Source organism: Pseudoxanthomonas sacheonensis, assembly GCF_010093305.1.
In the GTDB taxonomy this organism is placed as follows: domain Bacteria; phylum Pseudomonadota; class Gammaproteobacteria; order Xanthomonadales; family Xanthomonadaceae; genus Pseudoxanthomonas_A; species Pseudoxanthomonas_A sacheonensis.
In genome coordinates, this window is sequence record NZ_PDWS01000003.1 from 1 (window position 1) to 115343 (window position 115343).

The 115343-nt window shown below is 64.2% G+C and carries 102 protein-coding genes, 1 tRNA gene and 1 pseudogene (1 of these 104 running past the window's edge); 43 read left to right on the forward strand and 61 right to left on the reverse strand.

Features of this window, described 5'->3' with window-relative positions; all coding sequences use genetic code 11:
- The 12 genes and pseudogenes from CSC73_RS03735 to CSC73_RS03790 all read right to left on the reverse strand — a co-directional run.
- Positions 1–180, reverse strand: a pseudogene (locus CSC73_RS03735) (sugar porter family MFS transporter); the annotation flags it as partial.
- A 63-nt stretch (positions 181–243) separates the two neighbouring features.
- The gene (gene xylA / locus CSC73_RS03740; protein ID WP_163839084.1) at positions 244–1578 is read right to left on the reverse strand and encodes a xylose isomerase; all 1335 of its coding nucleotides are present in this window, start codon (positions 1576–1578) and stop codon (positions 244–246) included.
- A gap of 33 nt (positions 1579–1611) precedes the next feature.
- On the reverse strand, positions 1612–3105 hold the full coding sequence (xylB, locus tag CSC73_RS03745) for a xylulokinase (protein ID WP_163839085.1): 1494 nt from the start codon (positions 3103–3105) through the stop codon (positions 1612–1614).
- Positions 3102–5465 (reverse strand): glycoside hydrolase family 95 protein, encoded by a 2364-nt coding sequence (locus CSC73_RS03750; RefSeq protein ID WP_163839086.1) that lies wholly within the window; start codon positions 5463–5465, stop codon positions 3102–3104. Before CSC73_RS03750 ends, xylB begins: the two co-directional genes overlap by 4 nt.
- 1 nt (position 5466) lies before the next feature.
- Positions 5467–8325: a TIM-barrel domain-containing protein gene (locus CSC73_RS03755; RefSeq protein ID WP_163839087.1), complete on the reverse strand. Its 2859-nt coding sequence runs from the start codon at positions 8323–8325 to the stop codon at positions 5467–5469.
- A 94-nt stretch (positions 8326–8419) separates the two neighbouring features.
- Positions 8420–10126, reverse strand: a complete 1707-nt coding sequence (locus CSC73_RS03760) for a GH35 family beta-galactosidase (RefSeq protein WP_425502268.1) — start codon at positions 10124–10126, stop codon at positions 8420–8422.
- Positions 10127–10142: 16 nt separating this feature from the next.
- Positions 10143–12044 (reverse strand): sialate O-acetylesterase, encoded by a 1902-nt coding sequence (locus tag CSC73_RS03765; RefSeq protein WP_163839333.1) that lies wholly within the window; start codon positions 12042–12044, stop codon positions 10143–10145.
- 26 nt (positions 12045–12070) lie between these two features.
- The gene (locus CSC73_RS03770; RefSeq protein ID WP_211840802.1) at positions 12071–13963 is read right to left on the reverse strand and encodes a glycoside hydrolase family 2 protein; all 1893 of its coding nucleotides are present in this window, start codon (positions 13961–13963) and stop codon (positions 12071–12073) included.
- Entirely contained in the window at positions 13947–16217 is a 2271-nt protein-coding gene (locus CSC73_RS03775) for a WD40/YVTN/BNR-like repeat-containing protein (RefSeq protein ID WP_246197324.1), read from the reverse strand. The genes CSC73_RS03770 and CSC73_RS03775 overlap by 17 nt, the downstream gene beginning before the upstream one ends.
- Positions 16218–16908: 691 nt before the next feature.
- The gene (locus CSC73_RS03780; RefSeq protein WP_246197325.1) at positions 16909–18153 is read right to left on the reverse strand and encodes a glycoside hydrolase family 27 protein; all 1245 of its coding nucleotides are present in this window, start codon (positions 18151–18153) and stop codon (positions 16909–16911) included.
- 158 nt (positions 18154–18311) lie between these two features.
- A complete protein-coding gene (locus CSC73_RS03785; RefSeq protein WP_163839089.1) occupies positions 18312–21254 on the reverse strand; it encodes a TonB-dependent receptor in 2943 nt (980 codons plus the stop codon).
- 383 nt (positions 21255–21637) lie between these two features.
- Complete coding sequence (locus CSC73_RS03790) at positions 21638–22588, reverse strand: LysR substrate-binding domain-containing protein (RefSeq protein WP_163839090.1); 951 nt, start codon at positions 22586–22588, stop codon at positions 21638–21640.
- Positions 22589–22903: 315 nt separating this feature from the next.
- Here CSC73_RS03790 and CSC73_RS03795 point away from each other — a divergent pair, with 315 nt between their 5' ends.
- Genes CSC73_RS03795 through CSC73_RS03815 form a run of 5 tightly spaced genes read left to right on the forward strand, consistent with a single transcriptional unit; the run spans position 22904 to position 27268 of the window.
- Positions 22904–23653: an SDR family oxidoreductase gene (locus CSC73_RS03795; RefSeq protein ID WP_163839091.1), complete on the forward strand. Its 750-nt coding sequence runs from the start codon at positions 22904–22906 to the stop codon at positions 23651–23653.
- Positions 23654–23669: 16 nt separating this feature from the next.
- Positions 23670–24299, forward strand: a complete 630-nt coding sequence (locus CSC73_RS03800; protein ID WP_163839092.1) for a 2-dehydro-3-deoxy-6-phosphogalactonate aldolase — start codon at positions 23670–23672, stop codon at positions 24297–24299.
- Positions 24296–25444: a galactonate dehydratase gene (gene dgoD / locus CSC73_RS03805; protein ID WP_163839093.1), complete on the forward strand. Its 1149-nt coding sequence runs from the start codon at positions 24296–24298 to the stop codon at positions 25442–25444. The genes CSC73_RS03800 and dgoD overlap by 4 nt, the downstream gene beginning before the upstream one ends.
- 4 nt (positions 25445–25448) lie before the next feature.
- On the forward strand, positions 25449–26372 hold the full coding sequence (locus tag CSC73_RS03810) for an SMP-30/gluconolactonase/LRE family protein (protein WP_246197327.1): 924 nt from the start codon (positions 25449–25451) through the stop codon (positions 26370–26372).
- Positions 26369–27268 carry a 2-dehydro-3-deoxygalactonokinase gene (locus tag CSC73_RS03815; RefSeq protein WP_163839094.1) on the forward strand — a complete coding sequence of 300 codons (900 nt, stop codon included), beginning with the start codon at positions 26369–26371 and terminating at the stop codon, positions 27266–27268. Before CSC73_RS03810 ends, CSC73_RS03815 begins: the two co-directional genes overlap by 4 nt.
- A gap of 98 nt (positions 27269–27366) precedes the next feature.
- Here the strand turns inward: CSC73_RS03815 and CSC73_RS03820 are convergent, their stop codons facing one another.
- Positions 27367–29046, reverse strand: coding sequence for an ABC1 kinase family protein (locus tag CSC73_RS03820; RefSeq protein ID WP_163839095.1), 1680 nt, complete (start codon positions 29044–29046; stop codon positions 27367–27369).
- Between the two features lie 199 nt (positions 29047–29245).
- On the opposite strand from CSC73_RS03820, the gene CSC73_RS03825 reads away from it, so the two are divergent.
- Positions 29246–31789, forward strand: a complete 2544-nt coding sequence (locus CSC73_RS03825; RefSeq protein WP_163839096.1) for a cation-translocating P-type ATPase — start codon at positions 29246–29248, stop codon at positions 31787–31789.
- On the opposite strand, the gene CSC73_RS03830 is transcribed toward CSC73_RS03825, so the two are convergent.
- From CSC73_RS03830 to CSC73_RS03870, 9 genes are all read right to left on the reverse strand, one after another.
- Complete coding sequence (locus tag CSC73_RS03830; RefSeq protein WP_163839097.1) at positions 31786–32913, reverse strand: acetate/propionate family kinase; 1128 nt, start codon at positions 32911–32913, stop codon at positions 31786–31788. The two genes, CSC73_RS03825 and CSC73_RS03830, sit on opposite strands and share 4 nt — an antisense overlap.
- Positions 32910–35399 (reverse strand): phosphoketolase family protein, encoded by a 2490-nt coding sequence (locus CSC73_RS03835; protein ID WP_163839098.1) that lies wholly within the window; start codon positions 35397–35399, stop codon positions 32910–32912. The genes CSC73_RS03830 and CSC73_RS03835 overlap by 4 nt, the downstream gene beginning before the upstream one ends.
- Before the next feature lie 12 nt (positions 35400–35411).
- On the reverse strand, positions 35412–36305 hold the full coding sequence (locus CSC73_RS03840; RefSeq protein ID WP_163839099.1) for a ribose-phosphate pyrophosphokinase: 894 nt from the start codon (positions 36303–36305) through the stop codon (positions 35412–35414).
- Positions 36302–37789 (reverse strand): thymidine phosphorylase family protein, encoded by a 1488-nt coding sequence (locus tag CSC73_RS03845; protein WP_246197350.1) that lies wholly within the window; start codon positions 37787–37789, stop codon positions 36302–36304. The genes CSC73_RS03840 and CSC73_RS03845 overlap by 4 nt, the downstream gene beginning before the upstream one ends.
- Before the next feature lie 216 nt (positions 37790–38005).
- Positions 38006–38485 (reverse strand): OsmC family protein, encoded by a 480-nt coding sequence (locus tag CSC73_RS03850; protein WP_163839101.1) that lies wholly within the window; start codon positions 38483–38485, stop codon positions 38006–38008.
- Between the two features lie 14 nt (positions 38486–38499).
- The gene (locus CSC73_RS03855; protein ID WP_163839102.1) at positions 38500–41772 is read right to left on the reverse strand and encodes an efflux RND transporter permease subunit; all 3273 of its coding nucleotides are present in this window, start codon (positions 41770–41772) and stop codon (positions 38500–38502) included.
- A complete protein-coding gene (locus CSC73_RS03860) occupies positions 41765–42874 on the reverse strand; it encodes an efflux RND transporter periplasmic adaptor subunit (RefSeq protein ID WP_163839103.1) in 1110 nt (369 codons plus the stop codon). The genes CSC73_RS03855 and CSC73_RS03860 overlap by 8 nt, the downstream gene beginning before the upstream one ends.
- Positions 42871–43086 (reverse strand): YgaP family membrane protein, encoded by a 216-nt coding sequence (locus tag CSC73_RS03865; protein ID WP_163839104.1) that lies wholly within the window; start codon positions 43084–43086, stop codon positions 42871–42873. Before CSC73_RS03865 ends, CSC73_RS03860 begins: the two co-directional genes overlap by 4 nt.
- 33 nt (positions 43087–43119) lie before the next feature.
- Entirely contained in the window at positions 43120–44403 is a 1284-nt protein-coding gene (locus CSC73_RS03870; RefSeq protein WP_163839105.1) for an NAD(P)/FAD-dependent oxidoreductase, read from the reverse strand.
- Between the two features lie 142 nt (positions 44404–44545).
- Between CSC73_RS03870 and CSC73_RS03875 the strand changes: the two genes are divergently transcribed.
- Positions 44546–44911, forward strand: coding sequence for a rhodanese-like domain-containing protein (locus tag CSC73_RS03875; RefSeq protein WP_163839106.1), 366 nt, complete (start codon positions 44546–44548; stop codon positions 44909–44911).
- 19 nt (positions 44912–44930) lie between these two features.
- Positions 44931–45251 (forward strand): ArsR/SmtB family transcription factor, encoded by a 321-nt coding sequence (locus tag CSC73_RS03880; RefSeq protein WP_163839107.1) that lies wholly within the window; start codon positions 44931–44933, stop codon positions 45249–45251.
- Positions 45252–45483: 232 nt separating this feature from the next.
- On the opposite strand, the gene CSC73_RS03885 is transcribed toward CSC73_RS03880, so the two are convergent.
- Together CSC73_RS03885 and CSC73_RS03890 are read right to left on the reverse strand one after the other, a co-directional pair.
- Positions 45484–46059 carry a helix-turn-helix transcriptional regulator gene (locus tag CSC73_RS03885; RefSeq protein ID WP_211840803.1) on the reverse strand — a complete coding sequence of 192 codons (576 nt, stop codon included), beginning with the start codon at positions 46057–46059 and terminating at the stop codon, positions 45484–45486.
- 27 nt (positions 46060–46086) lie between these two features.
- On the reverse strand, positions 46087–46833 hold the full coding sequence (locus tag CSC73_RS03890) for a cytochrome b/b6 domain-containing protein (RefSeq protein WP_163839108.1): 747 nt from the start codon (positions 46831–46833) through the stop codon (positions 46087–46089).
- A 289-nt stretch (positions 46834–47122) separates the two neighbouring features.
- On the opposite strand from CSC73_RS03890, the gene CSC73_RS03895 reads away from it, so the two are divergent.
- The 3 genes from CSC73_RS03895 to CSC73_RS03905 all read left to right on the forward strand — a co-directional run bounded on the left by CSC73_RS03895 (position 47123) and on the right by CSC73_RS03905 (position 50622).
- Entirely contained in the window at positions 47123–47818 is a 696-nt protein-coding gene (locus CSC73_RS03895; protein WP_163839109.1) for a VIT1/CCC1 transporter family protein, read from the forward strand.
- A gap of 334 nt (positions 47819–48152) precedes the next feature.
- The gene (locus CSC73_RS03900; RefSeq protein ID WP_246197352.1) at positions 48153–49394 is read left to right on the forward strand and encodes a ferredoxin reductase family protein; all 1242 of its coding nucleotides are present in this window, start codon (positions 48153–48155) and stop codon (positions 49392–49394) included.
- Positions 49395–49602: 208 nt separating this feature from the next.
- A complete protein-coding gene (locus tag CSC73_RS03905) occupies positions 49603–50622 on the forward strand; it encodes a zinc-dependent alcohol dehydrogenase family protein (protein ID WP_246197328.1) in 1020 nt (339 codons plus the stop codon).
- A 22-nt stretch (positions 50623–50644) separates the two neighbouring features.
- Here CSC73_RS03905 and CSC73_RS03910 read toward each other — a convergent pair whose 3' ends face one another.
- A complete protein-coding gene (locus CSC73_RS03910) occupies positions 50645–50785 on the reverse strand; it encodes a hypothetical protein (protein ID WP_163839110.1) in 141 nt (46 codons plus the stop codon).
- A 10-nt stretch (positions 50786–50795) separates the two neighbouring features.
- Here CSC73_RS03910 and CSC73_RS03915 point away from each other — a divergent pair, with 10 nt between their 5' ends.
- On the forward strand, positions 50796–51557 hold the full coding sequence (locus tag CSC73_RS03915) for an SDR family NAD(P)-dependent oxidoreductase (protein ID WP_246197330.1): 762 nt from the start codon (positions 50796–50798) through the stop codon (positions 51555–51557).
- A gap of 107 nt (positions 51558–51664) precedes the next feature.
- On the opposite strand, the gene CSC73_RS03920 is transcribed toward CSC73_RS03915, so the two are convergent.
- Together CSC73_RS03920 and CSC73_RS03925 are read right to left on the reverse strand one after the other, a co-directional pair.
- Positions 51665–52165 (reverse strand): CDP-archaeol synthase, encoded by a 501-nt coding sequence (locus CSC73_RS03920; protein ID WP_163839112.1) that lies wholly within the window; start codon positions 52163–52165, stop codon positions 51665–51667.
- Positions 52162–52590, reverse strand: a complete 429-nt coding sequence (locus tag CSC73_RS03925; protein WP_211840805.1) for a host attachment protein — start codon at positions 52588–52590, stop codon at positions 52162–52164. Before CSC73_RS03925 ends, CSC73_RS03920 begins: the two co-directional genes overlap by 4 nt.
- Before the next feature lie 474 nt (positions 52591–53064).
- On the opposite strand from CSC73_RS03925, the gene CSC73_RS03930 reads away from it, so the two are divergent.
- The 7 genes from CSC73_RS03930 to CSC73_RS03960 are packed head-to-tail and all read left to right on the forward strand — an operon-like array spanning position 53065 to position 59487.
- Positions 53065–53733: a thermostable hemolysin gene (locus CSC73_RS03930; protein WP_163839114.1), complete on the forward strand. Its 669-nt coding sequence runs from the start codon at positions 53065–53067 to the stop codon at positions 53731–53733.
- Positions 53734–53786: 53 nt separating this feature from the next.
- Positions 53787–55226 (forward strand): AMP-binding protein, encoded by a 1440-nt coding sequence (locus tag CSC73_RS03935; protein ID WP_425502270.1) that lies wholly within the window; start codon positions 53787–53789, stop codon positions 55224–55226.
- The gene (locus CSC73_RS03940; protein WP_425502269.1) at positions 55178–55897 is read left to right on the forward strand and encodes an iron-containing redox enzyme family protein; all 720 of its coding nucleotides are present in this window, start codon (positions 55178–55180) and stop codon (positions 55895–55897) included. Before CSC73_RS03935 ends, CSC73_RS03940 begins: the two co-directional genes overlap by 49 nt.
- Complete coding sequence (locus CSC73_RS03945) at positions 55897–56736, forward strand: SDR family oxidoreductase (protein ID WP_163839117.1); 840 nt, start codon at positions 55897–55899, stop codon at positions 56734–56736. The genes CSC73_RS03940 and CSC73_RS03945 overlap by 1 nt, the downstream gene beginning before the upstream one ends.
- 31 nt (positions 56737–56767) lie before the next feature.
- Positions 56768–57385 (forward strand): tetratricopeptide repeat protein, encoded by a 618-nt coding sequence (locus CSC73_RS03950; protein ID WP_163839341.1) that lies wholly within the window; start codon positions 56768–56770, stop codon positions 57383–57385.
- Positions 57386–57409: 24 nt separating this feature from the next.
- Positions 57410–58099: a response regulator transcription factor gene (locus CSC73_RS03955; protein ID WP_163839118.1), complete on the forward strand. Its 690-nt coding sequence runs from the start codon at positions 57410–57412 to the stop codon at positions 58097–58099.
- A 17-nt stretch (positions 58100–58116) separates the two neighbouring features.
- Positions 58117–59487, forward strand: a complete 1371-nt coding sequence (locus CSC73_RS03960; RefSeq protein WP_163839342.1) for a sensor histidine kinase — start codon at positions 58117–58119, stop codon at positions 59485–59487.
- Between the two features lie 345 nt (positions 59488–59832).
- Here the strand turns inward: CSC73_RS03960 and CSC73_RS03965 are convergent, their stop codons facing one another.
- A complete protein-coding gene (locus CSC73_RS03965) occupies positions 59833–60681 on the reverse strand; it encodes a universal stress protein (protein WP_163839119.1) in 849 nt (282 codons plus the stop codon).
- A gap of 104 nt (positions 60682–60785) precedes the next feature.
- Here CSC73_RS03965 and CSC73_RS03970 point away from each other — a divergent pair, with 104 nt between their 5' ends.
- The gene (locus tag CSC73_RS03970) at positions 60786–62177 is read left to right on the forward strand and encodes an MBL fold metallo-hydrolase RNA specificity domain-containing protein (protein ID WP_163839120.1); all 1392 of its coding nucleotides are present in this window, start codon (positions 60786–60788) and stop codon (positions 62175–62177) included.
- A 32-nt stretch (positions 62178–62209) separates the two neighbouring features.
- On the opposite strand, the gene CSC73_RS03975 is transcribed toward CSC73_RS03970, so the two are convergent.
- From CSC73_RS03975 to CSC73_RS03995, 5 genes are all read right to left on the reverse strand, one after another.
- Positions 62210–62992 carry a TVP38/TMEM64 family protein gene (locus CSC73_RS03975; RefSeq protein ID WP_163839121.1) on the reverse strand — a complete coding sequence of 261 codons (783 nt, stop codon included), beginning with the start codon at positions 62990–62992 and terminating at the stop codon, positions 62210–62212.
- The gene (locus CSC73_RS03980; protein WP_163839122.1) at positions 62985–63293 is read right to left on the reverse strand and encodes a DUF883 family protein; all 309 of its coding nucleotides are present in this window, start codon (positions 63291–63293) and stop codon (positions 62985–62987) included. Before CSC73_RS03980 ends, CSC73_RS03975 begins: the two co-directional genes overlap by 8 nt.
- 41 nt (positions 63294–63334) lie before the next feature.
- Positions 63335–63913, reverse strand: a complete 579-nt coding sequence (locus tag CSC73_RS03985) for a hypothetical protein (protein ID WP_163839123.1) — start codon at positions 63911–63913, stop codon at positions 63335–63337.
- Between the two features lie 43 nt (positions 63914–63956).
- The gene (locus CSC73_RS03990; RefSeq protein WP_163839124.1) at positions 63957–64403 is read right to left on the reverse strand and encodes an Hsp20/alpha crystallin family protein; all 447 of its coding nucleotides are present in this window, start codon (positions 64401–64403) and stop codon (positions 63957–63959) included.
- Between the two features lie 334 nt (positions 64404–64737).
- On the reverse strand, positions 64738–64989 hold the full coding sequence (locus CSC73_RS03995) for a hypothetical protein (protein WP_163839125.1): 252 nt from the start codon (positions 64987–64989) through the stop codon (positions 64738–64740).
- 171 nt (positions 64990–65160) lie between these two features.
- On the opposite strand from CSC73_RS03995, the gene CSC73_RS04000 reads away from it, so the two are divergent.
- The 3 genes from CSC73_RS04000 to CSC73_RS04010 all read left to right on the forward strand — a co-directional run bounded on the left by CSC73_RS04000 (position 65161) and on the right by CSC73_RS04010 (position 67262).
- Positions 65161–65763, forward strand: a complete 603-nt coding sequence (locus CSC73_RS04000; RefSeq protein ID WP_163839126.1) for a GNAT family N-acetyltransferase — start codon at positions 65161–65163, stop codon at positions 65761–65763.
- A 102-nt stretch (positions 65764–65865) separates the two neighbouring features.
- Entirely contained in the window at positions 65866–66516 is a 651-nt protein-coding gene (locus CSC73_RS04005; protein WP_163839127.1) for a BON domain-containing protein, read from the forward strand.
- Between the two features lie 77 nt (positions 66517–66593).
- Positions 66594–67262 carry a DUF2238 domain-containing protein gene (locus CSC73_RS04010; protein ID WP_163839128.1) on the forward strand — a complete coding sequence of 223 codons (669 nt, stop codon included), beginning with the start codon at positions 66594–66596 and terminating at the stop codon, positions 67260–67262.
- Here CSC73_RS04010 and CSC73_RS04015 read toward each other — a convergent pair.
- The 3 genes from CSC73_RS04015 to CSC73_RS04025 form a co-directional block, all read right to left on the reverse strand.
- Entirely contained in the window at positions 67255–68538 is a 1284-nt protein-coding gene (locus tag CSC73_RS04015) for an MgtC/SapB family protein (protein WP_163839129.1), read from the reverse strand. The genes CSC73_RS04010 and CSC73_RS04015 overlap by 8 nt on opposite strands.
- Positions 68539–68722: 184 nt before the next feature.
- A complete protein-coding gene (locus tag CSC73_RS04020; RefSeq protein WP_163839130.1) occupies positions 68723–69175 on the reverse strand; it encodes a hypothetical protein in 453 nt (150 codons plus the stop codon).
- An 89-nt stretch (positions 69176–69264) separates the two neighbouring features.
- Positions 69265–70308 carry a zinc-dependent alcohol dehydrogenase gene (locus CSC73_RS04025; protein WP_163839131.1) on the reverse strand — a complete coding sequence of 348 codons (1044 nt, stop codon included), beginning with the start codon at positions 70306–70308 and terminating at the stop codon, positions 69265–69267.
- Positions 70309–70486: 178 nt separating this feature from the next.
- On the opposite strand from CSC73_RS04025, the gene CSC73_RS04030 reads away from it, so the two are divergent.
- Both CSC73_RS04030 and CSC73_RS04035 read left to right on the forward strand, forming a co-directional pair.
- On the forward strand, positions 70487–71245 hold the full coding sequence (locus tag CSC73_RS04030) for a response regulator (protein WP_163839132.1): 759 nt from the start codon (positions 70487–70489) through the stop codon (positions 71243–71245).
- Positions 71246–71253: 8 nt separating this feature from the next.
- A complete protein-coding gene (locus CSC73_RS04035) occupies positions 71254–73260 on the forward strand; it encodes an ATP-binding protein (protein WP_163839133.1) in 2007 nt (668 codons plus the stop codon).
- On the opposite strand, the gene CSC73_RS04040 is transcribed toward CSC73_RS04035, so the two are convergent.
- A complete protein-coding gene (locus CSC73_RS04040; protein ID WP_163839134.1) occupies positions 73257–73979 on the reverse strand; it encodes a helix-turn-helix domain-containing protein in 723 nt (240 codons plus the stop codon). The genes CSC73_RS04035 and CSC73_RS04040 overlap by 4 nt on opposite strands.
- Positions 73980–74217: 238 nt before the next feature.
- Here CSC73_RS04040 and CSC73_RS04045 point away from each other — a divergent pair, with 238 nt between their 5' ends.
- Entirely contained in the window at positions 74218–75150 is a 933-nt protein-coding gene (locus tag CSC73_RS04045; RefSeq protein WP_163839135.1) for a hypothetical protein, read from the forward strand.
- Between the two features lie 107 nt (positions 75151–75257).
- Positions 75258–75632 carry a low affinity iron permease family protein gene (locus CSC73_RS04050; RefSeq protein ID WP_163839136.1) on the forward strand — a complete coding sequence of 125 codons (375 nt, stop codon included), beginning with the start codon at positions 75258–75260 and terminating at the stop codon, positions 75630–75632.
- 38 nt (positions 75633–75670) lie between these two features.
- Here the strand turns inward: CSC73_RS04050 and CSC73_RS04055 are convergent, their stop codons facing one another.
- Together CSC73_RS04055 and CSC73_RS04060 are read right to left on the reverse strand one after the other, a co-directional pair.
- Positions 75671–76012 (reverse strand): hypothetical protein, encoded by a 342-nt coding sequence (locus tag CSC73_RS04055; protein ID WP_163839137.1) that lies wholly within the window; start codon positions 76010–76012, stop codon positions 75671–75673.
- Positions 76012–76854 carry a universal stress protein gene (locus tag CSC73_RS04060; protein ID WP_163839138.1) on the reverse strand — a complete coding sequence of 281 codons (843 nt, stop codon included), beginning with the start codon at positions 76852–76854 and terminating at the stop codon, positions 76012–76014. The genes CSC73_RS04055 and CSC73_RS04060 overlap by 1 nt, the downstream gene beginning before the upstream one ends.
- Positions 76855–77090: 236 nt before the next feature.
- Between CSC73_RS04060 and CSC73_RS18395 the strand changes: the two genes are divergently transcribed.
- The 7 genes from CSC73_RS18395 (at position 77091) to CSC73_RS04090 (ending at position 84836) form a co-directional block, all read left to right on the forward strand.
- Positions 77091–77279: a hypothetical protein gene (locus CSC73_RS18395; RefSeq protein ID WP_211840806.1), complete on the forward strand. Its 189-nt coding sequence runs from the start codon at positions 77091–77093 to the stop codon at positions 77277–77279.
- Between the two features lie 29 nt (positions 77280–77308).
- On the forward strand, positions 77309–78283 hold the full coding sequence (locus CSC73_RS04065) for a L,D-transpeptidase family protein (protein ID WP_163839139.1): 975 nt from the start codon (positions 77309–77311) through the stop codon (positions 78281–78283).
- A gap of 154 nt (positions 78284–78437) precedes the next feature.
- Positions 78438–79832, forward strand: coding sequence for an oxygen-independent coproporphyrinogen III oxidase (gene hemN / locus CSC73_RS04070; RefSeq protein ID WP_163839140.1), 1395 nt, complete (start codon positions 78438–78440; stop codon positions 79830–79832).
- Positions 79833–79839: 7 nt separating this feature from the next.
- A complete protein-coding gene (locus CSC73_RS04075; RefSeq protein WP_163839141.1) occupies positions 79840–80604 on the forward strand; it encodes a cyclic nucleotide-binding domain-containing protein in 765 nt (254 codons plus the stop codon).
- A 126-nt stretch (positions 80605–80730) separates the two neighbouring features.
- Positions 80731–83061: a nitric-oxide reductase large subunit gene (locus tag CSC73_RS04080; protein WP_163839142.1), complete on the forward strand. Its 2331-nt coding sequence runs from the start codon at positions 80731–80733 to the stop codon at positions 83059–83061.
- 124 nt (positions 83062–83185) lie between these two features.
- Positions 83186–84415 (forward strand): NnrS family protein, encoded by a 1230-nt coding sequence (locus CSC73_RS04085; protein WP_163839143.1) that lies wholly within the window; start codon positions 83186–83188, stop codon positions 84413–84415.
- Positions 84416–84434: 19 nt separating this feature from the next.
- Positions 84435–84836, forward strand: a complete 402-nt coding sequence (locus tag CSC73_RS04090) for a SirB2 family protein (protein ID WP_163839144.1) — start codon at positions 84435–84437, stop codon at positions 84834–84836.
- A 21-nt stretch (positions 84837–84857) separates the two neighbouring features.
- Here CSC73_RS04090 and CSC73_RS18585 read toward each other — a convergent pair whose 3' ends face one another.
- The 3 genes from CSC73_RS18585 to CSC73_RS04105 form a co-directional block, all read right to left on the reverse strand.
- Positions 84858–85199, reverse strand: coding sequence for a DUF6522 family protein (locus CSC73_RS18585; RefSeq protein WP_343042686.1), 342 nt, complete (start codon positions 85197–85199; stop codon positions 84858–84860).
- A complete protein-coding gene (locus CSC73_RS04100; RefSeq protein WP_163839146.1) occupies positions 85102–85410 on the reverse strand; it encodes a hypothetical protein in 309 nt (102 codons plus the stop codon). Before CSC73_RS04100 ends, CSC73_RS18585 begins: the two co-directional genes overlap by 98 nt.
- A gap of 121 nt (positions 85411–85531) precedes the next feature.
- On the reverse strand, positions 85532–85720 hold the full coding sequence (locus tag CSC73_RS04105; protein ID WP_163839147.1) for a hypothetical protein: 189 nt from the start codon (positions 85718–85720) through the stop codon (positions 85532–85534).
- A gap of 12 nt (positions 85721–85732) precedes the next feature.
- Here CSC73_RS04105 and nirK point away from each other — a divergent pair, with 12 nt between their 5' ends.
- Genes nirK through CSC73_RS04120 form a run of 3 tightly spaced genes read left to right on the forward strand, consistent with a single transcriptional unit; the run spans position 85733 to position 88593 of the window.
- The gene (gene nirK, locus CSC73_RS04110; protein WP_163839148.1) at positions 85733–87238 is read left to right on the forward strand and encodes a copper-containing nitrite reductase; all 1506 of its coding nucleotides are present in this window, start codon (positions 85733–85735) and stop codon (positions 87236–87238) included.
- Between the two features lie 3 nt (positions 87239–87241).
- Complete coding sequence (locus CSC73_RS04115) at positions 87242–88018, forward strand: formylglycine-generating enzyme family protein (protein ID WP_163839149.1); 777 nt, start codon at positions 87242–87244, stop codon at positions 88016–88018.
- Positions 88015–88593 carry an SCO family protein gene (locus CSC73_RS04120; RefSeq protein WP_163839150.1) on the forward strand — a complete coding sequence of 193 codons (579 nt, stop codon included), beginning with the start codon at positions 88015–88017 and terminating at the stop codon, positions 88591–88593. The genes CSC73_RS04115 and CSC73_RS04120 overlap by 4 nt, the downstream gene beginning before the upstream one ends.
- A gap of 88 nt (positions 88594–88681) precedes the next feature.
- On the opposite strand, the gene CSC73_RS04125 is transcribed toward CSC73_RS04120, so the two are convergent.
- The 7 genes from CSC73_RS04125 to CSC73_RS04155 all read right to left on the reverse strand — a co-directional run bounded on the left by CSC73_RS04125 (position 88682) and on the right by CSC73_RS04155 (position 96287).
- Positions 88682–89839 carry a Gfo/Idh/MocA family protein gene (locus CSC73_RS04125; protein ID WP_246197334.1) on the reverse strand — a complete coding sequence of 386 codons (1158 nt, stop codon included), beginning with the start codon at positions 89837–89839 and terminating at the stop codon, positions 88682–88684.
- Positions 89836–90885, reverse strand: a complete 1050-nt coding sequence (locus tag CSC73_RS04130) for a sugar phosphate isomerase/epimerase family protein (protein ID WP_163839151.1) — start codon at positions 90883–90885, stop codon at positions 89836–89838. Before CSC73_RS04130 ends, CSC73_RS04125 begins: the two co-directional genes overlap by 4 nt.
- Before the next feature lie 105 nt (positions 90886–90990).
- Positions 90991–92175, reverse strand: a complete 1185-nt coding sequence (locus CSC73_RS04135) for an MFS transporter (RefSeq protein ID WP_163839152.1) — start codon at positions 92173–92175, stop codon at positions 90991–90993.
- Between the two features lie 30 nt (positions 92176–92205).
- The gene (locus tag CSC73_RS04140) at positions 92206–92847 is read right to left on the reverse strand and encodes a 3-keto-disaccharide hydrolase (RefSeq protein ID WP_163839153.1); all 642 of its coding nucleotides are present in this window, start codon (positions 92845–92847) and stop codon (positions 92206–92208) included.
- Between the two features lie 158 nt (positions 92848–93005).
- On the reverse strand, positions 93006–93629 hold the full coding sequence (locus tag CSC73_RS04145; RefSeq protein WP_163839154.1) for a gluconate 2-dehydrogenase subunit 3 family protein: 624 nt from the start codon (positions 93627–93629) through the stop codon (positions 93006–93008).
- On the reverse strand, positions 93629–95431 hold the full coding sequence (locus tag CSC73_RS04150; protein ID WP_163839155.1) for a GMC family oxidoreductase: 1803 nt from the start codon (positions 95429–95431) through the stop codon (positions 93629–93631). The genes CSC73_RS04145 and CSC73_RS04150 overlap by 1 nt, the downstream gene beginning before the upstream one ends.
- A gap of 19 nt (positions 95432–95450) precedes the next feature.
- Positions 95451–96287, reverse strand: coding sequence for a sugar phosphate isomerase/epimerase family protein (locus tag CSC73_RS04155; RefSeq protein WP_163839156.1), 837 nt, complete (start codon positions 96285–96287; stop codon positions 95451–95453).
- A gap of 246 nt (positions 96288–96533) precedes the next feature.
- On the opposite strand from CSC73_RS04155, the gene CSC73_RS04160 reads away from it, so the two are divergent.
- From CSC73_RS04160 to CSC73_RS04170, 3 genes are all read left to right on the forward strand, one after another.
- A complete protein-coding gene (locus tag CSC73_RS04160) occupies positions 96534–98219 on the forward strand; it encodes a GMC oxidoreductase (RefSeq protein ID WP_163839157.1) in 1686 nt (561 codons plus the stop codon).
- The gene (locus CSC73_RS04165; RefSeq protein ID WP_246197335.1) at positions 98216–98845 is read left to right on the forward strand and encodes a gluconate 2-dehydrogenase subunit 3 family protein; all 630 of its coding nucleotides are present in this window, start codon (positions 98216–98218) and stop codon (positions 98843–98845) included. The genes CSC73_RS04160 and CSC73_RS04165 overlap by 4 nt, the downstream gene beginning before the upstream one ends.
- A gap of 61 nt (positions 98846–98906) precedes the next feature.
- Entirely contained in the window at positions 98907–99815 is a 909-nt protein-coding gene (locus CSC73_RS04170; RefSeq protein ID WP_163839158.1) for a 3-keto-disaccharide hydrolase, read from the forward strand.
- Positions 99816–100034: 219 nt separating this feature from the next.
- On the opposite strand, the gene CSC73_RS04175 is transcribed toward CSC73_RS04170, so the two are convergent.
- Positions 100035–100952 (reverse strand): AraC family transcriptional regulator, encoded by a 918-nt coding sequence (locus CSC73_RS04175; RefSeq protein ID WP_170299050.1) that lies wholly within the window; start codon positions 100950–100952, stop codon positions 100035–100037.
- Positions 100953–101035: 83 nt separating this feature from the next.
- On the opposite strand from CSC73_RS04175, the gene CSC73_RS04180 reads away from it, so the two are divergent.
- A complete protein-coding gene (locus tag CSC73_RS04180; RefSeq protein ID WP_163839159.1) occupies positions 101036–101572 on the forward strand; it encodes a carboxymuconolactone decarboxylase family protein in 537 nt (178 codons plus the stop codon).
- A 108-nt stretch (positions 101573–101680) separates the two neighbouring features.
- The gene (locus CSC73_RS04185) at positions 101681–101977 is read left to right on the forward strand and encodes a hypothetical protein (protein WP_163839160.1); all 297 of its coding nucleotides are present in this window, start codon (positions 101681–101683) and stop codon (positions 101975–101977) included.
- Between the two features lie 21 nt (positions 101978–101998).
- Here CSC73_RS04185 and CSC73_RS04190 read toward each other — a convergent pair whose 3' ends face one another.
- The 8 genes from CSC73_RS04190 to CSC73_RS04225 all read right to left on the reverse strand — a co-directional run bounded on the left by CSC73_RS04190 (position 101999) and on the right by CSC73_RS04225 (position 112843).
- On the reverse strand, positions 101999–102679 hold the full coding sequence (locus tag CSC73_RS04190) for a L,D-transpeptidase (protein ID WP_163839346.1): 681 nt from the start codon (positions 102677–102679) through the stop codon (positions 101999–102001).
- A 157-nt stretch (positions 102680–102836) separates the two neighbouring features.
- Complete coding sequence (locus CSC73_RS04195; protein WP_163839161.1) at positions 102837–103103, reverse strand: hypothetical protein; 267 nt, start codon at positions 103101–103103, stop codon at positions 102837–102839.
- A 479-nt stretch (positions 103104–103582) separates the two neighbouring features.
- Positions 103583–105226 (reverse strand): alkaline phosphatase D family protein, encoded by a 1644-nt coding sequence (locus CSC73_RS04200; RefSeq protein ID WP_163839162.1) that lies wholly within the window; start codon positions 105224–105226, stop codon positions 103583–103585.
- A complete protein-coding gene (locus CSC73_RS04205) occupies positions 105223–106425 on the reverse strand; it encodes a hypothetical protein (RefSeq protein WP_246197337.1) in 1203 nt (400 codons plus the stop codon). Before CSC73_RS04205 ends, CSC73_RS04200 begins: the two co-directional genes overlap by 4 nt.
- A gap of 25 nt (positions 106426–106450) precedes the next feature.
- The gene (locus tag CSC73_RS04210) at positions 106451–109708 is read right to left on the reverse strand and encodes a carboxypeptidase regulatory-like domain-containing protein (protein WP_163839163.1); all 3258 of its coding nucleotides are present in this window, start codon (positions 109706–109708) and stop codon (positions 106451–106453) included.
- A gap of 89 nt (positions 109709–109797) precedes the next feature.
- On the reverse strand, positions 109798–110799 hold the full coding sequence (locus CSC73_RS04215) for a FecR family protein (RefSeq protein ID WP_163839164.1): 1002 nt from the start codon (positions 110797–110799) through the stop codon (positions 109798–109800).
- Entirely contained in the window at positions 110762–111427 is a 666-nt protein-coding gene (locus CSC73_RS04220) for an RNA polymerase sigma factor (protein WP_211840807.1), read from the reverse strand. Before CSC73_RS04220 ends, CSC73_RS04215 begins: the two co-directional genes overlap by 38 nt.
- 645 nt (positions 111428–112072) lie before the next feature.
- On the reverse strand, positions 112073–112843 hold the full coding sequence (locus CSC73_RS04225) for an alpha/beta fold hydrolase (protein ID WP_163839165.1): 771 nt from the start codon (positions 112841–112843) through the stop codon (positions 112073–112075).
- A 121-nt stretch (positions 112844–112964) separates the two neighbouring features.
- Here CSC73_RS04225 and CSC73_RS04230 point away from each other — a divergent pair, with 121 nt between their 5' ends.
- A complete protein-coding gene (locus CSC73_RS04230) occupies positions 112965–113792 on the forward strand; it encodes an AraC family transcriptional regulator (protein ID WP_163839166.1) in 828 nt (275 codons plus the stop codon).
- Positions 113793–113807: 15 nt separating this feature from the next.
- On the opposite strand, the gene CSC73_RS04235 is transcribed toward CSC73_RS04230, so the two are convergent.
- The 3 genes from CSC73_RS04235 to mdoH all read right to left on the reverse strand — a co-directional run.
- Positions 113808–114005, reverse strand: a complete 198-nt coding sequence (locus CSC73_RS04235; protein ID WP_163839167.1) for a hypothetical protein — start codon at positions 114003–114005, stop codon at positions 113808–113810.
- Positions 114006–114149: 144 nt separating this feature from the next.
- A tRNA-Ile gene (locus CSC73_RS04240) sits at positions 114150–114225 on the reverse strand.
- 90 nt (positions 114226–114315) lie between these two features.
- Positions 114316–115343: the 3' portion of a glucans biosynthesis glucosyltransferase MdoH gene (mdoH, locus tag CSC73_RS04245; protein WP_163839349.1), read on the reverse strand. Its footprint extends 883 nt past the window's final position; only the last 1028 of its 1911 coding nucleotides appear in the window; its start codon lies beyond the right edge, outside the window; it ends in the stop codon at positions 114316–114318.

The following is a 115343-nucleotide window of genomic DNA, read 5'->3' on the forward strand; positions in this document are numbered from 1 at the left end:
ACCGGTTCCGGCCGAACTGGAGTGGAAGGTCTGCTTGAGCCCGTCGACGGTACCGTTGATCACGCCGCTGTCGAAACCGAACAGGAAGCCGCCGATGGTGGCCACGCAACTGATCAGGATGATCAGCCGGGTGTTCTCGCCGCTGTCGGCGGGCGCCTTGCTGAGGGGAATGCTGTTCATGGGAGGCCTTTGGTGAGTGCGGCTCGTATGGATTAGGAATCTACGGATCGGCGGCGGCAAGTATCAGCGCAACAGGTACTGGTTCAACAGGTTCTCATAACGTTCCTGCTTGCCGCTGATCTGCTTGGGTTCGCCGCTGTTGGCCGCCAGTGCGCGCAGATCGCCCAGGGCCAGCTTGCCCTGCTCGAAATCGCGGCCGGCGCCGCTGTCGAAGCTCGCGTAACGCTCGCTGCGCCATTGTTCCCACGGCGAATCCGTCAATAGCGCATGCGCCACTTCCAGGCCGCGCGCGAACGCGTCCATGCCGCCGATGTGGGCGATGAACAGATCCTCCAGATCGGTCGATTCGCGACGGACCTTGGCGTCGAAGTTCAGACCGCCTTCCAGACCGCCCTGACGCAGCACCACCAGCATTGCGCCGACGGTGTCGTACAGATCGGTCGGGAACTGGTCGGTATCCCAACCGTTCTGCGCATTGCCGCGGTTGGCGTCGATGCTGCCCAGCATGCCCGCGTCGGAGGCCACCTGCAGATCGTGTTCGAAGGTGTGTCCGGACAGCGTCGCGTGGTTGGCTTCGATGTTGAGTTTGAAGTCCTTTTCCAGGCCATGTTCGCGCAGGAAACCGGCAACGGTGGCGCTGTCGAAATCGTACTGGTGCTTCATCGGTTCCATCGGCTTGGGCTCGATCAGGAAATTGCCTTTCAAGCCGATGCTGCGGCCGTAGTCGCGCGCCATGGTCAGGAAGCGGGCGAAGTGTTCGACCTCGCGCTTCATGTTGGTGTTGACCAGCGAGGCATAGCCTTCGCGGCCGCCCCAGAACACGTAGTGCTCACCACCCAGTTCGACGGTGGCGTCCAATGCGTTCTTCACCTGCACGGCGGCGCGCGCGACCACGGCGAAGTCCGGGTTGGTCGAAGCGCCGTTCATGTAGCGCGGATGCGAGAACAGGTTGGCCGTACCCCACAGCAGTTTCGTGCCGGTGGCCTCCTGGCGCGCCTTGGCCAGGCCGACCATGTGCTTGAGGTTCTTCTCGTATTCGCCGATGTCCTCGGCATCGGGGGAAAGATCGATGTCGTGGAAGCACCAGTACGGCACGCCCAACTTGCTGAAGAACTCGAACGCGGCGTCGACCTTGGCCTCGGCGGTGGCCAGCGGCGAGCCGGCTTCCCACGGAAAACGGCGCGTACCGGGGCCGAAAGGATCGTGGCCGGCATTGCAGAAGGTATGCCAATAGCACACCGCGAAGCGCAGGTGCTCGGCCATGGTCTTGCCGCCGACGCGTTTGCCGGCGTCGTATACCTTGAAAGCGAGCGGATTGTCGGAATCGCGGCCCTCGAACGGGATGCGGCCGATGCCGGGGAAATATTCTTTTGCGCCGATGAAATAGGGATTGCTCATGGTCTGTCTTCCGTTCTGTTGTGCGAGTGCGTGCTACGCCGGGTACAGCGTGCGCACGGCATCGAGGTATTGCAGGAAACGCGCGTAATGCGTCCGGTATTCGCCGACGCGCGCAGGGTCGGGGCGGGTGGAAAGCGTTGGATCTACGGCGGCATGCCGTAACGCCAGTTCGGATAAGGGAGTGCTGTCGCCGCTTCCATGCTGCTGGGACCACAACGCCTGCAGTGCGGCACCGAACGCGGCGCCTTCGCTCTGTCGGGGAACTTCCACCGGCAGATCGAATACGTCGGCGATCATCTGCCGCCAGGCGGCGCTCTTGGCACCGCCGCCAGTCAACACGATGGCTTCGAAACCCAGGCCCGCCGCGGCGAATGCGTCGTAGCCGTACCTCAAGGTGTAGGTCGCGCCTTCCATCGCCGCGCGGTAGAAGTTGGCGGGCGTGGCGTTGAGCGGATCCATGCCCAGCATCGCAGCGCGCGCATCGGGCAGATTCGGTGTGCGTTCGCCATTGAAGAAGGGCAGCAAAGTCAGGCCGCCGGCGCCCGGAGAGGTTTCGCCGATCATGGCTTCGCCTTGGGCGACGCCGAAACCGAACAGCCGCGCGATGGTTTCGGTGGCGACCGTGCAGTTCATGGTGCAGATCAACGGTAGCCAGCCGCCGGACGAAGAACAGAACGCTGCCCAGGCGCCGTTGGCATCCACCACCGGATGATCGGCGTAAGCGAACAGGGTCCCGGAGGTGCCCAGGCTCATCGACAGGCGGCCCGGCACCACGCAGCCGGTACCGATGGCCGCCATCATGTTGTCGCCGCCGCCGACGGCGATGCGAACCGAGTGCGGCAGCCCCAGCGCGTCGGCGATCGCAGGCAGGATCGCGAAGGTAGTGCCCAGTTCGACCAGCGGCGGCAGGCACGGCGAAAGATCGCGATCGGGATCGATGGCCGCCAGCAGTTCTTTCGACCATTGGCGCGTGCGTACATCCAGCCAGCCGGTACCCGAGGCATCGCCGACCTCGGTGAAGCGTTCGCCGGTGAGGTAGAAGTTGAGATAGTCGTGCGGCAGCAGGATGGTCGCCAGCTCGCGATAGACCTCGGGGCGATGCTGGCGCGTCCACGGCAACTTGGAGGCGGTATAGCCGGGCAGGATGGGATTGCCCGCGATCTCGATGCAGCGCCGCTCTCCGCCTAGCGCCTGCATGATCCGTCCGCACTCGCGCGCGCTGCTGGTATCGCACCACAGCTTGACCGGCGCCAGCACCTGGCCATCGCGATCCAGCGGCACGAAGCCATGCTGTTGCCCGGAGACGCCGACCGCGGCGATGGACGCGCGGATTGGCGCATCCAGTTGCGCGAAGCAAGCGTGCACGCCTTCGATCCACCACGAGGCCAGCTGCTCGCGACTGCCGTCCTCGCCGCTGATCAGCTCGAGCGGCGCGCTGGCGGTGGCCACGACCTGTCCGGACTCCGCGTCGTAGACGAGCAGCTTGATGCTCTGGGTTCCTGCATCGATGCCGGCGTACAGGCTCATGCCGCCACCAGCTTGCCGTCTTGCAGGCGTATGCGTCGCGACTGGCCCGCCTCGAGTTCCATATCCAGACTCTGTTCTCCCAATATCACGTTGTAACGGCCGCCGCGCGCGCTGGTGAGCGTCGCCATCGACAGGCGGCCCTCTTTCCACGACAGATCCATACCCGCAGCGCCGCGCACTTTGAGACCGCGCACGGACCCTTCGCGCCACGCTTGCGGCAGCGCCGGCAGCAGGAAGATCGATCCGCCCCAGCTCTGCAGCAGCATCTCGGTGATGCCGGCGGTGCCGCCGAAGTTGCCGTCGATCTGGAACGGCGGATGCGCATCGAACAGATTCGGGTAGGTCCGCTGCGGTGCCAACAGCATGCGCAGGATCTTCAGCGCGTGTTCGCCGTCGCCCAGCCGCGCCCACAGATTCAGGCGCCAACCGATGCCCCAGCCGGTGGCGTCGTCGCCGCGGATCTCCAGCGACCGCTTCGCGGCAGCGGCGAGTTCCGGCGTATCGCGCACGTTGATCTGCGAGCTCGGATGCAATGCGTAAAGATGCGAGACGTGGCGGTGGTGGATCTCCGGCACTTGCATGTCCCAATCTTCGCGCCACTCCTGCAGTTGGCCTGCATTGCCGATGCGGTCAGCCGGCAGCTGCTCGCGCAATTGCCGCAACCGCTGCGCGAAATCGGCGTCCACGCCCAGCAGACCGGCAGCCTGGATGCACTGCGCGAACAGATCGCGCAGCAATTGCGAATCCATTGCCGGTCCAGCGCAAAGCGAAGCGCCCTTCGGATGTATGTTCTCGGGCGACATCGAAGGATTGGTGACCATCTCGCCAGTAGCGGGATCGCGCACCAGCACGGCGGCGAAGAACTCTGCCGCGCCTTTGAACAACGGATAGATCCTGCGCAGATAGGCCTCGTCGCGGCCGTAGTCCCAGCGGTCCCACAATTGCTGCAGCAGCCAGGCGCCGCCCATGGGCCATAAACCCCACTGCGCACCATCGATGGGACCGGTCTGCCGCCACAGGTCGGTGTTGTGATGCACGACCCAGCCTGGTGCTCCGTACATTTCCCTGGCCCGGCGCGCGCCCTTTTCCGCCAGATCGAAAAGCATGCTCTCCAACGGTTCCACGCATTCTGGCAAGGCGTTGGCCTCGCTGGGCCAGTAGTTCATTTCCGTGTTGATGTTGATCGTGTATTTGCTTTCCCACGGCGGGTCCATCAGGTCGTTCCAGATGCCCTGCAGGTTGGCCGGCTGCGTACCGGGACGCGAACTGGAGATCAGCAGATACCGGCCGTACTGGTGGTAGAGCGCGGCCAGCGCGGGATCGCCATCGCTGGCGAAATTCGCGACGCGTTCGTCGGTGGGCAGCTTCGCCGCTTCGGCACTTCCCAAATCGAGGGAGACGCGACGGAACAGGCGCTGGTGTTCGGCCACATGCGCTGCGCGTAGCGCTTCGAAACCACGCTGCTGGGCTGCGGCCAGTTGCCGGCGCGTGATCGCTTCGGGGTCGCCGCCGACATCGTCGTAGCGGCGATAGCTGGTGGCCGCCGTGATCAGCAGCACTACCTCGTCCGCACCTTCTATTTCTATGCGTTCGCCGCGCACCTGCAACGAGCCGCCGCGTGGAATCGCACGCACACGCGTCGCGAACTTCAGCTTGCCCTCGATGCCGTGCCGCGCGGGATTGCGGCCGCGCAGCAGCAGGGCGCCCTCTTCGGCAGACACTTCGCTCTGCTGATCGCTGTCCAGCGATACCCGCAGATCGATGCCGCCGGGACGGTCGGTCGACAGGCGCACCACGATGCACTGGTCGACCGGCGAAACGAAGGCCTCGCGCGTGTGCTCCGTCTTCCAGGTCCGGAACTGCGTGCGCGTGATCGCCGTATCCAGATCGAGTTCGCGACGATAGTCGGTGGTGTCCGGAACATCGCGGAAATCCAGCACCAGATCGGCCAGCGGCTGATAAGGCATCTGCTTGAGCGGCCGCGCCATCATCCTGGCGTTGGCCAGGTCTTCGGCCTGCGCGTATTGGCCGGCGAAGATCAGCCGGCGCACTTCCGGCAATGCTTCCAGCGCGCCGGAAGTGTCGGCTTCGTACGGGCCGCCCGCATACAGCGTGTCTTCGTTGAGCTGCAGGCGTTCGTGTTCGATGCCTCCCCACACCATCGCGCCGAGGCGGCCGTTCCCCAACGGCAACGCCTCCACCCATCGCGTCGCCGGCCGCCGGTACCAGAGCTTGAGCGCATCGCCGTCGGCGATGGCGCCCGCAGCCGCATGCACGACTGCGGACGGCGCCAGGCCCGCGATCGCGATGCCCGCGCCCACTCCTTTGAACAATTCGCGGCGGGTCAGATCGACGCTCATATCAATTCGTCTTGACTGCCTTCACCACGACCGCCTTGCCGTCGTATTGCACGGTGGTATCGGCCGCCGGTTCCAGCGTACCGGCATCGGCGCGCGGACCGCTGATCCAGCGCACGCGGACCTCGCGCTTGGCCTGCATGCCGGGGAACGTACCCTGGCGCGTACCGATGCTCAGTTCGCCGGTCTTTTCATTCCATTTCAGCGGAATGCGGCTGAACTCGCTCTTCTCGTAGCCGTAGCCCTTGCCATCGTCTTCGTACAGCGAGAATTCTCCGTCGGCGCCCGTATAGACCACCACGGTCAGCGGCGCGCCCTTCTTCTCGTCCACGTATTGCTGCACCGGACCGGTCGGCACGATCGCGCCGGCACGCACGAACAACGGCATGCGCTCCAGCGGCGCGGCGGCCTGCAGGGTTTGCCCGCCCTCATGGCGCTGGCCGGTATAGAAGTCGTACCAGGCGCTGCCGGCCGGCAGATAGACCGCACGCTGCGTGGCCTTGAACGCGGTCACCGGAGCCACCAGGAAGGCGGGCCCGAACAGATACTGGTCGTTGATGTCGCGGACCTTGGCGTCGCCCGGGAAATCCATCGCCAGGCTGCGCATCATGCTGCCGTCGCGATGATAGGTATCGCCGGCCAGCGTGTAGACGTAGGGCAGCAACGTGTAGCGCAGACGGTTGTAGTAGGCCATGCTGGCGTAGTACGGCGTGCCTTCCGGCGCGATGTTCCAGATCTCGCGGTACGGGAACTGGCCGTGCGAGCGGAACAGCGGCACGAACGCGCCGAACTGGTACCAGCGGGTGTTGAGTTCGCGCCATTCCGGCAGATGCGCCGGATCCTGGTTCTCATAGCGCTTCTCCACCGCGAAGCCGCCGATATCGAAGGTCCAGTTGGGCAAGCCCGACATCGACAGGTTGACGCCGGCGGAAATCTGATCGCGCATGTCGTCCCAACGCGAAACGATATCGCCGCTCCAAACCGCCACCGCATTGCGCTGGGTGCCGGCATAGCCCTTGCGCGACAGGATGAACACGCGCTTGTCCGGGTCGGCCGCGCGGTCGCCGCGGTATACGCCCTGGGTGTGCGGCAGCGGATAGGAATTGAAGAACTCGGTGGACGGGCCCACCGCCGTCGGCGTGGTGCGCGCCTTGCGCTCGCCGACATCGAGGTTGGAATGCAGGTCGGGCTCGTCGGCATCCAGCCACCAGGCGTCGAAGCCCTTGCTGTTGAGCTTCTCGTTGATCTGCCGCCAGTAGATGGCCTGCGCCTTCTCCGAATACGGATCGTAGAACGAGTTCAGGTAGCCTGCGCCGATCCAGTCCTTCTCGCCCACTTCCACATTGCGCTTGTACATGAAACCGGCGGCATCCAGTTCCTTGTAGTTGGCGGTGGTGGGATAGAACTTGGGCCATACCGAAATCATGATTTGCCCGTGCAGGTCATGGACCTGCTTGACCATGCCATCGGGATCGGGGAAATGCGTCTTGTCGAAATCGTGCGAACCCCAGGCGTCTTCCGGCCAGTACGACCAGTCGAGCACGATGTTGTCGATGGGCAGCTGGCGCTTGCGGTATTCGGCCAGCGCGCCGACCAGTTCGTCCTGCGTCTTGTAGCGCTCGCGGCTCTGCCAGAACCCATAGGCCCATTTCGGCAGCAGCACCGCTTTGCCGGTCAGCTGGCGATAGCCGGCGATGACCTGGTCGGCCGCGCCCTTGTCGGTACCGCCACCGGCCACGAAGTAGTAATCGATCATCTGTCCGGCTTCGGACCACAACGACAAGTCCTTGGCCTCCGCAGCAGGCAAGGGATCGCGGTGCAGCAGGGCGATGTAGCTGGGGTCGATCAGCTTCCACTCGATCTTCAGCTTGTGGCGCTGGCCCGGCTGCAGGTCAAGCGCGAACTCGTGGTGCCACGGGTTCCAGTTCTGGCGCCAGCGGTCGATCACCGGCTTGCCGTCGATCCACAGCTTGGCGTATTCGCTGGAGTACAGCGAGAACGTGTGGCGGCCGGGGCTGAGCGCTTCTATCTCGCCCTCCCAGGTCACCTGCATGGGCTGATCCTTGCTCTTGGCTTCGGCCGGGAAGTTGGCCAGGTCCTTGATGTACTGGTAGTTCACCTCGGATTCGCGGCGCTCGACTTTCTGCACGCCGCCGACCGAGTAGCGCGCGGTCAGCGCGCCTGCTTCGCCCTTGGCGTCGTACAGCTTCAGGCTCTTGGGCAACGGCTGCAGGCCGCGCGGATCGCCCAGGCGGGTGATGGCGTTGTTGTCCCACAGCAGGCCGTAGTTGCGGCTGGACACCAGGAAAGGCACCGCCATGTCCACGTTGTGCTGCAGCAGTTCGACATCGTGGCCTTTCTGGTTCATCCAGCCTTGCTGATGCTGGCCGAAGCCGTAGATGGCTTCGTCGTCTGGCGATTCGAAACGCTGGCGGACGCTGAGGTAGGGCTTGCCTTCCACTTCCAGCGGGGAAAAACTCCTGCCGCCTTCGACCTCGGCCAGGATCGGCTTGCCTTGTTTGTCCAGGAAGCTGACCCGGCCGCTCTGCAGCGAAACCTCGGCGGTCACTTTGGCGGTAGTCAGGCGCAGCTTGCCGTCGGCACTAGCGACATCGAAGGTGGCAGCCGGTGCGCCGGTATCGACCCGCATCAGGCTGGGACTGCGCTTGAAATCGCCATCGGGATCGGCACTGACCCGGATGATGCCGGCATCCACCACCTGCAAACGCACCGCCGCGGCGCCTTTATCGGCAGGACGCACGATGACGCCGTTGTCGGTCTTCTCATAAGCCTGGCCGGCTTTGCCGCCGCAAGCGGCCAGCAGCGCCAGCAACGGCAGGGTCAGCCCCATCAAATTACGCATCTTCCGCTCCTCCCTTTCGATTCGTGTGGGACGGGCCAGACCCGCCGCTACGGATTCCGGCAACGATCGCCGGACGCCGTCGATACCTTGCAATTCAGTACGTCGCCAACTTCACCTTCAGCAACTGATCGGCGCTGGAAAAATTCAGCCCGTAATCGGTCTGGTCGCCATTCCAGACGCGCTGGAACTTCCATTGGTTGTTTTCGTAGGTGCCTTCCTCGACGCGGTCGTAGATCTGCCGTGCGGCGACCGCAGGATCGGCGGCGACGATGTTGACGCGCGCGTGGTAGGCGGTGACCAGGAATTCGTCGGTGCCGGTTTCGGCGATCAACGCCGCGCCTACCGGCTCGGGATTGCCCGGCGCTTCGCCCTGGAACCAGAACTGCGGTACGCCATAGGTGATCACGGCATTCCAGCGGTCGTTGAGCTTGAGGGTCTGCACGGGTTGGCCGGCCTGCTCGGCGATGCCGTGCACTTTGCCCTCGAAACTCAGCTTGGCCAGCACGCGCGCGGCCGGCCGCACCAGACGATAGTTCAGCGCGAACGGCTCCAGCGATTCGGGCGACATCCTCTTGGCCCCCAGCGGCCAATTGGAATAGCGCGTGTAGTCGATGCCGAATGGCGACCAGCCAATGGCCTGCTGGCCGAGCGCGGCGAAGAAATAGCGCGCGAACATCACATCGTTGCCGGTTTCGGCCACCAGCAAGGCGTTGTCGGGGCGCGAATAGCGGTCCAGCACGGCGGTGTACTTGTCGTACTCGCGCATGTAGATGTCCGGCGCCAGCAGATCTATGTTTGGCGCGGCCGCCTTGTAGACCTCCAGTACGTTGTCGGTGGGGCCGCCGCTTTCGTACTGTCCGGGCAAGCCGGGAGTGAACGGATCGCGCAGCGCCGCGTTCACGTACATCGGCAACGGATATTCGGCCTTGCCTGCCGCAGCGACCTGATCGATGTAGTGCGCCACATGCCAGGCGTGGAAGAACTCATCGGCGTCGTTGCCGAACGCCTGCTTCCAGTTGCCGGCCTGCTTTCCCATCTTCCTGATCAGGGCTTCCGGCACCGGCCCATCGAACGCTTTCTGCGCCAGCGGCGAGAAGTCGCGCGGCGCGCCGTAGGTGCCGGGTTCGTTTTCCGGCTGCACCATGATGACGGTGCGCTGCGCGTCGGCCTGCTTCAGATGACGCATCAGCCGTACGAAAGCTTTTCTGTCGGCCTCCAAGGTCTCTGTGGACAACGGCGACAGGGAGTTCAGCGTCCTGCCGTCGGCAGTGATGACGCGCGGGAAACGTTTGTTGTCCAGCTTCACCCAGGCCGGCGCGTAGTTGGGTCCGTTGTTCTTCCAGGTGGCGAACCACAGCAGCACCAGCCGCACCTCGTGCTCGCGCGCCTGCGTCAGCAAAGTATCGACGAAGGAGAAATCGAACTTGCCTTCCTGCGGCTCGACCTGCTCCCAGGCGATCGGCACCATCACCGTATTGGGCTTAAGCACGTCGATGGCGGGCCATACCTTCTCTAGCGCAGCGGGATAGTTGCTGGAGTTGTTCACCTGTGCGCCCAGCAGCAGGAACGGCTCGCCGTCCACCAGCAATGCGTGGCGGCCGTTCTCGCTCACCAGTTTCGGCATCGGCGCTTCGACGCTTCGCGTCTCCGCCTTGGGATCGGTTTTGGCGGCGGCCGGCGCGGCGGCCGGCGGCGCATCGGACGGCTTGCAGGCGACCAGGGCCGTCAGCGCTGCCATTGCCGCTAACAACCGCAGCAGGTGGAGGGCGGAGCAAGTACGGCCTGGATTTCGGATCGTCATTCTTTGGTTCTCCCCGTCACCAGGCATCGCTGCGGAACGGCGATGCGGGCAGGCCGTCGCGATTGGTCAGATCCGCGCTTTCAGGATTGTCGCTCCATGCATAGCGCACGGCCTGCGGTTGTGCGACTGAGTCGCTGGTCACCACGACGGCGTCGCCGCGGAGAACGGCGCGTGCCGGATGGAAGCGATGGTCGGCGCCGGCCAGTTCGAAACCATGCACTTCATCGCCGCCGCCGCGCACCGCCAACGCATTGGCGGACGGATCGAACTCCACCCTGGCCTCACGCCCTTTGAACTTGGCCGCGCGATAAACCGGCCCGGAATACACCAGCGATTCGCCATAAGCGACATGCCGCGCGGCCAACGCCAGACGGCGGCCGACTTCCTGCTTGTTCAGCGGATGGATGTCGTTCGGATCGCCGATATCGATGGCCACCGCCTGCGCGGTGGCCGGCAGGGCCAGCGTATGCGACTGCGATTCGCGCAGCAGCGCCCACGGACTGCCGGCGCCGGCGCTTTCGCCGGGAACGTCCGCGCCGGAAACGAAGTTGGCCAGCTGCACCCACAGGAACGGCATCGCCGGCTGCTTCCAGTCGCCGCGCCATTGCCCGATCATGGCGGCGAACTGGTCGCGATAACGATAAGCGTCGGTCGCGCTCGCGTTGGATTCGCCCTGGTACCAGATGACCCCGCGCACCGGGTACGGCTGCAGCGGATGGATCATCTGGTTGTACAGCAGCGCCGGATACTGGTTCTTGTCGTCGATCATCGCCGTCGACACCTGCGCCGGCCGGAATTTCCACTCGCCGTCCAACGGCCGCTTGGCCGCGCCTTGCGGCTGCACGAACACTTCGCCGGCAGCGCCATGGATGCCGCCGCCGCCGCCGAAATCCTGCACCCGCACCGCGACCTTGTTGACGCCCGCGTGCAGTGCCTGCGGCGGCACTGTGTACTGGCGCGGCAGGTTGTACTGCATGCGCGTTTCGCCCACCTGCCGGCCATTGACCCAGGTGATGTCGGAATCGTCGATGCGGCCGACGCCCAGTACGACGCCCGCCTTGGCTTCGGCATCGCTCAGGGTGAAGCTGGCGCGATACCACGCCTCCCCGTCCATGCCGTTGTAGCCGCCGCCTTCCCACAAACCCGGCACCGCAATGCGGTCCCAGTCGCGGTCGTCGAAATCGGCCTGGTTCCAGCGCGAGGTGTCGACTCCCTTCTGCGGCCAGCGCGCCAGACGCGCATGGGTCTCGGCCATTGCGGCTTGATCGCGCGCCTGCGCTTCACTGGCCTGCCGCACGACTGCCTGCGCATCCAGTCCCTGGGTAGCGGCATCGGTCCAGGCCTCGATGCGGCTGCCGCCCCAGGTGCTGTCGATGATGCCGATGGGTACGCCCGTCTTCGCCCGCAGATCGCGCGCGAAGAAATACCCGACCGCCGAAAACGCGCCCACCGTCTGCGGCGATGCCGCCTGCCATCGGCCGCCGGTCAAGCGCGCTTCCGGTTGACCCGACCACGACTTGGGCACCTTGAAATGGCGGATGCGATTGTCGCCAGCGCTCGCGATTTCCCGCTGCGCGTCCTTGGCCTGCGCAACCGGCCACTCCATGTTCGATTGGCCCGAAGCCAGCCACACGTCGCCGACCAGCACGTCGTGCACGGTAGTCGCGTCGCCGCCGTTTTCGCTGATCTTAAGCAGATAAGGCCCGCCCGCTGCATGCGCGGGCAATTCGACCCGCCACGCGCCATCGCCGGAGGCCGTGGCTTCCGCGCTGCGGCCGTCGAACGCGACTTCGATCTTCGCGCCCGGCGTCGCCCAGCCCCAGACCGGCAACGGCTGGTCGCGCTGCAGCACGGCGCCATCGGAAAACATCAGCGGCAGCGCGATCTTCGCCTGCACGGACTGCGCCGCCAGCAACATCAGTCCCAATCCCACAAGAGTGCGTTTCACCGTCCAACCTCCGAGTAATAGTCGTGGATCACCTGCCAAGCCAGCTTGCGCTCGCCGCGTTCGGACAATAGCCCCTTGCGGTTATAGCCGGACTGGAACGGATGCATCCGTACCGGCGAGCGGAAGTCCATCATCACCCAGGGCGCCGTGCCGCGCAGGAACGGAATACGCGCCAGCATGCGCAGCTGCTTGCGATAGAACCCGGCCTGGAATTCCTCGTTCCAGGCGCTGGCCACATCGTCAGCGCCGTGATGGCCGTAACGCGCCTCGGCGCCGAATTCGGTGATCAGCAGCGGCTTGCCGAACGGCTTCCACACCGCTTGCTCGGGTTCGACCGGCCAAGGTATGTACCAGCCGAAGTATTCGTTGATGCCGACTACATCCAGCGAGGCGACCAGCGGATCGGCGACGGTCAATGTGCCGCCGTCGAAACCGGGTCCATAGAACGCCGCGCTGACCAGCCGCGTGGGATCCAACCGGCGCGCCTGTTGCGCCAGCGCTGCGAGCGCACTATTGCGCGCAGGCCCTGGCGAAGTCTCGTTGGCGACGCCCCATACGATGACCGCGGCGCGGTTGCGGTCGCGGTCGATCATTTCGGCCAGCATCGCCTCCAGCTTGTCCTGCATACCGGCGGCGGCGAAGTCGATGCCCTGGTAGACCGGGATCTCCTGCCACAGCAGCAGGCCCATGCGATCGGCCAGTCGCACCAAGTGTTCGCTATGCGGATAGTGCGCCAGACGCAAGAAATTGGCGCCCAGCTGTTTGGCCTGCTCCAGCATGCGCTGCGCATCGGCTTCGGAATGCGCGCGGCGGCCGTCGATTTCTTCGTGGAAATTGACGCCGCGCAGGAACAGTGGCTCGCCGTTGAGCAGCAGCGCGTCGCCGCGCACGGCGATGTTGCGGAAACCTATGTCTTCCTGCAGCGACTCTTGCGGCGTGGAGACCTCCACGCGGTACAGCTTGGGTTTCGCAGGCGACCACAATGCGAACGGCGCCTCGAAGCGCAGCGGCGCGCGACCGTCGGCGCCGGCCTGGGCGCGCACATCCACGCCCAGTTCCGGAATGCGCACGCGCACCGGCTGCCGCGGCGCGGTGCCGGCCAGCTGCACCCAGCCATCCACCCGCCGCAACGAATCGGGCGCCAGTTGCAGGGAATAGTCCTGGATGTAGGTCGCCGGCGTTTCGACCAGATCCACGTCGCGGGTCAACCCGCCATAGTTGAACCAGTCGAAACCCTGCGCCGGAATGCCGTCCTTGCGGCGTTCGTTGTTGACGTGCACCAGCAGGCGGTTCTCGCCGTCCTTCAACCGCCCGGTCAGCTCGAACTGGAACGGCGTGAACCCGCCTTCGTGGCTGCCCAGCTTCTCGCCGTTGAGAAACACGTCGGTACGGTAGTTGGCGGCGCCGAAGTGGACGAACAGCCGCCGTCCATCATGGTGGGCAGCATCGTATTCGAACGCCTTGCGATACCACACCGAACCTTCCAGCCAGGTCAGCTCCGGCCGCTGCGTATTGAAATCGCCCGGCACGTCCAGGGTGACGCTGTCGTCGAATCCGTATTCGAAGAACTGGGTCTTGCCTGCCGCGGTACGGTCTTTCCAGACTGCCTTCCAGTCGCCGATGCCGTCGGCGTACCCGTCCACCAGCGCCTGCCATTTGCCGTTGAGGCTGCGCCGTTGGCGACCCGGCAAATTGGTCAACGGCGTGGAGGCAGGCTCAGCAATCGGCGTGGGCACCGGCGCTACGGACACGCGCTCCTGTGGACGCGGCGAGTATCCCTGCGCATTCGCCAGCAACGGCGCGCAGGCCAATGGCGAGCAGGCCAGCAACGCGACAGCGAGTCGGCGCAGCGAGCTCATACTGATGGAGAATTCAGCGCGGATCGCCATACACGATTCCCCGTCCGCCTGTAGCGAAATACACCCGCCCATACAGGCGTGGGTCGCCGGTGACGCGATAGATCTTGCCGTAGCGATGCGCGTCGTCGTCGATGCGGGTCCAGCGCCGGCCGTCGTCGTCGGAGCGGTACAGGCCGGTCTTGCCGGCGATCTGCCCGAACAGGTACAGCGTCGGCGTGTCGCTGCCTTCCTTCGGTTTGCCCAGCCCCAGCGAGTGTGCGTTCTCCACGCCCGACAACCGCTCCAGCTTGCCCGCTGACCAGCGCAGCAGTCCGCGCCAGGAGGCGGTGAGATAGACCACGCCGCTGTGCAGCGGATCGGGATGCACTTCGGGACGGAACCAGTCGCCGAATTCGCCCACCGCGCCCTGGGCCTCCTTGAATTCCACGCCGCCGTTGCCGCTGACGTACAGCTTGCCGGTGAGGCCGTCGAATCCGTAATAGATGCCTTCGTCCACCCGGTCGGCTTCAATCAGCGCGGTGTCGGGCACGCCTTTGACCTTCTGCCAGTGCTTGCCGAAATCGGCGGTGATCCATGCGCCCGATTTCAACGGCGTCCAGATCACCCGCTTGCCGTCGGCGGCGATGGTGATATGTCCGGCGCCCTCGCCCTGCGGCGGCTCATTGGCGAACGAAGTCCAACTGCTGCCGCCATCCAGCGAGTAGGCGGCGCGCACTTCGTTGTTGTCGCGGTGGCGGACGGTGCCGCTGCGCACCACGACCTGCGGCGCCTGTCCTGCATAGGCGATGCTTTCGCCATTGGTCAGGCGCGGACCGACGAACTGCAGCGGCGGTACCGCCAGGTCGTCGTGGCGGAAGCCATCGATATCGCCGACCGCGCTGAGCAGATGCGCGCCCTGCGGCGGACTGACCAGGTCCAACGGCACGGTTTCTTCCAGGTTGGTGTTCTTGAACCACCACTTCACTTTCGACTTGCCGTCGTCGAGCGCGGTCAGGTTGCGCGAAGCCCAGATGCCGTAGCCGGTGACGAACATGGCCTCGTCGCTGTCGAACGGATTGATCTCGATGTCGGCCATCCAGTGCGGGCCGGCGTGCGCGGTCCACGGCGAGGTGGTGTGGTCGAACTCGGAGCGCGCGAGCACCGGCTGCCATTGCCGGCCGCCGTCGGTGCTGCGGAAGATTTCGTCGTGCGGGACGAAGCGGTTGAAGGTGGTCGCCAGCAGCACCTGCGGATTGCGTGGATCCACCGCGACCGCGCCCCAGCCGAAGCCGTCGTTTTCGGCATCGATGGATTGCGGCGCCGGAGTGATGTCGGTCCACTGGCCCGATGCGGGCGCGAACTTCCAAACCGCGCCGTTGTTCATGGTGTTGGGCCCGGGTTCGTCGCCGTAGCTCAGGAAATAGTCGCCATTGGACGCGCGCGCCATATGGTTCGGGCGCAGGCCTACTGGCTGTTTGGCCACCGGCTGCCAGCTCGCTCCACCGTCGCTGGATTCGTACAGGCTGGTTTCGCGGGTGGAGACGCCCGCGTACAACTTCGGCGTCGGTGCGCCCTTGTTACCGCTGGCCGGATCGAATACGACGAAAACGATGCCCACCGGCTGCAGGCCCGCCCACGAAGTCTGCACGCTGGCCGAAGGCGAATGGGCGATATCTGGAAACGACTTCAGCTGCGACCAGCTGGCGCCGCCGTCCTGGCTGCGCCACAGGCCCGATGCGCGCGTGCCGAAGAACAGCACTCTGCCGTCGTTGGGATCGACCGCCAGGCGTTCGCCGTTGCCGCGGCCCATTTCGTTGCCGCCCAGCTTGAACGGAAGGTCGGTGCGTTTGAAGGTGCGGCCACGGTCGAGCGAACGCAGGATCGCACCGTTGCCCACCCGCTCGTTCAAATAAGTGCCCGCCGCCAGGTAGACACGTTCGGGATCGGAGGGATCGATCGCCAGGCTTTCTATCCCCAGCAGGTTGGTGTCCTCGGCACCCAGCCAGTCGGTCAGCGGTATCCAGCTGCGCGCCTTGTCGTCCCAGCGGTAGGCGCCGCCGACATCGGTGCGCGCATAGGCCAATCCCTTTTCGGCGGGATGGAACGACAGTCCGGTGACGAAGCCGCCGCCGCCGATGGCCACGTTGTTCCAGCGGTAGGCGGCTTCAGCGGCCGGCGAAGCCTGCGCGATACCCGCGCAGGCGAACAGGCCCGCAAACAGTGGGCCCGCGAAGAACGCCAACCATCGCAAGGCCGTGGCCTTCTGCGACGTCGCCTGCGCGGACCGATTACTGATTGCATGCATCGGGAAACGACCTCCAGGAAACGGGCGACGTGCGGAGTGGAACGGCTTGGTGACTGTGGACTGCTTGGTGACTGTGGACTCCGATAACCCCGTCCCACGCGGAGGGGCGTGGGACGGGTCCGGAACCGCCGTTCGGCGGTTACAGACTGGCTCGCAAGGTGATGCCGCGTAGCAGCGGGCTACGGCTCTGTTGCGCTGGCATGACTATTCCCTCCCAGGAACATGACTCAAAAAAACGGACCTGCTCTTGAAAATCCCGACGCGACGGCCCGTCTATCGACCAGGACAATGTTTGTCGTCGGCTTGACATGGCTGCATGGACCAGATCTTCGCCACCGTTCGTTCGAGGCACCGACACCAATCGCAGCGGCACGATCGATACTTTGCCTACTCCTCCGGGTCTGATCTGCTGGCTGCAATGCGCAATGGTAGCGCTAACATAACGAAGTATCGCCGTTCCCGGATGCACGCAGCATAGGTGGCGGTGACATTCCATACCAATGAAATATTCGCTTTGATCTATATCGCTCTCGCATGCTGCATCGCGTCATCAATTCGTGCGGAATCGCGACCGTGCACGGTCCAGCGATCAGCTTTGCCGTTTGCCGCAAACGATCCGCAAGTGCGGCGGAGGCATTGAAAGTACGCGGACCCGCATTGCGGGCCGGTCGTTGCCTTGCGTGCATAGCGATCAGGGCCGAACCACGAGCATCACCGCCGCATGCGGTTCGACCATGGCCGCATAGCGCCCCACTTGCGCCGGCAGATCCTGCTGCGTCCAGAGATCGCGCAGGTGCGCGCTGAGATGGCGCGGATATCCCAATTGTTCCCATCCCACTCCGATCTCGGCCGGACGCTCGCCGCGGTTGAACAGCAACACCGCGCGTGCGCCGTCGGCCAACGGCTTGACCCAGATTTCCTGGTCGCCGTTCTTGGCGACGCGGCGCCCTTGCGCACCCAATGCGTCCTGGTTGACCGCTATCACTTCGCGATTGAGCAGGATGCGCCGGGTCGCCCCATCCATCCGCGAAAGATCGTTGCCGGCGATCAACGGCGCGGCCATGATCGCCCACAGACTGAAGTGGGTGCGGTATTCGGTTTCCGTCATGCCGCCGTTGCCGACTTCCAGCATGTCCGGATCGTTCCAGTGCCCCGGGCCCGCGTACGGCCAGAGCGGCTCGTTGATATCCACGATGTCCAGCATGCCCAGCATGTATTTGTGCCGGCCCTGCCACTTGTCGTAGATGTCGCCGGTGGTGCGCCATAGATTGCCGACCGTCCTGCCCCACAGCCACGGCTTCTGGCCGCCCCATTCGCACAGGGAAAACACGATGTCACGGCCGCTGGCGCGCAACGCATCGGCCATCAGCGTGTAGGCTTCCTGCGCGTTGCGGGTGCCGGTGTTGCACCAGTCGTACTTCAGGTAGTCCACGCCCCAGCGCGCGTACTGCAAGGCATCCTGGAATTCGTAGCCCTGGCTGCCGGGCCGTCCGCCGCAGGTCTTGCGGCCCGCATCGGAATAGATGCCGAACTTGAGGCCTTTGGCGTGGATGTAGTCGCCCAGCGCCTTCATGCCGGAAGGAAAGCGTTTCGGATCGGCCTGGATGAAGCCGTTGCTATCGCGCTCGCCGTGCCAGCAATCGTCGATGACGATATAGCGATAACCGACGTCCCGCATGCCCGAGGAAACCATCGCATCGGCCATGCGACGGATCAGTTTCTCGTCTACGTTGCAGGCGAATTTGTTCCAGCTGTTCCAACCCATCGGCGGCGTCGTCGCCAGGCCGTTCATCGTGCGCGGCGGCTCGGTCTGCGTGGGTTGCGCGTCGTCGGCCGGCTCTTCCAATGCCAGCGCCGGCCGGATCGCCAAAGCCGAAGCCAGCAGCATCAGTGCGAGCCACACCGGAATCAGCTTGTAGGTTCGCTTACGCTGCATGGGTAAGGACCGTCCGAAATGACCGGTCGCAATGCGCCGGGGAAGAAGCGAATACGCGCTCCTCGCACCGCGAATGGTGCCAATGGCGTACTCCTTGAGCAGGAGGCGATTCGTCGACGAAAGAAGGGGAGGAAACGCCTCCCCTTCTTCGGACACGCTTAGAACGTCACGCGCAGGGTCGCGGCGTAGCGCGTGTCGTTCACGTACCAGGAGGTGACGCGGCTGCCAGCTCCGTTCTGGTCCATGATCGTGCGCTGTTCGGCGTTGTTGAGATTGTTCATCTCCAGACCGAGCGTGATGTGATCGTTGAACTTGTAGAAGATGGAGCCATCCAGCTGCCCGTAGTCGTCGCTGTACACCGGCAGCTTCCAGGCGATGTTGTTGTCGCCGCCGTTGTAGCCATTGGGCCCGATCGACAGCAGGTATTTGCTGCGCCAGTTGTAGGCCAAACGGATCTGCCAGGGTCCCTTCTCGTAGAACGCGGCCACGTTGTAGGAATTCTTGGACAGGCCGTCGGCCGGCAGATCGCCGAACACCGAGCCATCGGTGTCGACCGGCTGCGTATCCAGATTGTTCGGCACCTTGGTCGAGCTGTCGATGTAGGTGTAGTTCGCCGACATTCCGAATCCGTCGAACGGCGCAGGCAAGAAGTCGAAGAACTGGTTCCAGCCGATCTCCGCACCCTGGATGCGCGCGGTGCCGACATTCACGGGACGGGTGATCAGGTAGTCGTAGTCGTTTCCATCGGCGCCCGGATAGGAAACCAACTGCGTTTGGCGGCGGAAATAGTCCGAGACGTCCTTGTGGAACAGGTTGATCCAGGCCATGCCGCCGTGATCCGGATCGAAGTACCACTCCAGCGACAAGTCGAACTGGTTGGACTTCATCGGCTCCAGGTAAGGATTGTCGAAGGAACTGCCGGTCAGCTCCAGATCGCTGGGCGGCAGCGAGCTGCCGTCGGTCGGCGGCGTGACGCCGTCGCGCACGTCGGCGTTCAGGACCTGATAGGCCTGCATGTCGCTGAAATTCGGGCGGGCGATGGCCTTGGAGGCCGCGAAGCGCAGGATCAGATTGTCGGCGAATTCCCAGCGCAGATTCAGGCTGGGCAGCACGTCCGTATACGAATTTTCGGCCGTGATGGGCTCCGATTCACCGGCACCCAGATAGGGCGCATAGGCGACATTCGGATAGATCAGAAAACCCCTGGCGGCGTTCTCGGTGCGCACCACGCGCACGCCGACGTTGCCGTCCAGACGCGCGTCGTCCAAACCGAAGTTCACCATCAGATAGGCCGCTTCGGTGGTCTCGGCCTGGACGTTGGTGTGCAGATCGTCCAGTTCCGTCGTTGAGTACGCTATGCAGCAGTTGTAATACGGAGCGGCGGCATCGTGGATAGCCTGGTAGCTGCCCGGAAATCCGAGCGCAGTCGCCAGAACGGGCGCATAGAAGCCGCCCGGCGTGTTGGCGTCGCCGCGATAGAAATTATCGAATGTATTCAGATGCACCAGGCTGGAGTTGATCGTACCGTTCAGATCCAGCGGCGGCATCGCGCCGCTCGGCAGCGCCCACCCTTGCATCCAGGTCTGGAACACCGGCTTCCAGTTGTAGCCGGTATCGATGCTGGTGGCGTCGCGATCGGTCAGGCGCACGCCGAATTTGACCGATTTGATGAAGCCGCTGTCGAAGCTGTGCTTGAGGTCGGCGCGCCAGGCCAGTTCCTCGGCCTCGTTGTCGTCCTGATGGTCCATGGTGAAACCCCAATAGTAATTGGCGGGATTTCCCGTGAACTGCTCGTCGACGCCGATGGTCGGCCTGCCGCCCCGAAGGTCGACGTCGATATAGGGCACGTTGACGCCGAGGGACACCGTGGAATCCAGGCTCTTGGTGGTGGCCTTGATGTACTGGAAATCGGTGGTCAGTTCGGTGGCGTCACTGAGCGACCACTTCAAACCGAAGGAAAAGTCGGTGGTCTTGGATTTGCGGTGGGAGGCGCGGATATCCGTTCCCATGGGGACGCCGCCCGGCTGGGTGAGCCGGCCGGAACGGAACACATCGCCGTCCAGTTCATACGGCTGGCTGGCGTCAATCGCCACCGCAAGGGGATCGTTCGAGACGAAGATCGCATCCTCGTTCCAGAGCTCATCGTATTTGCTCTGGAATGCGGTTGCGTAAAGTTCGACGTCGTCTCTGGGCTGCCATTGCAGGGCGACATAGGCGCCATCGCGCTTGCGTTCGTACTCCAGCGTGCGCCAGTCGGCGCCGCGTGGCAGCCAGAGTGCCTCGTTGGTACCGTCGCCGTTCAGATCGTTGTTGTCGTTCTGGAAAAACGGCCGCACGAACATGCCGTCGGTGCGGGTCGCCAGCTCCGAATGCGTGATATCGACCAGCAAGCCGACTTTGCCGATGCTGGTATCCCACGTATTGCTGTACAGGCCGGAGACGGTAGGCTTGTATTCCTCGGCGAAGTCGCCGTAGTTCTCGCTGAGGGTACCGCTGATCCTCTGGCCGTCGAAATCGAAGGGCATGAAGGTGCGCAGATCCACGCTGCCGCCCACGCCTCCCTCGATCATGTCGGCCTTCTGGTTTTTGTAGACGTCGACGCCAGCCATCAGCTCGGAAGGCACGTCCCCGAAGCTCAAGTTGCGGCCGCCGGAGGCGGAGAAGCTGTCGCGGCCGTTGAGTTCGGAACGGACCTGGGTCAGGCCCCGGACTTGCACGCCGCTGCCTTCTGCCGAGAAGTGCTCCGGATCGCCCACCGACAGGAAGTGGTCGATGGTCACGCCGGGGATGCGAGACAGCGTTTCGGTGACGCTGCGGTCGGGCAGCGCGCCGATGTCCAGCGCGGTGACCGAATCGACGAAGGTGTCTGCGCTGCGCTTGATGTCCTGCGCCCTGTACACAGAACCACGGATGCCGGTGACGACGACAGCGTCCAGATCGACGGCTTCTTTTTTCTCGTCCGTGCCGTCCGCGGCGGCCTGGGACTCTTGCGCATAGGCATTGGCGCTGAGCAGCGCGGCAATGCTCAAAGCAATGGCGGAGTGTTGGAATTTACGGAAATTGGTGCGGCTTGCCGGGGTACGGCTTTGGCGCGTTGACATGGTTGTTCCCTCCCAGGACACCTTGACGAACGATTGGCTGGTTTTCGGACCTGTGCGTTTTTTGCGCCCGGCCGTGCTCTTGTGTTGTGAAGTGATTTGCCTCTTGATGCTTCCGGGCCCGATCCCGGCCCTCTGCCGGTTCCCCGCGTGTTGTAGTCCCTCGTCCTCTCGGGTTGTCGCGATGCCCTTGCCTCCGGCATCCGACACATTGCGGATCTGTTACTGCTCTCACGTGGTAGCGCTAACAAAAAAACAGCTAAATGTGACTTCCGAGGCGAGCATAGGCTGCTCTCAACATTCCATACCAATGAAATATTGAGCGGAAGCTATGTTGTTTTTGAATACGGAACCAAACGCTTCCGGCATTCAGCCGGTGGAATCGATTACAGGTCCGGATATAGCTGGCGCGCTGTGGCGCGCAGCGCTTCCAGGACGCGCTCGGCCCCCGGAGACAGTTGCTGGTCGCGGCGGCGGATGATGCCGAAGAACTCCATGCGCACGCCCAGTTCGATCGGCAAGACCTGCATTTGCGCAGTCTGCAGGTAGGGGGCCACGGATTCGGCAGGCAGGGCGGTCAGCAGATCGCTGTGCCGCAGCAGATGGATGATGACCGGCAGCGAAGCGGTTTCGATGATGTTCTGCGGCGGCGCCAGGCCATGCTCCAGGAACATCGAATCCAGGCGCGCGCGCAATACGCTGGCGGCCGGCGGCATGATCCAGCCGTAATCGATCAGGTCGGCATGGGTAACCCTGCTCTGCTGCGTCAACGGATGCCCGGCCCTGACGATCACCGAATGCGGTTCGTCGGCCAGCGGCTCGAACTCCAGATCGCCCGCCCCTTCCGGGCCCAGGATCCGGCCGATCACGATGTCCAGCTGTCCATCCAGCAGCTTGGCCACCAAGGGCCGGCTATAGTCCATTTCCACCCGGATCAGAATGTCGGGGAAGTCGCGCTTCACCGCAGCGATGGCTTGCGGCACCAGGGTGGTGCCGGGATTGACCACCGTGCCAATCGACGCCTGGCCCATGCGGCCATTGCGCATGGCCGCTATTTCATCGTGGGCGCGGCCGATTTCCGACAAGGCCGAGCGCGCCCGGCGTATCAACACCTGGCCATACCAGGTCGGCTCCACCCCGCGCGCATGGCGCTCGAACAGCGGCACTCCCAGGATGCCTTCCATTTCCGACAACAGCTTGGAAGCCGCCGGCTGGGTCATGTTGGCCGCCTCGGCCGCGCGCAGCACCGAACGCTGTTCGTACAGGTGCAACAGCAGCAACAGGTGGCGGGTCTTGAGCCGCGAGGCGCTGAACCAGCTGGTTGAGGGTTGGACCATGGCTGTACTCCCTGGGACGTTCAGCAAGCTATATGTACGGGGAATAGCATATGACGAAAATTTCATTTGTCGTACATAGCTAACGCGGGCAACCCTATGCCACGCTGGTCCAGCGTTGCCGCGCCATTCCGTAGGGCACGGCCACGAAGAACAATGGAACCGCTATTACAAGTCGCGCACGGGCACCTTCCGGCACAAGGCAAAGGCGCGGGCACCGAACTATCGCTGCGAACCGGGAGGGTCCATGGCGCAAACCGAGCCAGGCAAGACGCCAAGCCGCTTCCTGCCGCAATTCCCCTTCGCAGGGGAACAGCGATGAACGCGCGGCTGCAAGGCAAGGTAGCGCTGGTCACCGGCGCGGCCAGCGGCATAGGCGCTGCCACCGCACGCCTGTTCGCCACGCACGGCGCGCACGTGTTCGGCCTGGACCGCAATCCCTCGCCGGAGCTCACCGACAATCCCGCTCATCTGCTCGCCGATGTCACCGATGCCGAGTCGATTGACATTGCGGTGGCGCAGATACTGGGCCAGCATGGCCGCATCGACGTATTGGTGAACAACGCCGGCGCCGATGTGTTTTCCGAGCCGTTGTCGTTGAGCGATGCCGATTGGGAACGCTGCCTGTCGCTGAACCTCAAGGGCGCCTGGAACATGGCGCGCGCGGTACTGCCGTCGATGCTGGAACAGGGCGCCGGCTCCATCGTCAACATCGCCTCGGTGCATGGCCACAAAATCATCCCCGGCGCGTTTCCCTACCCGGTGGCCAAGCACGGCCTGATCGGCCTGACCCGCTCGCTGGGCATCGAATACGCCGCGCGCGGCATCCGCGTCAATTCCATTTCGCCCGGCCTGATCCTGGTGCCGCGCATCGAAGCCTGGTTCGCCTCGCAGCCCAATCCGGAAGCCGCGCGCCGCGCGCAGACCGAACTGCTGCCGCCAAAACGCATCGGTACGCCGGAGGAAGTCGCGCACACCGCGCTGTTCCTGGCCAGCGACGAAGCGCGCTTCATCAACGCCACCGACATCCTCATCGATGGCGGCCGCTCGCAGCTTTACCACGAGTGAGGCGACCGGCCCGCGCATGAGCATCGAATCCGCCGCTTCTCCTTTTCGCCTGCCGCTGATCGCTATCCTGCGCGGCATCCACGCGCACGAGGCGTCGGCGCATGTGCGGGCCCTGGTGGAAGAAGGCTACGACGCCATCGAGATCCCGCTCAACTCGCCCGACTGGGCCGACAGCATCGGCACCGCCGCTCGCGAAGCCGGCAGCGGTACCTGGATAGGCGGCGGCACCGTACTGCACGAGCGCGATGTCGATGCGCTGCACGCATTGGGCGCGCGCTTCATCGTCACTCCCAACACCAATCCGGCGGTGATACGCCACGCGGTGCGGCTTGGGCTGCAGGTGGTGGCGGGTTTCGCCACCGCTACCGAAGCCTTCGCCGCGCTCGACGCCGGCGCGCAGATGCTCAAGCTTTTTCCCGCTTCCACTTACGGAACGCAGCACGTACGCGCCCTGCGCGCGGTGCTGCCTCCGGTCCCTCTGTTCGTCGTCGGTGGCGTCACGCCCCTTACCCTTGCCGATTTCCTCTCCGCCGGCAGCGCGGGTGCGGGCATCGGCGGCGAGCTCTACAAACCAGGCCAGGCGGTCGAGCGCACGCGTCAGGCCGCGCGCGCCTTCAAGCGGGCCTATCTGGAATCCATGCCATGAAGATCGTGCGCCTCAGCACCTACCACGCCGCGCCGCGCTGGCTGTTCCTCAAGATAGAAACCGACGAAGGCATCAGCGGCTGGGGCGAACCGGTCATCGAAGGCCGCGCGCAGACGGTGGAAGCGGCCGTGCATGAATTGTCCGATTACCTGATCGGCAAGGATCCGTCGCGCATCAACGATCTTTGGCAAACGCTGTACCGGGGCGGCTTCTATCGCGGCGGCGCGATCCTGATGAGCGCCATCGCCGGCATCGACCAGGCGCTGTGGGACATCAAGGGCAAAGTGCTGGGCGTGCCGGTGTACGAATTGCTGGGCGGACGCGTGCGCGACCGCATGAAAACCTACCGCTGGGTCGGCGGCGACCGGCCGGCCGACATCATCGCGCAGATCGAGTCGTACCGGGCTTTGGGTTTCGACACCTTCAAGTTCAACGGCACCGAGGAGCTGAAGCTGATCGACAGCCCGCGCAATATCGATGCGGCCGTGGCCAAGGTCGCCGAGATCCGCCGGGCGTTCGGCAATACCATCGATTTCGGTATCGACTTCCACGGCCGCGTCAGCGTGCCGATGGCGCGCGTCCTGTTGCGCGAGCTGGAGCCGCACAACCCGCTGTTCGTCGAGGAACCGGTGCTGCCCGAGCAGGCCGAATACTATCCGCGGCTGGCCGACGCCACCTCCATCCCGCTGGCCGCGGGCGAACGCATGTATTCGCGCTTCGAATTCAAATCGGTGCTGGCCGGCGGCGGTCTGTCGATCCTGCAGCCGGACCTTTCCCATGCCGGCGGCATCACCGAATGCTTCAAGATCGCGGCCATGGCCGAAGCCTACGACGTCGGCTTCGCGCCGCACTGCCCGCTGGGCCCGGTGGCGCTCGCCGCCTGCCTGCAGGTCGATTTCGTCGCCCACAACGCGGTGCTGCAGGAACAGAGCATCGGCATCCACTACAACGGCGACGCCGATCTGCTGGACTACGTGCTCAACAAGGAAGACTTCCAGTGCATCGATGGCAACATCGCGGCGCTACCCAAGCCCGGCCTTGGCGTGGAGATCGACGAGCAACGGTTGATCGAGGCGAGCCGGAATCCGCCCGCCTGGCGCAATCCGGTCTGGCGCCACGCCGACGGCAGCGTAGCGGAGTGGTGATGCGGTGAACGCCTACGTCGACCTGGATCGCGTCGTCCCCAGCCTGGCCGTGGATAGCCGCTGTGCGCTGGGGGAAAGCGTGCTCTGGTGCGAACGGCGCGCTGCCTTGTTCTGGACCGACATCGATGCCTCGCATCTATGGATGCATCGGCCCTATGTGCGGACGACCCGGCACTGGGTCCTGCCGGACCGCCTGGGTTCGCTGGCGCTGTGCCAGACCGGCCAGTTGCTGCTGGGCCTTGCCAAGGGCCTGTACCTGACCGATCCCGACAATGCGCGGGAGGAAACCCTTGCGCTGGAAAAGCTGGCCGATGTGGAAGCCGGCAACGCCGAAACCCGCATCAACGACGGCCGCAGCGACCGCAACGGAAACTTCGTCTTCGGCACCAAGAGCGAACGCAGCGACAACGCTCCCATCGGCGCGTTCTACCAGTACTCGGGCCAACATGGTTTGCGCCGGCTGGATCTGCCCGCCGCCGTCATTCCCAATTCGATCTGTTTCAGCGCCGATGGCCGCAAAATGTACTACTGCGATTCGGTCGAGCCGCGGATCCTGTGCTGCGATTACGACGCCCGCGTCGCGCAGGTATCGGGTTCGCGCGTATTCGCCGAAGTCGACCAGGCCTGCGCGTCGCCCGATGGTTCCATCATCGATGCCGACGGCTATCTGTGGAACGCGCAATGGGGCGCAAGCCGCGTGGTGCGCTATCGCGGCGACGGCCGGGTAGACAGGGTGATGCTGCTGCCGGTGAGGAATCCTTCCTGCTGCGCCATCGGCGGCGCCGCCTACGACCGCCTGTACATCAGCAGCGCGCGGGTCGACAACAGCGCCGAGGAGTTGGCGCGCACGCCCGGCGCGGGAGGGATCTGGCAGATCCCGCTGCCGCGCGCGCTGGGCCTGCCGGAAAGCCGGATCGAACTCCCGTGATCGCGATCGACTGGGGCAGCAGCAGCCTGCGCGCGTACCGTTTGGACGCCGCCGGCGTCGTGGCCGAACAGCAGCGCAGCGATCGCGGCGTGCTGGCGTGCGATGGGGATTTCGCAGCGGCGCTGGCTCCGCTGATCGCAGCCTGGAACGATGCGGACATCGTGCTGTGCGGAATGGTCGGCAGCCGCGACGGTTGGTTCGAGCAGCCTTATCTGGATTGCCCGGCCGGCCTCGACGAGCTGGCGGCGGCGATGGCGCCGGTGCAGGTGGCCGAATTTCCGGGGCGCAGGCTGTGGTTCGTGCCCGGAGTCGCGGACCGGAATTCGACCGAAGTACCCGATGTCATGCGCGGCGAGGAAACCCAGGCCTGCGCGCTGCTCGACCTGTTGCGCCAGGGCACGCACGTGCTGTGCCTGCCCGGCACGCACAGCAAATGGATAACGGTGCGCGACGGGAAGATCGTCGCCATCGCCACCGCCATGACCGGAGAAACCTACGCGGTCATGCGCCGGCACAGCGTGCTGGGCAAACTGATGGGCAAGGACGACTCACGCTTCGACGCCTACGCCTTCGATGCCGGCCTGCGCCGCAGCGCCGACGCCAGCGGGCTGTTGCACCACCTGTTCGGCGTGCGCACGCTGGGGCTGTTCGGCCGCTTCTCCGAGGCGGCCCTTCCTTCGTACTTGTCGGGCCTGCTGATAGGACACGAAGTACGCGCCTCCGGATTGTTCTCGCGGACTCCGCGCCCGGCGCAGGTGCACCTAATCGGCAACGACCGCTTGATCGACGCTTATGCCAGGGTACTGGTGGCCTTGGGAGTGGGCGTGCAGCGGCATTCCGAAAGCCTGGCGGCCCATGGAATGCACCGCCTGTCGCGATCCCTGATCCCGGCCTAGGAGTCCATTGCGAAGGCTTTCGGCAGGATCCTTCTGCCGGACGACAGTACCGCTCGTCTTTCCAGGAATCGGAATTGCCTTTCCCCTGGGCGCCGCAGCTATCGCCCTCCCCCGCTGCGGAAGATCGACCAAAGCAGCCACAGCCCCGCCAACGAGGCGCCGGCGAAGCCAAGCAGTCCGAAGAACGGAAGGCCCAGCAAGGTCGGTCCGCCCTTCACCGTCAAGGTGATCGAAGAACCGATGATGAGGGCCGCGATCACCAGGCCGCCAGCCAGGCGGTTGGCGGAGTGGCTCACCTGCCGACCGAACTCCGGCAACTGATCCATTTGCAGATGCAGCCTGGCGTTGCCGCCACGGACCGCACGCAAAAGCCGCCGCAACTCCTGTGGGAATGCAGCCAACAGACCCGTGGCGTCGATAAGAGCGCGCGCGCCGCGTCGCACTGCTGCCCGAGGACCGAGTTGAGCGGCCATCGCACGACGCAGGAAGGGCTGCGCCTGACGCGCCATGTCGAAATCAGGATCGAGACTGCGCCCCAGCCCTTCCAGGGTCAGGCAAACCTTGATCAGCAAAGCAAGGTCGGCCGGAAGCGCAAGGCGGTGCGCGCGCAGCAATACGGTGACTTCCAGCAGCATGCCCGCCAGATCGAGTTGCCCCAGCGGCACACCGTGGTAGCGGTCCACGAACGCGTCGATATCGGCGGTCAGTTGTTCCTCGTCAACGTCCGACTGCTGGGTCCATTCAAGCAGCACTTCGGTGACGCGTCCGGAATCGTGCTCGACCAAGCCGAACAACAGGCTCACGACTTCCGCACGACGTGCCGGCGACAGGCGCCCCACCATGCCGAAGTCGATGATGGCGATGCGCCCATCGGCAAGCACGAATACATTGCCCGGATGGGGATCGGCGTGGAAGAAGCCGTCTTCCAGCATCATTTTCAATACGGCTTGCGCCCCGGTGCGCGCGACTTGCTTGCGGTCCACTCCCGCCGCATCCAGCCCTTGGATATCGGCGACGGGGATTCCGTCGACGAAATCCTGGACATTCATGCGCTCGCTGGTGAATGGCCAGTGCACCGAAGGGACGACAATGCGGTCGTCGCCGATGAAGCTCGCCGCGATGCGCTCGGCGTGACGGCATTCTGCGGCCAGATCGAGCTCGCACAGCAGCGAGGCGCGGAACTGACGCACTACGCCCACCGGGTGGAAGCGACGCAGATCCGGAAACTTCTTTTCGATCTGGCTCGCCGCATACTGCAGCAACCTCAAGTCGGCCTCGATCATGGGACGAATGCCGGGACGCCGGACTTTCGCCACGACTTCGCGCCCATCATGAAGGCGGGCGCGATGCACCTGGGCGATCGATGCGGCGGCCAGGGGTTCCGGATCGAGCCAGAGAAAAGCCGATTCGAGGCCGGTGCCCAGCGCCTGGATCATTTCGGTGCGAATGTCTTCGAACGCGACCGGCGGCACCGCATTCTGCAGCCTGCTGAATTCGGCGATCCAATCCGGGGAAAACAGATCCACCCGCGTCGCCAGGACCTGCCCCAACTTGACGAAACAGGGGCCCATTTCCTCCAGGGCGCGCCGCACCCGCACATGAGCCGGCAGCGCCACCAGTTCTTCGAGGTCGGTCAGAGGCAAGACCTTGCCGACGCGGGTCAGCGCTTGCGCCAATCCCAATCGATTGACCATATCGCCGAAGCCGTACCGGACCAGAATCGCAGCCAGCGTTTGGAGCCGGCCCAGGTCGTGGCTTGCGATCAACGTTTCCCACATGGCCGAACGGCTCCTCCCTCCGCTTGATCCCTGACTTCGCGCCGCTTCTCATCTGCAGGCGGTGAGCAGAGGGTAGGCTTCCGCCGGCCCGAGCGCTTGACCTGGATCAATCCCCAGGACGGTCGCCGCAACGCTGCCGATTGACCAAGGTCAACCCGCGAAGGAGCCATGGAGTCATGCTTCATCGGATGGTGCACCGATGAATGCTATCGACCACGATACGAACGCCAGGCCGCAAGGCCTTTCCAGCGCCGAAGCGGGCCGCCGCTTGCAGCAGGACGGGCCGAACCTGCTGCCCCAGCCGGACCACCGCAACTGGCTGCGTATCGTCTGGAGCGTTCTGCGCGAGCCGATGCTTCTGCTGCTGGTGGGCGCGGCCGGCATCTATCTCCTGCTCGGCGATCCGCAGGAAGCTTCCGTTCTGGTGGCATCCGTTGCGCTCGTCATCGCGCTTACCGTCTATCAGGAGCACAAGTCCGAACGGGCCCTCCAGGCGCTGCGCGATCTAAGCAGTCCGCGGGCGTGCGTGTTGCGCGATGGCGAGACGCGATGGGTCGCGGCACGCGAGCTTGTGGCGGGCGATGTGATCCTGGTGGGCGAGGGCGACCGGGTGCCGGCCGATGCGCGCATTCTGGACGCGAGCGAGATGATGCTGGACGAATCCATGCTCACCGGAGAATCAGTGCCGGTGCGCCGCTCGGCCTCTCCCAATGGCGAGCAGGACGAAAACCTGATACGCGCCAGCACCCTGGTGGTGGCTGGTCATGGCACGGCCGAAGTCATGGCCACCGGCAGCGATACGGCCGTAGGCCAGATCGGCATGGCGCTGCGGACACTGCGCTCGCCGCCAACGCCGATGCAGCTGGAAATCCGGCGCACGGTCATTCTGTTTGCGGCACTCGGACTGGGCTCCAGTCTGCTGATGACCTTGCTGTACGTGGCGGTACACGGCGGCTGGTTGCAAGGTTTGCTGGCGGGCATCACGCTGGCGATGGCCAACATCCCCGAGGAATTTCCGGTAGTCCTGACCGTATTCCTGGCATTGGGCGCATGGCGCATGGCCAAGCACAAGGCACTGGTCCGCCGCGCGCCCGCGATCGAGGCGCTGGGCTCGGTCACGGTGTTGTGCACGGACAAGACCGGCACGCTGACTGAAAACCGGATGTCGGTGGCCGAATTGGTCATCGGCGAGGAGCGGACCGCTCCGATGGAAACCCTTTCGCCCGCCATGCGAGCCCTGCTCGCCTGTGCCGACTTGGCCAGTCCGGACCAGCCATTCGATCCGATGGAACGGGCAATCCACGAGGCGGCATCGAAGCTTTCCGAGCCGCTCTCCCGGGAGGGCTGGCAGCGCATTCGTGAGTACCCTCTTTCCGGCGAATTGCTTGCGGTGACCCATGTCTGGAGCCGGCCTGGCGCATCGGGTTTTCAGGTCATGTGCAAGGGCGCCCCCGAGGCCATAGCCGACCTGTGCGGCCTGGAAGCCGCACATCGGGCCACCGTCCTGGCGCAAGTCGACGAGATGGCTCGGCAAGGTCTTCGGGTACTCGCCGCGGCAGCGGCGGTCTGGGACGAAGACGCGGATAGGCTTCCGTTGACGGCACATGGTTTCGGCTTCGAATGGCGCGGTTTGCTCGGGTTCGCCGATCCGCTGCGTGCTGGCGTTCGTGAAGCGGTGGCCGAGGCCCAGGCGGCCGGCGTGCGCGTGATCATGTTGACCGGCGATCATCTGGAGACCGCCCGTGCAATCGCTACGCAAGCGGGTCTGGCGAACTCCGGGGAAGTGGTGCTGGGGAGCGAGTTGGCGCTCGACGGAGTCGCTTTGACTCGGCGTATCCGCGAAATCAACGTCTTCGCTCGCGTAAAACCCGACCACAAGCTGCGATTGGTCGATGCATTGAAGCGCGATGGGCAGGTCGTCGCCATGACCGGAGACGGTGTGAACGACGCGCCCGCGTTGACGGCTGCCCATGTGGGCGTGGCGATGGGAGAACGCGGGACCGATGTCGCGCGCGAGGCGGCGGCCATCGTGCTGCTCGACGACAACTTCGTCACCGTGGTGCGCGCAATCCAGCAGGGTCGGGTCATCTACGACAACATCGTCCGTGCCATCCGCTACGTTCTGGCGGTGCACGTGCCCATCACCGGGTTGGCGGTACTGCCGTTGCTTTTCGGTGGACCCTTGATGCTGCTGCCGTTGCATGTGGTTTTTCTGGAGCTCATCATCGATCCGGCCTCGACGTTGGTGTTCGAACGCGAGCCGGCCGCAGCCGATGTCATGCAGCGGCCACCCCGGTCGCCTTCCCGGCGGCTGCTCGATGCCGGGACCCTGTTCGGCAGTCTCAGCCAAGGACTAGCGGTGTTTGTTGCGGTGGCGGCCATCTATGCGCTGGGACGCGCCAGCGGAATATCCGCCCCCCAATTGGCCGCGCTCTCATTCACGGCATTGGTCGCGGGAAATCTGGGCTTGATCGTCGTCAATCGTGCTGGCGCCGCGCATCGGCGTTGGTGGCGGCAATCCAACCCTGCGTTCTGGATCGTGACGCTTTCGGCGCTGAGTCTGTTGCTCCTGGTCACCCGCTTTGAGGGACCAGGGCATCCATTCCGATTCGCGCCGCCGCCGCTGGACCTGTCCCTCGTGGCGCTGTTGTTGCCCCTGCTGGTACTGGGCTTGGTCGAGGGCTGGCGTGGAATGCGCGCCCCGAGGACGAAGGCTGGCGACGCAACAGCGCAAGTGCGCTAGGGTCCGCTTGTGACAAGGTGCGCGCAGGCGGTTGCGATTTCGCTCTCCTCATCGACTTCGACACGCCAGATGCGGATCAGGCTTGCGGGTGCGTCCAGACGTGTTGCTTCCCGGTGGTTGGCGTCATGGTCCAGCTGCATGCCGAGCCAGGCCAGATACTTCACGATTGAACTTCGCACATCGGCTGCGTTGGCGCCGATGCCACCGGAGAAAACCAGATCGTCGATGCCGCTCAGCCGCGTGGCCATCCCGGCAATCCCTTGCGCGACCCGCAGCGCAAACACCTCCCGCGCCAGCTCCGCCGCCGGGCTATCGGAAGCCAGCAATTCACGCATGTCGCCCGACTGGCCGGAGATTCCGCGCATCCCGCATTCGTGATACAGCGCTTGCTCAAGGGAATCCACGGTGAAGCCTTCCTGGCGCAAGAGGAAAAACAGCGCTCCCGGATCGAGACTTCCACTTCTGGTCGCCATCGGTACCCCGTCCAACGGCGTCATCGCCATAGTGGTGTCGACGCTGCAACCGTCCTGCGCGGCGCACAAACTGGATCCGCCGCCCAGATGCGCCAGCACTACCCTGCCACGGACTATTCCATCGTCCTGGTTTGCCAGCAACCGCATCGCGGATGCGAACGCCAGCCCATGAAAACCGTACCGCCGGACACCGAGCGCGTCCCAGCGTTGCGGCACCGGTAGACGCCGCGTGTTGGCCGGTAGCGCTGCATGCCAGACGGTATCGTAGGCACCGCACTGAACGGCGTGCGGCCATAGCTTCGCTGCGCTTTCCACCAACGCCAGCGCGGGCGGTTGATGCATTGGCGCCAGGCTTGCCAGCGCATGCAATCGGTCTATCTCGCCGGCGTCGAGAATGCGCGCTGCTTCGGCATCGCCGCCGTGGACGATACGATGCCCCACCCACGCTGGCGTCGCGGCAAACCCGAGGGCATCGGTTGCCTGCGCAAGCAAGGCGCGCGGATCGCCGGAGAATTGGTCGAGCGCAATCTCTATCCGCTGCGGCCGTCCCGGCCTTTCCGTGCCGAGGCCGAAGCCGTCGAAGCGCGCGGCTTTCAATGTGGCCGAGCCCAGATTCAGCACCAGTAACGACCCCTCGCCGGACGCCGTCATGCCGGCTCCTTCTGCCACAACACTGCCGGCAGGCCATATCCCGCGACGGCTTCGTACTCCGCCGATGACAGCCAGGCAGCCGGTGGCTGTTCCATCAACTTGGCGGCAGCCTCGACCGCATGGGCCCAAGTGCAACGGTTGGCGAACATCAGCCCGTCGACGTCGAGCGTGCCGCCCCGGTTGCTGTATCCCAGTGCCCGGGTAAGACGAGGGCCATCGTCCAATCGGCGCAGAGCGCCCAGGAACGGCTCGGGGCGCATGTGCGTTACGAACAGGCGCGGTTGCGCAGGCATGAACCAGCGTCGCAGGGTTTCGTCATCATGGATATGTTCGGACTCCGCTCCATCGCGCGGCGTCCGGAAGCGGCCGGGCTCGCCAAGATAGATCAGATTGGCTACTACGTTGTGTTCGCGCAGTCGCTCCCAGGCACGGCGTACCGCGGCGAGTTGATACGCACCGGTGGCGACCAGGTCGATCGCGGCATCGGGGCTGTACGCGAGGAATAGCGCGCCGTCGCGCGCTAGAGCCGCGGCTTGTCCGGCATCCAGCACCACCGGCAGTTCGCGCTTCGGCACCACCAGGGCGGCGATGCGCCCGTGTTGGCCATAGACCGCCCGCAGTGCGGCTTGCGCGGCATTCGCATCCGGCGGGAATATCACGCTCACGCCATCCTGCATCTCCCCGAGCAAGGCTTCGGTCAATGTCGGATCCTGGTGCGACTGCTCGTTCTTGGCGTTCTCCCAGGTATGCGAGGTCAGCACCAGCGGCATCGACAACCAGCCGGGCGCGCGCCCTGCCCGGCGCAACTGCCGGGCGAAAACAAGCTCCTGACGCAGCGCGCCCAGCATCTTCACCGCGAAGGCTTCGTAGGTGACCACAAGGTTGATGCCGCCCTTGTTCGCGAGCGCGGCGCAAACCACGGCCTCTTCGTTGAGCGCGGTGATGACGGCGCCATCGCGGGCCTCGGCTACGCCTGGCTCTGGTTCCTGCACGCGGTGCTTGAGGCGGTCGAGCGTATGGTCCAGACGATTGCTGCGCAGCTCGTCCGGATTGCCGACGCGCGGCCGTAATGCGGGATTGGCGGCTATCGTCGCAACGAAGTACTCGTCGAGCGCTGCCATCGGCGCGATGGTCTCGCCCGGCGTGCGCCAATCGGGTTCCGGAAGTTTCGGCAATGGCACCTGGCGTACCGCCAGCGCATGATCCCGTTCGAGCGGCCGGCGCTGCGCATCATGCGTGGCCAAGAGGGACAGCGCTTCACGCAGCTCGGTTTCAGGAACATGCAGACGCCTGCAGGCCGTGTTGAACTCGTTGCGAGCGGCTTCGTTGCTGGCTGGATTTCCCGCCAAGGGCAGATTGTGCGCGCGGTTGCTGCCGGCGCCCGGCAAGCCGTAGCCTTTCGGCGCCTGGGCGACTCCGTATCGCAAAGGCATCCCGCTGTCGGACCCGGCGGCGCGATAGGCATCGAGTCTGGCCCGTTGTCCCAGTTCGATGGCGTGGATACCCCAGACAAAACTCGCCGGGTCGCGCCCATCGATGCCGAGAGGCTGGAAACCATTGAGCTGCAGATGCGCATACAGCCAGCGCTCGCCACCCTGCTGGGCGATCTGGGTACGTTGTTCGATACGGCGGCCGTTGAGGATCATCACCGGCGCGACGATTCCGCAGTCTTCCGGCCGCCACCATCGCGGCGCCCAATCGCTGCCCCGCTGCTCTTCGAAAGCGCCGTCGCTGAGAAAGGCGACAAGCCGTTCGCCCGGCAGCGGCGCATGGGCATAGTGCAGTTCGGCGAACCCGAGATAGCCGCCTTCCTGGAGGCTGCCCGCAGTATGCGCGTTGACGTGGGAGCCCAACGGCGACTCGGGATGGCCGTCGGCACCCACGGCATACGAATAGAAGTCGCTTACGAAGCGGGAAAGCCGTGCGTCGTCCAGACCATAACGTTCGGCGTGCGCCGGGCCCATGTTGCCCACCAGCAGGTTGACTGCATCGACCGCGGCCACGCAGTGCCCCTGCCCCATCAGCCAGCTCCGGGTATGTCCGGTCAGGGCATTGAGCGCCAAATACGCCGCGTAGGCCGGCACCATGTTCAACGAACCGCCTGTGTGCCCTTCGGGGTGCGGCTTGAAATCACCGGCAGCCAGTTCGCTGCCGTCCAGCCTGACCTGGCGTGCATAGGTCATGTGCGTAACCAGCCACAGGGCGGCGCTGGCGAGACGATCGGCCGCCGCCAGGCGGCGGTACGCCGTAGTCGCGTCCGGTACCGAGCCTTCCGCCACCAGCGCCTTCGCCAACGCATGGATGCGCGTCTGGGTCAGTGGATCGTGGATGATGACGCCGTAGCCCGCGGCCCATTGGGCGAACGCCGGGTCCGCAGCGCAATAGCCGGCGGCCAAGGTTTCCACTCGCCGCCGCGTGGGCGGATCCAGCTCGCTGCAGATTCCGTAGGCCAGCAGGCCTTCTTCCGGTATTTCCTCGCAGATCATGGCGAAATCCCCTTAGCTCGAGGCCAGATGCGCGGCGACCGCGGTCGCGATCGGTTCGGCCAGGCTGATCGCATTGCTGGAATGGGCGATGCTATCGGTGCTCACGATCCGCCCCGCGCCGGCGCGCTGCAAGGCCCGCCACGCATCGCCGGCGAAGATCGCGTGAATGGCTACGCATACGGCCGGCGGCAACTGCAATCGATGCAGTTGTTCAAGCGCGGCGATCAGAGTACGCCCGGTGGATACGATGTCGTCCACGAGTACGGGCGTGCAGCCGCGCAAGCGTGCGATGTCGGGGAGGCTGACCTGGACTTCACGGTCGCCGCGACGGGTCTTGCGCAACACCTCGTACGGAGCGCCTGCTTCATGCGCCACATCCGCCACCCACTGGGCGCTTTCGCTATCCGGTCCGATCAGCATCGGTCGGGCGACCTCACTGCGAATCCAGCTGGCCAACCGTGGCGCTGAGGCGACGGCCGTGGCGGGCATCCGGAACACATCGCCGAGCGCCGGTATGCGGTGCAGATGCGGGTCCACGGTCACCAGCCAGTCCACGCTCTGGTCCAGGAACTCCGCGAATGCATTCGCACTGATGTTTTCGCCGGCATGAAAGCGGGCATCCTGGCGCAGGTAGGCCAGATACGGCGCCACCAGTCCCACCTTGCGTGCGCCGAATTCCCGTGCGGTCCGTGCGGCGAACCTCAGCGGCAATGCTTTCCGGTCGGGATTGTCGAGGCTGGCGAACAGCACGACATCGGCGCCGGCAACTTCTTCGTCGACCGCGATCAGGGATTCGCCATCGGGGAAATGCCGCCACTCCAGACGCCCCATGCGGGCGCCGATTCGGCCAGCGACGGCTGTCGCCAGCGATAGGTCGTCCGGGAAGGAGAGCAGAACCGGCGTCATGGCCGGCCAGGACCAACAGCCAGAATATCCGGATGCGCGGAGGCATAGTCCAGCGCATAGGCCAGCTGGCCCCGCGTCGCGGCATGCACTTCGAACAACGTCGCTCCGCGTTCGACAGGGTCGCCTTCGCGCAACCTGCACGTCACTCCGGCGATGGCGTCATGCGGCGCGCCCGCCAGCTTGGCGACGCGCGCAAGGCGGCGATTGTCGATGCACATGATTCGGCCGCCAATCGGGGCAACGCAGGGTTTGATGAACTGCGCTGTCCCAGGCTCCTGGAAGCCTCCCTGCGCCGCACAGATGGCCAGGAACTTGCGAAGGGCGGCACCGGAGCGGAGAACTTCGCCGGCTAACGCGCGCCCACCGCCCTGCGCTGCTCCAGGCAACAGATCGAGCACGGCGCCCGCTACGTCGAGTGCGCGTTCGCGCAGATCGCTCGGCGCGTCCGCTTCGTTGCGCAGGACGGCCAGGACGTCATGCGCCTCCAGCGCGGGCCCGATCCCCCACCCGACCGGTTGGCGTCCGTCGGAAAGGTGGATGCCCACCCGCAATCCCACCGCTTCGCCCACGAACGCGAGGCGCCGTGCGATCGCGTCCGCCGCCGCAGGCGTCCGGATCTTGGCGGTGGGTCCGACCGGAATATCGATCAGTACATGCGTCGATCCGGCAGCCGCCTTCTTCGACAGGATGCTCGCGACCATCTGGCCATCGCTGTCGAAGTCCAGCGGCCGCTCGATCTGGATCAGTATGTCGTCGGCCGGGCTCAACCGCATCCTTCCGCCCGACGCCAGGCAGCCGCCTTCGCGCTCCACCACGCGCCGCAAGGCATCGGGCTCCAGATCGACCTTCGTCATCGTCGCCATGACATCGGCGGTCCCGGCCGGCGAAGTGATGGCGCGCGAGGAGGTCTTGGGAATGCGGTAGCCGAGCGCAGCGACAATGGAGACGACGATCGGCGTAGTGCGATTGCCGGGAAGGCCGCCTACGCAATGCTTGTCCAGGACCGGTCCCGATCCCCAGTCGAGCCGCTCGCCTACCGAGATCATCGCCCGCGTCAGCGCCACGGATTCGTCCAGATCCATCCGGTCGCCAGCGCAGGCGGTGACGAACGCGGCCAGTTCGATGTCCGACAGACGGGCCGTCATTACATCCCGCAACACGGCCTCGAATTCGGCTTCGCCCAGGCGTGCGCCAAACACTTTGGCCCGCACTGCGCCTGTGGATCCGGGTGGTTCGGCATGGGCGAACTCGGCGAGCGCGCCTGGACCGGGACTCAATGCCTGCCAGGCCGCCTCGGAAAGCGCGGCTTCGTCTTCGCCGAGCCAGCCGCCCGTTACCACGTTCAATATGGCGATGATTTCGCGATCGCCGCACTTCACCCTGATCCGCGTCAGCGCGGCGAACCCCTCGGCGCGGCACACCAGGCAGCCTTGGTGCAGATAAAGCACGGGCTGCCGATAGGTATCGATACCGGCGCGGCGCACCGGCAATCGGATGCCGGAATCCGCGGTGTCATGGACGGGATCGGTGGAATGCATTCAAGGGGCCTATGTATCCGCGCATCACCCTACTCCTTGCGCCGGATGCCGGATTGACTCTGGTCAATGCTTGTGCGGCCAGGTCCCGGACCAGGGCCGGCGGCGCGCGCTGGCGACGGCCGGGGACGGCATCGGTCCGTCAGGCGACGGAACCGATACCGTTCACGCGCCGGCCTCGAAGCTCTTGTCGCCCAGCAGCACCCGGCCATGGGCGTCCTTCACCGTCACTTCGACATCGATGCCTTCGCGCACGCTCTGGGTGACCAGGCAGAACTCCTCGAACTGCGCGAGGATGCGGTCCAGCTGCGCATGCGCCTCGCCGCCTTCGGTCAGGCGGATCTCGACGAAAGCCTGCGGAATACGCCAGCGTCCCTCGGCGTTGCGCATCGGCGTGGCGGTGATCTCTGCGTGCAGCGCGCCGGGCGCGTTCTTGTACTTGCGCAATGCGAACAACAGGCTGGCCGACAGGCAGTTGGCGATGGCCGCCAACAGCAACCGCGACGGATTGGGTCCGCGGCCTTCGCCCAGCGGCGCGGTTTCGTCGCTCAGCAGCGGCGCCAGCGCGTTGTCGTCGAAGCGGATGCGGAACGCATAGCCCTCTTCCAGTTCCAGGGTCACGCGGATCGGTTGCTCTATGCTCATCGCTTTCTCCTTTTTCATTCCTCGAGGGGTCCGCTCGCCGCGGCGTGGCGCTCCCGCGCCGCCAGCAACACGTAATACAGCAACGGGATCACCACCAGCGTGAGCGCCGTGCTGACCAGGATGCCGAAGATCAAGGACACCGCCAGACCATTGAATATCGGGTCGTCGAGGATGAAGAATGCCCCCAGCATCGCCGCCACGCCGGTCAGCACGATGGGTTTCGCGCGTACGGCGCAGGCCTCGATGACCGCTTCCTCGGCGCTGCGGCCTTCGGCGACGGCCTGGTTGATGAAATCCACCAGCAGGATCGAGTTGCGCACGATGATGCCGGCCAGCGCGATCATGCCGATCATCGAAGTCGCGGTGAATTGCGCGCCTAGCAGCGCGTGGCCGGGCATTACGCCGATCACGGTCAGCGGTATCGGCGCCATGATCACCAACGGCACCAGATAGCTGCGGAACTGCGCGACCACCAGCAGGTAGATCAGCACCATGCCGGCCGCGTAGGCAATGCCCATGTCGCGGAAGGTCTCGTAGGTGATCTGCCATTCGCCGTCCCATTTGACCGCGAAATCGCTGGTGTCCAGGGGCTGCGCGATGAAGGTCTGCCCAAGCTTCCGCCCGTCGACATTGGCGTCGCGCAACTGTCCGACCAGGTCGAACATGCCGTACAGCGGGCTGTCGAGCTTGCCGGCCTCGTCGCCGGTCACGTAGACCACCGGCAACAGGTCCTTGTGATGGATGGCGCCGTCCCACGGCGCGCTGCGCACGGACACCAGTTCCGACAGTTGCACCCACTGCCCCGATCCGCCGCGCACGCGCAGCGCGAGCAGGCGCTCGATGCCGGTCTGTTCCGATACCGGCAGGCGCAAGCGCACGGGTCGCGGATACTTCGAGGCGCCGTCGTGGACGTATGCGGCGTCCACGCCCGAGACGGCCGCAGCCAGGGTATCGGCGACCGCGGATTGCGGCACGCCAAGCCGCGCGGCGCGGACGCGGTCGACCACCACCACTTCGCGCGGCGCATCGCTTTCCACGCTGGTATCGATATCGACGATGCCTTCGGTCTTCTCGAAACGCTTTTCCAGTTCGAGCGCCAGCCGGCGGCTGCGCGCGTAGTCGGGGCCGTAGAGTTCGGCCACCAGCGGCGACAGCACCGGCGGTCCCGGCGGCACTTCGACCACTTTCACCGACGCGCCGTGGCGTGCGCCGACCTCGGCCAGCCTGGGGCGCAACGCGCGGGCGATCTCATGGCTCTGGCGGTCGCGCTGGTGCTTGTCGACCAGATTGACCTGCAGGTCGCCCATGTTGCTGCCGTTGCGCAGGAAGTACTGGCGCACCAGCCCGTTGAAATTCATCGGCGCCGCGGTGCCGGCGTAGCCCTGGTAGTCGAGCACTTCCGGCACGGTGTCGACGACGGCCGCGAGTTCGGTGAGCAGCGCGCTGGTGTCCTCCAGCGTGCGTCCCTCGGGCAGGTCCACGACCACCTGCAACTCGGACTTGTTGTCGAACGGCAGCATCTTCAGCACCACCAGTTCGAACACCGCCAGCGAAGCAGCGGCCACGACCAGTACGGCCATTCCACCGAACAACAGTTTGCGGCGCCGGCCACCGGCGCCGCGATCGAGGAACGGACGCATGATCCTGCCGAACAGACGGTGCAGGCGCGTCTCTCCCTCTTCAGCCGCTTCGGCTCCCCGACTTTGATGCGCGTGCTCCTTGGCATGCCGCGACAGCAGTTTCAACGACAGCCACGGTGTCACCACCAGCGCTATCGCCAGCGACAGCAGCATGCCCACCGAGGCGTTGATCGGAATCGGACGCATGTACGGCCCCATCAGGCCGGACACGAACGCCATCGGCATCAGCGCGGCGATCACGGTGAACGTGGCCAGGATCGTCGGCCCGCCGACCTCGTCCACCGCCGGCGGTATCGCTTCGCGCAAGGTCTTGCGGCGGCCGTTCCGTGCGGGGATGGCCATATGCCGATGGATGTTCTCGACCACGACGATGGCGTCGTCGACCAGAATGCCGATGGAGAAGATCAGCGCGAACAGCGAAACGCGGTTGAGCGTGAAGCCCATCGCCCAGGAAGCGAACAGCGTGATCGCCAGCGTCAGCACGACTGCGCTGCCGACCACGATGGCTTCGCGCCAGCCCAACGCGAACAGCACCAGCAGCACCACCGAGCCGGTGGCGAACGCCAGTTTCTGGATCAGTTTCTGCGCCTTGTCGGTGGCGGTGCGGCCGTAGTCGCGGGTGACGGTGACGTGCACGCCTTCGGGAATCAGCTCGCCCTGCAGCTGCCCGATCCGCTCGGCGATGGCGCCGGTGATGTCGGCGGCGTTGCTGCCGGGCTTCTTGGCCACGGCGATCGTCACCGCCGGCGCCAGGCCTGACACGGGGCCGTCGCGGCCGGCCGGCGCGCCGTGCCAGGCGTAACGCGAGGGGACGTCGGCGCCGGCGCGCACGTCGGCGACATCGGCCAGATGCAGAGGACGGCCACCCTCAAGACCGATCACCAGATCGGCGACGGCATCGGCATCGGCGAGAAACTCGCCGGCGGTCACCGGCACCGCGCCTTGCGGCCCGACACGCTCGCCCACCTGGCGCACCGCATTGGCTGCCTGCAGCGCCTGGGTCAAATCGGACACGGCCAGGCCGTAGGCGGCCAGTTTGGCCGGGTCCAGCGTCACCGCCACCACCCGGTCGGGCGCGCCGAGCGTATACACATCGCGCGTGCCGGCGACGCGCTTTATTTCCGTTTCCAGCGTGTGCGCGACTTCGGCCAGTTCGGTGGCACCGCGCTGCGGATCGTCGGTCCACAGCGTGAGGCTCATCACCGGAACGTCGTCTATCCCCTTGGGCTTGATCAGCGGCTGGCCGACGCCGACGCCGGCCGGCATCCAGTCCTGATTGGAGAAGACCTGGTTGTACAGACGCACGATCGCCGGCTGGCGCTCGACGCCGACCGTGTATTCCACCGTCAGTACCGCCATGCCCGGGCGGCTGATCGAGTAGACATGCTTGATGCCTTCGATTTCGGACAGCTTCTGTTCCAGCGGCGTGCTGACCAACTGTTCGACGTCGCGCGCACTGGCGCCGGCGAACGGCACGAACACGTTCGCCATGGTCACGTCGATCTGCGGTTCTTCCTCGCGCGGCGTGATGAGCACCGCGACCAGACCCAGCAGCAGGCCCAGGATCGCCAGGATCGGGGTCAGCGGGTTGGACTGGAACGCGGCGGCGATGCGGCCGGACAGTCCAAGCCTGGCGTCCTCAGCCATGTCCGGTCCCGGCGGCGGTCTTCCGCTGCGCGGCTAGCGCCTGCCCCGCTGCGACAGGATCGAGCGCGACCTTCTCGCCCGCCTTGAGCCCTGCGACGACTTCCATCTCATCGCCGATGCGCTGGCCCAGCCGCACCTGGCGCAGGGCGATGCGGTTGCCGGAGGCCAGCACGTACACGCCGCTCACTTCTCCACGCTGCATCACCGCCCCGGCCGGAATGCGCACCAGGCCGGCATTGCCGGCGATCGGGAACACGACCTTGGCGGTGATGCCCGGTTGCGGCGCGTCGGCGACATCCGGGAGCACCGCGCGCACGCCCACGCTGTGGGTGGACGGATCGGCGGCCGGGAACACGATCACTTGCGCAGCGTCCAGGCTGCGGCCGTCGTCAAGCACGATCCGCGCGCGATTCGCGGCGCGGATGCCGGCGGCGTCGGATTGCGGCACCTGCACTTCGACGCGCAGCGCACCGGGCGCGTGAAGCGACAACAACGCCTGACCCGGCACCACGCTCTCGCCCGGCTCCACTTCGCGTGCGCTGACGATGCCGGCAAAGGGCGCGCGCACTACCGTGTACTCGGCCTGCTGCCCCGCCTGCGCGAGTTGCGCGCGGGCGGCATCGCGGGCGGCGGCGGCGCTATCGCGCGTCGCGCGCGCCAGATCGACCTGTGCGCGGGATACGTACTGGCCGGAAGCCAGCGCGGCGAAGCGCCGGTAGTTGGTTTCGGCCTCCATCGCCGCTGCTTCCGCCGCCCGCAGTTGCGCGCGTGCGGTGTCGGCGCCGGCCTGCTGTTCGACTGCGGTGAGGCGGAGCAATACATCGCCCGCCGCGACCCGGTCGTTGACGTCGACATTGACCGCAGTGACGCGACCAGTGGTCTGCGCAGCCAGCGTCGCCTGCTGCACGGCTTCGACCACGCCGTCCCAGGCACGGCCGCGCGCATCGCCCGTCGTCTGCGCCGTCGCCGTTTCCAGCCTGGACAGCGCCGGCAGGGCGGCCGGTGCCGGCGGCCCGCTCCCGCAAGCCGCCAGCGCCAGCGACAGGCCGGCGGCGAGGACCCCGCGCGTTCGCACGGTCAGCTGACTTTCGCGACCGGTCATCTGAAACCGCAACCGGGCGCGGCGCCTTTGCCGACACCGAGCTTGCGCATGATCATGGCCGCAGGACAGAAGCCGGTGATGCTGGATTGCAGCAGGTTCAAGCCGACGAAGGCGGTCAGCAACCACCACCACGGCGAAACGAGCTGGGTCAAAGCGACGCTGATGAGGATCATCACGCCGGCGAAGGCCATGACGGCACGGTCTAGGTTCATGAGTGTTCTCCTATGGAAAAAGGGATGCGCGCATCATTGCTTGTCGTTCTTGAGCCGGTCGATGCCGAGCAGGCCCATGATGTATTTCTCGTAGATCGGCTCCGAGGTGCCGTGGCGCATCTTGTAGAGGAAGTACTTCTCGAAGCTGACCTTGGCCACGTGCACCCACTTGCCGATCTTGGTCCAGGTCACGTTGCGCGGCGGGATCTGCGGCAGCGCCACGAACGCCGCACCGGTATCGCCCATGTCGGCCAGGCACACCGCGTTCCAGGTGCCCTCGAAATCGGCGGACCTGCCCTGCAGTTCGGCCTCGATGTTGCGGACGATGGTGGTGACCATCGACTCGATCATGAAGCCGGTCTTGGGCGCGCCCGTGGCGATGGGCGTGACTTCCACCGGCGGGATCGCCACGCACACGCCCGCGGCGAATATCCGCTGGTACCTGGGACTGCGCTGGTGCTTGTCGATGAGCACGAAGCCGCGCGGATTGCACAGGCCCTCGACCGCCGCAACGGCCTCTACGCCCTTGAACGCCGGCAGCAGCATGGAGAATTTGAACGGCAGCGCCTGTTCGCGCAGCGGCCGCCCCAGGCTATCGTGCTCGATCACCACGGCCTCGCCCGCGCGCACTTCCTTCACCTTGGCATTGGCTATCCACTGGATGTGCCGCTGGCGCATCTCCGATTCCATCAGACCTTTGGAATCGCCGACTCCGCCCAGGCCCATGTGGCCGATATACGGCTCGCTGGTCACATAAGTCATCGGCACCTTGTCACGCAATTTCCGCTTGCGCAGGTCCGCATCGACGATCATCGCGAACTCGTACGCCGGTCCGAAACAGCTCGCGCCCTGCACCGCGCCGATGACGATCGGCCCTGGATCCTTCAAAAACTCCTGGTACGCGGCCCAGGCATGCTGCGCGTGCGGCGTGGTGCACACCGACTGCGTATGCCCGGCCACCGGGCCGGTGCCCGGCACCTCCTCGAAAGCCAGTCGCGGTCCGGTGCAGATCAGCAGATAGTCGTAATCGAAAACCCGGCCATCGGCGGTCTCGATCTTGCTGTTCTCGGCATCGATGCGCGTAGCGCGGTGGGGCACGAAGGCGATGTCTTTTTTCGCCAGATACCCGCCGGCAGGGAAAGTGAAATCGTCGGCCTCGCGCCAGCCCACGGCCAGCCACGGATTGGACGGCGTGAAGCTGAACCTGTCGCCGTCGCCGACCACGGTGACCGGGTGCGCCTTGCCCAGCCGCTCGCGCAATTCGTAGGCAGCGCTCATGCCGGCGAGACCGGCTCCAAGGACGATGATCTTGGCCATGGCGAATCTCCTGTAGTAAGCCATATTCGCCAGTGCCGCCCCCGGGGCATTGACCTTGGTCAAGCCACCGGCGATCAACCTGCTTGTTTTTAATTTAGATCTTTCTTATATTAGTGTCAACTAATATTAAAGGATCGTCCCAATGGCGCTCACCGCGAACCAACTGGTGGAACATGCCCGCGGCCGTATCGTCGAAATCGCACCGCACGCGTTCGCCGCCGAAGGCGCCGGCGCCGTGCTGATCGATGTGCGCGAACCCGCCGAATTCGCCACGGGCCATCTCCCCGGCGCGGTCAATATTCCGCGCGGCGTGCTCGAATTCCAGGTCGGGTCGCATCCGGCCCTGGCGGGTCCGCCCCGCCCCATCGTGCTGTATTGCCGCAGCGGCGGCCGCGCCGCACTGGCTGCGCTGAGCCTGTCGATGCTGGGCTTCGATGGGGTCAGGTCGCTGACCGGTGGCATCATGGGCTGGACCGAGGCCGATTTACCGGTCGTCGTACCCGAATGAAACCGCAACGGAACCCTTCATGGCGCGCCGCACTATCCAAGCTCCGATCAACGCCGAGCGAATGCGCGAGCATGCCGGCGATGCCGCCCAGCTGCTCAAGGCTCTGGCCAACGAGAAGCGGCTGATGATCCTGTGCCTGCTGGTCGAAGCCGAACGCTCGGTCGGCGAACTCAATGCGCTGTTGGAGCTGAGCCAGTCGGCCCTCTCCCAGCATCTGGCCGTACTGCGCGACGATGGCCTGGTGCGGACCCGCCGCGAAGCGCAGAGCATCGTCTATTCGATAGCGCCCGGCCCTGCGCAACGGATTCTGCAGGCACTGCACGCTGTTTACTGCGGTTAAGACAGCTGAGCGGCGTTGGCACGTAAATTCTGGCGTTTCCGGGTGAGGCGGCTGGAAATTCCCGTGATTCCACACGTACTGGCTCAACCGTGCTGCGTTCCGACCGTCATTCCAGCCAACGACAATGCGGCGCGCAGCCCGGCCTTCCGGCCAATCCTCCGGCAAGAGCAGGCGGGGACGGCCGGATTCGAAGATCAAACGCTCCGATAGACCGGGACGCGCAATGCGATCTTCAGCTCCTGTCGACCGATGCTGGGACCGCAGTCGGCGGAAGCAAGTCCTCCAGGAAGAAAGCCGACAACTCCGAACGACCGGCAAGGCCGGACTTCGCGTATACCGCACTGGATTGCACCCGCGCGGTTTTCTCCGTGGTGCGGCGCACGGCGGCAATGTCCTTCAGGCTCAGGCCCTTGAGCAACAGGAAGGCCACTTCCTTTTCGGCGTCCGACAGCTGCCATTGGTCCAGCTGCCGGGCGATGGCGAGCGACAACCCTTCGACATGGTTTCTCGACTCGGCTCGCCAAGCCTCGGCCTGTCGCCGGAAGGTCGAGAAGTCACGGGCTTGCACATCCAGGCGCCGACGGAGTTCCCACGCACCGCGTAGCAGGTAGAACGCGCCGAAACACGCAGTCGCGGCAGCCACGGCTTCTGCCAGGACATGCCATGCCGTCACCCCATCCCGCAAGTCGACCAGAAGATCGACGGTGGCCAGAAGCGCGATCAGCGCAAGCACCGTTGCAGTGACGACGCGCTCCCTCGACCCAATGCCATGCCCTTGAGATGTCGCCGCATCGCTCGCTTTCGTCATCGCTCCTGGCCTCGCCCATCGAAATCTTCATTCGTGCTCTTCTTCGGCCTCCTGCCCGCCCCCGTCCGCCCCACCGGATTCCTGGCTCGTTTCGCGTTCGCCGAGCTGCAGCGTCTGGCCAAACAGACCCAAGGTGCGCGCTTGCCCATCATAGTGCCGAAGCAGATAAACGACGGACAATCCCGTCAGCACAACGAACACCAGTCCGACGAAAGGACGGGTGCGCACCGCGGGTTGATCCGGGGAGGGAACCTGTTTCCTGCCCGTCACCATGCTGACTGCCAGACGGTCGCGATGCCGCAGCGCGTGTGCAACCAGTCCTCCGAGATGCATCAGAACGACGACGAGAAATGCATTGGCCATCAACTCATGCGCCTCCTCCAGAAGTTCGCTTTCGGGACCGGTCGCCATCAGGTAGCCCGTTGCGCCCAGCCCCAGCCCAAGACAAACCATGGCCACTGCCGCCCAGCTGGAGGCCGGGTTGTGGCCGACCCAGCGCTGGGTAGTGCCGGAGAACATCCCTTTGAAGTAGGCGAACAGAGGTACTGGCCCCAAGACCAGGTCGGAGAGCCGCGCATGACGGGTCCCCACCAAGGACCAGACAAGCCGCAACAGGATGACGCCGCACATCGCCAAACCCGCCAGCATATGCAGCGGGAATCCGAGAGAGTCATCTTCGATCAGATTGGAAATGGCGAAGGCCGCCACGAAGAAACCGGCGAACAGCCAATGGAAGATGCGGGTAGGCCAATCGTAGACGAGCAAAGGACGCATGGGAGTTCCTTGGAGAAATGGATTCGCCGAACTTTGGATGGATGACCACTGCCGCGCCATAAGGCGAATGACCTAGCGCCAGAAGAATCAACGATTTGCGGAAAATGAATTTCGACCGCTATCGATCCATTCACGAGTCCTCGACGAATGTCCGAGGCTCGCTCGGATGCGTACTGAGAATCACTCACTCGCATGCCGGGCGATTGGGGTAAACAGGAAAGGACGTGACCGGAGCGCGGCGCTTGATCGCCGACCACGAGGCCGCGCACCTACGCACCAGGAATTCGTCATGCACCACGCAGAACGGCATCGGAATCAGAGAATCGGATGGCTTCGCGCCGCCGTCCTCGGAGCCAATGATGGTTTGATCTCGACCAGCAGCCTGATTGTCGGCGTCTCCGCGGCAGACGCTTCCACGCGTAGCGTACTGCTCGCTGGGCTGGCGGGACTGGTGGCGGGTGCGCTGTCGATGGCCGCCGGTGAGTACGTATCCGTCAGCTCGCAATCGGACACGGAGCGCGCCGACACGGAAAAGGAGCGCCGCGAATTGAGCGCCCAGCCGGAGGCGGAATTGCAGGAGTTGGCGGGGATTTACCGAAAGCGGGGACTCAGCGCTCCCTTGGCGCTCGATGTGGCCAAGGAACTGACGGCAGCCGATCCGCTCGCCGCTCATCTGCGGGATGAACTGGGCATCCACGAAGCCACGCTGGCTCGTCCGTTGCAGGCCGCGCTGGCGTCGGCTGCGTCGTTCTGCGTGGGTGCGGCGCCGCCCTTGGCGGTGGCTGCATTCTGGAGCGGAGGCAGCGTGACCATGGTCATCGCAATGATCTCATTGGTTCTGCTCGCAGTGCTGGGCGGCTCCGCAGCAAGCATGGGCGGGGCGCCGATCGCGCGGGGCGCGATACGGGTGATGGTATGGGGGGCGCTGGCGATGGCGATTACCGCGGGTATAGGAAAGCTGTTCGGCACCGCGGGCCTCGCCTAGGGCTGCTTCATCGGAGAAGTCCCGCAACCGACGGACCGCTATCCCGTCCGCTCATCCGGGCGCGGTAAAGAACGCAACGGGACCGCCGGAGACCTCGGATTCGGCGCCGGCAATTGACCCTGATCAATGCAATGTTCGCCCGTTAACGCAAACTTGGGTGCGGAAGACACTTCGCTTGCGTACCGGTTCCATATTGCGATGGCACTTTGGCGGCAATGGCTTTCCAGGGTCTCCGACGCGGCGATAGCGACCGATAGATAAGGTGATCATCGTGAAGCATGATGCGGGCCGATTGACTGCAGCAAGACCCATTGGACCTGGATCCAGGTCGTTGGTGATTTTTCTGGTTGTGGCAAGTTTCGCGTCGATGCTGGCGGCGATCCCGACCGGCACTTGGTGGAGCACGGCAACGCTCAGTCTTGGTTCCGGGATCGCAGCGGTTTCGCTGATGGCGATGGCGGCCGTACTAGGCGCCCGCTGGAAGTGGGTCGAGTCTATTTTCGGCGGTCTGGATCGGGTCTACGAAACGCATAAATGGCTGGGCGTGTGGGCTCTGGCGTTCGGGTCGATCCATCTCGTCTTCAAGGCCGGGAATGCGGAATGGCAGACCGCTGCCATCCTGGCCCTGCCAAGCCCGACGACGCGGCTGGTACGGCAGTTGAGCTTCGTGGCGCTGATGCTGATCGTCCTGCTGGCGCTGAACCGCAATATCCCGTACCGCGTTTGGCGCTGGTGGCACAAATTGTCCGGACCTTTGTTCCTGATAGTCATCGCGCACTGGTTGAGCTTCAAATCGCCAGTCGCGTTGGTCAGCCCGGCAGGGATATGGCTGGCGACGTTGTCGGTCCTGGGCGTGGCCGCGGCAGCGTACAAGCTGCTCCTGTATCCCTCGCTGTCGCAGCATGCCGAGTACCGCCTGCAATCAGTTTCCGCCAACGCCAGCGCCGTCCATCTTCGGCTCACGCCGGTGAGCAGGAAGATTCCCTTTGTTCCCGGACAATTCGCATTTCTCTCTTTCAAGCGGAATGGCCTGCGCGAGCCGCATCCATTCACCATCGCGAGTGCCGCCAAGGAGGATGGCAGCATCGCCTTCATGGTACGTTCGCTTGGCGACTATACGGCACGCTTGGTGAGGGAAGCCGAGCCCGGATTGACGGTAGAGGTCTATGCGCCGTTCGGGCGCTTTCAGCGCTCGCCGGATGGGAAGGCAGAGATATGGATCGCAGGCGGCGTGGGCGTGACGCCTTTTCTCGCTTGGCTGCAGGATGCGGACGAAGGTCGGTTCGAACGGGTGACGTTCTTCCACTTCTTCACTCCCGGGCGCGAGTTGCCGGAGGCGGCCGACCCACGGGTGTTGGCCGAGGAGCGCGGTGTGGAATTGGTCGACATCGCGACGGGACCCAGCGCGCCCGAGTTCCGCCGCCGCTTCGCTCAAGTCGTCGCCCAGGCTGGGCCTGCGCAAGTTCAAATCAGCTTTTGCGGTCCCAAAGGGCTGCTCAGGCAATTGCGTTCGCTGATGCGCGAAACCGGCGTGCCGGACGACCGCCTTCGCCACGAACTCTTCGAGTTTCGTTGATGAGATGGTCGCCGTGCCGGATGTCTGCACAGGCAGCAACGGTGTTGTCTGCCTCGATGCCGCACGCCGGCAGTTGGAAGGCTTCATGCGCACCGCAATGGCAACCGCAGAAACCCATGTGCCGGCAAGCGCGCGTCCATGGCGGAAGCGCCGCCATGGCCATCTGGCGCGTCGCAACGCTTTTTCCCGCCGCCGGGAGGGCAGTCGCATGAATCCGCCAGCCGAAATACCGGTCGAGATGCGCGCGATGCTCCTCGAGCGCCCGAATTCGGCACTGGTCGAGACTCGCCGCCCCCTGCCCCTTCCGCAAGCCGGCGAGATCCGGATCCGAGTGGAGGCTTGCGGTGTCTGCCGTACCGACCTGCACATCGTCGACGGCGAATTGCCGCAGGCCGTCTATCCCATCGTGCCGGGTCATGAAGTCGTTGGCTTGGTCGATGCGTGCGGACCGGGCGTGGTCGCGTTAGAACTCGGCGAACGCGTCGGCGTACCCTGGCTGGCGCGCACCTGCGGGTGCTGCGAATATTGCAGGCGGGGTCTCGAGAATCTCTGCGATTTCGCGGAGTTCACCGGCTGTACGCGCGATGGCGGCTATGCGACGCATTTGATCGCCAACGCGGCCTTCTGCGTACGCCTGGGGTCGCGATGGACGGATCCGGTCGCGGCTTCGCCGCTGTTGTGCGCAGGCCTGATCGGCTGGCGCGCATTGAAGGCCGCGGGGTCTTGCGGGCGATTGGGAATCTTCGGATTCGGCGCTGCCGCGCATATCGTCGCCCAACTCGCCCGGTGGCGCGGAACCGAGGTTTATGCGTTCACCCGGCCCGGCGACCGTTCGGCGCAGGCATTCGCAATGTCCTTGGGTGCCCTCTGGGCGGGCGATTCGGATCAGCGGGCGCCGGAGTCCCTGGATGCCGCGATCATCTTCGCCCCCGTCGGCGATCTGGTGCCCATCGCGCTCGGTTCTGTGCGCAAAGGCGGTCGCGTAATCTGCGCCGGCATCCACATGACCGACATCCCGCGCTTCCCGTACCGTCTGTTGTGGGAGGAGCGCCAGCTGGTGTCGGTCGCCAACCTTACCCGCCATGACGCGGAAACATTCTTCGATGCGGCCGCCGGCGCAGGCGTGCATACGCAAGTACGGCGTTACGCGCTCGGCGAAGCCAATCTTGCGCTGGATGCCCTGCGCGGAGGGCGGATCCAGGGAGCTGCGGTGCTGGTGCCGGACTGACCTCGGCGCGCGGTTCGCCTCTTCACCGGCCCATATAAACGGATATCCGGTTGACCTGGATCAATACCGCGCCGCCGCTGCGGGTTTCCACTGCCAGTCGGCTTACCGGTTGCGTATACGGCAATCGTCGCAATCGGCCGGCGGGCACGAGGAATCGAGTCATGAATAGAGTCATGAACAGAACCTGCATCGTCACAGGGGCCGCACTCGGGATCGGCAATGCCTGCGCCCAGCGCCTCGCCGACGAAGGAGCGAACCTGGCCCTGTTCGATGTACTCGATGAAGCCGGCCAGGCCCTGGCCGGTGAGTTGCAGGCACGCGGCGTCAAGGCCCGCTATTGGCATGTGGATGTCTCCAGCGAACGCGCAGTGCGCGAAGCGGTCGATGGCGCGGCCGCGCATTTCGGCGCGGTGCACGTGTTGGTGAACAACGCCGGCATCGCCGGCGCCAACAAGCCCACGCACGAGATCACCGAGGAAGAGTGGGACCGGGTGCAGGCGATCAACGTCAAAGGCGTGTTCTTCTGCACCAAGCACGCCATTGCGCATCTGCGCCGCGCCGGCGGCGGCAGCATCATCAATCTGTCGTCGATCTACGGCCTGGTCGGCGCGCCGGACGTGCCTCCCTATCACGCCGCCAAGGGCGCCGTGCGGCTGATGACCAAGACCGACGCGATGATCTACGCAGCGGATCGCATCCGGGTGAACTCGGTGCATCCGGGCTATATCTGGACGCCGATGGTAAAGGAGCATCTGGCCGCCAGCGGCGCCGTGGATATGCAGGCCGCACGCGAGGAGGTGGGCCGCTTGCACCCGCTCGGGCACATGGGCGAGCCGGACGATATCGCCTGGGGCGTGGTCTACCTTGCCTCGGACGAGTCGAAGTTCATGACCGGCGCCGAACTGGTGATCGACGGCGGCTATACGGCCCGCTGACGAAAGACGATCCCTGACCGCGGACGGCGTTCACCGGCATGGCGTGCCTGGATTCGGAACTCGCCGGCGAATCCGATGCGGCGCGGGAATTCCGCCGATGCCGTCAGTCACCACGCGCTGTCCTTGATCCCGATCCGGAAAGCGATGCGGTTCACCGCCAGGTCGCCGATGAAAGTGACGGCGAGGATAAGCGATACATCCAGCCAGGACAGCCTGGCCCAGGGCCCGACCAACGCCAGCGCGCCGATCGGAAAATCGAGCTGATCGAAGGGCACCCACGGCACTCCGGCCGCGACGCCCAGGCGCCGCTTGAACAGGCTCTTCAGGCAATCGCCCGCCATCGCTCCGACGCCGAAACCCAATCCCAGCAACGGCCAGTACGCATAGTCGACCAGGCCGAACGGCGCATCGATAGCCGCCTGCGCAGCGGTGGCTAGGATGCCGGCAACCACGCCCATCATCGCGCCGGCTACCGTCTTGTGGCTGCCGAGCAAACGTTCATGGATCGGCCTATTCCAACCTGGCCAATAGCGCGCGAACGGCGGCGCCATGTTCGCCAGATAGGCGGGCGCCATGAAGTAAAGCAGCTCGAGCAGTCTGATGGTCAAATCGGCAGGTGGTCCAGAATGGTCTGCGCATCCGCCTGGGTCAGGTCCTTGGGCAGCCCGGTGGTTACGCAAGCGCGGACGTGCTTGTTCAATGCGGCGTTGAGCGTGCCCAGGAAACGCGCTGGCGCGATCAGCACGACATTCCCATAACGGTGGTCCAGGCGGCCTTGCTCCAGTACATCGTTCAGTTCGCGTGCGAACGCCTCGGCGCTCTTCTGCCGGAGACTGGTATGCGGCTCGATGCTGTGCCGGCCATGGCCGAAGCTGTCGTGGGTGCTTGGTGGCCGGTCCCGCGACAATTCGCGGCCGCTTGCCGCGCCCTCGGGATTGACGCGATCCTCGAGCTCGACGATCGAATGGTCCTTTTCAACCGCGAACAGTCTCGCTTTGGCGCCATCGGCGACCAGTATCCAGGTGGCGGACATCATTCTTCTCATGGAAATGAAGAGAAGACCAGTATTCCTCCGGGATCCCAAGCCATGTTGATCTTCGTCAACGTATTCCGGGAACCGACGATCGGCCGCGCCGCTTCCCGACCGCCATTCCAACCAACGACGATGCGGCGCGCAGGCCGGTCTACCGGCCAATCTTCCGGCAGGAACAAGCAGGGATGGCCGGATTCAAAGATCAAGCGTTCCGATAAACCGAATCGCCGACTCCAGCAGCGTCCTGCACCCTTGCTCAAGGTTAACGAAGACAACGGATGTGCAAAGTCTCCACCCACAGCCGACCCACCGATTCTCGGTTAGCGAGCTGCAGCTGCAGCAGGGGTAGAAACTGAGCACTCATCCTGGCTCAAAATCCCGTAGCTGAACCGCGACAATTTTCTGCCGAAAATCTAACCGGCTTTTTACTTGCGGCTAATTGAGCCTTAATCCAACGCCGCCAAGCTGCGCGGCATGTCTTGGATCCCCACCTCAATACTTGCCCCGCTTCCTGGCCGTTTTGCTCACGCCAGCCTGGTTTCGTCGAACGATCCACAGCGCCCCGCAGTCGAAGAGTTCATCAGGAAGATCTATCGGGAGCGATATGAGGCCTCGTTGCACAGCTTTCTCCCGCACCTGCTGGCGTATCGCGACACCGATGGGAATATGCTTGCCGCGGTAGGATTACGGCTAGGCAGCGAGGGAGACCTGTTCGTAGAGCAATACCTTGATGGCCGCGCGGAACATGTGATCGCTCAACGCCAAATCGCCAATGTCCCGCGCACGGCGCTCGCCGAAGTCGGAAATTTCGCCGCATTAACGCCTGGAACGGCACGCGAGCTGATTCTGCAGCTCACTTGTACCTTGCATTCCGCGCATGTCCGCTGGGTATTGTTCGCCGCGACCAAGCAACTTCGCAACGCATTCGACCGCCTGCACTTGTCCACGATCGAACTGGCCGAAGCCAGAGCGGATCGACTGGGCGGCGACCGGCTGCAATGGGGGCGCTACTACGACTCCGAGCCTCGGGTCATGTGCGGCAACGTAGTCTCCGGGCATGCCTACCTCCAGCAACAACTGAAGTTGGATGCCGCGGACAGCCCAGTTCAACACATCAAGCCGGCTCTGGCAGGTGCACTGTGAGCGCCTATCCTTCTCGCCTGCTGGATGCGCTGCGCGGTCGGGACGCCCGCGTTATCACCGCCGACGGAACGATCAGCGACTCAGCGTTATCCGATCGAATCAAGCGCCTCGCCGAAGATCTGGATAGCGCGGGCGTCAGGCGCGTTGCCAGCCAGCTGGATAACGGCCCGCATTGGCTGATCCTCGATCTGGCGCTGCGCGAGCTTGGAGCGGTTCACATACCGCTTCCGACATTCTTTTCCTCCAGCCAAGCGGACCACGCGCTGAAATCGAGCGGTGCTCAATGCGTCATTACCGCTCCGCATGCGCCCATGCCCGTGGGAACGGAGGAACTGGCAGGAATGCTCGATGACAGCAACCTCGCGTACTGGCGCATTGCCGGCGATTCCCAGGCTTTGCTACCCGTTGATACGAGTTGCATTACCTATACCTCCGGAACGACCGGTCGTCCGAAGGGCGTGTGCCTGAGCACGACCGCCTTGCTGGAAGTGGCTGGATCGCTGGTGCAGGCGTCATCCGCCATTTCGCCTACCCGGCATCTTTGCCTGATGCCATTGTCGACGCTGCTGGAGAATGTCGCTGGTTTATACGCCACGTTGCTGGCCGATGCGCAGATAGTGCTGCCGACGCTGGCAGAGATCGGTTACACCGGTGCCTCGGGGCTCGATGTGCCTACCTTGCTGCGCTGCCTGCACCGATTCCAGCCCGAGAGCGTCATTCTCGTTCCCCAATTGCTGCTTGCGCTAGTGATGGCGGCAGAACAGGGGGCTCCGTTGCCGCCTTCGTTGCGCTACTTGGCTGTAGGTGGAGGTCGCGTCGGCCCATCGCTGCTCGCGCGCGCGCGCGCGGCTGGATTGCCGGTATATGAGGGCTATGGGCTGACCGAATGCGCGTCGGTGGTTTGTCTTAACCGTCCCGGCGCCAATCGGGACGGCACCGTTGGGCAGACATTGCCGCACGCAAGCATCAGTGTCGTAGAGGGCGAGATCCAGGTAGAGGGCGCACGCGCACTCGGCTATCTCGGAGACGAAACCCTCCCCGAAGGCCCTATCCGTACTGGCGACCTTGGACACCTCGATCAGGACGGGTTCCTGCATGTCACCGGGCGACGCAAGAATGTTTTCATTACGGCCTTTGGCAGGAATGTCTCGCCCGAATGGGTGGAGAGCGAGTTGCTGTCCCACCCTGCCCTTGCCCAGGCAGTGGTGTGGGGAGAGGCGCAGGCGGACAACGTGGCAGTGCTGGTGCCGCGACGCGGCGACCTGGATGACGCCGCTCTTGTCAGGGCCCTTGCCGAGGTCAACGCCGACCTGCCCGACTACGCACGCATCGCGCGCTTCGTCAGGGCCCCGTCGCCTTTCAGTGCGGCCAACGGGCTGCTGACAAGCAATGGACGTCCGCGACGCGAAGCGATCCTGTCGCAGTACCAAGCTGCGGTAGACGAATGCTACCGCCGCCCACCCGCCGTTGTTGTTTCCGGAGCTATCGCGTGAGTTTCCATACCGAACTGCTTGACCAGACCCAACGGGAACGCGCTGCCCTGGTTTCGATTCCTATCATTCAGTCCGCGCTGGGCGGCCACATTGCCCGCGACGACTATGTCGCTTTCCTGGGCCAGGCCTACCACCACGTGCGCCACACCGTGCCGCTGCTGATGGCTTGCGGCGCTCGTCTGCCGGCACGATTGGAGTGGCTGCGCACGGCTGTTGGCGAGTATATCGAGGAAGAAATGGGGCACCAGGAATGGATCCTGGATGATTTGGCTGCGTGTGGCGCGGATCGTGCCGAAGCAGCCGCGTCTTCGCCGTCGTTGGCCACCGAACTGATGGTGAGCTATGCCTACGACACCATCCAGCGGGGCAATCCGGTCGGTTTCTTCGGCATGGTGCTGGTATTGGAAGGTACGAGCGTCGCTCTGGCCACGCGGGCCGCCAATAGCATCCAGGCGTCGCTCGATCTGCCACGCAACGCGTTCAGCTACCTACTCTCGCACGGCGACCTCGATATCGAACATGTCGGCTTCTTCGAGGGCCTGATGGACCGCTTGGATGACGCAGGCGATCAGCAGGCCGTGATCCATGCCGCTCGCCGCTTCTACGTACTCTATGGCGACATCTTCCGAACCTTGCGTACCGATGGCGTACGGCTGGCCGAGGCAGCGTGATGGATCTGGCCGGCAAGACCGTGATACTGACCGGTGCAAGCGGCGGCATCGGCGCGCCGTTGTGCAGGGCATTGGCCGCGGCTGGCGCCTCCATTCTGGCGGTGGGTCGCAATCAGCATCGACTCGATCAGCTGCAGCGCGGTCTGCCCGCAGGACGGGGGCATAGCGTATTGGCCGACCTAGGCACCGCAGAAGGTCGGGAACACCTGCTGCAGGCGGTTCGGGAACTGCAGTCGCCACCTTCACTGCTGGTGATCGGGCACGCACAAAGCGCGTTCGGGCTGTTCGATGAGCAGGATCCGGCCGCTCTGGAAGCTATGTTGCAAACCAACCTGGTCGGTTCGACCTTGCTGATACACGCCCTGTTGCCGATCTTGCGCGCGCAAGCCCAGGCTTCGGTGGTGGTGATCGGATCCACTTTCGGGAGCCTGGGCTATCCGGCTTTCGCCGCCTACAGCGCCAGCAAGTTCGGCCTGCGTGGATTGATGGAGGCGTTGGCACGCGAATATGCCGACACGTCGCTTCGCTTTCAGTATCTGGCTCCGCGGGCAACGCGCACGGCGTTCAATACACCGGCAGTGGACGCACTCAATACCGAGCTGAAAGTCGCTTCGGACCCGCCAGAAGAGGTGGCGGAAAAGTTAGTCGAATCCATCATCCGCGGCGAACCCCGGCGACAGTTGGGTTGGCCGGAAAAACTCTTTGTACGCATCAACGGAATCTTGCCGTCCCTGGTCGATAGCAGTCTGCGCGGCCAGTTGTCCATCATCCGTCGCCACGCCCAAAGGCAGGGACGGCCATCCCCGGAGGAAACGTCTCATGAAACGGTCCCGCGTTAACAACATGCTTATCCTGATCCTCGGCGCGACGATGGTACTGGTTTGTCTGGCCTGCACCGCCGGACCGAATGCCGCGTCCAATGTCCAGGCAATACGGGACCGGTGGGCGCAAATCAATTACCAAGTGCCGAAGCCACAACGAGAAGCAGCCTTCGAGAGTCTTGCCAAGCAGGCCGGCAGTGCCAAGCAGGCGCAGCCGCGCGACGCGGCCGCGCTCATCTGGGAAGGCATCGTGTTGTCCAGCCTGGCCGGCGAGAAAGGCGGCATGGGGGCACTGGGATTGGTCAAGCAGGCGCGCGCGGATTTCGAGGCCGCACTGAAGCTCGAACCTGGCGCGCTGAATGGCGCTGCCTACACAAGCCTGGGCGCGCTTTACTATCAGGTACCCGGCTGGCCGCTCGGGTTCGGCGATGACGACACCGCGCGCACCATGTTGAAGAAAGGTCTGGCCATCGATCCCGATGGCATCGATGCGAACTACTTCTACGGCGACTTCCTGCGGGACCAGAAGGACTGGGCAGGAGCCAAGGCAGCTTTCGAGAAGGCGCTGGCAGCACCTGCCCGCCCCGGTCGTGAGGTCGCCGATGCAGGGCGTCGCAAGGAGGCCGCGGCCAAATTGGATGAGGTGCGCGCCCACCTTGCCAAGTAGACGGGCCAGGACCAGACTTGCCGCATGCGAATACTGTTGGCCGAAGACGACGCATCGCTGGGAGAAGGCATCCAGACTGCTTTGAAGCGAGCCGCTTTCGCTGTGGATTGGGTGAAAGACGGGTCCGGTGCGCTAGCGGCCATCAACGATGGCAACATCGATCTGGTGGTGCTTGATCTGGGGCTGCCCCGGATGGACGGCATCGAAGTGATCCGGCAAGTGCGGGCGTCCGGTGGCGGCGTGCCCATCCTCGTGCTCAGCGCACGCGAGCGCTCCACCGATCGCACGCTGGGCCTGGATGTCGGTGCGGATGACTACCTGGGCAAGCCATTCGATACCGCGGAGCTGCTCGCGCGGGTGCGCGCGCTTCTCCGTCGTAGTGCCGGTCGCGCGCAACCCACGCTGGAATCTGGCGCACTGCGTTTGGATCCCGCCCGTTTGACGGCCACCTGGCACGGCCGCTCGCTCGATCTGACTCGACGCGAATTCGCCCTGCTTCGTTTACTGATGGAGCAACACGGCCGTCCGATGGCGCGCGAAACCATTCAGCGGCACCTCTATGGGTGGGAAGAAGACGTGGCCAGCAACGCTGTGGATGTTCACGTGCACCAGCTGCGGCGGAAGCTTGAGCCAGGACTGATACGCACCGTGCGCGGGATCGGATACGCGATGGACCGGCCCTCCGCCGTCTTGCCCGATGGCAAGGCCGAATGAATTCTATCCGTCGGACCTTGCTGGCCTCACTCCTCGGAGTGTTGACGGTACTTATGACCTTGGCTGCCGTGCTCAGTTATCGGGCGGGCTTGCAAGAGGCCGGGGAGATGTTTGACGCTCGCTTGGTGCAATCCTCGCGGGTGTTGCTGAACCTCGTGGACGAGCCGCTTAGCGACCTTACCGAGTATCCCGGGCAACCGATCGTGCTGCGCGGCTGGCATGGTCGGGCCCAGGGTGTAGGCGAGGCGCTGGCGTTCAAGGATGGCCACGCCTACGAGAACAAGCTCGCCTTCCAAGTATGGGATGCGCAGGGCCATCTTATGTTGCGATCGGACAGTGCGCCCGAGACAAAGCTGGCCCCGCTTTCGCCAGGATATTCGGATGCGCTGATCGACGGCGAGCAATGGCGGGTATTCACGCTGCGCTCGCCGCCCGGTCGATGGTTCCAATCGGCAGAGCGTGCCGACATCCGCCAGGAGCTTGCCGAGGACATCGCCATCGGCACGCTATTACCCCTGCTCCTGGCACTTCCATTGATGGCCCTGGCGATCTGGGCAACCGTCATCTGGGCGATGAGGCCGTTGTCGCGCGTGTCCGACGAGATCGGCGAACGCGATCCAGAGCGGATGTCGCCCCTGGATACGGGCAACCTTCCGCTTGAAACGCACGGCCTAGTGCGCGCGGTCAATGGCCTGCTCCATCGTCTGGATGCCGCCTTGGCGCGCGAGCGCCAATTCATCGCAGATGCGGCTCACGAACTCCGCACGCCTATCAGCGCGCTCAAAGTCCACGCCTGCAATGCGCGCGAAGCCGCAGACGCGAGCGAGCGCCGCGCTTCACAGGAACATCTTGATCAAAGCATCGCGCGTGTTGAGCGCCTCGTAGCGCAGTTGCTTTCTCTGAATAGAGCCGAAAGGGCTTCCCAAGATCCACTGCAAACACACGTGGATCTGGGCGCACTCGTACGCGTGGAGATTGATGAGATAAAGCCGCTTTCCCTACAAAAACGGCAGACAATCCGTCTTCAACTGGCCGACACCCGAGTATTGGGCGATGAACTGGCCTTGGGACCCCTTGTCCGCAATCTCTTGGAGAATGCAATTCGCTACACGCCCGATGGTGGAACCATCATGGTCTCGACCAGCGTCGAGCCGGACTGGGCAAGGCTGGAAATCGAGGATTCTGGGCCTGGCATTCCCGAGGAGTCGCGTGATCGCGTATTTGATCGTTTCCATCGAATCGTAGGAAGTGACGTAGAAGGCAGTGGACTGGGTTTAGCCATTGTGCGGAAAATCATCGATGACCATGGCGGCCGCATAACCTTGGGTACCTCCGAAACGCTTGGAGGACTAGCAGCCACCGTTTGGCTTCCGCGCCACACGACCTAATCCGCCTCGCGGGCCGCTGCATTCTTCCGTCAAGGTAAATCTCGAGAAAGCCCAAGCAACCGACCAGCCCGTGTCGGATATGAGGCACCCGAACCGACGGCGCCGACCGACACTGGGGACCGCTGCTCTTTCGGTCAGCGCATCTCGGACTTCCCGGGATTCGGAATTACTTTGCTCTTGAGGGCAGAAGTTATCGTTCTTCTCCGATGCGGAAGATCGACCAAAACAACCATGGCACCATCAACCAAGGAACGGCAGACCCAACAAAGTCGATCCACCCTTCATCGTTATGGCGATCGGGCAGCCGAGGATGAGTACCGCAATCAGCAGCCCCCGGCCAGGCGATCATCGGGACATCATCAGCGGCACCTCCACGCCTTCGAATATCGTCCGCGTGGCGCCGCCCAGCAAGAGATCGCTGATGCGCGGATGCGCGCGGCCGCCGGCCACCAGCATGTCCGCACCGAGGTCTCTGCACCGCTCAAGCAGTACTGCTCCGGCATCGGTGCCCGTGTGCTGTTCAAGCGTCACCTGCACGCCATGCCGCGCCAGATGCGCGGCCATGTCCGCACCAGGCTCCGATCCGTAGGAGCCCCGCAAGCGTCCTTCCGGTACGACGACCAAATGCACCGATTCGGCCAAGGCCAGGAACAGCATGGCGTCGGCAATCGCCCGCGCCGCTTCCCGCCCTCCGTTCCAGCCGACTACGATGCGTCGCGCGGTCCGGTCTTCCGGCCAATCTTCCGGCAGGAGCAAGCAGGGACGGCCTGACTCGAAAATAAAGCGTTCCGATAAGCCTAGACGCGTGGTTCTGTTCTGCCGACAAGCGGGAGGGCCGAGAATCGCCAAACTCGCATGCCGCGCGTGCTGCATCAATGCCTCACTGTCTTCATTGTCCGAAACGCGCCACTCCGAACTGAAGCTTCGGTTGTGCACAAGTGCGTCGAAGTCCTCCCGCGCCCTGGAGAGCGATTCCGCTGCCGCCTTCGAGTGCTCGGCCAGCATGTCCGTCAGAGCGGCGCCTACCGCGAAACCCGCATACGGCTCCAACGCGAGTTCACGAACGACAAAGGTGGCGATCAGGTGCGCACGCCACTGTTTCGCCAGCAAAGCCGCATAGCGTAGCCGCGAGTCGCGCTCCCGAGCGGGCTCGAGAAAGACAACCAGATCTGCTGGCGCTGCGATGTCCACCATGGCGAACTCTCCGTCGTAAGAGGCTTCAGGATGACCTCGCCCGTCTTGAGAGGAATTGACTTGGATCAACGAACATTTTGGCGCCCGGGCCATCATCGATACCCATGACGACGGACTCTTCAAACCCGAAAACCGGATTCCGGGTGCAGTTTCTCGGCGCCAACGGAACCGTGACGGGCTCTCGTTACCTGGTCGAAGCAGGCGGCCGCAGAATCCTGGTCGACTGCGGGCTGTTCCAGGGCTACAAGCCGTTGCGGTTGAGGAATTGGGCGCCCTTCCCGGTCGATCCGGCGTCGATCGACGCGGTGGTCCTGACCCATGCCCATCTCGACCATAGCGGCTACCTGCCCCGCCTCGTGCGTTCGGGCTTCAACGGTGCGGTGTGGTGCACGCAGGCGACCGGCAGTTTGTGCGGCATCCTGCTGCCCGACTCGGGGCGCCTGCTGGAAGAGGAAGCCGGATACGCCAATCGGGCAGGCACGTCCAAGCATCATCCAGCGGAGCCGCTCTACAGCGAACAGGACGCGAACAGGAGCTTGCGGCAGCTGCGCGGCGTAGCGTTCGAAGAGGTCTTCGAGCCGGTGCCTGGGGTTAAAGCCAGCCTGCGTCTGCAGGGCCATATCCTGGGCGCGGCAGCGGTAACGCTCGAATGCCAAGGCAAGCGCATCACCTTCAGCGGAGACCTCGGCCGGCCGCATGATCCAGTCATGCCCGCGCCTTTGCCTCCGGCCGATTCGGACTGGATCGTCACCGAGTCCACTTATGGCGACCGTGCGCATCCACCGGAAACTCTCAAGGAAGAGCTGGGCAAGACGCTGCGCCGCGTTGCCGCCCGTGGCGGCGTCGTGGTGATCCCGGCATTCGCCGTGGGGCGTGCGCAGCTTCTGCTGCACATCATCGCCCAGTTGCAGAACGCTGGCGAGGTTCCGGCCGTGCCGGTGTACTTGAACAGCCCCATGGCGACGGGCGTCACCGATCTGTATCGGCGTTATCCCGACCTTCATCGTATCGACAGCGCCGGCCTGGATGAACTCGAGCGGATAACCCGGATGGTTACCAGCGCCGAGGAATCCAAAGCGCTCAATCGGCGCAAGGGGCCGATGGTGATCGTTTCTGCAAGCGGAATGGTCACCGGCGGGCGCGTCCTGCATCATCTCATCGCATTCGCCCCGGACCCTAAAAATGCCATCATCCTGTGTGGATTCCAGGCCGGCGGTACCCGGGGCGCCGCCATCGCGGCGGGCGCCAAAACGGTACGGATCTATGGACAGGATGTCCCGATTCGTGCCGAGGTAGTCCAACTCTCCGCGGCCTCGGCGCACGCCGATGCCGACGAGATCCTCGCTTGGCTGCGCCAGGCGCCCCGCCGGCCACACGGTGTGTTCGTGACCCACGGCGAACCCGATGCGGCCGACGCCTTGCGCGTGCGCATACAACGCGAGCTTGGCTGGACGGCGCACATTCCGGAGTATCTGGAATACGCCGATCTGGCATGACGCTTCCCGCGCTCCGGAATCCCCAGACGCGCCTACGGAATGTCTTCGACCGGCACCGATGGGTGGGGCGCCGGGATTTCCGACCGAAGCCGCATGCGCAGCATGAACATGGCGCCGCCCAGCAGGACCGCGGCGGCCAGACCCAGTGCGATCAACCAACCGGGACGCGCATGGACTACGCTTTCACCGAGTAACACCATACCCGCTGCGTAGGGAATCTCGGCCACGGCCACCGCCGTGGCGTAGACGCGGAAACGCACGCGCAGGAATCCACAAAGGTAACCAGGCACTTCCGAGGGAAGCGCCAGCTGCATCAGGAACACCAGCGGCCAGCTGAGACGGGCCGGCATCCTGTCCAGGTAGGTCGCCGTTACCGATGCGAAGCGGCGGGTAGGCAACAACGGCTTGTTGAACATTCGGCCTATGGCATAGGTCGCTGTTCCGCCCAGCAACCATCCGCACCACAACAGGAAGATCGTGGCCAGGTCACCCCACGCGTACACCGCCACGGGCACCAGGACAGCACTGGAGAAGAACACGAGAAGCGAAGACAGGGCCGACAACAGCACGAACAGGACGGGACCGATGAACGGGTGGCCGGCCAGCAGCGGACCCGCGATGTTCAGTGCTTCATCCAACGCCTCGCGCACGGCATGGGTGGAAAGCAGCGCAGCAAGCCCGAACACCGAGAACACCAATAACCCGATTCTGAGGCGATGGCCGCTCCAGAGCGCGGCAGGCTCATCGTGCTCCGGGACGGCGACGCCCCCCGGGACTACGGAATCTCCGCGATCCTCCTGCGTCGGATCAGCCACGCCGCTCACGGGTCGCGATGAAGGCAACCGCCGCGGCAACGGCCAGGGCTATACCGACCGTGGGCCAAAGGTGACGCCCCAGCTGCCGCTTCAAATGCCTGCCTGCACGACGTCCCCGCAACGCGACCTGATCCTGCAGGTCCTGCAAGCCGATTCTGACGTCTTCCGCGCCGTGTCCGATCCTCGTCGAGGCTTTGGCTGCGGCCTCCGAACCGTCGTTCGCGGTCTGCTCGATCAGCCTGTCGAACGTGCGCACAAAATTGCGCATTTGCCGGCGTAGCCGCTCTGTATCCTGCACCATGACTGTCTCCCAAGGTTCGAATTCCGCTCCAGCCGTTATGCTCAATCGTCCTTCTTGCCCGATTCTTCAGGTTCCGCCGGGGGTTCGGATTTTTCCCCGGTCGAAGGCGCTCCGTCGCTGGAGTCGGCGTTCGACAGACGGCGGACTTCATCGGCCAGCGATCGGTAGCTGGCCAGGAACTGCTCCCTGACGCGCTCCCACGTCGCCGACGAAGCCCCTTGCAAGGCGCGGTAGCGTTCGGCCACTTCGGCGCGTTGAGCGCGAAGTTCGGCCATCGCACGCCCGCGACGCTCCCTGGCGTCGGCGCTCATGCGTGCGGCTTCCCTCTCCCAGTCGAGGCGCGCATCTTCGATGCGCTTGTCCATCGCCTCCAGCGCGGACCTGGCGCGTTTCAATGCCTGATCGCTCTCCGCTTTGGAAAACGCGCCGATGGCGCGGGCTGCTTCATCGACCTCGCGGCGCATCTCCTCGCGGCGGGCATCGCGGTTCGCCGCCTCCTGCCGCGCGGCTTCCGCGTCCCCGGCGCCTCCCGGCTGCGGTTCCGGAGGCGCTTGGACCGCCGCCAAGCCGAGCACGAGCGCAAACAGTCCGGACGCGGCGACTTGAGGAATCAGGTTCATGACTTTCTCCTTCCCATTGGCCGGATCGGATCCGCCGCCTTCTTCAATTGATGGCGATGCGCTTCGCGTTTCCGTTGTTTTTCTTCGGCAGCGTCAGCGTCAGCACGCCATCGTCGTATTGGGCTTCCGACTTGTCGGCATCGACCTCCTGGGGCAAGCCGAACGCGCGGCAGGTCTTGCCGACGTATCGTTCGGTATGGACCTGCTTGCGGTCCTCATGCGCTTTTTCGCTTTTTACCTCCGCTTCGACGCGCACCTGGTTTCCGTCGATCGAAACCTGGATATCGTCCTTCTTTGCGCCCGGCACGTCGATCTTCACGCAGTAGTTCTTCTCGTCCTCCTGGACGTCGATGCGCAAGTCCGGAGCCGAGTTCTCCAACTCGCGCAGCAACGGCCGCAGCGAAAGACCGCGGAACAGATCTTCGAAGTCGCTGGTCGGATCGAAGCGCGCCACTGAGCGGAACGGGTTCCAACGGGTCAGCATGGTCATGTGAATTCTCCTGTCGGCGATGGCGCAGGGGGCGGCCATCAGCATTCAAAGAATGAGCGCGTTGCGGGCCTGCTTCTTGACCAGGATCAATAAAACCGCAGCCGCGGACCAGATTGCCCGGGCGATCTTCGATCCCTGCCGGGATTGCGCATACCGCGCTCTACGCCGATCACGCGCTCGTCTTTCGGCGAGGCGGTCCAGGATGCGGTACGGTTGCATTCCCTGCAGACGGCCATGGCTCGACAGAGGATTGGCAGCACCCTTGAAGAAGGGCGATTGCCGTTCGTTTGCCAGCCGGATCCAACGCGAGCAGCGCTTTCTTAGTCTTTCCTCGTCATCGCGCTGGATCCACCCAGGTGAATATCCGCATTCCGCCTGCGTTGGGACCAACGCCGGGCGCGATGCTTTCCGATGCGTAGCGGTGTCCGTTCCTCATCAAGCTGTCCTGCGTCCATTCCTCTTTTGTGACGACGATATCCTGCCCGTCGTAGGGACCACCCACCAGCAGTACGATCGACTGACGCTCCGGACCGACCACATTTTTCACAACGGGCTCCAATGGAAACGGCATGGTTGTTGAAGACATCGCTGTTTACTCCGAAAGAGAACCTGCGGCGTAAGTGATTCTCAGTCCGGACGCTCCGGGGACCGGTGGGCGGACCGAACCGGGAAAATTTGCGTACAAAGATTGACCCAGGTCAATCCGGCCATGCCTTCCAGTAGCCACCCTGCGCATACCGAACCGGAGGATGCATCCATGACCGACAAGCCTTCCCATGCCGCGTATCTGGGCCCGGACTATCCGCATTGGAACACGACACTGTCCGACGGCTCCCAGGTTCTGATCCGCCCCATCGGCCCGCAGGATGCGGCGGCGGAAAAGGCGTTCATCGAGTCGCTTTCTCCGCAAAGCCGTCGCAACCGATTCCTCGGCCAGATAGCGCACCCCAGCGACGAATTCATCCATCAGTTGACCGACATCGACTACGTCAACGACGTGGCGCTGGCGGCCATCGCGCCCGAAGGTGGGGGATACAAGATCGTCGGAGTAAGCCGCTACGCGGTCGACTCCTCGCGCAAGGCCTGCGAGTGTGCGGTGGTGGTAGCGGACAGCTGGCAAGGCAAGGGCCTTGGCACCGCCCTGATGGAATGCCTGAAAACCCTGGCCACCGAGCGCGGCCTGCTCAGCATGAAATCGGTCGACTTGGCGGAGAACTGGGAGATGCGGGATCTGGCTTCGGCGCTTGGTTTCCATTCCAGTCCCGACCCTACGGATCCGCACCAGGTAATCCACACTATTTCGCTCGTTTGCGATACGGGGTCAGCGACCGCAGCGATCCGTTCGGATCTCGCTATCTGAACGGTTCTTCGCAAAGGATTGCTCCTGCCTGCCCGATGGAACCGGCAACCGGTTTCCACCGGCATTTTCCAAACGAACCGAACGACCAATGAGGACAGCATCATGAACGACAAAGAACTGCGTCAGAACGTAATCGACGAACTGGAGTTCGAGCCCAGCATAGATTCGGCCAACATCGGCGTAGCGGCCGAGAACGGAGTGGTGACGTTGAGCGGGCATGTGGCGAGCTACATCCAGAAAGTGGACGCCGAGCGCGCCGTCTGGCGGGTCAAGGGCGTCAAGGCGATCGCCCAGGAACTCGATGTGCGCCTTCCCTGGGACAAGAAGGTGAACGACGACGAGATCGCCAAGCGCGCGCTCGACATCCTGGCCTGGAGCACGCTGGTGCCCAGCGAGTCGATCAAGGTGCTGGTGCGCGACGGTTGGGTCACCCTGAGCGGCCGGGTCAACTGGAACTACCAGCGCGACGCGGCTGCGCGCGAAATACGCAAGTTGACCGGCGTGCTGGGCCTGGTGAACAACATCACGCTGGAGCCGGCGGCGCAAAAGGTGGATATCCGCCAGCGCGTGATGGACGCATTGAAGCGCCATGCCGAGGTGGAAGCGGCCCGTATCGGCGTGGATGTGGATTCGGCCGGCGGCGTCAAGCTCTCCGGCCTGGTCGATGGCTGGGAGGAACGGCGTGCCGTCGAGCGTGCCGTCTGGTCTGCGCCGGGCGTGCATTCGATCGAGGACAACATCCGCATCAACTGATGCGCGCTGCGCCGGAGGGCTCCGGGACTTGGAGCATTCCTGGGCCTTCCGCGCATTCGACGCCCCGCGAGACAGCCATGCCGCAATCGAACCAGCAGGCTGCATTCCCGTTGGCCTTGTTGCTGGCGTTCCTGATCATCGCCGGCCTGCTGGCGATCCGTCCGCTGTACCCGCGGGATTGGGCGCTGGAGAACCTTATCGTGCTGGCTACCCTGCCGGCGCTGGTATGCGGCTATCGCCGTCTGCGCTTCTCCAACGCTTCCTACTTCGCATTGTTCGTGCTCTATGTGGTGCATGAGGTCGGCGCGCACTACACCTATGCCGAGGTTCCCTTCGATCTTTGGACAATGGAATTGTTCGGATTCTCCATCACCGAGCACTTCGGCTTCTCGCGGAACCACTACGACCGCCTGGTTCATTTTCTGTACGGGCTATTGGCAACCCCTGCCGTCATGGAACTGCTGGCCGCACGTGCGCGCCCGCGCGGCATCTGGCGCTGGATCTTGCCGACCAGTTTCGTGCTGTCCCATGCCGCGCTTTACGAACTGCTGGAATGGGCCGCCGCCATCCTCTTCGGCGGCGACCTCGGACAAGCCTATCTGGGAACGCAAGGCGACCCGTGGGACGCGCACCAGGACATCCTTCTTGCGTTGCTGGGAAGCATGGTGGCGATGCCGTTGCTATGGCTGTCGCGCAGACTTCGGCCTGCGGCGCGGCAAAGCGCCACCCATGCGTTCATCACCTGAACACCGCCGCCGCGAACGCCGCCAGCATCAGTGCGATGCCGGGAGCCACCCTGAGCGCATACGCGCTCCCGCCCTTGAACCAGGCCATCAGGCACTTGAGCAGGGAATTCGCGCCGAATGCGGCCAGCAATCCGTACTCGGCCTGCATCGGCGAGAGGCTCGCGGCAGACTCCAGTTGCGCCGCCGACGCGGCGGCGGCGTGCACATCCACCAGTCCCGATATGCCAAGAACCCATATCGCGCTACCTTCTCCCAGCACGCTGCGCAGCCACGCGGCCACGAGCATGACGCCGGCCAGCAAACCGGCGAAGCCGAACGCGCGCAACGGCTCGAAAACGCGTTTGCCGTAGAACGTGTCCATATCCGCGGGTCTGGCGAACGAGCGCCTGCTGGCGATCAGCGCCGCCGCGACCGCGACAGCGCCCGCCGCCGCCAACGGAAAGGCCAACCGCTGCAGCAGCGCCAGCGAGAACGTCCCGATCACGACGACCAGCTGGACTATGGTTCCGACATTGGACATCAGTGCCGCACTCGCCGCCGCGGGAACGAGCGCCTGCGCCGTCTTGGCGCGCTCGCCCATGGCGGCTATCGTCGCGGTGCTGGACACGAAGCCTCCGGCGAGCCCGACGATGGCAAGGCCGGCACGCGCTCCCAGCACTTTCAAAGAGAAGTAGCCCAGCGCGGTGACGCCCATCATCGCCACCGCCAGCATCCATAGCCTGCGCGGGTTGAGCGCATTCCAGGGATCGACCGGATAGTCGGGCAGCAAGGGAAGGATCACGAAGGCGGACAGCGACAGGAACAGCAAGTCGTGTACTTCCTGTCCCGAAAACAACCGGGTGGCGAAGGTATGCAGGCGAGCCTTGCTGTGAAGCAGCAGCGTAACGACGATAGCCAATGCGCCCGCTTGTCCCGGCCTGGCAAGAGCCATGGCGCCCAGCAGGAACGTAGCCAGCATGGCCACTTCGGTGGTGAGACCGGGATCGGCCGCGCTCGTGCGTCCGTAGCTGACGATCATCGCGGCGATGACGAAAACGCCGGCCACCAGCAACGCCGCGTCTCCCATCGACGCCGCCGATGCGCCCACAAGCGCGAGCAAGGCGAAAGTCCGTATCCCGGCGGCTTTCCGGCGCTGTCCGGTGCCTTTTACGCGCTCCCGTTCCAGCCCGACCAGCAAGCCGATGCCCAGCGCCACTGCGAAGCCGGCGGCGGCCGTTCCCAGCCATGCCGATGCGGCTGGCGAAGCGGCTCCCTCGGTCAGGTCGGACAACCTCATTCGGCCACCCCCAATGCAGCATCGATATGCGACATCAACGCGGCTGGGAATCGAAAGACCGGGCCGCTTTCCGCATTCTCTCTTCTGCGACGTGCGCCAGCAATAGCAGCAGCAACAGCAGGACGGGCCACCAGACGCTGGTCACGACGCACGGATAAGCGGACGCGAATGGCATGGCTGCCGGTCAGGTGCTGGGGTCGATCGCCGAACGTTCTATCTTGAACTGGCTGATGGTCACGCCCACGTCGAAACCGTCGCCGCTGCCTGCGAGCACCAAGGACACCTTGCCGTTGGTAAGCGCCTGCACGGTGCCGGATTTCACCAGCCCTACGTTCGCGCTCAGGGCAGCATAGCTTCCAAGCACGTCGCGCAGTTTGGCGACATGGGTGAACTTTCCCGTGGCGCGGTCGATCCTCCATTTGCCTGCGGTCAGGCCCACGCCCTTCGCCGAAATATCGACTTCCATCTTTTTCCCGTTGTCGCAGGTCACCGTCCCTGTGCCTTCGGCGTGCTCGTACAGCACCGACCACTGGGTGGAAGAGAATTTCAGAGTGCAGGAGACGTCGCGACCGGCCGCTCGCGCGGAGGACGAAAGGGACAAGGCGGCGGCAAGGCCGAGAACGGCGACGATCTTCATGGCGTACTCCTTGATTGGGCGACTGGTAACGGCTGTACTGCATGCAGAGCAAATACGTGAAACGGAATCGGCGGCGAGCCGTCCGGAATTCAAGGCCTGGCGATGTCCAGCACCACTCGGCCATCCACTTTTCCCGCCTTGAGTCCGGCGAAAACCTCGTTGATCTGCTCCAATCGCCGGTGCACGAGTGTTGCGTGGACTTTTCCCTTCACTGCGAACTCCATCGCCTCGGCCATGTCTTTGCGCGTGCCGACGATGGAACCGCGCAAAGTGATGCGCTTCAGCACGACATCGAATATGGGCGTGGCGAACTGGCCGGGCGGCAAGCCGACGAGACTGATCGTTCCTTTGCGCCGGACCATGCGCAGCGCCTGCGAGAAGGCCGAAGTGGATACGGCCGTCACCAGCACGCCATGCGCACCGCCACCCGTCAGGGCGATGACCTGCTCGGCGGCCTGTGGATCGTTCGCCTGGACCGCGGCATCCGCACCCACCTGCCGGGCCAGCTGAAGCTTGTCGGCAGCCACATCCAGGGCCACCACGTAAAGACCCATCGCCTTGGCGTACTGGATGGCGATGTGCCCAAGCCCGCCGACACCGGAAATGGCGATCCATTGCCCTGCCCTGGCCTCCGTTTCCAGGATTCCCTTGTAAGTGGTTACGCCCGCGCAAAGGATCGGCGCCAGTGCGGCGAAATCGCAGTCGGGCGGCAATCGCGCAACGAAGCTTTCGTGTCCGATGGCGTACTCGGCGAATGTGCCGTTCACGCTGTACCCGGTGTCGTGCTGGCGCTCGCATAAGGTTTCCCAGCCGGTCAGGCAGTACTCGCAACGCCCGCAACTGTCGTGCAGCCATGCGATTCCCACTGCGTCGCCGACCTTCAGGGAAGCGACGCCCTCTCCCAGCGCCGCCACGATGCCGGCGCCCTCATGGCCCGGTATGAAAGGCAGGGTCGGCTTGACCGGCCAATCGCCGTCGGCCGCGTGCAAGTCGGTATGGCAAACGCCGCTGGCCATGATCCTCACCAGCACCTCGCCCCGGCCAGGTTGCGGGATGGGCACTTTGCGTATGTCCAGCGGCTTGCCGAAAGCGCTGACAACGGCGGCGCGCATAGTGCCGGTGACGGCGGCCATAATCCTCTCCGATCGGGGAATGCGGCCAGACTGGCGCTTACCGCGCCGGCGCACGTTGACCCAGATCAAGCCGATGGCTCGGCGCCCGGCGACAACCCGTCGTCGGGACGCGTCCCAGCGACTTGGCTTATAGTACGAAGGCGGCCCGTAGCGCGACCTTGATACAACAGGCGATCGAATGCCGGCAACCGGCCCTTCCAGCGCATCTCCCAACGCCGAACAGCGGATACTCATCGTCGACGACGATGCGGACATCGTCACGCTGCTCACGCGCTATCTGAGCGGACATGGATTTCAGGTCTCCGGGGCGGGCAATGGGGCGGAGCTGCGCGCCCATGTCGAAGGCGTAGGCACCGATGTCATTCTTTTGGACTTGGGTCTTCCCGACGAAGACGGCCTGGAACTGCTGCGCTACCTGCAGGGGACCTGGAGCGGGCCCGTGATCGTGGTGAGCGGACGTGGCGAACCTGTCGAACGGGTGGTCGGTCTGGAACTGGGTGCGGACGATTTCGTATCGAAACCATTCGATCTGCGCGAGCTGCTGGCGCGGATCAGGTCGGTGTTGCGGAGGAGCGCGAAAACGGCACCGACGCAGACACCCGCACCGACAGCGCAATCCAACCTGTTCGAATTCGCCGGTTTCCGGCTCGATCTGGCCAGCAGGCGGCTGACCGATCCGCAGGGGGACGAGGTCGCGCTCACCACGGGGGATTTCCAGCTGTTGTGCGCGTTGCTGGACAAGCCAAGACAGGTGCTATCGCGCGATGAGCTCATGGACGCTCTGTACAAGCGCGAGGCAGGCCCCTTCGACAGGGCCGTCGATATGGGGATAGGACGGTTGCGGCGGAAAATAGAGCCGAACCCGGAGGTTCCGATCCTGATCAAATCGGTACGCGGAGTCGGTTATCTGTTCGCGTCGGAAGTAATCAGGAGTTGAGGCCGGCCATGTATCCGCAACTCTTCGAAGCCGTACCCGATGCGCTCGTCCTGGTGGACGACCAAGGCCTGATCGTCCAGACCAACAGCCGGGCTTCGAGTCTGTTCGGCTATCCGGAGAACGAGCTCGTCGGCGTTTCCATCGAAATGCTCGTCCCCGAAGGCGCAAGGGCGCGGCACCGCGCGCACCGTGCCGGCTACATGGCGCACCCGCATGTGCGTGCAATGGGCGCGACCGGGCAGACGCTGATGGGACGCCGCTACGATGGCACCCAGTTTCCGCTGGAGATCGCGCTCAGTCCGATCAACAGCGATGGAACGGTGCAGTACCTGGCTTCCATCCGCGACATCTCCGATAGTCCCCGTGCGCGCCAGGTGCTGGTCCGCGCCGGGTACGACGCGCTGGTCGCACGGTTCGGCCAGCTTGCGCTCGAATCCAAGGAGGACGAGGACGTCCTCGCCCACGTGCCGCTACTGCTGGCCGAAAGCCTGGGCATCGAGTCGGTCCTGATCGCATTCGTTTCCGCCGACAACGATCGCGTGGAGATCCGCGCTTCGACCGGGCTTGACGGGCAGGCGTATGCCGACGGCATCCATATCGACCAGCAGATGCTGCTCGCGACCCTGCGCAAAGGCCGTGCCTGGATGGTGGAAGACTTCTCATTGGCCGGCACGCGGGAGCAGGCATTCCCGCTTTCGCAACTCGCATCCGGGAGCGCAGCACTGGTTCCCTTGCTGGACGTGAATCGTCCGATGGGCGCCCTGCTCGCATTCTCGCGCCAGCCGCGGAAATTCGACCACGATGCCCTGCATCTGCTGCAATCGTTCGCCAACCTGATCGCCGCCCTGGTGCAACGCCAGCGTACCCAGGACCAGCTGGCGCATGTGCAACGGCTGGACGCATTGGGTCAATTGACCGGCGGCATCGCGCACGATTTCAACAACCTACTCACCATCATGTCCGGCAATCTGCAATTGCTGGAATCGGAATACGATGGCACATCGGAGGCGCGCGAACTGATCGACAGCGCGCTGCGCTCGGTTACCCGCGGCGCGGAACTGACGGCGAAACTGCTTTCGTTCGCGCGGCGGCAGCGGCTGGTTCCGCAGGCGGTGGACCTGAAGGCGATGCTCCATGATCTGAACCAGATGCTCAGACGGACCCTGGGCGACACGATCCGCCTGCGCACCGTCTGCCCGGATGGCCTGCCGAGCGCGCATGCGGATCCGGCGCAGCTGGACACGGCCCTGGTGAATCTGGCCCTCAATGCGCGCGATGCGATGCCGCGCGGCGGCGAGATCGCCATCGAAGTGAGCAGGATGACCGATAGCAACGGCACTCCTGCGGATCTGCCGATCGGCGACTATCTGTTGATCACCGTGTCCGATACCGGACGCGGAATGAGCCAGGCCACGCTCGACCATGCGATGGAACCTTTCTTCACCACCAAGGAAGCCGGGCGCGGCAGCGGACTTGGACTGAGCATGGTGCATGGCTTCTCCAAACAGAGCGGCGGCGATTTGTGGATCGACAGCGCGCTCGGATACGGCACCCATGTCCACCTTTGCCTTCCCGTCGACCGCGGCGGCGGTACGCTGAAGAGCGCCCAGCCAGCGGCGAATCCGCATGGAACGGGCGAAACCATCCTGGTGGTGGAAGACGAGGATTCCGTCCGCCGCATCGCCGTGGCGTTCCTGCGCAAGGCGGGCTACCGGGTCACGGAAGCGGCGAGCGCGGATGCTGCCTTGCGCGAACTCGATGCCGACGACCGCATCGCCCTGTTGTTCACCGATGTGCTGCTGGGCGAAGGCGGCAATGGCAAAGAGCTGGCGAACGCAGCGCTGCGGTTGCGGCCGGGTTTGCCGGTTCTGCTCACATCGGGGTTCGAGCAGAAGCCGTCCCCTTCCCCGCACGCGGAAATCGAGTCGGTCTCCTTCGATCTGCTGCGCAAGCCCTACCGCCGCGAGCAGTTGCTGGATGCGGTCCGGCAGTCGCTGCTGCAGGATGGCGTCTAGCCGCAGTCGGCGGTCTGCAGCAACTCGTTCATCGAGGCCGGGTCGCGCAGGGTTATTTCCTTGCCTTGCACGGCGATGAACCCTTTGTCCTGCAGGCGCGATAGCGCGCGGGTCACGGTTTCCAGCTTGAGCGCGAGGAAGCTGCCCAGGTCGGCACGGGTCATGCGCAGGATCATGTGTTGCCGGCTGAATCCGAGCGAACCCAGCCTGGTCGCCATATCCAGCAGAAAGGACACCACCCGCTGATCGGCCGACAGCGTGCCCAAAGTCAACATCCAGTTCCAGTCGCGCCGGATTTCGGCCGCCAGGAACGAGGTGATGCGCTGTTCGAATTCCGGCAGGGAGCCGCAGAGGTCTGAATACGGCAGTTCCCACACCTCGCTGGTATCCAGGGCGATGGCGTCGCACGCATAGGTCTCTATGCCCAGCGAGTCCAGGCCCAGCATGTCACCGCGCATCCTGAAGCCGGTGATCTTTTCGCGGCCGTCGGCGCTGGTCAGGCAGGTTTTGAAAAAGCCCGCGTGCACCAGAAACAGGGAATGGCGCGGCTGCCCTGCGCGGAACACATGCTCCTTGGCCTTCAGCGTGCGATGACGCAGAGGAATTCCCCGCAGCAATTCCTCCATGTCGCGGGTGACCTCCCTGGCCTCCAGGCAACCGTGCGTTGCGCCGGACAGGTAATCGCTGGATTGATCATGGGACTCTCGAACCTGGAGCATGGCCGCGACCTCGAAGGATGTGGCGAAAGGCTACCCCCCGCGCAACCCGGCAGGAATTCAATCGAGTAACCCTGTGTAACGGTTTGTAACTTCGCCCAGTTGACTTCGATCAACGGGCCGAATCGCCGGGCGGCGCACTCTGTCGGCGTCAGACCCAGGGAATCTGCGCTTGTCCTTTCCGACAAAATTCACCACGGCTATCGCGGTCGACACATGGGACGCCCACTTCCGCTGGCGCGTGGGCGACGATCTGCACGATCGCACCATCGACGCGACCTGGCGGCGCGTCGCCTCGGCGGTCGCGGGCGTCGAAAGCGACGACGCCGGAAAATGGGAACAACGCTTCGTGGAAGCCTTCCAGGACTGGCGGATAGTCCCCGACGCCCGGCTGCTCAAATGGGCGGGAACCGGCGTGACCGACATCAGGCTCGACAGCCCCCGGGCCACGCTCAACCTTGGAGCATTCGTCGTTCGTCCGCAGGTTTCGCAGCCCTATTTCGACTATGAATCGTTCAGCGAGATGGCGGCACTGGCGGTGCGATTCCTCGACGACGCCTGGCTGACCTACGAAGGCAAGTCCTCCGCCACGGCCATCTGCGTGGGCGTGATGGGATTCGCCGATGCCCTGGCGGCATTGGGATGCTCCTATGTAAGCGAGCGTGCGTGCGATTTCGCGTCCGCTCTCGGCAAGACTCTCTCTGCCGCATGCTTGGAATCCTCATTACGACTAATGCAGGAACGCGGGACCTGTCGGTTGGCGCCCGGAACAAACCAATGCAAAGCAGCAGGCGATTTTTGCCGGGCGCCCTGCAGCGTGTCGCGGCACCCGCGAACGACAGCGATTCATTCGCAACACCTGATAGGTCTATTCGCCAACAACGCCAGCGATGCGCTCGACCCCATAACCGGGTCTGCCTGGGATATGGATTCGCGCTGGGAACTCCCGATGCGGGCCGATCCTCTGGACACACGGCAGATGCTGTTGCAGCAGATCAGGATACGCGGCCTTTTCCAGCCCTGGATCGACGCGCCCATCGACTACCCGCTGGTATACAGCGGCGATCGCCTGGAACCGGAGGCGATCTCGGCCTGCACGCGATTGGCCAGCCAACATCATCTTCCGGAGCCGCGGTTCCGCAAATCCGAACGGGCGATCTTGAGCTTGGCATGAAGCGGATAATCGCTCTCGACAAGCAGCCGGCGAGTCGGCCGACGCGTGGTCCGACCGCATGCGCGCAGCCGGGCTCACGTCGCGACCATTCCAACGAGAGAATAGACATGCAGCTTTCATTCAATCGATTCGCCAAAGCCATCGCGCGATTCACCGGACGGCCGGTGAGCTTCGGCCTTGCCATGCTGATCATCGCGCTATGGCTGGTCACGGGACCGGTCTTCGGCTTCAGCGATACCTGGCAGTTGGTGATCAATACCGGAACCACGGTAGTGACGTTCCTGATGGTATTCCTGATCCAGAACACGCAGATGCGCGACACCGAGGCGATGCAGATAAAGCTGGACGAGCTTATCCGGGCCACCGAGGCGGCGAGCAACGCACTGCTGGACCTGGAAGAGCTGGACGAGGCGACACTGGACCGCTATCGCGAAACCTACGAGCTGCTTGCGAGGAAGTCGCGCTCCAACAGACCGGACTAGCTGGCAGCGGAAGGCAAGTCAGCGCACCGATTGCTTTCCTAGCAGGAATACTGCGCCATTCTCACCGCGTGGGCCGCGCCCAGGAATTCGTCGTAAGCGAGGAAGAACGATTTCAATTCCATGGATTTTCCGCTGGCGGATGCAGCGGCCATGTCGTCGTAAGCGGTGGATATGAGGGCTTGCCGGTTCTCGAGGTCGGCCAGGGCGCGGCGCACTTCCAGACGGTACGGTGTTCCGATCCTTGGCCCCTGGGCCAGATCCCTGCGCACTATGGCGAGGAACCAGGCGCTCCTGTCGACCGCATCCTTGGCATGCTTGAGCGCCTGCGCTTGTCCCTCGACCGTGAGCTGCGGCGCTTCCAGGAAGACGTGCCTGCCCATCAGTGCGAATAGAACACGGGCAGGTTGGCTTCGAACAGCAGTTCCCGGGTCACGCCGCCCAGGGCCCATTCGCGGAACCGCGAATGCCCATAGCCGCCGACGACGAGCATGTTGGCGCGCATCTCCGCGGCGTGGTCCAGCAACACCGAGGCGATCCGGTTGTCGTGCGACTGCCGTACCTGCACATTGACCCTGACCCCATGGCGGGCCAAGTGGGCCGCGATGTCCGCCCCCGGCTGCTCGCCGTGGCCGAGTTCTCCCCGAACAGGATCCACCACCAGGACATCGACCGACTCTGCCGCTGCCAGCAACGGCAACGCGTCGTGGAAAGCCCGGGCGCACTCGCGCGTCGGCCGCCAGGCGGCAACGATCCGCTTGGGAGGCACCGGTACTTTGCAACGCGGTGGAATGACCAGCACCGGGCGTCCCGATTCGACCAGCAGACCGCCGAAGTAGGTGCGTGAGATATCGCCTTCCGTGCTGTCCCCCAGCACGCCGGCGATGACGGCCAGGTCGGCGTAGTGCGCGCAGTGGGCCGCCAGCCGGGAGGGTTCGCTGAAGAGCGCCTCGACCAGCCGCACCTCCGTCGAGACCGTTTCCTTCTCCAGTCTTTTCTTCAAGACCGCCACGTTCGCTTTTCCCTGCTCCCGCAGCTGCTGATAAAGATCGCTCATGGACACATCCGGCATCAGGCCCCACGGCCCCGCGACCGGTAATGGCAGATTGACCATCTCCATGACGGTGAGGTGGGCTTCATGGGCCAAGGCCAGGTCCAGGGCCATGTTCAACGCATAGCTGTCGCCCGAAGTTCCGGTGATGGGTACGACGATATCTTTGAACATATTCCTGCTCCATCGGCATCGCGGTCTCGCGCAGGCGAACTACGCGGCAAATCGGAGCGGTTGGATTTGACCTGGGTCAACATCCGGTCGATTTCCGTAATCCTGGGCAAGGATAATCCTTGGCATTCGGTTGACCGGGATCAAACCGGCGTCCCGCGACAGTCCACTAGATTGGAAGCCATCCAATCGGAGCGACTCGCGTGAACGTCCAAAGACTGCGCCGATATGACCCAGACATGCATGTCCCAGAAGAGCCGGCATTCGCTCCGCGCGCCGGCGTCTCCGGGGGCGTAGTCGCGGCGGGGGACTGTGTTGCCGACCAGGCCGGCCATGCGCGTTCGGCAACCGGACCGAATGCGGCCGGGCGCGCGGCGCGGGTGGTGGCCGGCGCACACGATGCGGGAAATCCGGTCGGGAGCGGCTGAAGCTGATGTCGCTTATCCCGAGAACCGCAATGATGTTCGCGATGGCGCTTTCTCTATTGGCGCCATATGACGGTCAATCCGCACCACCAGCGTTGCCGCTGTCCGGCCCTGCCGGCTTCGTGTGGAATCCGGCGCTTTCGCCGGCAGGTCCCGTGCTGGTGGTGGCAAGCCTCTCGAACCAGCAGTTGTACGTATACAGGAACGGAATCAGGATCGGGGCCAGCGGCATCAGCACCGGAAAGACGGGCTACGAAACACCGGTGGGCACGTACACGATCCTGCAGAAAGAGCGCGAGCACTACTCCAACATCTACGACAATGCGCCTATGCCCTACATGGAGCGCCTGACATGGAGCGGAGTCGCATTGCATGCGGGCAGTCTGCCCGGACACCCCGCCTCCCATGGCTGCATCCGTTTGCCGCTGGCCTTCGCAGAGAAGTTGTACGCAATAACCACCACCGGAGCCACGCTGGTGATCGTGGACAAGGCATCCGAACCCATGATCCTACGGCCGACCTCATTCCTTCCCGCATCCGGAAGTTCCGGCGCACCGCCTGAAATGGCGGACGACACCGCACCGACCTGGCTCCCCGAGAACTCTCCGTCAGGGCCCATGAGCATCGTGCTGAGCACGCATAGCCAGGAAGTGGTCGTCGTACGCAACGCCACGGAAATCGGCCGTGCGAAAGTGGAAATGGCTTCCGGCCAGGCACAAGGAACCCGCGCCTACATGCTGCTCGAAGGCGACGGCGACGAGCCGAGCCTTGTGGTCAGCGACCGCCCCGCCCTGCGCTGGCTGGACCTCGATCTGGAGCGCGGACGGCCAGCGCCCGCATGGGATCCGCGCGCCGAGATCGCCTCCGGACGTCTGCGCATACCGGAAGATTTCGCCAGAAAAGTCTACGACCAGCTCGTTCCCGGAACCACTCTGGTGATTACCGATGAGCCTTTGGCGAAATCGCCGGAATCCGGCAGGATAATCCTGCAGGCGGACGGGCAATGACCGCGCACTGCGGCATGCGGGCAATTCTCGCGCCCGGACGCGGGCCCGAGGCAGGCCGGAATCCTTCTTGGATGGATCGGGCCTCGGCGGGCGCATCGCCATCGGGTTGATCCTGGTCAAGGCGCATGGGCGATGCAGTACGTAGCCTGCGTCCATGCCCGTCCATCCCGCCTTCGACACCGCCCTGCTGCAGCGTTACGACCGCCCCGGGCCGCGCTACACCTCCTATCCGACCGCGCCGCAGTTCTCGGCCGAATTCGGCGCCGAAGCGCTGCGCGAGGCGGCCGAAGCCAGCAATGGCGATCCGATACCCCGGCGACTGTCCCTTTACGTGCATGTGCCGTTCTGCACGAGTCCCTGCTTCTACTGCGGCTGCAACCGGATCATCACCCGCGATCTTGCGCGCGGCGAGGCTTACCTGGCGCGGCTGTACCGCGAAATCGCGATGACGGCCGAGCTGTTCGACCGCGACCGCGAGGTCATCCAGCTGCATTTCGGAGGCGGCACGCCGAATTTCATGTCTCCGGCGCAACTCGGGGAAGTGGTCGGCGCCTTGCGCCGCCAGTTCCACTTTTCGGATTCGCCCAGCCGCGACCTGTCGATAGAACTGGACCCGCGCTTCATTTCGCCCGAAGACGTCGGCGCGCTTGCGGCGATCGGCTTCAACCGCGCCAGTCTCGGCGTGCAGGACTTCGACCCCGACGTCCAAGCGGCCGTCAACCGCATCCAGTCGGTCGAAGAAACGATCGCGATCATCGAAGCCTGCCGCCGCCACGGCATGCGTTCGGTCAACGTCGACCTGATCTATGGCCTGCCCAAGCAAAGCAAGGCGGGCTTTGCGCGCACGCTGGATACGGTGATCGCGGCCCGGCCCGATCGGCTGGCTGTGTACAGCTATGCGCATCTGCCGGGGATGTTCAAGCCGCAAAGGCGGATCGACGCTTCCGACCTGCCGTCCGCGGAAGCCAAACTGGGCCTGCTGGAACTGGCGATCGAGAAACTCACGGTCGCCGGCTACGTCTATATCGGCATGGATCATTTCGCGCTGCCCGGCGATGACCTTGCCCTGGCCCAGGAGCGCGGCACCTTGCATCGCAACTTCATGGGATACACCACCCATGCCGATACCGACCTGATAGGACTCGGGGTCAGCGCCATCAGCCACATCGGCGATTCCTTCAGCCAGAATCCACGCGACTTGCCCAGTTGGCAGTCCGCTATCGACGAGGGCCGGTTACCGGTGTTCCGCGGCATGCGCCTGAGCGAGGACGACCAATTGCGGGCCGATCTGATCCAGCGGCTGATGTGCCAGGGCGAAGTTCCGATCGACGCTTTGGAGCGGCGATACGGCATCGATTTTCCGACCTATTTCGCCGAATCGCTGGCGAAGCTGCAGCGTCTGGTCGCCGATGGCCTGGCGCGGATGGAACCGGACCGGATCGTGGTGACATCGCCCGGGCGGCTCTTGCTGCGTAATATCGCGATGTGTTTCGACCGATATCTCGACAAGCCTGCCTGCGAACCGCAACGGTTCTCCCGCGCCATCTGAGAACCGCATGGAGACGAACGTGAGCGGCAGTGCTTTCCCGCGCCTGGATCGCCGTACGCTCGCCGACGACGGCGATTCCCTGCATTTCTGTTCGACCTGCGCTTTCTCGCAAGCTTGCCTGTCCGAAGGCATGGACAAGCGATCCTTGATGGATCTGCACATGCTGGTCGAGCATGTCGGTCCGCTGCATGCCGGCGAACATCTTTTCCGCGAAGGCGATCCGTTCGAAGCCATCGCCGCGGTCCGCGCCGGCACCGTCAAGACCTACGTGACCAGCCGCGACGGTCACGAGCAAGTGCTGGATTTCCATCTGCCCGGCGAAGTGATCGGGCTGAACGCGATCGACGGCGACCGTTATCCCTGCAACGCGGTGGCGCTGGACACGGTGATGCTGTGCCGTTTCTCGTTCCCCCGGATCTCGGTATTGGCGGCGCGCCTGCCGGGGCTGCAACAGCACCTGTTCCGGCTGATGAGCCGCGACATCGGCCGCGCCTCGCTGTTGGCCGGCGACTATTCCGCCGATCAGCGCATGGCGGCGTTTCTGGTCGGATTGTCGCGGCGGCTCGCAGCCCGTGGTTTTTCGCCCGATCGCTTCCAGCTGACCATGGCGCGCACCGATATCGCCAACTATCTGCGGCTGGCGCCCGAGACGGTCAGCCGCGTGCTCAAGCGCCTGCAGGACGAGGGGACGCTTGCGATCGACCGCCGCGAGGTGGAGCTGATGCGGCGCGGAACGCTGGAAACGCTGGCCGCGCCGATCCTGCGCCAGTGAGCGGCACTGCCGCGCTCCCGTTCCCGGGAACGGCATTCATACGCTAGCGCGGCAACCCTTGACCTAGATCATGGCGAGCTCGGGATGCGCGGACCACCATGCGGGCACTCGCACTGGAGAGCCGCCATGAGCAACACCCGCAAGCTGTGGACGGCCTTGGCCGTGCTGCTGATCTGTTCCTTCTCGGTGCTGCTGTGGGCAGGCGGCGAGATCTTCCGCGCCGCGCCGCCCATGCCGGAAAAAGTGCTGGCCCAGGATGGAACGGTCATCTATACGCGCGCCGACATCGAGCAGGGGCGGCAGGTATGGCAGTCGATGGGCGGCATGCAGCTTGGCTCGATCTGGGGCCATGGCGCATACGTGGCGCCGGATTGGAGCGCGGATTGGTTGCACCGCGAGGCCATCTGGATACTGGACATATGGTCGCGGCAGGAGGACGGCAGCGCCGCTTATGCGCAGCTGCCCGCCGAACGGCAGGCCGCCCTGCGCGGCCGTCTGCAGGAAATGATGCGCGCCAACACCTACGATCCTGCGACCAGGACGATCACGCTCAGCCTGGACCGTGCCGCCGCGGTGTCGAACGTGGCCGCGCATTACGTGAGCCTGTTCGGCAACGATCCGGCCACGCTCGAGCTGCGTGAGGCGTATGCGATGAAGCAGGACACCGTCGATACCGTCGAACACAGGCGGGCGTTGACCGCCTTCTTCTGGTGGACGGCCTGGGCCGCGACCACCGAACGCCCGAGCGCGGCCGGCGATGCGCTCGTGCCGGACAAGACCGGCGTGGTCGGCAAGCAGGTCACCTACACCAACAACTGGCCGAACGAACCGCTGGTCGGCAACACTCCGCCGCCTGCGATGTGGGTGTGGTCGGCCTTCAGCGTGCTGTTCCTGATCGCCGGCATCGGCGTGCTCGGCTGGCACCATGCGGTCAGCCACGACAAGGAGGAGCGCGGGCACGCGATCCCGGCCAGCGACCCGTTCGCCGCGCTGCGGATCACCCCCTCGATGCGCGCGGTGGCCAAGTATTTCTGGGTCGTGCTGGCGCTGTTCCTGGCCCAGATCCTGCTGGGTGCGGTCACCGCCCACTACCAGGTCGAGGGCCAGGAGGCTTATGGCTTCGCGCTGTCGCAATACCTGCCTTATTCGCTCGCGCGCACCTGGCATACGCAACTGGCGGTGCTGTGGATCGCAGTGGCGTGGCTGGGCACCGGTCTGTACATCGCGCCGATGCTGTCCGGGCATGAGCCGAAATTCCAGCGCTTCGGGGTCAATTTCCTGTTCGTATCGCTGCTGATCATCGTGGTCGGCTCGTTCGCCGGCCAGTGGTTCGCGGTGATGCAGAAGCTCGGCCTGAAGCACAACTTCTGGTTCGGCCACCAGGGCTGGGAATACGCCGACCTGGGCCGCTTCTGGCAGTGGTACCTGTTCGTCGGCCTGCTGTTGTGGGTGGCGCTGGTGGGGCGCGCGTTGTGGCCGGTGCTGCGCAACAAGGCCAACGAGGCGCGGCACATCGTCGGGCTGCTGTTCCTGTCCACGGCGTGCATCGGCCTGTTCTTCGCCTCGGCGCTGATGTGGGGCGAGCACACCCACATCTCCGAGGTCGAGTATTGGCGCTGGTGGCTGGTGCACCTGTGGGTGGAAGGATTCTTCGAAGTGTTCGCGACCGCGGTGATGGCGTTGATCTTCACCCGTCTGGGCCTGATCAAGACCTCCACCGCGACGGTGGCGGTACTGTTCGCGACGATCATCTTCATGGCCGGCGGCGTGCTCGGCACCCTGCACCACCTGTACTTCGTCGGCACGCCGACCTCGGTGGTGGCGCTGGGCGCGAGCTTCAGCGCGCTGGAAGTGGTGCCGCTGGCCTACATCGGTTTCGAGGCCTACCACACCTGGAAACTGGGGAAATCCACCCCGTGGATGGCGCGCTACCGCTGGCCGGTGATGTTCTTCATCGCGGTGTCGTTCTGGAATCTGGTCGGCGCCGGACTGTTCGGCTTCCTGATCAACCCGCCGCTGTCGCTGTACTTCATGCAGGGCCTGAACCTCACGCCGCTGCACGGCCACACCGCGCTGTTCGGCGTGTACGGCATGCTCGGCATCGCGCTGGTGCTGTTCTGCCTGCGCGGTTTGCGCGGACAGATGGTGTGGGATTCCAGACCGCTGAAGCTGTCGTTCTGGTGCCTCAACATCGGCCTGGCGCTGATGGCCCTGCTGACCCTGTTGCCGCTGGGCACGATGCAGTTGCTGGCGGCGATCGAGCATGGCTACGCCTATGCGCGTTCGGCCGAGTTCATGCAGCAGCCGATCGTGGAGATGCTGGTATGGATGCGGGTGCCGGGCGATACGATCTTCAGCATCGGCGCGGTCGCATTGGCCTGGTTCGTGCTGCGGCTGTGGATAGCGCCACGGCGCGAAGCGGCGCTTGCGGGAAACGCCGAAGCCGGCGACGCCTGAACCGGTTCGGGGATGGGGCACGGAAAACGGGGCGGCGATTGCCGCCCCGTTCGCGTTCGCGCCAGGCGGCGTGCGGATGATCTGGGTCAAGGCGGGGCCGGCGTCGCTGCCGCATTCTGGGCGCATGGAAAAGCTCATCCTCGCCGCTCCAACCCTGTCGCCGCGTCTGTTGGCTGCGGCCCCGCATCGGCTGATGTTCTTCATCGGCGCCAGCAACCTGCTGCTGGCGATGCTGTGGTGGGCGGCGTGGCTGGCCGCGGTGCGCTGGCCGGCGCTGGCGATGCCGCAGCCCAGGCCCTACGCGGGCTGGCTGCACGCGTTCGTGATGCAGTACCAGGTGCTGCCCAGTTTCATCTTCGGGTTTTTGCTGACCACCTTTCCGCGCTGGATGGGGTTGCCGGAATTGGAGCGCTGGCGCTACGTGCCGGTGGGCATCGGCATCTTCGGCGGCCAACTGGCGACCTTGCTCGGCGCGCTGGGCTGGGAAGCCGGGATCACGGTCGGCCTGCTGCTGACGCTCGGCGGCTGGAGCGCCGGACTGCTCGCCCTGGCGCCGCTGCTGTGGCGCGAACGCGGCGCCACCTGGCATGCGCGTTCGTGCTTCGCATCGCTGCTGCTGGGCTACCTGGGCTTGCTGGGTTTCATCGCATTCCTGCTGGGCGGTTCGCCGCTGTATGTATTCGCCAGCATCAAGCTGGGCAGCTTCGGCCTGCTGTTGCCGATATATGTGACCGTGGCGCACCGCATGTTTCCGTTCTTCGCCGGCAACGTGGTGCGCGGCTACGAGCCCTGGCGTCCCCTGTGGTTGTTGGGTGTTTTCTGGCCGCTGTGCCTGGGGCATCTGTTGCTGGAATTGGCACATGCCTACGCCTGGTTGTGGCTGGTCGACGTGCCGCTGCTGGCCTTGTTCGCGACGATGCTTTGGCGCTGGTGGCCGCGTGGTCCCAAACCGGGATTGTTGACAGCGCTTTTCATCGGTCTGGCGTGGTTGCCGCTGGCATTCTGGCTGTACTCGGTACAGAGCATCTTCTACGCGATGACCGGCGTGTACTGGCTGGGGCGCGGCCCGGCGCATGCGCTGTTCGTCGGCTTCTTCGGCAGCGTGCTTATCGCGATGGTGACCCGGGTGACCCAAGGGCATTCCGGCCGGCCACTGGTGATGCCCGTCGTGGCATGGTTCGCCTTCGTCTCCATCCAGCTGGTTGCGATATTGCGAGTGGCGGCTGAAGTCCTGCCCGACGCAGGGGTCTGGCAGACGTTGGCGGCGGTGGGCTGGCTGGCGGCATTCCTACCCTGGCTGTTGCGTATCGGCCGCATCTATCTGGCGCCGCGCGCCGATGGCAAGCCCGGCTGAGGCCGGCGGGAAAGTCACGATGATCGAGTTCTACCCGCAAATCAGGAGCGTGCACATCCTCATGGTGCTGTTGAGCGGCGCGCTGTTCGCGTTCCGTGGAATCGGCGTGCTCACGGGCGCGCGCTGGCCGATGACGCTGCCGTTGCGTTGGGCCAGCTACGCCATCGACACCACCTTGCTGACCGCGGCGCTGATGCTGCTGACGATCCTGCCGTGGGCGATGTTCGGCAACGGCTGGCTGGCGACCAAGCTGGTGCTGTTGGTCGTCTACGTGTTGCTGGGCAGCCTAGCATTGGGACGCAGCCGCAACGCGCGCACGCGTGCTTGGTGCTATGCCTCTGCCGTGGCGGCCTACCTGCTGATCATCGGCACCGCCCGCGCGCATCATCCGCTCGGTTGGTTGCACTTATGGCCGGGATGAGCGTGATGGATCGAATGCGCTTCATGCCGATTCGGTGACGCTCCCGTCCGTATCGATCACAAGACGCAGACGCCGCTTTCCGAAGTAGAATGTCAGCCGGTAACGTCCCTCATCTTCGCCGATGCCCCGCTCGCACAGGGTGGAGATCTTCCCCTCCTGCAACCGTGCCTGGACCTGCGAAGGTTCCATTCCAAGCCCGTTGCCGATAATGCTGGTTTCCATTTCGATCGGAGCAGCGCTTCGCGTCGATCCTTTCACGGCCCGATCAGCGCGACAGTAAGGCATGACGGATTGGCGCCGGGTCCGGCGTCGGCAGGCGATCCAGCATCGCGAACGAATCGCCGCTACCGGCAGGTCCGCCATATGCGCGCACGCTGCAGTCCACACCTGCGGCGTACAGCGCTTCAGAGACACCGAACCGTGCCAGCGGCTCGAATCCATCCCACTCCCATTCGCGGCCCATTGCCGGACTCCCTTCACTCACCGTTACCGGCGTGGTTCCATCAAACCGCTTCGTGTCGGCCAGGGCTCTGATCCTGGTCAAGCCGCGCCGCTTTTCCGCGGACTTGGCCATCCGCTTGATCTAGATCATGTATGGCCGGGCCATCGAGGACTAGCGTACGTGCATGGATGGGACGGGCCCTATGCGCGTCCACCGATGCTGGGATACGGCACGACATGGGAAATCTGGACGCTCACCACGGCATCGGCGACTGGTCCGACCGCGTGGCCTTCGGCATCAGCCGCAGCTTGCGGTTGCTGGCCGGCGCCTTCTTCGCGGAGTGCCATGGAAATCCGGGCATGGCGACGCGAACCACGGTTTCGCCGATGCGTTGCGCAACGCGACCGCTGCTATCGATCCGGACGGCCGAAACATCGCTCACTAGGGGAACACCATGAAACGCGCACTGTCCTGTATCGCGATTGCCATGCTGCTGGTCGTGGGCGGCTGCACAAAGGAATCAGGTTCCGAATCCGCTGCAGCGGTCGCAGCCGATACCGGCGGCTCCCGCAAGGGCGACTTCGGCCCGCCGCAGGGGCGCGAGATCGACGCGGTGCTGACTTCGCCGCCCATGGTGCCGCCGCCCACCGGCCGCACGGCCCCGGCCAAGGTGATCGTAAAGCTGGACGTGATAGAGAAGGATCTGCCGATCTCCGAAGGCGTCACCTACACGTTCTGGACCTTCGGCGGCACGGTGCCCGGCAGCTTCATCCGCGTGCGCCAAGGCGACACGGTCGAATTCCACTTGCGCAACATGCCCGAATCCAAGATGCCGCACAACATCGATCTGCACGGCGTCACCGGCCCCGGCGGCGGCGCCGCATCCAGCTTCACCGCGCCCGGGCATTCCTCGCGTTTCACCTTCAAGGCGCTCAACGCCGGACTGTACGTGTATCACTGCGCCACCGCGCCGGTGGGCATGCACGTGGCCAACGGAATGTACGGATTGATCCTGGTCGAACCACCGGAAGGTTTGCCGCCGGTCGACAAGGAGTACTACGTGATGCAGGGCGATTTCTATACGACCGGCAAGTATCGCGAAAAAGGCCATCAACCCTTCGACATGGAAAAGGCTATCGACGAACACCCCACCTACGTGCTGTTCAACGGCAGCGAAGGGTCGCTGACCGGCGACAAGGCGCTGACCGCGCACGTCGGCGACAACGTGCGCCTGTACGTGGGCAACGGCGGCCCCAATCTGGTGTCCAGCTTCCATGTGATCGGCGAAATCTTCGACAAGGTCTGGTTCGAAGGCGGCACCCGCTTCCAGGAAAACGTGCAGACCACGCTCATTCCCTCCGGCGGCGCGGCGATCATGGATTTCCATGTGGAGGTGCCGGGCAGCTACGTGCTGGTCGACCACTCGATATTCCGCGCCTTCAACAAGGGCGCGCTGGCGATCCTGAAGGCCGACGGACCGGAGAACAAGGAAATCTATTCCGGCAAAGAGGTCGACTACGTCTACCTGGGCGACCGCGCGCAGAAGGACATGAAAGCGGTAGCGACCGCGGCCGCGGCTGCGAAGACGGGCGATCTTTCGGTCGAGGAGCAGATCGCGGCGGGCAAGGCGCTGTTTGCCGGTACTTGCTCGACCTGCCATCAACCCGAAGGTCAGGGCATGGCGGGCGTGTTCCCGCCGCTGGCCAGGTCGGATTACATCGCAGGCGACCCGAAACGGGTGCCGAACATCATCCTGCACGGTCTTGTCGGCCCAGTGAAAGTCAACGGCACGGATTACAACTCCAACATGCCGCCGATGAGCCAGCTGACCGACGACGAAGTCGCGAACATCGCCACCTATGTCCTCAACAGCTGGGGCAATCCGGGCGGACGCGTCACCAAGGCCCAGGCGGCCCAGGTTCGGCAATCGAAGCCGGCGAACGCTTCGGAAGGCCATTGAGCTATGCGTCGCCTGATCGCCGCGCTGCTGATCTTCCTGCCCATCGCCGGACTCGCCGCCGGCGCGGCTGGACGTTATGCAGGGCTGCCGGGCGGCGCGTTCAAGTCGGCGCTCCAGTACGAAGATCGCCCCGATGGGCAACGCGTGGCGCCGTTCGCGCTGATGCGGCGGCCCGTCACCAATGCCGAATTCCTGTCGTTCGTGAAGGCGCACCCGGAATGGCGGCGCGATCGCGTCGCGGACGTTTTCGCCGAGGCCCGTTATCTTTTCCATTGGCGTTCGGCTACCGATCCCGGCTCCCCGGCGCTGCTGCAGCAACCGGTGACTTCGGTAAGCTGGTTCGCAGCGAACGCCTATTGCGAATCGATAGGCGCGCGTCTGCCGACCTGGACGGAATGGGAATACGCGGCAGCCGCCGACGAAACCCGCCGCGACGCGCGCAAGGATCCTGCATGGCGCGAACGCATCCTCGCCTGGTACTCCAAGCCCTCCAATCAGGCCTTGCCGCGCGTTGGACTGCAGGCGCCCAACGCATACGGAATACAGGATATGCATGGCCTGGTCTGGGAATGGACCGAAGATTTTTCTTCCCTGCTGGTATCGGCCGACAACCGCAATCAAGGCGATGCCGACAAGGCCAGGTTCTGCGGCGCCGGCGCGCTGTCGATGGATGACCGGGACAACTACGCCGTCCTGATGCGGGTGGCGTTGCTGTCTTCCCTCGAAGCCCACGACACCACCACCAGCCTCGGCTTCCGCTGCGCCAGGAGCGCCCCATGAACCGCTTCCGTTCGATTCCCGCAATTCTGCTGCTGTTCGCCGCAGGCGCACTCGCTTCGCCGGCCCAGGCGCCGATACCGGAAGATTCGGTCTACAGGCTGCCGCTGCAATTGACCGATCAGCATGGCAAGAGCTGGCGCTGGGAGGAAAAGCGCGGAAAGCCGCAGGTCGTGGCCATGTTCTATACCTCCTGCCAGTACATCTGTCCTTTGATCGTGAACAGCGGCAAGGGTGTAGAGCATGCGCTCACTCCAGCCGAACGCGGCCGCATCGGCTTCCTGCTGATCAGCATGGACCCGGTTCGCGACACGCCTGCCGCGCTCATGTCCGTGGCGAAGAAACGCGATCTCGACGCCGCGCAATGGACGCTCGCCAGCCCGAAGGCCGCCGATGTACGGAGCGTTGCCGGCGTTCTTGGCGTGCGCTACCGCCAACTCTCCGACGGAGAGTTCAACCACACCAGCGCCCTGGTATTGCTCGACGCGGAGGGACGCATCGTAGCGCGCACCGAGCAGGTCGGCAGCAAGGTCGATCCGGAATTCCTGGCGGCCGTACGCCGCGTGTTGGCCAGGTGAGGCGACCGGGACAGAATATTACTGTCGCCGCGCTCTCCCATTTCGTGAGCACCGTCGCCGCGGGCTTCCCGCTGTCGGGCGGCGATTGCTACGAGGCGACGGGCACCCAGGCTGCGCCCTTTTTTGCGCTGGCCACCGCCGCTTCGATGAAGGCCATGCCGGCGACGCCGTCGTCGATGCCGGGGAGATCGAGATCATCCGGCGGCGGCGCGCCAGCGACTTCCGCGGCGATCGCACGGAAAGCTTCGCGGTACAGGTTGGCGAAGGCCTCCAGATAGCCTTCCGGATGCCCGGCCGGTATCCGCGTGACGCGTTGTGCGTCCTCGCCGACATAGCCGTTGCCGCGGCGCAGGATTTCGCGCGGGCGGTCCGGGTATTTGACGATCAGCTCGTTGGGATGCTCCTGCTGCCACTCGAGCGAAGCGTCGCTGCCGTACACGCGCAGGCTCAACTTGTTCTCTTCGCCCACCGCGATCTGCGAGCTGTGCAGCACGCCGCGCGCACCGCCTTCGAAACGCAGCAGCAGGTTGCCGTCATCGTCCAGCCGGCGGCCAGGCACGAAAGTGGTGAGGTCGGCGCACAGCTCGGCGATGCGCAGGCCGGTGACATAGCGCGCCAGGTTTTCCGCATGCGTGCCGATATCGCCCATGCACCCGGCCGCGCCGCTGCGCGCCGGATCGGTGCGCCAAGAGGCCTGCTTCTGGCCGCTGCTTTCGATGTCGCGCGCCAGCCACCCTTGCGAATACTCCACCACCACCTTGCGCAGCGTGCCGAGCGCGCCGCTGCGCACCAGCGCACGCGCCTGTTTCACCATCGCATTGCCGGTGTAGTTGTGGGTCAGCGCGAACACCTTGCCGCTGCGCGCGACCGTCTCGCGCAAGGCGCGCGCTTCGGCCAGCGTCAGCGTGACCGGCTTGTCGCAGACCACGTTGAAGCCGTGCTCCAGGAACAGCGTCGCGGCCGGGAAATGCTGGTCGTTCGGGGTGACGATGACGACGAAGTCCAACCGTTCGCCAGGCGGGCGCGCCGCTTCGGCAATCGCCATCTCGCGATAGCTTCCATACGCACGATCGGCCGCGACGAACAAGTCGGCCGCCGAGTCGAGCGATCGCTGTGGATCCGATGAAAAGGCGCCGGCGACGAGTTCGGCCTGCCCGTCCATCTGCGCGGCGATCCGGTGCACGGCACCGATGAACGCGCCACGTCCGCCACCGATCATGCCGAAGCGCAGCTTGCGTCCTGTCACGCCATCCCTCCGCGCCCGCGACCCTCGAAAGCCGCGTCGAAGGCCACCGCGCTGGGCGGGAAATCGAGCCGGCGCACGAAGGCCGCTGCCTCGGTGGCGCCGTGCACGCGATCCATGCGCGCGTCCTCCCACTCCACCGACAGCGGGCCGCGATAACCGATGTCGTTCAACGCGACGATGATGTCCTGGAAGCGGACATCGCCACGCCCGACCGAGCGGAAGTCCCAATGCCGGCGTGCGTCGCCGAAATCGGTATGGCCGCCGAACACGCCCACGCTGCCGTCGCCACGCCCCCACCAGACGTCCTTCATGTGGACGTTGAAGATGCGATCGCCGAAGGTGCGCAGGAAGCGGATGTAGTCCACGCCCTGGTAGGCGAAATGCGAGGGGTCGAAGTTGAAGCCGAAGCGCGGGTGGTGGTCGACCGCTTCCAGAGCGCGCTGCGCGCTGGCGATGTCGAATGCGATCTCGGTGGGATGCACTTCCAGGGCGAAATTCACGTCGACCGCGTCGAAGGCATCGAGAATCGGCCGCCAGCGTCGCGCGAAGTCATCGAAGCCTTGCTGCAGATAGGCCTGCGAGGTCGGCGGGAAGGCATAGACCGCATGCCAGATCGACGAGCCGGTGAAGCCGGTGACCGTCGCCGGAGAATTCGCTGCCGCACCCGGCCGCGCATCGAAGAACGCGCGCGCGGCTTTGGCCGTATCGATCATCCGTGCGGCGGCGCGCTGGCGCACGCCTTCCGGCTCGCCATCGCCCCAGACTTCCGGCGGCAGGATCGCGCGGTGGCGCTCGTCGATCAGGTCGCAGACCGCCTGTCCGACCAGATGGTTGGCGATCGCATGACAGCACAGGCCCTGTGCCTGCAGCACGCTCCAGCGCTGATGCACGTAGTCCGGCGAAGCCAGCGCGCGTTCGACATCGAAGTGGTCGCCCCAGCACGCCAGCTCCAGGCCGTCGTAGCCCATGGCGACAGTCTGTTTGGCCAGTTCGTCGAGTGTGAGGTCGGCCCATTGCCCGGTGAAGAGCGTGACAGGACGTGGCATGTGGAACTCCTGTTATTGGCGATTTGGTGTTTTTACACGGAGAACGGGGAATGGAGAATTGGGAATGGAGGTTTCACCATTTCCGGTTCTCCATTCCCGCTGTTCTCATGCATCGACGCGTTCGATGCGATAGCCGCCGCGGGCCCGGTCGACCAGATGGAGAATGCCGAAGATCAGCGCGATCAGCACCGGCAGCACTGCCCACACCGGCAACACATTCGTTGCGCCGTAGGTATTGTTGATCCACCCCATGACCGGGCCGGCGACCGCGGTCGAGAATGCGCCGGCGGCGCCGACCATCGCCAGCGCCAGTGCGCCGCCACGCGGGAAGCGCTCGGAAGTCAGTCCCAGCATGGTCGGCCACCAGAATGCGGTGCCCACTGCGAGCAATGCCGCGGCGGCGAACGCCAGTACCGGCGTGTCGGCACGCCCGAACAGCCACAGCCCGAGCGCCGCGATCGGCGCGGTCACGGCGATCAGCGTCACCGGCGACAACCGGTGCGCCAGGACTCCGCCGAACTGCCGCAACGCGTACATGATGCCGTTGATCCATACCAGCAGCAGCACGCCGGCCTGCAGCGTGCTGTGCATGACCTCGTTGAAGATATTGCTGACCCATTGCCCCGGGCCGAGCTCGGTGGCCGCGGTCAGCCACATGCAGACGAACACCACCAGGAACAGCGGGCGCTTGAGTTCGCCATACATCGCTGCGGTGGAAACACCGGCCGCCTTGCGTTCGCTGTCGGGGAAACGCTGGGCGAAGAACATGACCGCGTAGATCGCCGACGGCACCAGCATCAACAGCATCTTCGACTGCCAGCCCAGGCCAAGCTGAGTGAAAGCGAAGGCAAGCACGCCGCCGACCACGATGCCGCCCGGGAACCAGGCATGCAACTTGACCAGCCGCGCGGTCTTGTCTTCGCGGTACAGCGTGGCGATGAGCGGATTGATGCCGGCTTCGACAAAACCATTCGCGATGCCGATCACCACGGTGGCCGCGAACAGCATGGTGAAATCGGTGGCGAACACCGTAAGCAGCACGCCTGCGATATGTCCTACCGCCGCAAGTTTCAGCAGCCGCCCCATGCCCAACAGATCGCACAAGGTGCCGCCGAACAGGATCGACAGGCCGAAGCCCCAGAACGCGGCGCCGCTGATCCAGCCCAACTGGATCTTGTCGAGCTCGAACGCGAGCTCCAACTCTCCCATGATGTCGCCGCGGATGGCAAACGACATCGCGGTGGCCAACAAGGCGATGCAACTGGCGACGAACAGGCGCTGCGGGTTCATAGGTTTCTCCGCGGAGAGGGGACGAATGCTTCAGGGCAACACACGCACCTTGATGTTTCGGTAGTGCACTTCGCTGTCCGGATCGTGCGCCTGCAGCGCGAAGGTGCCCGAGGATAGCACCCGGCCGCTCATGTCGGCCGGTCGCTCCGGTTGCTCAGGCTGCGTGTAGTCGACGATCGGTTTGTCGTCGACGAAGGTGCGGATGCGGTCGCCCTCGACGCGGATGCGCAGCGTAAACCAGACGTCGTCCTTGACTGGCGCCTGGTAGTTGTCCTTGACTGCATACAGGCCGCCGGTGCGCTTGGGGTCGCTCTGGCTGTTGTTGACCTGCACTTCGTAGCCTTTGGCCGGCCAGCCTTCGTCCTGCCAGGCGGTATGGAAGTAGACGCCGGAGTTGGCGCCGGGCTTGGTCATGACGTCGAGCTGCAATTCGAAGTCGCGGAAATCGTGATGCCCCACCGCACCGACATAGAACAGATGCGAACGCGGCCCCCGCACCACGATTGCGCCGTCGCGCACGTCGAACGAACCCGGCGCCTCACTGGCGCGCCAGCCTTCCAGCGTCTTGCCATCGAACAACGACTGCCAGTCATGACGCGCCTGTTCTGCGGCCTGCACGCTCGTGCCGCTGGCCAGTACCAGCAGACAGACTCCAAGCAAACCAATACGCATGCGATGTTTCCTCCAGACGGACCGGCGCAGCGCCGGCAAGGATCGGTACGATGCCGCAGTCAGCGTTAGCATGGTGCTTATTGCGGCCAAACTTGTTGCGGTACCTTTCATTACAGCGCCTCTCGTTACCGCACCAGCCACGCGATGCGTGACAGGCATCAGCCCACTCCCACGAGTTTGAGCACTTCCGGCGGCGGACCATCGAAACTGGCCAATGGCACGTTGCCGACGTAGCCCAGGTACTGCCGGCCTTGCGGCGATGTGCAGAATCCGCCGATGGTCAGGTCACGGTAACGGGCGAAGAATTCCGCGGCCTGTTTGAACTCGGCGCGTGCCTTGGGCAGGTAACAGATGTCGTCGCAGATCGCGCTCCGCTGGCTCGCGCTCGATCCGCTGAAACTGCGCGAAAAGCGCTGCTCCGCCTGCTCATCCAGCCATTCGAACCCGGCCAGGATCACCTCGCGATCGGCGGTCTGTTGCGGATACGGCGCGCTGACCCATTCGTTGATGAAATCGACTACGCCGACTGCGACTGCGCCTGGCCCATCCGTATCGGCGGGGACGATCAGGTCGCACAGCGCGGTGGCGGTGCGCCGCTGTTGTTCGTCCAGCGTCAGCGGCCAGACCGAGCCCGGTCCATAGACCTTGAGCAGGTCCGGGTCGGTGCCGTAGCCCACGCCCGAAGGCAGCTTGGGCGACGGCTCGGAACTGCAGCCGGCCAGATGCATCATCGGCAACGCGGCCGCGCTCAACATCCATTTCAGCGAAGTGCGGCGGTCCATCAAAGCTCCTTGCGGCGCATGCGCGCCAGCATGTGGTCGGAGGCGCGCCAGGCCAGCGCCATGATCGTCAGCGTCGGGTTCTTGTCGGCATTGGACGCGAAGACTGCACCGTCGGTGATGTAGAGATTGTCAACGTCCCAGGTGCGGCACCACCGGTCCGTGACCGAGGTCTTCGGATCGGCGCCCATGATCGCGCCGCCCAGCTCGTGGATGATATAGCCGCCTGGTTTGATCGCCTTGGCGCCGTCGGTTTCGACCTTGCCCTGCACGCGCCCGCCCATCGACTCGATGATGTCGGCGAAGGTGCGTTGCATGTGCGCAGCCTGGCGGGTTTCATGCTCGGACCACTGCCAGTGGAAGCGCAGCACCGGGATGCCCCACTTGTCCTTCACCTGCGGGTCGATCTCGCAGTACGAATTCTCGTTCGGAATCATCTCGCCGCGGCCGGCGAAGCCGACGAAAGAACCATAGTAGCGACGCACGTCCTGCTTGAACTTCTGGCCGTAGCTGCCGCCTGTGAGCCATTCGAGCCCGGCGCCGGTATGCATCTCGGGCATGCGCCGGCCGCCGCCGAACTCGATGTGGTAGCCGCGCGCGAAACCGAGCTTGCCGGCCAGTTGCTCCTGGTAGAGCCACCACGGCGAATACATGTGGCCGCCGTCGGCGCCATCCTCGTTGTGCAACGGCAGGTTCTCCAGCAACGGTATCTGCCCGTTTAGGCTGGTACCGACGGTGTCCATCAGATAACGGCCGACCTTGCCGCTGGAATTGGCCAGCCCATCGGGAAATGAGCTGGATCTGGAGTTGAGCAGGATCCGCGCCGATTCGCAGGCGCTGGCCGCCAGCACCACAACGCGCGCGGAAGCTGCGAATTCCTTGCCGCTGGTCCTGTCGATGAAGCGCACGCCATCGGCCTTGCCGTTCGCGCCCAGCACCACTTCGCGCACCATGGCATCGCAGACGATGTCCAGGCGGCCGGTCGCCAACGCCGGCGGCAGGTGCACGGTGGTGGACTGGTAGTTGGCCCCGGTCGAGCAGCCGCGACCGCAAGGCGTCGCCCACCAGCAGGCCGCGCGGCGCAGCATCGACTCGCGCAGGATGCGCTGCGCCTCCGGGTTGCCCGGATGCAGCTTGGCCGGCAGGTTGTCCGCATCCAGGCGCCGGGTCAGCACCGCGCGGTGGCCGGCGATCACCGGCACGCCCAGGCGCCCGGCGCGCTGCTTTACCAGCAGGTCGCTGACCTTGGGCCTGGGCGGGGGCAGCAATACGCCGGGAGACGAATCGGGCGTGTTTTCCAGGCCGTCGTTGTCGCCGTACACGCCGATCAGCATCTCGACCTTGTCGTAGTACGGCGCCACATCGGTATAGTCGATCGGCCAGTCGAAGCCCAGGCCGTCGCGGCTGTAGGGCTTGAAGTCGTAGGCGCCGTTGCGCAGCGAGATCCGGCCCCAGTGATTGGTGCGGCCGCCCAGCATGCGCGCGCGCCACCAGTCGAACCGGCCTGCACTGTCCTCCCGTGCATTGACGTAGGGTTCGCCGGGTACCTGCCAGCCGCCGTCGATGGTGGCGTCGTAGAAACCGAATGCCTTTTCCGGTGTCGAGGTGCCGCGCAGCGGCGCCTGGTCCGGAGTCTGGAACATCGGCGTTTCGGTTTCCGGCGTGTAGTTGCGCCCGGCTTCGAGCATCAGCACCCGGGCGCCTTCCATGCACAGCGTGTAGGCGGTCTGGCCTCCGGCTGCGCCGGAGCCCACCACGATCGCGTCATAGGTTTGTTTGATGGCGCCCGCAGTCAGGAAAGGCACGGCATGACCTCGGCGCGCGTCATGGTTTCAAACGGCTCAGGTAATCGAAACTCAGCTTCGCGCTTTCCAGCGGCGGCCGCTCGAAATTCTCCTGCTCCACGAAATAATGCCGGATGCGCTGCAGATCCATGGCCGCGAACAGTTTCGGCCAGTCCACGCGGCCGCTGCCGACCTCGGTGGTTTGGGTATCGACGCGGTCGACACCCGTTTTCGCGTCCTTGCGCACGTCCTTGATGTGCAAGGAGGAAATACGGTCCGCATGGCGAGTGAGCAGCTGCAGCGGATCGGCGCCTGCGGCGGTAACCCAGCCGATGTCGAGCTCCATCGTCACCAGCTCCGCATCGGTGAGCCGCAACAATTCGTCGTAGGCCACCACGCCGTCGTAGGAGCGGAATTCCATGTTGTGGTTGTGGTAGCCGCAGGTGATGCCCGCCTTGCGGGTGAGCTCGCCCATGCGGTTGAGCTGCTCGGCGTTCCATTTCCAGTCGTCCAGGGTCATGCCGGCGGCGAGCGCGTTGCCGTCCTTGAAACGCTCGTCCACGGTCGATGGAAACGAGATCACGAGGTACTGCGAGCCGATCGCCTTTGCGTAGTCGATGCGCTGCTGCAGGTCTTTCTGTGCGTCGGCCATGCCGCAGTGCATGCTGGGCGCAGTCAGGCCGTTGTCCGCCAGCATGGCGCGCACCTGCGCGGTGGTCGCTTTTGGTATGCCCGCGAACTCGACCTCGCCATACCCGATCGCATTGACCGCCTTCAGCGTGGCCGGCAGGTCCTTCGCGACCTCGTCGCGGAGCGTCCACAGTTGAAGTCCGATCGGCTTGTTCAGAGGACCCAGGCGCGGTCGCGCGGCATTCATGGCAAAAGCATCGAGGGAAGTCATCGCGGTAAGCGCCAGTGAGCTGCGTTGGAGAAATGCACGTCGAGTCAACATCGTGTTTCCCTGCCCATTCAAAAAACATATAGGTCGATATACATCCAGTAATGTTGCGTTGCGACAACTTCATCGCACCGCCCATTGTTTGACGCTCGTCTTGATTGGCGTTGCGATGTTACATACTTTTCGCGGTAGAGTCCTATCGAGCTAGCTCGAGGAAACGAAAGTATGGCGGCTGGGAACAGTTCCTTTGATGCGATCGTGGTCGGTACCGGTATCAGCGGCGGATGGGCCGCGAAAGAGCTGACCGAAAAAGGATTGAAAACACTGGTGCTCGATCGCGGGCGCATGGTGGAACATGGCGACTATCCCACCGCGAACCTGCAGCTCTGGGAGCTGCCCTATGGCGGCCGTCCCACCCAAGAGGATAGCGACAGGCAATCGGTCGCCGAACGCGGCGGCGTGCTCTCGCAAGCGACCAAGCACTGGTTCGTCAACGATAGGGAGCATCCCTATATCGAGAAGAAACCTTTCGCCTGGGTGCGCGGTTATCACGTCGGTGGCCGTTCCATCATGTGGGGCCGGCAGTCGTACCGCTGGAGCCCGATGGACTTCGAGGCGAACGCGAAAGACGGCGTTGGCGTGGACTGGCCCATCCGCTACGAGGAACTCGCGCCGTGGTACGACCGCGTGGAGAGCTTCATCGGCGTGAGCGGCCAGGCCGAAGGCTACGAGCAACTGCCGGACGGCAAATTCCTGCCGCCGATGGAGTTGAATTGCGTCGAGCTGCACCTGAAGCAGGCGCTTGCCGACAAAATGGGTCGCGCGCTCACCATCGGCAGGACCGCGAATCTCACCGCGCCGCTCGCGCACAGCCCGCAGCGCGGCACCTGCCAGTACCGCAATCTGTGCTGGCGCGGCTGTCCGTTCGGGGCTTACTTCAGCAGCAACTCCAGCACGCTTCCTGCGGCGGAGAAAACCGGAAACATGACGCTGCGGCCCAATTCGATCGTCTACGAGCTCATCCATGACGCGAAGAACGACAGAGCCAGCGGCGTGCGCGTGCTGGATGCGGAAACCAACGAGCAGCTGGAATTCCACGCCAAGGTGATCTTCCTGTGCGCGTCCACGTTCGGTTCCACGCAGATCCTGATGAATTCCGTCTCCAGTAGGTTTCCCGACGGTTTCGGCAACGACAGCGGCGAGCTCGGCTGCAACATCATGGATCATCACCTGGGCGCCGGCGCCTCGGCGGTTGCCGAAGGCTTCGACGACAAGTACTACTCCGGTCAGCGGCCCAACGGCATCTACATTCCGCGTTTCGTCAATATCGGCAAGGACAAGCGCGACTACCTGCGCGGTTTCGGCTATCAGGGCGGTGCCGGGCGTTCGGGATGGACCCGACTGCTTGAAGATTCCACGCTGGGCGCAGACCTGAAAACGAAGGCCGCGGAGCCTGGGCCGTGGCACATGGGGCTGACCGGTTTCGGCGAAACCCTTCCCTATCACGACAATCACGTCACCCTCGATCGCACCCGCAAGGACAAGCATGGGCTTCCGGTGCTGGCGTTCGATGCGGCGCTGCGCGAGAACGAACTGAAGATGCGCCAGGACATGGCGGCCGAAGCCGCGACGATGCTGGAAGCGGCGGGATTCAAGAATGTCCACGAGTACGACGGCGGCGATGTACTGGGCATAGGCATCCATGAGATGGGTACCGCGCGCATGGGCCGGGATCCGGAAACCTCCGTGCTCAATGCCTGGAACCAGGTGCATGCCTGCAAGAACGTATATGTCACCGATGGTTCCTGCATGACGTCTTCGGCCTGCCAGAACCCATCGCTCACCTACATGGCGTTGACCGCGCGCGCCGCGGACCACGCCGTCCAGGAACTGAAGCGGATGAACCTATGAAGACCGATATCAACCGCCGCGAGGCGATACGCCGGGTCGCCTTGCTGATGGGCGGCGCCGTTTCGGCGCCGGCCATCCTTGGCGTGCTCGCCGGCTGCTCGGCCGAGCCGGACACGGAGGCCGAATGGAAGCCGACCTTCCTCACCCAGGCGCAGGCCGCGTTGGTGGCGGAAGTCGCCGAGATCATGATCCCCCGCACGGATACGCCGGGCGCGAAGGATGTCGGTATTCCGGCTTTCATCGACAAGATGTTGAAGGACGTCTACCCGAAGGATGAGCAGGCCCGCTTCGTCGCCGGACTCGCGGACTTCGAAACCCAGGCCAAGCGCGAACACGGGCGCGCCTTCGTTGAGCTGGAACCGGCGCTGCGCGCGGCGCTGGTGAAACAGGCGCATGACCCGGCCGTCGAGGTGGAGCGTGAGGCCACCCAGCCCGTCGCCGAGCGGGGCCGTCCTTTCATCCTCATGACGAAAGAACTGACGCTGCTCGGTTACTTCACTTCCGAACCCGGCGCCACACAGGTATTGCAGTACCGCCCGGTCCCAGGTGCGTATCACGCGTGCGTTCCGCTGAAGCAGGCGGGGAAAGGCAAGACCTGGGCCACCGAGACGAGCTATCGATTCTGATTCGTTCAACGGGGCGAAAGCGACTAACGCGGTAGCCCCACCTCTCAACCAGGACCGACGGATGAATTCGCATCCCAGACTCATCGCGCGCTCGCGCCGTTGCTTTCTCCTTTTCGCCGCACTGTTCGGGGGCGCGGCGGTGGCAGGCACCCCTGCCGGGAAAGAGGAATGGATAGCGTTGTTCAACGGCCGCGATCTAGACGGATGGACACCGAAGATCACCGGCCACGCGCTTGGGGACAACTTCGCAAACACGTTCCGTGTCGAAGACGGGCTGCTCAAGGTACGCTACGACCAGTACGAATCCTTCGGCAACAAGTTCGGCCACCTGTTCTACAAGGACCCGTTTTCCTACTATCGCCTGGTAGTGGAATACCGCTTCGTCGGCGAGCAGGCGCCGCATGGCCCAGGAAGCTGGGCCTTGCGCAACAGCGGCGCGATGCTGCATTCGCCGCATCCACGCACGATGGGGCGCGACCAGGACTTCCCCATTTCCATCGAGGTGCAGTTCCTTGGAGGCCTGGGCGACGGCAAGGCACGCTCGACGATGAACCTGTGCACGCCGGGCACGGAGGTCGTGTATCAGGGCTCGATCTATCCCGAGCATTGCCTCAACTCCGCTTCGAAGACCTTCGACGGCGACCAGTGGGTCCGCGCTGAAGTACTGGTCCTGGGTAGCGGGCAGATCACCCATTTCGTCAATGGCGAGGAAGTGCTCGAGTACGCATTGCCGCAGTTCGGCGGCGGCGGCGTGTCGGATTTCGACCCAGCGGCCAAACCCGACGGGCAACTGATCGAAGGCGGCTATATCTCGTTGCAGAGCGAATCGCACCCGATCGACATCCGCAAGGTGGAACTGCTCAACCTTGCCGGCTGCATGGACCGAAGCGCAGGCAACTACAAGCGCTACTACGTCAAGTCCGTGCCTGAAAGCTGTGTGTATGCGAAAGGCGCGAAGCCGGAAAAATAGCACCGGCGTTATTCGTGCGCCGCTGCTCCGCAGCGGCTGCCACAAGTTCGTTACCCGGAATCGCAGCCGGCGCTTGGGATCGAGGGAAGGTCCGTGGCGACCACAAACGCCCTTGGAACCGGAGGGCGCCAAAGTAGCCAAGGAGGGCACAGAACTATCCGCGGGCACAGCGATGAAGGGTTTTGAGCCTGGATATTGTCTTCCAGGACTTGAATATCTCTAAGCAGCGCTGAACTGATGCAAGGCGAGCCATTCGCGTGGAGAAGAGCCGGTCCTTCTACGGAAGGCACGCGAAAGCGCCGGCGTGTCGGCGAATCCTAGACTTAGCGCGACCTGCTTCACCGATCGCCCCTCGCGCAGAAGAGAAGTGGCGACATTGAGCTTCCAATCCAGCGAATAGGCCGCCGGCGTCGTTCCGGTGGCCGCCTTGAACGCCGCCGCGAACGCGCTTCTCGACATCCCGGCGTTCGCGGCCATGCGCTCAAGCGTCCAATCCACGTCAGGCGCCTCATGCAAAGCAATGAGCGCTTTGGCCAGCCGTGGATCCGACAGGGCCACCATCATTCCTTGCGATACATGCGCCTCGTTCGGATGGTCGATGATCCAGCGCAAGAGCTGGATCAACACCACTTCGAACAACCGATTGACAAGGAGCTTGGAACCGCACCGCACTTGGTCCGACTCAGCGAACAACAGATCCAACGCCGCCCCCAGTCCGTCGATTCTCGCCAGTGGCAGCGTGATGACGTCAGGCAGGGACTGGACAATCGGATTTCTCGCGCCGCCGTCGAAATCCAGCGTAGCGCAGGTGAAATCCGAGCCCTTGATCGGCGGGTTGATGAATTCGTGGTGCACGGCCCTCGGGAAAAAAAGCAGCGTGGGCTCAGACAGACGGGTGCGTGCCAGTCGAGAACCATCCCGATGAAGCATCTCCATCTCGCCACGCCGCAACACGTGCAGGAATCCCCGGCCGGGCCTCGCATCAAAGACCTGGTGACCGCAAAGAGGGCCTGCATGGAAGAGCGAAGCCTGCACCCGGAATCGCTCCAATACCGGTGTGAGGCGGTCGATCAAGGGGGCGGCAGCCTCAGTAACGCTGCCGGCAGGATTGGACGAAATGCCATCTATTAGCGACATAAAACCACCAAACGTCCCGATCTGGTTCCTATTATGGCTTCAACCGCCCACCCCGGACGGTCTCTCAACAGGAAATACCTCTCATGTCCCGTGTACCCCTCATCAACCCGGAAGACACCGCCAATGAACGTCAGGTCCTCTTGGGCCAGATACATTCGGCCTTCGGCGCTACCCCCAACATGTTCCGCGCTGTCGCCAACTCCACCGCTGCCCTGAAGAGCATGTGGGGTTCGTTCGGGGCGCTGGGCAACGGTGTCGTTCCGGCCAAGCTCGGCGAACAAATTGCCGTTGCCATCGCCAACCGCAACTCTTGCGATTACTGCCTGGCAGCGCATACCGCCTTGGGTCGCAAAGCAGGCGCGAGCAGCCAGGAGATGGCCGCCGCACAGGCTGGCGAGTCCGAAGATCCGAGGACGGCAGCCGCGCTGCACTTCGTCCTGCGCGTGGTCGAAGGTCGTGGTCAGATCGAAGACGCCGACGTCCAGCAGTTGCGAGCCGCCGGCTACAACGACGAGGAGATCGTCGAAATCCTGGCACACGTGGCCCTGAACCTTTTCACGAACTACATCAACGTCGCCTTGGCGGTGCCGGTCGATTTTCCCGGCGTCAAGCTGCGTTGACACGGGCGCTTCGGATGCTGGCCGGGAAACGCACCCGGCCAGCGCACGCCAGCAGGTTCTCTGTCTTCCAAAGCAGGTCCATACTCAATGAACGCAGAGATTCATCATATGAGCCAGATTTATGTACCTATCGACTGCGAATTCCACGATGTTCTGGAAGCAGTCGCAGTGCGTCGGCGCGTCGTCTCCATCACGTACCTGGAAGAATCGGGACAGCGGAGAACGGTGGAATCGCGTATCGCCGATATTTACGCGAAGGACGCCATGGAGTTCATGCGCCTCGACGATGATTCCGTCATCCGCTTGGATCTGGTTGTCGATGTGGATGGAGTGGATCGCAGCGCCTTCTCGAAGACATGCGCCATCCCTGCGCGACCGGGCTTATCACCCGACTCACAGCAATAAGGCAACACGCCGATGCGCCTTTCACTGGCGGGCGGTCCGTGCGCGTCTTCCACCCTTGCGTTGCGTAGTCGCGCGACTTTGCGCGAACTCCGGGAAGGTCTCCGCTATCGAGTCCGCATCCGGCAAGATGTAGAACACCCCGCCCCGCTCGAACGTCGGACGGATGATCTGCTCGTAGAACTCGGGCGAGACGTTGATGCAGCCATGAGTGATGCGGTTGTCGTCCGGCGAAGGCGATGCAAGGCGTTCGGCGCGTCTCTCGGCCGGGACGCCAGTAGCGGTAGGGTGGATGGAGACCGCGGAATCGTAGTCCACCCACAGCACGCGCCCAGCGTCGATCGACGGACCGAAACCGCCCACAAAGCGACCCGCAGGCGTCGTGCGATCCCGGCCCGGAATCTCGCGAAGCGCGTAACCGGCGACGCCGGGGGCCGTATGATCGCCGATCGCCGAGCCAAAGAGCCCAGGCGCCGCGCCGCGAAGCCGGCCGTCGCCGCCGAACACCAGGATCTGTGCGGCGGCCTTGTCTATGACTGCGAACGGATAGCCTTGGCTGTCCTTGGCGGCGACAACCCAGCCCGCGAGCTCAATCACCGTGTCGGAGACCTCTTGGCCTGGCGGAAGCTGGTCGAAGGCGGCGACCGGTTGTGCGGGGGCATGCTCGGCGCTGGCCGCGCCGAAGCTGGCGAACGCCAGCGCCAGCGTCAGCGCACCAAAAACGGCCCAGATCGCTGGGTGTGTGCACGTACGGATGGGACGATTCCTTAGAACTTAAGACTGGGTGAAGAGAAAGAGACCGGTGGCCAGCAAAGGCCACCGGTCACGTTCAGGCTGGTCGTCGCGAATTGTGCAAGAACGATTAACCGCGCGGCACGCGGCGCGGTGCCGTTTCGAGCTTCTGGACGCGGCTTTCTATTTGATCCAGCCGTTGGTTGGCCTGCTGCGCGGACTGATTGGCCGATTCGGCGCTCTGGGCCGCGCCCTGCACCTTCGTGTCGAGTTGATCGAGGCGTGAGTTGATCCCTGCAAACTCGTCTTTATAGGTGGCGCAGGCGGAAAGGCTCAGGGCGACGATAGCCACGCCGAGCGCACGCGCCGTCGTCAGATGTTGCTTGGTCAGAAACATTCCAATCTCTCCTTCATCTTGGGAGTTGGGAATATAGCGGTCTTTTGGCCGGAGTCATGACCCGCCTTCAGCTGGAATTGGGATACGTAGATGGATTGTGAAGATGTGGCAACCAGTAAGAGTTACGGCTTGAATCCATCAGTCGCCATGGGAACTCGCAGCATTTGATCGACTATCACAACCTTGTCCGCAATCACCGGTCTCCACCCAAGGTGAACAGTAGACCTTAATAAACGACCCGTTTTGCACCGACCGATCTTCAGAGACCTCTTCGACTCCTCCCAATTCATCAGCAAGGAAAGCTATACCGGCCCCTCCAATGCGTCCAGGCGGTCGACATAGTCTCTCCCGGCATCACTACTGCACGGCGCGCAATGTCCGCTTCGGGTCGGAAGCAGACGCTCGCTACGACCAACCTATCCGTTCGGAAGCAATCGGCGCTTGGCGACGAGTTCACGACCGCTTCCAGTCGATCCCGATCAGACCGAGAATTTGCGTCGCCCCCGCTCGACCGACATGCGGTGAACGCCCGCCAGGGCCGTGCTGTGCGACTTCGTCGTTCGCATGAACAGCCACTCGCCTGCGACACGCTGCGGAGTGATGTCGATCATCATGTAGCCGCGTTGGCTGGTGTCGGCCCAAACCAGCTCGGGATTCGCGGCGACAAAGGCGCCGGCGACGTCCCTGGGATCCGCCGCCAACTGTCCTTCCATGCCATTGGAAGTAACGCTATGGCCGGCGAATTCGATACCGGCCGGTTGCCCATCTTCCGCCAGCGAATACGCCCAGGCATTGTGGCTGTCGCCCGACAGCATCACCAGATCCGCATCCGCGTGCTGGGCCGCCCGCAGCAGGCGCGAACGGGCCGCGGGATAGCCGTCCCAGCGATCCATCCACATCGGCAGGCCGAGTTTGGAAGCGCGCACGTCTTTCTTGAACTTGTCCACGGCCCGCTCGCCCGCTTCAGGGCGGACCCAGCCCGGCATCGCTTCCGGCATCAAAGTACGCCCGATGATCGTTCCCATGCCGACCATCTGCCAGGCGGAAGCGGGCGCGTTGCGCTTCAACTCGTGCGCCAGCCAGGATTCCTGTTCCGAGCCGAGCATGGTCGCCGTGGGATCGCGCCAAGCGCCATCGCGGAAGTTGCGCAGCGCCGCTTCCGGATCGCCGGCCTGGTGCGCCCGGGCCAGCTCCGCCGACGCCGGTCGCGTGCGCGCCAGAAGGCGCGATTCGGTGCGGTACAGCGTGGCGAGCGTACCGATGGAGTAGGCCTTCCACGGTTCTTCCGATACAGGCATCCACTCGCGGTAGGCCTGCATCGCGGCCGCGCGGCGGGTATTCCAATCCCCTTCGGACTGCGGTTGGTGATTCTGCGCACCGCCCTCCCAACTGTCGTTGGTGATTTCGTGGTCGTCCCACAGCGCGACCATCGGGGCCATCTGATGGAGCTTCTGCAGATCCGGATCGGCACGGTAGCAGGCGAAGCGCAGGCGATAGTCGATCAAGCTGATCATCTCGTGGTCGTGCGCGGGCATGACTTCCCGGCCTGCGACCCGATCCTTGTCCTTGTACGAAGCGATGCCGTATTCGTAAAGGTAATCGCCTACGTGCAACCACAGATCCAGATCATCGCGCGCCGCTGCGTGGGCGTAGGCATTGAACCAGCCCATCGGCAGGTTGGAGCAGGAAAACAAGCCCAGCCCGAAGCGGTCGACGTCGCCGACCGGCAGCGTCTTGGTGCGCCCGACCGGAGATTTGCCGCCATCTGGCGCAATGAACCGATACCAGTAGCTCGTGCCGGGTTGCAGACCCTCCATCGTCAGCTTGGCCGTCCAATCGCGGTACGCACCGGTGCGCACGCTGCCGATTGAAACCACACGCGTGAAATCGCGGTCGAGCGCTACCTCCGCATCCAGGCGGACTTCGTCGACGCTCGCAGCCGGTGCGTAGCGTGTCCACAGCAGCATGGAGTCGGAACCCGGCTCGCCACTGGCGACGTTGTGGGTGAAACCCCTGGCTCCCAGCACTTCGGCGGAAAGGCTGCGGCCGACAGGGAGCATCAACGCCCCCAGGCCAAGCGCGCCGCCGACGACAAGACGCCGGCGTTCGATGTTCACCGTCATGGCATTTCCTCTTCTTTCACGGGAACCAGTGGCTGTTGCGCATCCCCCGTCCATCGCATCAAAGTGAGGTCGGAGGTTTGCGCGCCCTTGTCGCCCGAGCTCGCAGAGAGATAGAACAATCCCCGGCCCACAGGCTGGAAACCCACATCGGATTTCTGATTCCAACCGCGTACGCCGGTGGCAGGGTCCTTCAACCCGTCATCGGCCAGTTCGAGCCGCAGGCCTTGCTCCCAGCCACCGCCACCGGCACTTGGCACGCCGATCAGGTCGCCCATCACCGGTTGCGTGCGCGCCTCGACCGCGAACAACCGGTAGTTGGGGAAGGACTTTTTCTTGCCCCGGTAGACGCCCATGAACCACCGCTGCGACGTTTCGTCGTAGGAAAGGTTCTGCACGCCGTAGCTGGTGTTGCCGGTACGGACGAAATACTTCCCTTGCAGCGCAGTCGGGCCGCTGCGGTGCGGTTCCGCCTCGGTCAGCGGCCTGGCGTACTCGGCCCAATCGCCGATGTCGTACTGAAGAAGCACTTGGTGGTCGTTGTCGGCGCGCGTGGTGTCGCCGTAGATGCCATAGGCAACGGTGAGGTAGCGCGGACCATCGGCATGGCCGAAGGCAGGGCCAAAACCGATGCCGTCGATTCCGGAGCATCCGTAGCGGTGGTCCCGCGTACCGGTTGCGTTTCCATCGAGTTTTCCGTCGCCGTCCATGTCGGCGGCGTAGTCCTTGACCACTTCCGGAAGATAGACGGCGCGCAGAATCTCCGTCCCGCTCGCTTCGATGCCGACGCGGTCGATCCGCTTCGCGTCGATCACGGCAATGTAGAAGGCCTCGTCCTCTTTGTATTCGAGCGAGCCGTAAACTTTCCCATCGACCGGATTGAAATCGAGGTCGCCCAGGTGACCGGTCCAACCGACGAGCGTACCGATGAGCCTGCCGCTGAAGTCGTATTTCGCCAGCAGATTGGTGAATGAGTAATAGATATAGCCGCCCTCCGTATCCACGGCGATACCTTGCACGTGACCGGAAGGCCAGGCGCCGCCGTTCTGTTCGAGCGGCAGGCGGACCGATGGCGCTGCGGCGGCGGACTTGGCGGCCGCCGCGAAGATAGAGGAGAACAGAGTCGCGGCGACGCAGATCACGGACAGCGCGCGGCGTGCGGAACGCCTGCCGCTTGGCAGGTAGCGATGCGGAATGGTCATGGTGTCATCAGTGCCGGGAACAGGCTCAGAATCTCGCCTTGATGCCGAAATTCCACATCGAGCCGTAGATGGTGTACTGCTGAACGCGGCTGGGGATGTTGGAATAGATGATGTCGGGTTCGTTGAAGATGTTGCGCCCCGCGAGTTGCAGTTCGACGTTCTTCGAGAGTTTGTAGCTGGCGCTGATGTTCCACAGCTCGCGCGCGGTGTGGTAGAGAATTCCGTTGTTGGCGGTGGTGGGCGTGTTGCTCAAAGCGCTGACGCGATACTCGCCCTGCCGGTTGCCGTTGATCTGCAGGTCGAAGCGGCCGTAGTTGTAGCGGAGCCCCCAGTTGGCCGCCCGCTCGGGCATGTTCTGGCGCTCGCCGTCGGCATCGATCGAGGTGATCGAGCCGTAAAGACTCAGGCCCTTGAGCGCGCCAGGCAGGAAGGTCAGCTGCTGGCTGTACTCGAAGGCCAGGCCTTCGTTGGTGCTGGTTCCAGGCAGGTTCTGCGCGCTGCGGAAGGTGTAGCCGGCGTATTCGTCGGGATCGAAGCCGACATCTTCGGGATCGACCGTGACTCCGGTGACCTGCATGTCCGTCATGTCGAGCTTGTAGTAGGACAGGCCGAGGATGCCGGAGGGCTCGAGGTAATACTGCAGACTGGCGAAATACTTGGTGGAATGCTCGGGTTTCAACTCCGGATTAGGCACGGTGACGATCATGGTGTCGTCGTTCACCGAAACGACGCCACCCAGGTTCCCGTAATCGGGACGCAGGATGGATTCGCTGAAGGCGAGTTGGCCGACCAGCTTCTCGGTGAAGTCGTACTTGACCCCGCCGCTGAGGAACCAGTCTTCGTATTCGCCACGGCGGGTGGAATACGCGCCGTTGTTGTACTGGTACAGCAGGCCCTCGACGGTGTTGACCGAAAGACCGGCTTCGGTCACTTCGCTCACCGGGCGGACATTGGCGATCCTGGCGGCCGTTTTGGTCTTTTCGTAGCGCAAACCCAGGTCGAAGCGGGCATCGCCGACGCGCGTCTGGGCCTCGAGGTAGGCGGCGTCGATCTGTTCCTGGATGCGCTTGTCGTTGTCGAGCTTGCGCTTCAGGTTGCCCACGGTGTCGGGGACGAAATACTCGGGATGCTCCTTGTAGATGTCGTAGGTCGCATAGTTGCTGTCCGCGCGCCAGTTCTGGTCGTTCATGTTGCCGGCGTCGAAACCGTTGATTTCGAACTGGTAGTTATGCGTCCAGGGAATGACGGCCGCAGGATCTCTCTGGGTCATGTCGCGGTTGGGTCCGACGTACTGGAATTGCTGGAAGGAACCCTCGTTGGTCCTCCAGTCGTTCTTGCGGCTACCCAGGCCGCCCATCAGCGTGACCGGCAGTTCCTGGAGGGTGAGCAGCTTCTTCAGGTCCAGATAACCGCCGTACTGGTCGTTGATGGCGTCGGACTCGGCGGTGCGGACGTTGTTGCCGATATCCGCGTCGCGATTGAAGTTCGCCGGGTCGCCCCAGGGACGACCGGCGGTCTGCGTGAGCATCCACTGGTTCGAGTCCTCCGAGGGACGGTCGAGGGTGAAGCCGATGCCGGTCAGCCAGCTGTCGGTGCGCTGGAAGAAGCCCTCGCTGGTGTCGCGGAAGTTGAACTCGGATCTGGAATAGCTGCCGCGGAGCGTGGCCTCCAGGGTGTCGTTCTTGAATTCGAGCTTCGGGGCAACGGTATAGGTAGGGGTGCCTGCGTAGCGGTGCGAGTATTCGGTTCTCAGGCGGGTGTTGGTGCCGTTGGGATTCACCACGATGTGCGTAGGCGTGGAATCCGGCGTGGCGTAGGTCGCTGTAGGAGTGCCGAAGTAGAGAAAGGTGTATTGGTTGAAATACTCGACGTCGTAGAACGAGTACGTGCTGCGCAAAGAGAAGACGAGTTCGTCCGTGATCTGGTAGTCCGTGCTCAGGTTGGCGGCCGTGCGGCTCGTCATCTTCGGGCCGGGGCGCCACATCAGGCGATACGGCATGACCCGGCCATCGGGGAGATAGGACCAGTCGGTCTGGATGCGGTCCTGCTGAACATAGTTGGCGTTGTAGCTGGTGTTGAACTCCACGCCCAGACGACCGTCCAGGAAAACGTCGCCGAAGCCGAACTGGCCCGAGGGGTAGACGGTCGAATGCTTCCTGTCGTCGGGGAAATACTTGCGGGAGAGCGTGGAGTCGGAGGTGCCGACGCCGCCGAGCTGGAAAACGAGCTGGCGGCCGGTGCGATTGAAGGCGTACTTGCTGCGCAGGTTGATCTGTCCGCCGGGGGAATCGGCGTCCATGCGGGCGCTGAGCGTGTTGTTGAGTTCGATCGACTCGATGCCGGTGATGGACATCTGCTCGAAGGAGTTCTGGCGGCCGCTGTTGTTGTTGGAAGTGGCGGTGGCCATGCGGGCGCCGTCCACGGTGAAGGTGGAATACTTCGGGTCCAGGCCGCCGATGCGCACGGCGGTGGCGTCCACTTCGGTGTAGTCCAGGGAAATGCCGGGCATGGACTTCATGAATTCGCCCACATCGCCCATGGTGAGGGCACCGTAGTTGTCGGCGGCGACGACGTTCTTCGCGTTCATCGCGGCGCGGCGCTCCATGATGGCGCTGGCCTGGCCTTCGCGCTTGGCGGTGACCTGGATCATGTCCATCTCGACCGCGTCGCCGCCGCCCGGGGCGGTGTAGGAAGGCACTCTCAGTTCGAAATCCAGCGTTTCCACCTGGCCTGCGACCACGTCGACGACCGTCTTCGACTCCTGCAGGCCGGTGTACTTGGCTACGACGGTAACTTTTCCGGCCGGCACCCCGGCGAGGCGGAAACTGCCGCCATCCTCGGAGTAGGCGACGATCGTGGTGCCCTCGACGCGGATTTCGGCATTGCGCACGTATTCCCCGGTCGCGGTATTGAGGACGCGGCCGCGCACGCTGCCGTTGCCTATCTGCTGCTCCGATCGCGTACGGCCGGATCCGCCGCCGGTTTTCTGCAGCAGGATGACATTGCCTTTATCGGATTTTATTTCCAGGCCTGTTCCTTGCAGCAACCGGCGCAAGGCTTCGCGCGCATCCATTTCGCCGACGATCGCCGGCGTGTTGATGCCCTCCAACGTTCCCGCCGGCGCGATGATCTGCACCTGCGCCTGGCGTGCCAACTCGGGAATGGCGGTGACCGCGGGCTGCGCGGAAACTTCGAACTTGCGCTGTTGCGCCATTGCCTGGGAATTGAAGGCCAACGCAGCGGCGATGGCAGCGGACAACAGGATTTTGTTGCGACGATTCATGGTCTATGTTCTCAACAGGGGCCGCGTGCAGTCGGCATTGAAAACAGAGAGTCCCGATGAATGCGGTTTCCGCTATCTGTCAAAAAAAATTAATGTGCGCGGGCGACGATGATGCGGCCGTCTTCCTGCCGCACTTCCGCGTCGAACACTTCTGCGACGGCACGGCTGAAACCAAGCGGATTGTTGACCGCGAACAATCCGGTCACCTGCATCCGTGCCAGGTCCTGGTCAGCGATGACGATGGGCGTATCGCTGTAGCGCGCATAGACGGCCGCTGCTTCGGCCAGCGTTTCGCCCTGGAGGGCGATCTTGCCTTCCCGCCATGCCAACTCGCGGCCCATTTGCCCGGAGGAGAGCGGCGTCGGATTCCACTCGTCCCCTTTTCCTTGCGGTAACGACAAACCGGTATTCGGCGTCAGCGGAGTTTTGGACGACTGCGTCGCTCCTGCCAGAACGACACTGCCCTCCTGCACCAGCACCTGCGCCGGCCGGCCTTCAAGCTTGCGCACGACGAAGGTGGCCGCCGTGGCCTCCAAGCGCTTTCCGTCGATTTCCACCAATGTCGACACCGCCGTTCCGGCGCCTTCGATCAGCACTTCGCCCCGCAGGACGCGTATCCGCCGCCGCCCTTGCTCGTCGTACACCTTGATGCGGGTATCGGTGTTGAGCGTCACCGTGGCCCCGTCTCCCAGCGGCACCGTGCGCATCTCCCCTTTGGCGGTGGCGTAGGCCGTGGGCATCTGCAACGTGGCCATCAGCATCACGACCAGCACCAGCGAAGCGGCCATGGCGCCGCCCCATTCCATCAGGCGCCGACGGCGGCGCCCGGCGTGGGGGCCAGGCGAGGTAACGACTACCGCAGGTCGAAAGTCTTCCGGATCGTATTGCGGGCCCAGCGCGCGCGCGGACTCGCTGCGCATCCATACGGCCCTGGCACGCGTGAACGCCCCGCGGCGTCGCCTGTCGCCCGCCAGCCACTGCTTCAACTCCCAGGCTTCGCTGGCGGACAGGGGCGCACGATCCATCCTCGCCACCCATTCCGCGGCGATCCGGTCAATGTCCTGGCTGGTTTCGCGTTCTTCCACTGGCACGCCTTTTTTCCCGCTCCAACTGACTAGAGGTTTTGGCGGGTGGGTTTCCGCCACTGGCGAACCAATCTCCCAACCAGCGGATCCCCCGGACGATATGCTTTTCGACCGTATTCTCCGAAAGGCCCATCCGGGCGGCGATTTCCCGCTGCGACAATCCGCGGACGCGACGCAGAACGAAGGCCTCGCGCGTCTGCCCCGGCATGCTTGCGATCACCCTGGCCAGTTGGCGCAGGTCGTCATGCGCAATGGCGCTTTGTTCCGGGGTGGCCGCGTCGTCGGCGAAATCCACCAGTCCCAGATCTTCGACCGCAAGGATCGACACGATCCGTGCCCGCCGGATATTGCGGACCACCAGCGAATGGGCCACCTGGAAAAGATAGGCGCGCGGATTCAGGATGTCGTCCACGCGTTCGCGCTCGGCCAGCAGCGCATAGCTTTCCTGCACGATGTCGTCGATATCGAATGCCGCCGGCGCCCATCGGCGCGACAACCAGCCTCTGAGCGCCCCCTCATGCGGCAACACGTGATGCATGAACCAGCGCGTTCTCTCGACATCCTCCAGAGCGTCCTCCATGCCGCTCTCTACCTCAGTTCGATCAGGCACCCAGATTCCCCAGCATCCGCCCACTTGGCAAAAGCCAGAAGATGCTATTCGGCATGCATGACATCCCTGTTTCAGCTACTCACCGATCACTCGGCGGAATGGATCCCGCGCGGTCCTAGTTCAGGCGTTGATGTCCGCTTCGGCCGAGAACGGACATCGAAGAAGCGGTTTGGCGGAATGCTCGAGACCACTATTCAGCTGCCTCAACTCAGCCGGGCCTGGGCGAGCCGTTATCTTGCGGCATGGCCGAGGATATTCCCGCATGAGTTACTGGTCATCCGTATCGACATGACCGAGTAGCATCAAGGTTCCTGCAAAAAGATCGAACTCTCGGCCGACCATCGCTGCAAGCCTCCGGCTTGGACATACACTCCCTGCTGTGGGAACAACCATAAGTTGGCCGCCCATAGAAAGCATAAGTTGGCCGGCCGGCTGGCGACCATTTGAATCGACCCAGTGTCCGCTTCCGGCCAGGATCGAACATTGAGGCTCGACAGAACGGGACCCACCCTACAGCTCGGCTAGGGCGGTGAGCATTGGATCCTGCGCGTTTCTCTGATCGCCCCGCTGGCAAGATCAGGCCCGCTATTTCATAAGCCTTGAGTTTCTGGGCCGCTTCGACAAGCTGTCGGGGGTCGTTGCAACCCCCGGCAGCGATCCTTGCCCGGATTACTTCGCCGCTGCTCGTGCCGCTTCGACGATCACCTTGGCCACCGATTCCGGGTCGGACACCATCGGCACATGGCTGGTCGGCAGCACCGTGGTCGTCGCGCCGATCTTCTTGGCCAACGCACGCTGCGCGCCCGGGTCGATCATGCGGTCCTGGGCGGCGACTATGTACCACGACGGCCTGGTGGTCCACGCGGCCACGGTGACGGGCTGTTCGAAGTTGGCGCCGCGCACTGCGCCCTGGGTGGCGTGGATCAGGTTGGCTTCCTCGGCGCTGACGTCCTGCGCGAAGTCGCGAGCGATCGCGTCGGCGGGCAGAGTCAGGTAACCGTCGGCGTCGGCGATGAAGTGAGCGAACCCCGGTGGAGTCGGGAAGTCTTTGGTGTCCACCACCGGCGCGGCATTGAGCGAGGGCGCGAATGCGGCGACGTAGACCAGGGCCTTGACCTTGTCGTGACCGCCGGCCTGGGTGATGACCGAGCCACCCCAGGAATGGCCGACCAGTACGACCGGACCGGACTGCGCGTTGACGACGCGGTTGGTGAAGGTCACGTCGTCTTCCAGCGAGGTCAGCGGGTTCTGCACCGCGACCGCGTTCAAGCCTTGGGCCTGGAGCAGTGGGATGACCTTGTTCCACGACGAGCCGTCGGCAAAGGCGCCGTGGACCAGCACCACGGTCGGACGGGTGTCGGCGATCGGGGCGGGAGTGGCGGCCGAGGCCGTGCCCAGGCTGAGGGCGGCGGCGAGGGCCAGGGGGGCGAGGATGTTCATGTGGGCTCCTTGAGGATGGATTGGCTGGGTTGGCCGGGTCGGTCCCGGTGAGGTCACTATCCTCGTTTCATTTGGCTTATATGTGCTGTAAAGTCCACATAACTTGTCAAATAGTCCAAAAATGACCGACAGACTCGAGGCCCTACTGGCCCACTTCCCGGTGCGGGCATCCATCCTGCACGCCGGCGCCCTGTGCGGCATCCACGAACTGCCGCCGCGCGGAACCCTGGGCCAGTTGCACCTGGTCCGGCGCGGCACCGTGGTCGTGCACCATGCCGCCGGCAAGCCGATCATCCTCACCGAGCCCAGCCTGCTGCTGTATCCGCGGCCCTGCGCCCACCGCTTCGTGATCGACGACCCCGAGGGCGCCGAGTTGGCTTGCGCCGACCTCGGTTTCGACGGCGCGGCCGAACACCCGCTGGTGGCTGCATTACCCGACTTCGTCTGCCTGCCGCTGGACCAACTGGGCGGTGCGCGCCCATTGCTTGACCTGCTATTCGAAGAGGCGTTCGACCAGCGCTGCGGCCGTGGCGAGGTGCTGGCGCGATTGTTCGAGCTGGTGCTGATCCAGGTGTTGCGGCATCAGATGGAAGGACAGCGGGGCCAGGCGGGATTGATGTCGGGGCTCGCGCATCCGCGCCTGCGCCGCGCGATCACCGCGATGCACGAACGGCCGCGGGAAGACTGGACGCTGGAGACACTAGCCGCGACGGCCGGCATGTCGCGCAGCTCGTTCGCGCAGACGTTCCGCAGCACCGTGGGCAGCACGCCCGGTGAGTATCTGCAGCGGTGGCGGATCTTGCTGGTGCAGAAGGGGCTGCGCAGCGGCAAACCCTTGAAGCTGCTGGTGGATGAAGTGGGCTACGCGAGTGAGTCGGCCTTGTCACGGGCGTTCAAGGCACAAGCGGGAGTTTCGCCGAGGGAGTGGCGGGGACGGGCTTTTCCCTAGATCGGCCAAAAGCGATCACCCGCTGCGGAAGAACATAATGAGTTCGTAGGTCGTCCTTGCCGATTGCTCTGCCATGAAGAATTGACCGCTATTCTCAATTTTGGCGAACTGAACATTCTTTGCTTTTGATGGCAGCGATGCTCGCAGCCACTCATAGCCAACTGATCCCAAGCCAAGCACTGGCATCTCGAGTATCGGATATTTTTCTCGCATCAATAACGTCTTGCGAGAATGTTTGGTACCAGGGGGAAACGGGGTCAGGTTTACTCTTCAAGGTTATGCCGAAAGAGATGTCAGCTTTACTAGGCGGCCAACTTATGCTTTCTCCCACAACAGCAATCCATCGCCCAGTCCGCTTGGTGGGCCCACCAGGACTCGAACCTGGAACCAAAGGATTATGAGTCCTCTGCTCTAACCATTGAGCTATGGGCCCGTCGCAGGGCGCAATTGTAACTGGCCGGTTCATGGCCATGCACATCTCGCCGGTTCGTGGCGATGATCGATCGACGGGTCTGGCGCGGCGCTATGCCGCCTTCCGTAGCGCGGATTGCAGGCGCAGCTGCGTGGCGCGCTTGAGAATGGGGGGCGGGTCGGTCTCTTCCGGGATGCTGAGCAGCTTCCTTCTGCGCAGCCATTGCCCGGGCGCGCGCGCCGAAGTCAGCGCCACCAGCGGAACGGCCAGCACCAGTCCCAAGGTCACCGGCGCCATCCAGGCCGCCAGCGAAGGCGATGCGAACAACGCCAGCGCACCCATCAGCAACCCGAACAGACTCAGGCCGCCATAACTCTTCAACAGTCCGGACAAAGGCAGACTGCCATCGTCGCGGCGCTGCGATTCCCAGCCCGAATCCTTGCCCGCCAGCACTTCGGCCACGCCGCGCGACTGCACGTACATCACGATGGGAGCCATCAGCGCCGCAAGTACGCTTTCGATCAACACGCTCAGCAACGCGCGCAGCGCGCCGCCGCAGCCGCGGCGTTCCGCAGGATTCACCAGCATGGCCAGATAGCCCAGGATCTTGGGAGCGAACAGCGCGGCCATGCTGGCCGCGAACAACCAGACGATGCGCTCCGGATCCAGCGATCTCCAGTACGCCGCCGGGGAAAGCGCGGCACGCAGGCCGCCCTCCGAGGCCAAGCCGATATGCTCGAACGGGATCGCGATGCCGACCAGCAGCAGCATCGCCCACATGGGTGCGGTGAAGTAGTGGCCGATGCCGATCATGAAATGCCAGCGGCTCACCCAATGCAGGCCACGCGTCGGCAACACGGCGGCATGCTGCAGGTTGCCCTGGCACCAGCGGCGGTCGCGCACCAGCAGATCGGTGAGCGAAGGCGGCCCTTCTTCGTAGCTGCCATGCAACGCGGGAACCATGTGCAAGGCCCAGCCGCCGCGACGGATCAGCGCCGCTTCGACGAAATCGTGGCTCAACACATGGCCACCGAAGGGCTTGCTGCCGGGCAGTTGCGGCAAGCCCGCCTGTTCGGCGAAGGCCCGGGTGCGGATGATGGCGTTGTGGCCCCAGTAGTTGCTCTCGGCGCCATGCCACC

Bases quoted from the DNA above. Each gene is read 5' to 3' on its own strand.
- CSC73_RS03885 (WP_211840803.1), bottom strand. From the start codon at position 46,059: ATGACGAAAGCGAGCGATGCGGCGACATCTCAAGGGCATGGCATTGGG.
- CSC73_RS03765 (WP_163839333.1), bottom strand. From the start codon at position 12,044: ATGTTGCTGGCGGCGCAGTCCGTGCAGGCGAAGATCGCGCTGCCGCTG.
- CSC73_RS03930 (WP_163839114.1), top strand. From the start codon at position 53,065: ATGTCTTGGATCCCCACCTCAATACTTGCCCCGCTTCCTGGCCGTTTT.
- CSC73_RS04205 (WP_246197337.1), bottom strand. From the start codon at position 106,425: ATGACCATTCCGCATCGCTACCTGCCAAGCGGCAGGCGTTCCGCACGC.
- CSC73_RS04180 (WP_163839159.1), top strand. From the start codon at position 101,036: ATGTCCCGTGTACCCCTCATCAACCCGGAAGACACCGCCAATGAACGT.
- CSC73_RS03770 (WP_211840802.1), bottom strand. From the start codon at position 13,963: ATGGCGATCCGCGCTGAATTCTCCATCAGTATGAGCTCGCTGCGCCGA.
- CSC73_RS04090 (WP_163839144.1), top strand. From the start codon at position 84,435: ATGATCGAGTTCTACCCGCAAATCAGGAGCGTGCACATCCTCATGGTG.
- CSC73_RS04210 (WP_163839163.1), bottom strand. From the start codon at position 109,708: ATGAATCGTCGCAACAAAATCCTGTTGTCCGCTGCCATCGCCGCTGCG.
- CSC73_RS04030 (WP_163839132.1), top strand. From the start codon at position 70,487: ATGCCGGCAACCGGCCCTTCCAGCGCATCTCCCAACGCCGAACAGCGG.
- CSC73_RS04115 (WP_163839149.1), top strand. From the start codon at position 87,242: ATGCGTCGCCTGATCGCCGCGCTGCTGATCTTCCTGCCCATCGCCGGA.
- xylB (WP_163839085.1), bottom strand. From the start codon at position 3,105: ATGAGCCTGTACGCCGGCATCGATGCAGGAACCCAGAGCATCAAGCTG.
- CSC73_RS03945 (WP_163839117.1), top strand. From the start codon at position 55,897: ATGGATCTGGCCGGCAAGACCGTGATACTGACCGGTGCAAGCGGCGGC.
- CSC73_RS03865 (WP_163839104.1), bottom strand. From the start codon at position 43,086: ATGAACCTAGACCGTGCCGTCATGGCCTTCGCCGGCGTGATGATCCTC.
- CSC73_RS04085 (WP_163839143.1), top strand. From the start codon at position 83,186: ATGGAAAAGCTCATCCTCGCCGCTCCAACCCTGTCGCCGCGTCTGTTG.
- CSC73_RS03895 (WP_163839109.1), top strand. From the start codon at position 47,123: ATGCACCACGCAGAACGGCATCGGAATCAGAGAATCGGATGGCTTCGC.
- CSC73_RS03995 (WP_163839125.1), bottom strand. From the start codon at position 64,989: ATGTCTTCAACAACCATGCCGTTTCCATTGGAGCCCGTTGTGAAAAAT.
- CSC73_RS04160 (WP_163839157.1), top strand. From the start codon at position 96,534: ATGGCGGCTGGGAACAGTTCCTTTGATGCGATCGTGGTCGGTACCGGT.
- CSC73_RS03990 (WP_163839124.1), bottom strand. From the start codon at position 64,403: ATGACCATGCTGACCCGTTGGAACCCGTTCCGCTCAGTGGCGCGCTTC.
- CSC73_RS03760 (WP_425502268.1), bottom strand. From the start codon at position 10,126: ATGACGATCCGAAATCCAGGCCGTACTTGCTCCGCCCTCCACCTGCTG.
- CSC73_RS04075 (WP_163839141.1), top strand. From the start codon at position 79,840: ATGGAGACGAACGTGAGCGGCAGTGCTTTCCCGCGCCTGGATCGCCGT.
- CSC73_RS18585 (WP_343042686.1), bottom strand. From the start codon at position 85,199: ATGGCGGACCTGCCGGTAGCGGCGATTCGTTCGCGATGCTGGATCGCC.
- CSC73_RS03840 (WP_163839099.1), bottom strand. From the start codon at position 36,305: ATGACGCCGGTTCTGCTCTCCTTCCCGGACGACCTATCGCTGGCGACA.
- CSC73_RS04230 (WP_163839166.1), top strand. From the start codon at position 112,965: ATGACCGACAGACTCGAGGCCCTACTGGCCCACTTCCCGGTGCGGGCA.
- xylA (WP_163839084.1), bottom strand. From the start codon at position 1,578: ATGAGCAATCCCTATTTCATCGGCGCAAAAGAATATTTCCCCGGCATC.
- CSC73_RS04195 (WP_163839161.1), bottom strand. From the start codon at position 103,103: ATGTTTCTGACCAAGCAACATCTGACGACGGCGCGTGCGCTCGGCGTG.
- CSC73_RS03980 (WP_163839122.1), bottom strand. From the start codon at position 63,293: ATGGTGCAGGATACAGAGCGGCTACGCCGGCAAATGCGCAATTTTGTG.
- CSC73_RS04135 (WP_163839152.1), bottom strand. From the start codon at position 92,175: ATGAACCCGCAGCGCCTGTTCGTCGCCAGTTGCATCGCCTTGTTGGCC.
- CSC73_RS03750 (WP_163839086.1), bottom strand. From the start codon at position 5,465: ATGAGCGTCGATCTGACCCGCCGCGAATTGTTCAAAGGAGTGGGCGCG.
- CSC73_RS03970 (WP_163839120.1), top strand. From the start codon at position 60,786: ATGACGACGGACTCTTCAAACCCGAAAACCGGATTCCGGGTGCAGTTT.
- CSC73_RS04080 (WP_163839142.1), top strand. From the start codon at position 80,731: ATGAGCAACACCCGCAAGCTGTGGACGGCCTTGGCCGTGCTGCTGATC.
- CSC73_RS04035 (WP_163839133.1), top strand. From the start codon at position 71,254: ATGTATCCGCAACTCTTCGAAGCCGTACCCGATGCGCTCGTCCTGGTG.
- CSC73_RS03830 (WP_163839097.1), bottom strand. From the start codon at position 32,913: ATGACGGCGTCCGGCGAGGGGTCGTTACTGGTGCTGAATCTGGGCTCG.
- CSC73_RS04055 (WP_163839137.1), bottom strand. From the start codon at position 76,012: ATGGGCAGGCACGTCTTCCTGGAAGCGCCGCAGCTCACGGTCGAGGGA.
- CSC73_RS03965 (WP_163839119.1), bottom strand. From the start codon at position 60,681: ATGGTGGACATCGCAGCGCCAGCAGATCTGGTTGTCTTTCTCGAGCCC.
- CSC73_RS04120 (WP_163839150.1), top strand. From the start codon at position 88,015: ATGAACCGCTTCCGTTCGATTCCCGCAATTCTGCTGCTGTTCGCCGCA.
- CSC73_RS03775 (WP_246197324.1), bottom strand. From the start codon at position 16,217: ATGCATGCAATCAGTAATCGGTCCGCGCAGGCGACGTCGCAGAAGGCC.
- CSC73_RS04100 (WP_163839146.1), bottom strand. From the start codon at position 85,410: ATGGCCAAGTCCGCGGAAAAGCGGCGCGGCTTGACCAGGATCAGAGCC.
- CSC73_RS03985 (WP_163839123.1), bottom strand. From the start codon at position 63,913: ATGAACCTGATTCCTCAAGTCGCCGCGTCCGGACTGTTTGCGCTCGTG.
- CSC73_RS04010 (WP_163839128.1), top strand. From the start codon at position 66,594: ATGCCGCAATCGAACCAGCAGGCTGCATTCCCGTTGGCCTTGTTGCTG.
- CSC73_RS04170 (WP_163839158.1), top strand. From the start codon at position 98,907: ATGAATTCGCATCCCAGACTCATCGCGCGCTCGCGCCGTTGCTTTCTC.
- CSC73_RS03940 (WP_425502269.1), top strand. From the start codon at position 55,178: ATGCTACCGCCGCCCACCCGCCGTTGTTGTTTCCGGAGCTATCGCGTG.
- dgoD (WP_163839093.1), top strand. From the start codon at position 24,296: ATGAAGATCGTGCGCCTCAGCACCTACCACGCCGCGCCGCGCTGGCTG.
- CSC73_RS04175 (WP_170299050.1), bottom strand. From the start codon at position 100,952: ATGTCGCTAATAGATGGCATTTCGTCCAATCCTGCCGGCAGCGTTACT.
- CSC73_RS03780 (WP_246197325.1), bottom strand. From the start codon at position 18,153: ATGCAGCGTAAGCGAACCTACAAGCTGATTCCGGTGTGGCTCGCACTG.
- CSC73_RS04130 (WP_163839151.1), bottom strand. From the start codon at position 90,885: ATGCCACGTCCTGTCACGCTCTTCACCGGGCAATGGGCCGACCTCACA.
- CSC73_RS18395 (WP_211840806.1), top strand. From the start codon at position 77,091: ATGCATGTCCCAGAAGAGCCGGCATTCGCTCCGCGCGCCGGCGTCTCC.
- CSC73_RS04065 (WP_163839139.1), top strand. From the start codon at position 77,309: ATGATGTTCGCGATGGCGCTTTCTCTATTGGCGCCATATGACGGTCAA.
- nirK (WP_163839148.1), top strand. From the start codon at position 85,733: ATGAAACGCGCACTGTCCTGTATCGCGATTGCCATGCTGCTGGTCGTG.
- CSC73_RS03860 (WP_163839103.1), bottom strand. From the start codon at position 42,874: ATGACCGGTCGCGAAAGTCAGCTGACCGTGCGAACGCGCGGGGTCCTC.
- CSC73_RS04165 (WP_246197335.1), top strand. From the start codon at position 98,216: ATGAAGACCGATATCAACCGCCGCGAGGCGATACGCCGGGTCGCCTTG.
- CSC73_RS04025 (WP_163839131.1), bottom strand. From the start codon at position 70,308: ATGGCCGCCGTCACCGGCACTATGCGCGCCGCCGTTGTCAGCGCTTTC.
- CSC73_RS03955 (WP_163839118.1), top strand. From the start codon at position 57,410: ATGCGAATACTGTTGGCCGAAGACGACGCATCGCTGGGAGAAGGCATC.
- CSC73_RS03875 (WP_163839106.1), top strand. From the start codon at position 44,546: ATGGCGCTCACCGCGAACCAACTGGTGGAACATGCCCGCGGCCGTATC.
- CSC73_RS04060 (WP_163839138.1), bottom strand. From the start codon at position 76,854: ATGTTCAAAGATATCGTCGTACCCATCACCGGAACTTCGGGCGACAGC.
- CSC73_RS03910 (WP_163839110.1), bottom strand. From the start codon at position 50,785: ATGACTCGATTCCTCGTGCCCGCCGGCCGATTGCGACGATTGCCGTAT.
- CSC73_RS04015 (WP_163839129.1), bottom strand. From the start codon at position 68,538: ATGAGGTTGTCCGACCTGACCGAGGGAGCCGCTTCGCCAGCCGCATCG.
- CSC73_RS04185 (WP_163839160.1), top strand. From the start codon at position 101,681: ATGAGCCAGATTTATGTACCTATCGACTGCGAATTCCACGATGTTCTG.
- CSC73_RS03790 (WP_163839090.1), bottom strand. From the start codon at position 22,588: ATGGTCCAACCCTCAACCAGCTGGTTCAGCGCCTCGCGGCTCAAGACC.
- CSC73_RS03795 (WP_163839091.1), top strand. From the start codon at position 22,904: ATGAACGCGCGGCTGCAAGGCAAGGTAGCGCTGGTCACCGGCGCGGCC.
- CSC73_RS04200 (WP_163839162.1), bottom strand. From the start codon at position 105,226: ATGACGGTGAACATCGAACGCCGGCGTCTTGTCGTCGGCGGCGCGCTT.
- CSC73_RS04000 (WP_163839126.1), top strand. From the start codon at position 65,161: ATGACCGACAAGCCTTCCCATGCCGCGTATCTGGGCCCGGACTATCCG.
- CSC73_RS04145 (WP_163839154.1), bottom strand. From the start codon at position 93,629: ATGGACCGCCGCACTTCGCTGAAATGGATGTTGAGCGCGGCCGCGTTG.
- CSC73_RS03925 (WP_211840805.1), bottom strand. From the start codon at position 52,590: ATGTCCGCCACCTGGATACTGGTCGCCGATGGCGCCAAAGCGAGACTG.
- CSC73_RS03870 (WP_163839105.1), bottom strand. From the start codon at position 44,403: ATGGCCAAGATCATCGTCCTTGGAGCCGGTCTCGCCGGCATGAGCGCT.
- CSC73_RS03820 (WP_163839095.1), bottom strand. From the start codon at position 29,046: ATGTGGGAAACGTTGATCGCAAGCCACGACCTGGGCCGGCTCCAAACG.
- CSC73_RS04020 (WP_163839130.1), bottom strand. From the start codon at position 69,175: ATGAAGATCGTCGCCGTTCTCGGCCTTGCCGCCGCCTTGTCCCTTTCG.
- CSC73_RS03835 (WP_163839098.1), bottom strand. From the start codon at position 35,399: ATGATCTGCGAGGAAATACCGGAAGAAGGCCTGCTGGCCTACGGAATC.
- CSC73_RS03880 (WP_163839107.1), top strand. From the start codon at position 44,931: ATGGCGCGCCGCACTATCCAAGCTCCGATCAACGCCGAGCGAATGCGC.
- CSC73_RS03855 (WP_163839102.1), bottom strand. From the start codon at position 41,772: ATGGCTGAGGACGCCAGGCTTGGACTGTCCGGCCGCATCGCCGCCGCG.
- CSC73_RS04040 (WP_163839134.1), bottom strand. From the start codon at position 73,979: ATGCTCCAGGTTCGAGAGTCCCATGATCAATCCAGCGATTACCTGTCC.
- CSC73_RS03785 (WP_163839089.1), bottom strand. From the start codon at position 21,254: ATGTCAACGCGCCAAAGCCGTACCCCGGCAAGCCGCACCAATTTCCGT.
- CSC73_RS03800 (WP_163839092.1), top strand. From the start codon at position 23,670: ATGAGCATCGAATCCGCCGCTTCTCCTTTTCGCCTGCCGCTGATCGCT.
- CSC73_RS03890 (WP_163839108.1), bottom strand. From the start codon at position 46,833: ATGCGTCCTTTGCTCGTCTACGATTGGCCTACCCGCATCTTCCATTGG.
- CSC73_RS03825 (WP_163839096.1), top strand. From the start codon at position 29,246: ATGAATGCTATCGACCACGATACGAACGCCAGGCCGCAAGGCCTTTCC.
- CSC73_RS03905 (WP_246197328.1), top strand. From the start codon at position 49,603: ATGAATCCGCCAGCCGAAATACCGGTCGAGATGCGCGCGATGCTCCTC.
- CSC73_RS04005 (WP_163839127.1), top strand. From the start codon at position 65,866: ATGAACGACAAAGAACTGCGTCAGAACGTAATCGACGAACTGGAGTTC.
- CSC73_RS04140 (WP_163839153.1), bottom strand. From the start codon at position 92,847: ATGCGTATTGGTTTGCTTGGAGTCTGTCTGCTGGTACTGGCCAGCGGC.
- CSC73_RS03850 (WP_163839101.1), bottom strand. From the start codon at position 38,485: ATGAGCATAGAGCAACCGATCCGCGTGACCCTGGAACTGGAAGAGGGC.
- CSC73_RS04225 (WP_163839165.1), bottom strand. From the start codon at position 112,843: ATGAACATCCTCGCCCCCCTGGCCCTCGCCGCCGCCCTCAGCCTGGGC.
- CSC73_RS04050 (WP_163839136.1), top strand. From the start codon at position 75,258: ATGCAGCTTTCATTCAATCGATTCGCCAAAGCCATCGCGCGATTCACC.
- CSC73_RS03755 (WP_163839087.1), bottom strand. From the start codon at position 8,325: ATGCGTAATTTGATGGGGCTGACCCTGCCGTTGCTGGCGCTGCTGGCC.
- CSC73_RS04235 (WP_163839167.1), bottom strand. From the start codon at position 114,005: ATGCGAGAAAAATATCCGATACTCGAGATGCCAGTGCTTGGCTTGGGA.
- hemN (WP_163839140.1), top strand. From the start codon at position 78,438: ATGCCCGTCCATCCCGCCTTCGACACCGCCCTGCTGCAGCGTTACGAC.
- CSC73_RS03950 (WP_163839341.1), top strand. From the start codon at position 56,768: ATGGTACTGGTTTGTCTGGCCTGCACCGCCGGACCGAATGCCGCGTCC.
- CSC73_RS04155 (WP_163839156.1), bottom strand. From the start codon at position 96,287: ATGAATGCCGCGCGACCGCGCCTGGGTCCTCTGAACAAGCCGATCGGA.
- CSC73_RS03915 (WP_246197330.1), top strand. From the start codon at position 50,796: ATGAACAGAACCTGCATCGTCACAGGGGCCGCACTCGGGATCGGCAAT.